This is a genomic window from bacterium (assembly GCA_021371935.1).
Classification (GTDB): Bacteria; Armatimonadota; UBA5829; order UBA5829; family UBA5829; genus UBA5829.
The window spans coordinates 57,672-173,014 of sequence record JAJFVF010000019.1; the positions used below are offsets into that span (position 1 = coordinate 57,672).

Sequence of the window (115,343 nt, forward strand, 5' to 3'; positions counted from 1 at the left end):
GGTGAACACAACATCAAGGACGCGCTTGCTGCGATAGCGGTCGGCGAGGTAATGCAGATTCCGCACGATTATATGCAAAATGCGCTTGGAAGCTATAAGGCTCCCGAAAAGAGATCGAACGTGATCCCGACTCGCCGCGGCGTGGTAGTGATAGACGATACATATAATGCCAGTCCTGCATCTGTAAACAGCGCTTTGAAGACCCTTGCGATGATGGAGGGCGGACGAAAGATAGCTGTGCTCGGCGATATGCTCGAACTCGGCGACCATGCCATTGATGCTCACATGGAGATCGGAAGAGCGGTGAAAGAGACTGGTGTGGACATGCTCGTGGTTGTCGGTCAGCTTGCAAAACTCATCGCGAGAGGTGCGATAGACACCGGTATGCCGGTAAGTGCTGTCAGCGAGTTCGATGAGAGTTCGCTTGCCGCGCGCGAGCTTCCATCCAAGGTCAAGGACGGCGACGTGGTGCTTGTCAAAGGTTCGCGTGCAATGAGGATGGAACGGGTTGTGGAGGGTCTGACAGGTGCCTGAGTTGTATGCTTTCCCATTGGCGTTTGCAGTATCCATTGTCATCGGGCCATTTATTATAAAAATACTGGCACGCGTAAAGATGGGTCAGAAGATCAGCGAAGACGGTCCTCAGTCTCATCAGGCTAAAGCGGGCACACCCACCATGGGCGGTCTGATAATATTGCTTGGTGTGCTGGTCGGACTTGTTCCATATCTGTCCACAACTCGAAAGGATAACCCTGACCTGACAGTAGTGCTCGCTTTGATGTTCGCATATTGCTTTTTGGGCTTTGTCGACGACTACCTCACAGTTCGTCCGATAAAGGGTGTGCGCGGAATTTCAAGCAAGCCCAAAGCGGCTCTGCAGATACTCTTTGCAGCCGGGTTTGTGTATTGGATGTCTGTAACTGGCCATGACATGACTCTTTCGGCGTTTGGCTACACAATTCTCTCCGGCATCTGGTATCAGGTATTTGCAGTCATCTTTATTGCGGGCATGGCGAATTTCGTGAATATCACTGATGGCTTGGACGGCTTGGTCAGCGGTCTTGCCGTGGCGGCATGTTTCCCTATGGTGGCTTTCCTTGCGGGGTGGGATGGCTTTACTGCCATTTTACTCGGGTTGATGGGAGCCTGCATCGGCTTTCTATGGTATAACGCAAACCCGGCCAAGGTTTTTATGGGAGACACCGGTTCTCTCGCCATCGGTTCAGTATTGCCAGCTATAGCCATTATAACTCACTTCGAGATGGTGCTGATTATTGCTGGTCTGGTCTTTATATTGGACGGTTTGTCCTCAGCACTGCAGTGGGCTGTTTTCAAATTTACGCGGATTACGACAGGCACGGGCAAGCGTGTATTTCTGAAAAGCCCTGTGCATCACCACTTTGAGATGGCTGGTTGGCCTGAGCAGAAAATAGTTATACGGTTCTGGATAGTCGGCATAATGTGCGCATCCATGGCCATTCTATATACTATAAGCTACAGACCTATGCAATGATTATGAGAGCTGATATTTTGGACTACAAAGGTAAATCGATAGCAATAATAGGTATGGCGCGGACGGGCTTGGCTGCCGCCGAAGCAATGCGGCAGTTGGGCGCGCGTGTCGTGATATATGATAAAAAGGACCCGTCCGAGCTTTCGGACGCGATTGGTTTTGCGTCAAAGATAGGTGCTGAGGTGAGGGCAGGAACCGATAATGTCGATCTCGACGGCATCGACCTGCTTATCCCAAGTCCAGGCGTGCCGAAGAGCATGCAGGTTTTTGCCGAGGCCGAAAGGCGCGGCGTAGAGGTCATAGCAGAGATAGAGCTGGCATACAGGCTTTCAAAGGCTCCGATTATTGCAATTACCGGCACAAACGGCAAGACGACAACCACAGTCCTCACCGGCAAAATCATGATGGCCGACGGTCGGGATACATACATTGCGGGCAACGTAGTTGCGGGAGATATCAGGCTACCACTGGTCACAGCAGCCTACCAGGCGAGCGCAGAGAGCGTAATTGCGGCAGAGATCAGCACGTTTCAACTGGAGTGGATAAGTTCGTTCAAGCCAAAGGTAGCAATGCTGCTCAATGTGTCTGCGGACCATCTTGACCGCCATTCAAGTGTGGAGGAATACGCATCTCTAAAGGCGCGAATATTCGAGAACCAGTCGGAAAGTGACTATGCGGTCATAAATGCGGAGAATGAGTTTACTGCATCACTTTCGCCGAACCTCAAAGGTCATGTGCTCAGGTTCGCCCGCAAATCGGAGGTGGCTGAGGGTGGTTTTGTGCGCGGTGACGACCTTATTGTAAAACTAGGCGGCATGGAGCATTTTGTCTGCAAACGTTCGGATATACCGCTTCACGGCGAGCACAATGTTGAGAACGTCCTTGCGGCGTCATGCGCAGCGATTGCTATGGGTGTAAAGCCTGACAGTATTCTTAAGGCAATTAGGGAATTCAAACCTGTCGAGCACCGTCTAGAGCCCGTCGCGGTGATAGACGGCGTGGAGTATATCAACAACTCGATGTGCACGAATGTAGACGCGGCAGTCCGTTCTGTCGAGGCTATAGACGAGCCTCAGATAGTTATCGCCGGAGGCAAAGACAAAGGTTTCGATTATACTCCACTGGCTGAAGCGTTTAAACGCAAGGCGAAGCACATAGTATTGATAGGTGCTGATGCGGGTCTGATTGAGTCTGCTGCCAATAAAGTGGGTTACACTGCGGTCTCACGAGCGGAATCCATGCAGGACGCTGTAGATAAAGCGCAAGCTCTGGCCGAGCCGGGGGATGTTGTCGTGCTGACTCCTGCGTGTGCCAGTTTCGATATGTTCGACTCATTCGAGCATCGAGGTCAGGTGTTCAAAGAGCTAGTCGAGTCAAAAAGTCAAAAAGTCAAAAAGTCAAAAAGTTAGAAAGTTAGAAAGTTAGAAAGTTTTGATATGCCTCCAGGTATCTTACCTGGAGGCCTGAGCACAGGGATAATTATTCCCAAGCTGATCTGTGGAGAAGGGAGAAGCAGGATGCGAAAGGAAGCTAGGCTTGCAGTGCCGGATATAGGCGTGTTGGCGGCGGTGATTGTGTTGCTTATCGCCGGAATGCTGCTTGTTTTCGACGCCAGTTACGGCAAGATGGGCGATGCCAAGTGGGCAAACTACGACATCTGGTACATGCTCAAGCGCCAATTCATGTTTGCCGCAATAGGTATTGCTCTGATGTGTCTGGTCATGCAGGTGAGGTTTCAAAGCCTCATCAAATGGACGGCGCCGCTTCTTTTGGTTTCCATCGCGCTGCTGATAGCGGTGCTGATTCCTGGGGTCGGGCACAAGGTCAACGGTGCATACCGTTGGATACCCATTGGTCCATTCAATCTGCAGCCCTCTGAGATTGCAAAAGTGGCGCTAGTGATGTATCTCGGCGGCATATTTGCCAGGCGAAAGCTGCTCGTCAGGCGAATAAACGGCGATTGGACAGCACCAGTATTTGTTGTTGCGACAATAACCGGGCTGATTTTTATCGAGCCTGATTTGGGCACAGCGATCACAATCGTTTTCGCATGTTTTATAATGTTATATGCATCTGGTGCAAAGAAGCGCCATCTGTTTGGTATAGCTGCTGGCGGCTGTGGACTTGCGGGTCTGGCGGTGCTGTTTGAGCCGTACAGACTACAAAGGATATGGGTCTGGCTCAATCCTTGGAGAGACCCATACGGCGACGGCTATCAGGTGATTCATTCGCTGCTTGCATTGGGCACTGGCGGCCTGACGGGTGTCGGGCTGTGTGAAGGACGCGAAAAGCTTTATATACCTGCGGCTTCGACAGACTTCATCATGGCCACCCTTGGCGAGGAGGCCGGTCTGATCGGATGCGTGCTGCTGCTGGGTGCATTTTTGTTTTTGACCTATCGCGGCTTGGACGTAGCGCGCAGGTCCAAGAGCACATACGGCAATCTGCTGGCCGTGGGAATCAGCTCTATAATCGGGATGCAGGCGCTCATCAACGTTGCTGTTGTGAGCGCGTCGATCCCGGCGACGGGTGTGCCGATGCCGTTTATCAGCTATGGCGGTTCATCACTTATATCAATGCTGATTGCTGCCGGGCTGCTGCTGTCTGTTTCACGGCAGGTAAACGTAGAACTGGAAGAACGAGAACTGTATGAAAATAGTATTGACGGGCGGGGGCACGGGCGGTCACATATATCCCGCAATAAGCGTGGGTCAAGCTCTTCGCGATCTCGATCCGGCAGTAGAGCTGCTGTTCGTCGGTAGCTCGCATGGTCCTGAGGGGTCTATTGCCGGGCAGTCAGGAATACCGTTTATGGCTGTGCCGAGCGCGCCTCTGACCAGGTCTATCTCGCTCAAAAACATGGCTTCGTTCGGTAAATTGCTTGCCGGTGTAATCAGGGCAAGACGAATACTCAAAGACTTTGGGCCGGACGTTGTGATCGGTACTGGCGGATATACGACTGCTGCGGTGCTTCTGGCGGCGAAGTCTATTGGCTGCAAGTTCATAATCCATGAGCAGAACGCGGTTCCAGGGCGAACAAACGTCTGGCTATCCCGTCTGGCAAGCAAAGTATGCGTAACATTTGATGGTTCTGCTGCGTATTTACCTAAGGATAAGGTCGTCATGACCGGCATGCCGATCAGAAGTGAATTCGCATCGCTCAAGGACAAACAGACTGCCCGTCGTGAACTCGGTCTGAAAGAGAATTTGTATACGATTCTTGTTGTCGGCGGGAGTCAGGGAGCCAAAAAGCTCAATGAGCTTGTGATGGACATGTGGCCAGCAATCGATAACGGCAATACACAGATCATTCACCAGGTCGGCAGGCGTAATTACGACCAGTGTGCGTCTGCAGGTTCGGACTTATATAAGATAGAGGCCTATCTTGATATGCCCACGGCATTAGCCGCATCCGATCTCGTAATATCGCGCAGCGGCGCATCGACGATTGCAGAGATAACTGCCGCTGCTCTGCCGTCCATTCTGGTGCCTTATCCATATGCATTTGCCGATCACCAGAAGCGCAATGCCCAGTGCATCGCCTCGAGTGGCGCTGCAATTATGTGCGAAGAGGGGTCGATTACAAAAGACGGACTGGCGAGTATAGTGTCCGATCTGAGGTCATCACCTGACAAGTTGAAAAAGATGGCCGATGCCAGCGCATCATTGGCGAAGATAGACGCGGCAAAAAGCGTAGCGCAGACAGCAATCGAAATCGCCGACTAAAATGAACTCGTAACTCAATAACACACAACTCATAATGGAGTCTCACTTTGCACTATCATTTCATAGCAATCGGCGGTGTAAGCATGAGCGCCATCGCCAAGATCCTGCACGAGCAGGGTCATACTGTCACCGGTTCAGACCGTCAGGAGAGCACCAACACACTGCGACTGCGCGAGTCTGGGATCAAGGTCAGTATCGGTCACTCACCGAAGAATGTGGATGGCGCGGATATTGTGGTCTACAATGCCGCGATCAAACCGGATAACCCCGAGCTTGCCGAGGCGATCAAACGTGGAATTCCGACGATGGAGCGCCCGGTTGCCCTGGGCCATATAATGGAACCATATAAACACCGCGTCGGCGTTGCGGGCACACATGGCAAAACCACCACGACGTCAATGATCGGTTCGATCCTGGACTATGCCGCGATAGACGCCACAGTCCTCTTCGGCAGCGATATGAAGTCTGCGGGCGGCAACGTCCGCATAGGCGACGGATCGGTCATAGTGACCGAGGCCTGCGAGGCATTTGGTTCATTTCTGCATCTGAAGCCGTCAATTTCTGTGATAACTAATATCGAGGCAGATCATCTCGATTATTACAAGACAATTGATGCGGTCGAAAGGGCTTTTTGCCAGTTTGTAGACGACTCGGACGAAGTGGTCGCATGTTCGGATGAGCCTCGTGTGCGCAAAATCTTGGACGGCTGCAAGAAGAAAGTGATCTGGTACGGCACCACTGGTTCGCCCGATCTGCTTGCGACCGATATTGAAATAAATAAACCGAAGCCGACTTATACGCTTGTTCGCGGCGGCAATACTCTCGGCAGCGTGACAATAGGCGTTCCGGGCATTCAAAATGTGCTGGATTCACTTGCCGCTGCAGGCGTAGCTTTTGAGATAAGTGTGAGCTTTGACGCGATCCAGGGCGGGCTTGCCGAGTTCAGTGGGACAGGCCGCCGGTTCGAGGTCCTTTATAACGACGGCAATATAATGGTGGTCGATGACTATGCCCACCACCCGACTGAGATAAAGGCGACTCTCTCAGGGGCACGCAAAGCATATCCCGGCAGACGGATTATTGCAGTCTTCCAGCCGCATCTATATTCCAGGACACACGATTTTTGCGCACAGTTTGCCGAATCTCTCAGCCTTGCCGACCATGTAGTTATCACATCTATATATGCGGCGCGCGAACTGCCTATGGAGGGAGTAAGTGCGGAGAATATAGTTGACCGAATGCACATAGACGGTTACGTCAATGTAAACTATTTTCCCGATAAAGGCACTATCGCAGACGAACTGGCAGATAAGCTCAAGAGCGGAGATATGGTCATTGTCCTTGGCGCAGGTGATGTTCGCACTGTAGGCGAGAGCCTTGCGGAGCAGCTTAGTTCAAGGAGTGCGTCGTGAGCACTATTGAGGAGCTGAAGCATATAGCATCGGGTCGTGTAGTCGAGAACGAGCCGATGGTGTCGTATACTACCCTTGGCGTCGGCGGACCTGCAGATTACTTTGTGGAAGTGCCGACAGAAGACGAACTATCAGCCTTAATGCTATACATATCTGAGCATGAATTGCCCTGGATAGTAATAGGCGACGGAGCCAACCTGCTGGTTTCCGATAAGGGCATTCGCGGGATTGTGATTAAGCTGGGCGGAGAATTTTCGAGTATTACAGTCCAGGGCAGACGGATAGTTGCAGGCTCTGCTGCTCGCATATCAAAGGTCGCCGATGCAGCAGCGAGTAATAACTTGAGCGGGTTGGAGGGTGTCGGGACAGTCCCCGGCAGCGTAGGCGGAGCCATTGTCATGAACGCCGGAACCCATAGGGGCTATATAGATGAAGTCACTGAGGGAATCCGTGCAGTCACAGATAAAGGCGAGAAAATCGCATTGTCAAAAGACAAATGCGGCTTCACCTATCGCAACAGCCGCTTCCAATATGATAAGTCATTGATTATCACATATGCGGTTTTCAAGATGAAGCCCGGCGACGGCACAGCGATTGCGTCCAATCTGGATGCCGTGCGAAAGCACCGTGCCGAGACTCAACCTCAGGGCAAGAGCGCGGGTTGCTTTTTTAAGAATCCCACGGGGCTTAGCGCAGGTAAATTGATAGAAGGAGCGGGGTGCAAAGGCATGCGAGAGGGTGGGGCTGTTGTATCAGAAATCCACTCAAACTTTATCATGAATGCACACAACGCCACCGCCTCAGATCTGTTTGTGTTGGCGGAAAAGGTCAGAAAGTTAGTCAAAGATATACAAGGAATAGATTTGGAATACGAGGTTAGACGAGTAGGGCAATGGTAGAACGGAATTCAAAGATCAGAGTCGCTGTGATGATGGGCGGTTTGTCTTCTGAGCGTGGCGTTTCATTATCGACAGGCAAGCAAATACTGGAGGCTCTCGACGCAGATAAATACGAATCAATCGGTGTTGATTCAGCCATGATACCCGGTTCCAGGCGGCAGTGCCTGCAGGGCGCTTCGACAGAGGTCCAGGCAGTAGCTGACGCAGGTGCAGCGCTTGCCAACGCAAACAAACTGGTTTCCATGCAGGAGATAGCCGGCGAAAAATCAGGTATGCGTCCTGATGTAGTCTTTATAGCGCTTCATGGCAAGTTCGGCGAGGACGGTACGGTCCAGGGTTTCCTCGATCTGCTGGGAATTCCGTATACCGGCTCTGGTGTGCTTGCCAGCGCTTTGGCGATGGACAAGTCCATGGCCAAGAAAGTATTGGCGATAGACGGCGTGCCGGTGCCTCCTTCGATAGATTTCTGCTGCATAAACGGCAAATGGGATGAGGCCGCTATTGCTTCTGGGGTTGAAAAGATGGGCTATCCGGTAATTGTAAAGCCGAGCCGCCAGGGATCGACTATCGGAATGACGAAGGTAATCTCACCGAAAGAGTTGAATAATGCAATTAACCAGGCTGTCTCCTATGACAGCCAGATAATAGTCGAAAAGTTCGTCGAGGGCACAGAACTTACAGTCGGCGTGCTGGGCAACAACGAACCGTTTGCGCTGCCGGTGGTTGAGATAGTCCCGGCCAAGGGATTTTATGATTATGAGGCCAAATATACTCCCGGCGCCACTGAAGAGATAGTGCCCGCCAGGATCAGCGCTGAAGCCTCTGCAAAGGCGCAGGAAATAGCGCTTTTAGCTCACAAGTCATTGGGCTGCCGTGGAGTGTCCAGAACGGACATCATTATGAACGCAGACGGCATGCATGTGCTGGAAGTAAACACGATTCCGGGCATGACGCCCACCAGCCTGCTGCCTCAGGCGGCATCTGCGGCAGGAATATCGTTTGTTCGGCTGCTTGACATGCTGATAGGTTATGCATTGGAAGACAATTAGTGGTGAAGCTGAGGTGAGGGTCTCTAACCTCTTACTTCTAACTTCTAACATCCAAAACGGGGGTTCTCAAAGGTGAGGCATACCACAACAAAGTCGAGTGCTCGGCGCGGTGAACGTTTGGTAAGAAAACCGTCTCGCAACCGAAAAAGACCGAATTACCGGCTTATAATATCTTGTTTTTTTATGTCGGTGGTCTTGTCGAGTGCGATCACGTATGCATTCCGAACACCCAATCTGGATGTGAAGAACGTCAACATACAAGGCGTCGGCATGTGCGACAAGCAGTTGGTTAAAAAGTATGCCGACTCGATGTATGGCAAGAATATCCTCAGTGTGCGAAAAAGTTCGGTGTGTTCGGCAATAATGGTGCTCAATGAGGTCGAGTCCGTAAAGATAGGCAGAGACTTTCCGGACAAGATGTGGGTGCAGGTGACCGAGCGCAAGCCGGATGCAGTCGTAACCGACGGCACAAAACGTATGCTCATGCAGGATGACGGGTTAATGTTTCACAGGGTTGATCGTCCTGTAAGCGGAATACCTTTGATAAAAATTTCAGACTTTCAAGTTTTGCAGCCGGGCAAGATTGCGAACTCGGACCAGGTCTGCTGTGCGCTTGATATTGTAAAAATAGCAAAAGTAAAGAAGCTCAAAGTCGACAAAATTTCCATTGACCATGACGGTGATATATGCTTAAATATGGTCAGTGGTTTTTACGTCAAGCTTGGTCAGCCTGATGATATATCGAGGAAGATGTCACTGCTGCAAAGCGCGCTCGAATACCGTCCATCTCTTGCAAGGGAAGCGATATACATAGACCTTAGCTGTCCCAGTGCTCCCGTATGGAAGCCGAAGGTGGTCGCGCAGAATGCGTCGTGACAGTCAATTAAAATGTCGATCTTAATGTCATCCGATAGGGGCAAGACGTGGGTCTTTCAAGTTACCGCGCTTTGCATAGTCCTTGGCATGCTGCTTGCGCTCTCTCTAAAGACTCAGAAGCAGGCAGCAAACGAAGGCGTGCCCAACCGTCTGCCTGCTCTGCGTGCGGCGTTCAGCGCCACAAAGCAGGAGAATTTGCAGCTTCGCAAGGAACTTGCTGAATATAAGCAGCGGAATGAAGACCTTGCCAAGCAGCAGGCTGCTGGGCTGACGAGCGCAAAGAGTCTGGAGCAGACCCTGAATGAGTCTAAGATGCTTGCGGGCACGGTTGCTGTTCGAGGTTCGGGGATAGTGGTTACGCTGCATGACAGTCCGAAGCTCGACCCAACCGAGACTCGGGCGGATGTCATAGAGAACTATGTCGTTCATGACACGGATTTGCGTGCGATAGTCGATGAACTCTTTGCTTCAGGTGCAGAGGCCATTGCGATCAACGATCAGCGGCTAATCGCCAATTCATCAGTGCGGTGTGTGGGACCGGTGGTGCTGGTTAATTCAGTCCAGGTCGCTCCGCCATATGTCATAAAGGCAATCGGCAAACAGAGCGTGTTGGACAAGGCATTGACACTGCCGGGCGGTGTGGCGGATGCACTGTTTTTGCTTGATATGGTCGAAGTAAGGAAGCAGCAGGATATACTGGTCCCTGCGTATGCCGGAAGCACGCGTTTTAGTGTGGCACAGCCGGTTGCCGCTTCAAAAGAAAAAGCTAAAGTAATTCGGAGAGAAAGATGATTTGGCTGCCCTTAGTGGGTTTAGCGCTTGGTTTTACAATTTATTGGGCGCCTATCAGGGTGCCGTCAGATTTTGCGGCATATTTGTCGCTGGCGACACTTGCCGGTCTGGATTCCGTCTTTGGCGGTGTAAGAGCCGGTATAGAGGGCAAGTTTCACGACGACATCTTCATATCCGGTTTTGTCATGAACACACTCCTGGCCGCCGGTTTGGCTTATCTTGGTGACCAGATAGGTGTGGACATATATATGGCGGCGGTAGTTGTCTTGGGATGGAGAGTGTTCTTGAATCTTTCCCTGATTCGCCGCTACTGGCTGACTCAGACCAGCATTAACAGAAAAAAAGAAACGTAAATAGGTTTCGGGTTTCGGGTGTCGGGTGTCTGAATCTGGAACCTGGAACCCGATACCCGGCACCCTTTGGGAGAACACATTGAGCCGAAAAGAATTCATTGCGGGTCTTGATATTGGAACCACAAAGACCTGCTGCGTATTGGCCGAGGTTGACCTTGATGCCCAGAGCGCAGATGTCATCGGCGTTGGTCTGACACCGTCCAACGGGCTGCGCAAGGGTGTTGTGGTCGATCTCGACTCCACCACCGAAGCGATACGTTCCGCCGTCGATAAAGCCCAGAAGATGGGAGGCATGGTTTCCATCAAATCTGTGGTAGTCGGTGTGACCGGTGAGCATATATCTTCGCTCAACAGCCGCGGGGTAATTGCGATATCCAGTTCCGATAGAGAGGTCACGCCGTCTGATGTGGATCGTGTGGTCGAGGCATCCAAGGTTATCGTGCTGCCTCCCGAGCGTGAGATCATACATTCTATCCCGCGCGATTTCACTCTCGACGGCCAGGACGGCGTAAAGGACCCTGTGGGGATGTCCGGCAGCAGGCTGGAAGTCGAGACCCATATAGTCACTGGTTCGACCTCGTTTTTGGACAATGTCGCAAAGTGTGTGCAGCGCGCCGGTCTTGAGACCGACATGACCGTCCTCGAGCCGATAGCCACCAGCCACTCCGCAATAATCCCGGCGGAAAAGGACTTGGGCGTGGCTCTGATCGATATAGGCGGCGGCACCACTGATGTCGCTGTTTTTGTTAACGGAGAAATTTTCTATACGGCTGTGCTTCCGGTCGGCGGCAACCATGTCACCAAAGACATAGCTGTGGGTCTGCGCGCGTCGCAGGAAGAGGCCGAAAAGGCCAAGATCACGTACGGCACTGCCACTGTGAGCATGATCGAGCCGGAAGATTCGTTCGAGATAGTCAGCCTCGGCGAGGAGTCGCCTACCGAACTGCCGCGTGAGATTCTGGCCAAGATAATCGAGCCTCGGATGCAGGAAATTTTCCAGATGGTCCGCGAGGAGTTGATAAAGTCCGGTTATATCGAACTGCTCCCCGCAGGCACTGTCCTCACGGGCGGCGGCTGCCAAATGCCGGGCACGGTCGAGCTTGCCGAAAACATACTGGGTATGCCGATAAGGCTCGGCCTGCCGCGAAACATAGGCGGTCTGAGCGACACTGTGCAAAGCCCGATATACACGACAGCCGTCGGGCTGGTTTTATTTGCCGCAAAACAGCATTCGGACTTGCGGCAAGAAGAAAAAAGCGCTACACTTAAACAGAGCCTGCTTGACATGTTCAAGTTCGGCAAAGCAAGACGCTGAATCCCAGGACGGGGTTATTTCAGTGAAACACCGGCCTTTTGCAGTTGGCCACATTAAAAATTTATTTTATTTTATAGCGACGAGAGGAGCTGGGTCGTAATAATGAATAATTCGGACGACAGTTATGCAAAAATCAAGGTAATTGGTGTCGGCGGCGGCGGCATGAACGCCGTAGGCAGAATGATAGATGCCGGTCTCACCGGAGTTGACTTTCTGGCAATGAATACCGACACTCAGGTACTTGAGCTATCTGCCGCCAGAAGTAAGCTCCAGCTCGGCGCGAATCTTACAAGGGGTCTTGGTGCGGGCGGCAATCCTGAGATGGGTCGTGAGTCCGCCGAGGAGAGCAAACCAGAGATAAGGCGGCTGCTCGAGGGAGCCGACATGGTGTTCATAACTGCGGGTATGGGCGGCGGCACCGGCACCGGCGCTGCACCTGTCATTGCGGAGATGAGCAAAGAGATGGGCGCTCTGACGGTTGCGGTCGTCACCAGGCCGTTTGGGTTCGAGGGTCCGCGCAGAGCACGAGTAGCCGACGGAGGCGTCAAAGATCTTAGGGACCGGGTCGACACTCTAATCACCATTCCCAATGACCGCCTGCTGGATGTCGTGGACAAAAAGGCAACTCTCAACGATGCATTCAAAGTGGCTGACGATGTCGTGCGCCAGGGCGTGCAGGGCATATCCGATATTATTACAATCCCAGGTATGATAAACGTAGACTTTGCCGATGTAAAAGCGATCATGCAGGATCAGGGCACTGCCCTTATGGGCATCGGTTTCGGCAGCGGCGAGCAAAAGGCTGCACATGCCGCTCAGATAGCCTGCGCAAGTCCACTGCTGGAGACTACAATCGACGGTGCGCGCGGTGTATTGATAAACATCACAGGCGGACCCGATCTCACCCTTTCCGAGGTCTATGATGCCGCCGACATAGTCTATAAGGCGTGCGATACGGAGGATGTGAACATTATCTTCGGCACAGTGATAGACGAGTCCATGCACAATGAAGTTCGCATAACTGTTCTTGCTACAGGTTTCGATGGTCAGGAACGCCACCAGATGGCCGAGGCAAAGGCGATGGCTGCTGTAGGTGAGGGTGTTCCTCCAACTCCGTCAGCTTCTCTCGGTGTGGATTCGACTCTGCTTCCTGAAGGTGAGTTGGATATTCCCGCATTCCTTCGCAGAAGATAAGCAATAGCAATATTGCAGTCAATAGTATGATGGCCCGGGATTTGAATCCCGGGCCTTATTTATTCATCTCTTTGGGTCTAATACCCCGCTGCTTGCGGCGGGGATGCTTTATTACTACGGTTAGGGGGAGGGCGAGGCTCCTGCCGAGCCTTAGTCTCGTTTGATAGGTGGCGATCTCCGAATCCCAATAATAGTAGGTGCATGTTCGGGCGCGATATCTGATCGCGCACGAAAAAGAATTCCTTTATCTGATAAGTGACAATCTCCGAACCCCGAAGTTGTTATCTGACAGCAGCAATGAAATCAGTTGTTATCAAGTTCGCCTGCTTCCAGCTTCACAACAGGCGTGGGCTTGCGTATATACATCGGTGTAAGCGTGAATGCATCGTCAACATGCCCCTCGCTCAATCGCTTATTACCCAGTTCAAGCAGTGCAGCGCCACGTGCGAAGTCTGTCCACGGTTTTGTGACGACAGCCTCATTGCCGAATTTGTGCCGTATTTTTTCGGCATTGCGGGTAGCTCCCGTGCCGCAAAAACATGCTTTCAAGCCTCTTTTTTCGACTTCGACCATTACGTCGGATATCGGCGAGACGCCATATTCTGCCAGACGCACATCAGCAGTGGAGTCCATCAGTGTCCAATATACTTCGCTGGCGCGTGCGAAGATCATAGGGCAAATAATCTCAACGGCGGTATCAGCTGCGCCCATGGCTATCGCGTCGAGTGTGGGCATGCCCACTATCGGTATTCCGAGCGTCCATGCAAGCGTTTTTGCGGTTGTAATACCGATTCTAAGGCCGGTGAATGACCCCGGTCCAAGAGAGACGATTACAGCTTCCAGGTCATGAGGCTTATGACCCGCATCGGAGAGCATCATTTCGATATTTGGAACAAGCCGCCGCAGCAGACTCATCTTGTGATGAAAGTGGTATTCGGCAAGCAATTGTGATTTTTGCCCAAGAGCGAGCGTGCACATATCCTGTGATGAATCTATTGCGATTGTCAGCATTTCTCACATATCTCCTCGATGATGGCCTGCAGCCTGGGCGAGGTCGTCTCGAGTATCATTTCCCGATCATTATCCCCCGTCATTTTCAGTTCGATGTCCAGTCTCTCCGGCGGCAGCATTGATTTCATTCTGTCCGCCCACTCTATGATGGTTATTCCCTCGCTGTATATATATTCTTCAATCCCGAGAGAATCCACTTCTGCCTCAGTTTCAAGCCGGTAGAGGTCGACATGATAGAGCGGTGTAGGGCCGATGTGTTCGTGTATAAGTGTGAATGTGGGGCTGTGTACGTCGTCGGCAAGCCCGAGACCTCTGGCGATTCCCTTTGTGAATGTTGTCTTTCCGGCGCCCAAATCGCCGAAAAGCGCCAGGACATCGCCCGGGTGCAGTATCTTTCCCAATCTCTCGCCGAGATTCATCGTCTCCTCGGCACTATTTGTGTGAATAGTAATTCTCACGTAACACCCATCAGATCAATATGAAATCTCAAATACTAAATCTAAAATCAAAAGTGTTTCCAGCTCTCGGGCATTGCCTGCTCGTCTCCATTTGAGGATACCAGCGTGATCCTGCTTACGTCAACCGTCTCGCCTATCACGGTTGCGCTCGATCCTGTAGATTTGATCGCGTTGATGACAGTGTCGGCATCCTCGGGTGCGCAGGTCAGGAGCAGTTCATAGTCCTCGCCTCCGCTTGCAGCCAATGTAACAGGATCAGTGTCCAATCGAGCCGCAGCAATGTGCAGCATTTCAGAGACAGGGAGTTTGTCTGCATAGACTTTCGCTCCGAGACCTGATGCCTCACACAGCTTTGCCAAGTCAGCCGACAGCCCGTCACTCAGGTCCATCATGGAGCGCACTTTGCGCGTCTCGACAGCCGCGCGAGCCTCATATACTTTGGGTTCGGGCTTGAGGTGTTTTTCGACCAGATAATCGCTTATACGATTGGCCTCATCCATACCGAACTTTAGGAGCAGTTGGAGTCCGGCCAGGGAGTCACCGAGAGTGTTTGTCACTATAATCGAGTCGCCAAGTTGTGCCGCACTTCTTTTGGCGGCTTTATCGTGTTCGACGGTCCCAAGTTGTGTGACATTAATAACGATCCCGCACTCGCTGCCGACAGTGTCTCCGCCTGCTATCACGCTTCCAAAGGCGTTGGATATGTCATACATTCCTTCGTATATCTTTTCGACCAGGGACACATCCACATCCGGCAGACCGATTGAGACGAATGAGTATGTGGGATTTCCGCCCATCGCCGCGATGTCGCTGATATTGACCGCCACGCTTTTCCATCCCAGCAGATATGGATCGATGATATCCATCCGAAAGTGAGTCTTTTCGATTAGCAGGTCGGTCGTGACGATCATGTATGAGTCGCCGCAGTTAATCAGCGCCGCGTCGTCACCGATAGCAAGCGCAAGGTCTGCGTCAGTTACCGCGCCGAATTTGTCTCTTATTAAATTAATAAGGGCGGCCTCGCCGCCCAGTTGTGATATTTTCATTGTTTACTAACGGTGCATGCGCTTATGTGTTCAAAGAAGTAAAAATCTGCTGCGTCAAGAAACTTGCGCGGCGTCCATTCAGCGACTTTCGATTCTGGATCGACAGTTTCAGTCGTAACCGCAAGCACAAGGTAAGGTTCAAGTGGCAGATGATCGTGCACTTTCATCGGATGAACGCCGTCATATACAGCCAGGCCATCTTCTATTATACGACGCCCATCGAAATACAGCCTTGCTCCCGGTGTATATGGCGTATCTTCTTGCGTAAATATCTTGCCGACCTTTCGCGATGCCACCACATTCTCGGGCCCGATATAACCCGGCACGCCGAGCATAACATATTCTGCGTAGTCACTTGGCTCTCCAAGCTCCATAATGCCGAGCGCCAGCACATTTTCGCCGTCTCTATTTAGGCGTGCCAGCGACCGCAGTTCACCGCATTTCTTGATACTTTCCCAAGCCTGCAAATCTGTGGAATGCACGAGCCATCTGGATTCCTCGGGAGTAAGATAACTTCCCTCAGAATGCTGCATCAGAACGCGTTCGACAAGCGCATCCACATCGATATCATCCGGGCAAGCCATAATGACTTGCCTGCCGTGCTGCGGTTCATATCGCAGGAAATCCGCGAGCCTCTCCTCGATCTTATCTACATTTGGTCCGAAGCGCATATGAAAAAGGCCGCTTTTGGCCTTTCCATGCACGAATTTCTGATCGAGGTCATTTTCAATCTGAAAGCAGCTCCAGCCTTCGTAGCTGCCGTCTTGTGAGAACGGATTAGGTGAGTCAGCAGTCCAACCTGGTGGAGCAATGTAATATGTGAGTTTCATCAAACAATTCCCGGAGGCTATCCCATAATCTTGTCGATTGCATCCTGAGTAATAGGCTCAAAGGCCTTCTGCTCGGTAATCTCTTCAAATGCCTTGCATGCTGGGCAGACTTTGCGGTCTACCAGCTTTACGAATAGATATGCAAGCCCCCGCTGGTTCTTGCGTCCACTCCTGCATATCGGGCACTCCAGACACATCTTTGCTTTAGCTTTGAGTTCATCATCAGTCATGCTTATTGCTCCATAGCTCAGCGTATAGATCATGTCATTCTGAGCGAATGTGAGAAATCTGCTTTGAGCCAGACATTGCAAAAAGCAGATTTCTCACATTCGTTCGGAATGGCTGGTTGTGATATTTTTGCTTTTCTGGGTCAGGATTTCCGAATCCTGACCCTATCGCCTTGACTGTCAATACTCAATATAAAATATAATATCTAAAATTTCTTCAGGTATTCTTCCACAACCTTCATAGCGCAAAGCTCTCCGCACATAGAACAGACGTCATCCGATCCGCCGGAGCGCTGGTCGCGCAACTGCTTGGCGCGCACGGGGTCGATTGCAAGCTCGATCTGTTTCTTCCAGTCGCGAGCCTTGCGCGCTTTACTCATCGCAAGGTCCCAATTTTTAGCTCCTGGTATGCCTTTAACCAGGTCGGCCGCATGTCCAGCTATTCGAGATGCAATCACACCATCTTTCACGTCCTGCGCTGTCGGTAGTCCCATATGTTCGGACGGAGTGACGTAACACAGAAAATCTGCGCCGCTTGTGGCGGCGATAGCTCCACCTATAGCCGAGGTTATGTGATCGTAACCCGGCGCTATGTCTGTGACCAGTGGACCGAGCACATAGAATGGCGCGCCTTCGCACAGTCGCTTCTGGATAGCCATATTTGCGACGATCTGATCCAGCGGCACATGTCCAGGTCCCTCGACCATAGTCTGGACTCCGGCTTCCCTTGCGCGCTTTACCAGTTCGCCCAGGATAATAAGCTCTTGAATCTGAGCCCTGTCGGTCGCATCGGCTGTGCATCCCGGCCTGAAACCATCTCCCAGGCTGAGGGTGATGTCATAATCTCGAGCAATTGCAAGCAGGTCGTCATAGCGCTCATATAGTGGGTTTTCTTTGTCGTTCACTATGATCCACTTGACCAGGAATGCCCCGCCGCGGCTAACGACATCCGTCACGCGGCCCTGGTCGCGCAGCCTCTTTATAGACTCTTTCGTAATCCCGCAGTGGACGGTCATAAAGTCCACACCCTGCTTGGCCTGCCGTTCTATTACATCGAGCAGATCATCTCCAGTGATGCGGGTGATGGCTCCACGGTCCTGCGCGATGTTGACAGCCGCCTCATAGATAGGCACGGTCCCCAGCGGCACGGGACATTTGTCCAATATGACTTTACGTATACCAGTCAGGTCGCCACCGGTGGACAGGTCCATCACTGCGTCAGCTCCGGCATCGATCGCAGCGTTGAGCTTGATTATTTCGTCCTTGAGATCGGGATATGTCGCAGATGTTCCTATGTTGGCATTCACTTTGGTCCGCAGACCCAGCCCCACACCTCTTGGCGATGCAAAATCCCGCCTCACATTTTTGGGAATGCAGATTGTTCCTTCAGCGATCCGCCGCACGAGCAAGTCTATATCGATCTGCTCATCTCTTGCGACCTGTTCCATCTCCGGGGTTATTTTGCCCTTACGAGCAGCCTCTAACTGTGTCAATATTCTACCATCCTACGAATTTTGTAAATTCTTTCGCCAAGTCGGATGTCGCAGCGACCATATCGTCCGCACAGACGACCGCCGACACCACTGCAGCGCATGCCGCGCCATTAGCCGCCACCGACCCTATATTATCCAGGCAAATCCCGCCTATTGCGACCACCGGGATCGAGACTTCATGACATACTCTGCGCAGTGTTTCCAGGTCCGATACAGGTCCGGCATCGAGCTTAGTTGTCGTAGAAAATATGGGTCCGAACCCGACGTAATCTGCGCCATCATCCTGTGCCTGTTTGGCTTGTTCGATGCTGTCCGCCGATACTCCGATTATCACATCATTGCCGAGCAGTCCCCGCGCAATCTCCACCGGCAGGTCACTCTGGCCTATATTCACGCCGTCTGCTCCCACGGCAGCCGCCACGTCCAGTCTATCATTGACGAAAAACATGACTCCTGCCGCTTCGGTAATCTCTCTGACCTGGAGCGCAGCCTCATAAAATTCGCGGTCAGAGGCATGTTTGTCTCTGATCTGAATAAATCTGGCGCCACCTTCAACAGCCGAGCGTGCAATCTGCGCATGCGTGCGTTCTGGTCTAAGCTGTGAGTCAGTTATGACGTAGAGTCCCGATAATTGCCCAACCAATACAACATCCTCAAAAAACACGAAAAGCCGCCAATCCCGGGAGACGGGACTCGCGGCTGCAAGGGTTCCATCTCCGCTTCCCTACGTCGGTATTATCCGATCCCAGGTTCCAAGGGTTAGCTCAAACGCTTCTCAGCCTCGTATATTGAGGCACCCCCAGCGGCTCTCCGCTCAAGCGGTCAAATCCAGTTTACCACTCGATAAATGCCATGTCAAACCATTTGGGAGTGTTCAGTTTTCCGAGAGAGACCGATGCAGGGGGATAGGAGTTAGGGGTCAGGGGAGGGAGGCTTTTGTTGTCCACTCAACCCTCTCTATCCCCAGCCCCCAATCTCCCAACCCCTGTGTGGGAGCAATGCCCCCAATTCCCAGAGAACTCTCTCAACCATTTGACACATCCGCAAGCTCAGGCTAGCATGGTTATGGAGCGTATGCAATGATAGTCACGTTTTTAGGCACCGGCACCTCGCATGGAGTTCCGATGATCGGCTGCGACTGCCCAGTCTGCACGTCCAGTGATCCGCATAACAGACGGACCCGCTCATCCGTATTTGTGGAGGTCGGTGGAGTAAATATCTTGATCGACACCGGTCCTGATATGCGTGAACAGGTTTTGAGGGAATGCATTTGCCATGTGGACGCGGTGATCTTTACTCATGCTCATGCCGATCATGTATTCGGCCTGGACGATGTGCGCCGTTTCAATGATATTTCGGGCAAGTCCATGCCATGCTATGGCTCTGCAAGGACGCTGGAATGTGTGCGAAGGGCTTTTCAATATGTGTTTGTGCCGACCCAACTCGGCGGCGGCAAGCCTCAACTGAACCTGATCGAAATAAACAAGCCGTTTGATGTTATGGGGGTGCCGGTCATGCCGATCCCGATCATGCACGGCAAGTTGTCGATCTACGGGTATAGGATCGGTGACTTTGGGTATCTGACCGACTGCAGCCATATTCCCGCTTCATCGGAAGAATTATTGCAGGGTTTGGATACGCTGGTGCTGGGAGTGATCCGTCATGAGCCGCATGAGACACATTTTTGTGTAAGTGAAGCGCTTTCTATAGTATGCAAACTCAAGCCCAGGCGGGCATTTTTCACACATATAGCCCATCGTCTTGAGCATGATCAGACGAATGCAGCCCTCCCGCCGGATGTGCAGCTTGCCTACGATGGTCTGAAGATAGAAATTTGACTTCTTACTTAGAAAAACCAGCGTTTTGCATTCAGGCGCGATATCTGATCGTGCCTGAACTAACTTGCAGGTATTGTGAAGCTGTTTATATAATCAGTATAGAGATGGGAATTCGTCATGAGTAAAAATGATATGAGTAATGAGGCTTAGTTTCGTGAAGTGACGAAACGCTTTAATATTGCGCTGACTGTTGGAGAGCGGGTCTAGGCTCTCCACGCTCAGCAATTGTTCGAGGGAGATATGACAGATTCAATTGACGTCAAACATTTTTGTGAAAAGGTATTGGATCGAGCAAAGGCGCTCGGTGCGGATTATGCGGACATCCGTATAGTCCGGCGGGACAACGAGTCGATAAACCTAAGGACCGGCAAGGTCGAGTATTTGGACCAGTCGTCGAGTTATGGTTTCGGCGTGCGTGCGCTCATAGACGGCGCGTGGGGTTTTGCGTGCAGTCCCAGCGTTTCAGATGAGGCAGGCGAGCGGATAGCGGGTGAAGCGGTCAATATCGCTCGTGCGTCTGCGCGGGTGAAGGTCAAGGATGTGAAGTTGGCGCCCGTGGAGGTTCACGAGGGGTCTTTCAAGACCGACTGGAAGATCGACCCGTTCGATGTCCCGCTCGATGAGAAGATAGGCTATCTTAGAGATGCCGACGAAGTCCTCAGGCAGGATGCCAAGGTTAAGGTCACCGACAGTTTTATGGAGTTTTATAAGTTCAACCAGGTCTTCGCCAGCACCGAGGGGGCGTATATCGAACAGAAAAAGGTCGAGAGCGGCGCTGGTATATCTGCTACGGCCATAGAGGGTTCCGAGGTCCAGACAAGGTCATATCCCGGTTCGTTCGGCGGTGATTATTCCGCTGTGGGTTATGAGTTCGTGCAGTCTCTTGAGTTGATCGAGCATGCCGAGCAGACGGCGAGAGAGGCCGTAGCACTGCTCGATGCTCCGGTATGTCCGGCTGGTCCGAATACTCTCATCCTCCAGGGTTCGATCTTGGCGCTCCAAGTGCACGAGTCCTGCGGTCACCCGATAGAGCTTGACCGTGTGTTCGGCATGGAGTCATCATTTGCCGGCACGAGTTTTCTGACTCCGGAGAAACTCAACTGTTTCCGCTATGGCTCCGAAGCAGTCAACATTACCGCCGACGCCACGCTGCCCGGCGGTCTGGGTTCTTTCTATTTTGATGATGAAGGTGTTCCCGGCCAGCGCTTTAACGTAGTGGAAGAGGGAATCTTCAAGGGATATCTGAGTTCACGTGAGACGGCAATACAGCTCGGTCAGCACAGCACGGGAGCCATGCGGGCGGACAACTGGAACCGTATGCCGATCATCAGGATGACCAACATCAACCTGCTTCCGGGCGATTGGTCGTTCGATGAGCTGATAGCCGACACACCCGACGGCATCTATGCAGCAGATATCAAGAGCTGGAGCATCGACGACAAGCGGTTGAACTTCCTGTTCGGAACGGAGATCGCGTGGGAGATAAAGGACGGTTCGCTCGGGCGCATACTAAAGAACCCGATATATTCGGGCATGACCCCCGAGTTCTGGGGTTCATGTGATGCGGTCTGCGGCGAGGACGATTGGCACTTATACGGCATTCCCAACTGCGGCAAGGGTGAGCCTGCTCAGCTTGCGCATGTCGGGCACGGAGTTGCCCCGGCAAGGTTCAATAACGTAAGAATGGAAGGTGCGAAATGAAATTACTGGGCCAGGAAAAATTAAGATCATTGATGCAGGTCGCATTGAGCCATTCGAGCGCAGACCAGACCGAGGTCAACATCCGCACGGGCAATTCCGCTCTCACTCGTTTTGCGAATTCCACGATCCACCAGAACATGGGCTTTGAGAATTACAGTGTCGGTGTGCGCGCTGTGTTCGGCAAGAAGATAGCCTCCGGCAGCGGCAACGATATCAGCGAGCAGGGCATTCGCGACTTGGTCGATAAGGTTATTGCAATCGCCCGCCACCAGGACGAGAACCCTGATTTCGTCTCTCTTCCCGAGCCTGTCGAGCGCATTCCCCAGGTCGAGTCATATTCACAGGCCACAGACGACATGACTGCCGAAGACAGAGCCAACGCCGTGCGTCAGATAGTGATTGAGTCTGACCGAATAGGCGGCACTGCCGCCGGTTCATATAATAAGAACGTGCACGAGCATGGCGTCATGAACAGTCTCGGCGTGGATTCATATTATCAGGGCACGTCCGCAAGGCTCACATGTGTCGTGACCGGCCCCGACGGCGGATTCGGCTATGCACAGGCTCATGGCGTCGACAGTTCGCATATTCAGCCCGGCGCGATAGGAGCGGAGGCTTCCGCACGGGCATATGAGAGCCGCAATCCGATTGATGCGCCTCCCGGCGATTATGAGTGTATCCTATTGCCATATGCGGTCTGCGACATGCTCTACGATCTGCGTTATGCCGGTATGGGCGCAATGTCATATCAAGAGGGTCACAGCTTTATGTGCGGCAAGATGGGCCAGAAGATCGTCAGTGAGAAGGTCAGCATTTGGGACGACGGTCGTGACCCGCGCACGATAGCCACTCCGTTCGATGGTGAGGGCATCGCGAAGCAGCATGTCGATATATTCAAAAACGGCGTAGCCAGCGGTGTGCTCTATGGCTCATACACCGCTCATCGTGAGGGCAAAAAGTCCACCGGCCACTCTGGTGGGATCAATCTTGTTATGGGTCCGGGCGATGCCACCATTCCCGAAATGATCGCATCCACAAAGCGGGGCATAATGATGACCCGGTTCCACTATGCAAATATAACCCATTTGATGACTGCGGCGGTTTCGGGTATGACTCGCGACGGTACATTTCTGATAGAGGACGGTAAGATTATCTCGCCGGTCAAGAATTTGAGGTTCAATCAGAGCATTGTCGAGGCTCTTGCAAATGTGCAGATGGTCGGCAAAGACTTGGTGCTCGATGATGGAATCCTTGCTCCTGCGATCAAGACGAGCAAGTTCACATTCCTGAGCGGGACAGCATTCTAGCCCGCATTATTCACGAGAAACGTGAATAATGCTCTCTGAGCTCCGGATTATGCGCTTTATGCATAATCCGGGCTAGCATATGTTCTGAGTTGTGTGTTGTGTGTTCCTGCAGATGGTTGCGGGTACTTGCGCGAGCGTTCTTTGTTCGGGCGCGATATCCGATCGCGACCAAAATAGAATCTCGCAATTTCAGATTGCGACAGCCGAATACAAAACCGAAAAGCGTTTCACATCCAGTCATTCTGAGCGAATGCGAAGAATCTGCTTTTGACCTAACGTTGTAATAAAGCCGATTTCTCGCTATTAAGTTGGTCGTTGACATTCAAGATGAAGATGGTCGGTGGTGTTCCTGCCCCAAATAAAGGCATGCCGGGAGGGCGAGGCTTCTGCCGAGCCATATGTGTCCGAGTGGTAATAATATACAGATAGTATACACAGATAGGCGGCGATCTCCGAATCGCCGCCTCAAAGCTGAACTGGGGTCTCCGAACCCCACACAGTGTGAGGTATTTGCTTGCGGGTGATATGGGGGCCAGAATGGAAAAGATAGACCTTCAAGGACAGCCTTTAGACCTCGATCTGACTATGACCTGTGGGCAGGCGTTTCGCTGGCACAAACGCGGCGGCGTATGGTCAGGCGTAGTCAAAGACAAGCTGATGGAGCTTGATATCAAGGACGGCAGCCTGCTCTGGAGGACGTATCCGCATTCCGACAGACCGCTTGTCGAGGAATATTTGCGCCTCAACGATGATGTAAACGCCATATATGCCGAGTTAGGCAAATCCGATCCTCATCTTGCCGAGCTTACGGAGAGGTTTCATGGTCTGCGACTGCTTCGCCAGGACCCCACAGAGGCTCTTTTCTCCTTCGTGTGTTCGGCAGCCAACAATATCCCGAGGATAATGGGCGCAGTGGAGACACTGGCCGTCACTTACGGCGAATTGGTCTGTGAGCTTGGTGGTTCGTGCTATTATGCGTTTCCGACTCCTGAGGCGATTGCATCTGCCGACCCGGCGGCGCTTCATAACAACAAAGCTCTTGGTTTCAGGGGTCGGCTTGTCAGGAATGTGGCTCTGGAGATAGTCAAGCGCGGCAGTGGCTGGCTGTCTTCACTCAGAGAAGCGAGTTATGCCGATGATAAGCAGGTCCTACTAGAGCTTCCAGGCGTCGGACCAAAGATAGCCGACTGTGTATGTCTGTTTTCTTTGGACAAGGACGAGGCAGTGCCGGTCGACACGCATGTGCGCCAGCTTGCCCACAGACTGTTTCTACCCGATCTGAAGGCCAGGACAATCACGGATAATGTGTACAGATGCATATCCTGCACATTCGGCAGCCGATACGGCAAGTATGCAGGCTGGGCGCAGCAGTTTTTATATTACGAAGACCTGATGAAGACAAATGAGCGAAGTAACCTTAGTTCAACCCTATAATACCCAATGGCCATACTGGTTCGAGAGTGTGAAGGCTTTCGTAGAACCCGCGCTGGCTGGTGTGCAATATACGATTGAGCATGTCGGAAGCACCGCCGTTCTCGGGATGACTGCGAAGCCTATCATTGACATAGATGTTATTGTAGAAAGGCCGGTGCTTTCTCAGGTCATAGATCGACTGGCGGCAATAGGGTATACTCACCTGGGAGACTTGGGCATTCTTGACCGCGAGGCATTCACTCTGCAAGATCAAAAATTGATCGAATCCCTGCCGCCGCATCATTTCTATGTGTGTATCGCCAGCGCTGCTTCATTACGCGATCACATATGTTTTCGCAATTTTATGCGTACGCATCCTGAGTGGGTGGATAGGCTTTCACAGCACAAACTGGAATTATGCAAGCAATTTGATAACGACCGCCAATCTTATATCGACGGCAAGTCTGATATGGTTTGTGAAATCACAACATTAGCCATGATGGGGAAGTAGCCAAAGCAATTTATGAACTTAAACCGACCAAAATTGCCCCCAGAACTATCAGCAAAATTCCCGCAGTACGCGCGATACCGAGTTTCTCTTTCATAACAAAAGCCGCATAAGCGCTTGCGATCAGGTAACTGAGTGCCGTAAGCGGATTTGCCACACTAACATCGATCCAGCCCAAGACAGCCACGTATGATCCGAAGTAGATCGCCATCGAGACCACTCCAAGTATCACCAGCGGCCTTGAAAAGACGAGTTTAGCTATTTTGGGCACGTCGCTGATGCGGCGGATGCTGACGGCTCCATTTTCCTGCATGCCTTTGCTCATCAGGATATCGCCGATAGCGCCGAATAAGATTGCCATCCCGAGGGAAATTCCAACTTTAAGCATTTATGTCCTCACCACCAGCGCTATTCCAGTCGCCACAAGTAAGCTTCCCGCCCAGCGCATAGGCGAGACATCTTCTCCCAGCAGTAAATATGCCAGAAGTGTGACGAGCACATAGTCGGCAGCAGTCAGCGGCAGCACATAGCTGAGTTCTTCCCATGACAGCGATGTAAGGTAGAGTATAAAGAACAACACCAGCAATAGCACACCTATCCAGACGAACGGGTTTGTCGAAGCGCAGATGAAATGACCATACAGGCAGAAATGTTGAGCTGCTTCCACATTTCGCATTCCGTAGCGGATAGATATGTCTCCGAACGCTCCGAATATGACCGCGAAGAACATCGCGATAAGCACTTTTATCTTGTTTCTGCTGAGCCTTTGCATCAACGTCTTTTCTCTCTGCACAATAGGTTCTATCTTTAAAGTCTTCTGATCCAACTCATATCCTCCAGAACAGACTTCACCGCTTCAAATGTGTTTATGTTGAAAAATCGCACTGCAGCTTTGCCCGGATGGCCGTTTACCAGAGAGCACTTGGCGTCATATATCGCCATACCTACTTCATGTAGCACGCTTGCGTCTCTATAGCAGTCGATCATACACCGCGTGCAGCCGTCGCGTATGAGTTTGGACGGTTCGAAGTCGAATATCGAGCACATAGGCTCCGGCCATGCATGGCATCTATACACGTCCAGATTCCAGTCCAGGTAGAAATATTTATATCCGGCAAGGCAGGCAAAGCGCTGCTTCTCGCCTCTTATGAACCGCTGCATCTCACGAAGTGAGGCTGTCGGGTTTATTACTCGAAACCTCTGCTTCATCTTGATGACGTTTTCAAATACATCCACAAGCTCTTCATTTGTGTAGTCGATCAGATCAGAGTCGGAATAACTGCGAAAACTCGACCCCAGGATTCTCAAGGGATATGAGAACGTCACCTGGTGAAAGTTGAGCGATTCAAGGAAGTCCGGCATTTTGGAGAGGTCTCCGAGCAGTTTGCTCATGGTCACTGACGCCGTGGTCTCTATTCCTGCGTCATGCAAAACTATATTCGCATATGCGATCCGTGAGCAGAGTCCGTAAATACCTCTGTTTTGCTCATGCGCTTCCACGGACGGCGCATCCACTGATATGATTGCGCTGTCCAGACCCGCATCTGCATATTTGCTTATCTGGTCATTTGAGAGCATCGAACCATTTGTGCAGATGATGGTTTTCATTCCCAGTGATCTCGCATGCGTGATCATGTCCGCAAGTTTCGGGTGAATTGTAGGCTCACCGCCTATGTAAGCGATATATCCTATGCCGTTTTTCGCCAAGATATTTTGTGCCGCAATAGCGTTTTCCAGCGAGACAAATGTGCGCTGTATGCCCATATCCATGCGGAAGTTGCAGAATTTGCATGTCGCATTGCAAGCGTCGGTAATCGCGAACTGGCAGAACCCCGGTCCACCGTTTTTAATTACCTGCCTGAATGTGGAATCTCTATTGGGTATATCGTGATGCTGCTTCAGAAATCCCAGGAACTCTCTGCCCTCGCGCAGTCTTCTCTTTCTGACCTCTCCGTCTTTTGCCATCTGAATCGCTATTCGAGCCATTACCTTAGGCCTGAAATAGAATCGTTTATAGAGCCTGTCCACACCTTTGCTGATCTCATCGGCGGATATGTTTTCATAGTGCATAGGGCAGACCTGCGTCCCGTTTTGCGAGACAAGTTCCGAAGGCACGAGCCATCCATTCGCGACCGCCTGATCGTAGAATTCCGTTCCTGGGTATGGCGCGGCGATTGAGACCTGCATTGTATCGGGGTCGAGTTCACATGCATAGCGAATAGTCTGCTCGAGTGTCTGCTTGGTTTCTCCGGGCAGACCCAGACAAAACGTGCCATGAAGTGCAATCCCAAGGGACTTGCAGTCTTTGGTGAATGCGCGCGCCATGTCGGTGCTAATGCCTTTGCGGACGTTTTTGAGTATGTCATCACTGCCGGACTCATACCCCACCATCAATAGTCTGAGCCCTGATTCCTTAAGCGTTTTGAGTGTTCCGTAAGGCACGTTTGCTCTGCTGCTGGTCGACCATGTGATCCCGAGCGGGCCGATCAGTCTTGCAGTCTCTTCTGCGCGCCGGGTATTGGCTGTGAATGTGTCATCGTCTATAAATAGTTCTTTGACCTGTGGAAACAGTTCTTTTGCCCTTGCCAGTTCATCACACACTGAGTGAGGGCTGCGCACTCTATACTCATGGCCGGAAATAGTCTGCGGCCAGAGGCAATACGTGCATCTTCCGGGGCAGCCTCTTCCCGTGTAGATCGACAGATACGGGTGCATCAGATAGCCTATGTAGTAGTTTTCGATGGTGAGATCACGTTTGTAGACATCGATCACGGATGGCAGCGCATCCAGGTCTCTAATAAGCTCTGAATCACAATTATGGCGGATATCATCTCCATCTCGCCAACTGATCCCATCTATATCACTGAGCTTGTGCCCTTGTGTAATTTTTTGTATTGGAATCTCGAACTCACGCCTGACCACGAAGTCCACAGCTTCAACCGACCGCAGCGACTCCTCAGCCAGCACGCTTACATGCGGTCCAACGAAGCCTATACTGGCATTATTTCTTTTCATTTTGATCCGCTCAGCCAGGCGGGAGTCGTTTGCAAATGATGGCGTGCTTGTGTAGATTATGATAAGTTCATAGTCTGTGCAGATATCCAGAACTTGCTCAACAGTCAAGTCATCTGCCGGCGCATCAACGACTCTGCTGTTTTCGACAATTGCAGATGCCTGAGCGAGCCATGTGGGATACCAGAATGACTTTATTTCTCTTCTAGCCTGATATCGTGAACCGGCACCGCCGTCGAAACCCTGAAAAGAAGGAGGATTGAGAAAAAGCGTTTTCATACTGCTTCATATTTGCCCCCGGCGCATTGGCTCTAAACAGATAGGTTGTCATATAGTATTCCGGTTTATTTAAGCAATCGGCGGGCATAATTGTATCCAGACCCAAATTCAGTCATGGAGACCGATGCCGATGAGAATAAACTGCCTGCATGTTCTGCTTGTAGTCATCTTATCGATGATTTGCCTGGATAATGTAATGGCTTCAGATCTGGTAAGTGATGATTTTGCTCGCAGTATATCGGGTGCTGTAGTGCCGTTTATAATTGTGGGCGAGCTGTCGTTGGTTTCAGACAAGAAAGAGTTTACGACAGGCATCAAAGCGCTCGGTGCCACAACCATGACCACCTCATTCCTCAAGCGCATAGTTGGTGAGAAGCGTCCAAACAGCGATTCCACGTTCAGCTTCCCAAGCGGCCATACAACGGCTGCATTCGCAATGGCGACGGTATTGTCCGACTACAGGCCGCAATACAAATGGCCTGCCTATATCACGGCTGCCGCGATAGGTTATTCGCGTGTCGAGGTCGGGTCTCATTACTGGCAGGATGTAATAGGCGGCGCCGCCATCGGCTATTATATGGCCAAAACTTTCACCAAGGAGGGCTTAGCTCCAACCTCCAACGGCATAGCGCTGCAGTGGAGTTGGTAAATTACCCACCGGGATGGCTAGGCACCCGCCGAGCCATAAAAATGGATTGTCTTCTTCAGGTTCTTCCATCCTATAATGCATAATAACCCTGTTCTTTCTGGAGGATTTTCTATTTGCGGGGTATAAGGATATAGTGCTCGGCAAGTGATCGATCATCCGAGCCGTCAATGATTTCAGCCGATCTGGAGGCTCTGGATGCATAAGGGCGATTTAACTGGTCGCATAATAGGTATGCTTGTATTTCTTGCCGGGGTGGGGATACTGGTCTTCGTCTTCGTGGCCGCGTTTCAATATTTCAACTCAAATGCCATTGTTCTCAAGCCTGCGGCTCCGGTATCCGCTACTCAGACCACGACCAGCCGCCTGGGGGAATCGGTGGTATTATTGATGGGCAGGATAGCTCTGCTCATTGTGATGGCAATCGCGGGTTCCCAAGTAGCGAGCAGAGGAATTCAGCTATATTTTGCCGCCACCGGCTTTAGAAGACCGACTATGCCCGAAGTCCCACCTGAAGCTGTCTAGAATGACCCTTCGACCAGTGAGAGGACGCTGATCAAAGGGCCGCAAAATCTTCATTTATGGTGGACGTAGAGCCCACATTTATTTATTACCCCGAAGCGTCGCGTGACTTTGCCTGAATGGTGAATCTAGCCCGGATTATGCGCTTACCGCATAATCCGGGTCTCTGAGGGCATTATTCACGTTCCTCGTGAATAATGCGGGCTAGTCAAATAGGCTTAATGTCTGCTGATTGGCGGGATCCATGTGTTTCTTTGTCGGTGGTTTAGGAAACAAGACATCGAAGTCCTCGCCAAACGCTTCCTTAAGTCGACTTGCGAATTTATAGAGTTTCTCCAGGAGGTAATGTCTATCCTCATCTCCAGCATAGTCACCCGCCAGCCCGATTGAGCCGTCATTTTTCTCATAGATGCTCACATACTGACCGACTTTCATGCCCTTTGCAGCCTGTGCAAGCCGCTTTTTGCCTGTGGAGTGGAAGGTCTTTTCTGTGATCCTTTCTCGCCTGGCAAATTTTTCTATACCGAGCTGACCATTGCTGATTTTTTCAGAGAGTGATTTGTATAGTTCGCCTGCTTTGTCTTTTTCGCCTCGCAGCAGATATTCTGCAGTGCCGGATATGAAATCCAACCCGAACGGCTCATCCGCGCGTGATCTCAAAGCAGAACCTCTAAATGTCTTCTTGCCGTCGTATGATTCCAGCACATAGTTTTTGATCTTTACCGAGATCATAGCTTTGTAGCGACCGTCATGCGCCAGCCTGATGCCTTCGGGCAGTGCCGAGCCGATGCGTTCGATATATTCGACTTCTTTTTCTTCGCTGTCGATATCATTTGGCGGGCTGAAATATACGCCATCGGTGTCCACTTCCACCACCATACTTCCCGCCTTTTCAAGTTCCTCGACTATCCGCTTGACCAGTTTCTGACCCGTAGTCGTGACCCTTGCGCCGGCGTCATGATCGTTAAAATTGAACGGTCCGGCCAGGTAGCCATAGAACGAGTTGATAAGGATTTTGAACGCGCTCTGCAGTCCATCCCAATATGCGTGTTCACGCCCCTGCGACTCTTTTGCCTTGCGTTTGGCCGCCAGTCTCCTCTGCACCAGGTTCGCGAGGGCGGGCAAGAAAATATCCAGAGTATCGTTTTTCGGTTTGACCTTATGTGTGAGCATGATACTCGGATACAGACTCTCCACATCGCACTTGACTATATGCTCGATCACTCCAGCCGTGCGCACCTCCGTGTATCCACCCGGCAGCGTTTTTTGTTCGGACTGCTCTGGGATAGCACAGCCCTTGCTGAGATAGTGCCGAATGAAGATGGAGTTGATTTTTTCGCCGGTGCCGGATGTCGCAGCACGCTCATATGTGTCGGGTATCATCTGAGTCAAATAGAACTCATACGGGCATACTATCCCCGCCAGCAGATCGGTCTCTCTGACATCTTGAGTAGTATACTTTTTGACCCGCTCGGGGTTGTCATGCCACTCCTGCGCAATCTTGTCGTGAGGGATAATTTCTCTATCGTCTTCCGCAATGCCCAGTGCCTTAGCGGCGGCCTTGAGAGAGTAGCTCGACAGACTCGCCCGTGACACATCCCACCTCTGCACTGCCAGCAGGGTGTCGATTATGTGCCTGCCATGGATATGAGCCGGGCTGAACGGCCTGGAGTAATAGCCTATAGCGCTCTGCTGCTTCTGGCCGAATATAACTTCTGAACCATCGCGTCCGAATGCCAGCCTCACACCTCTATATTTCGCACGAGCCGCCATGTAAGCCAGGTCGAAGTCATATATGTTGTGGCCTTCTATTATGTCTGGGTCGCGTTCACGCACGCATGAGACAGTATCTCTCAATATCTGTGCTTCATCTCCAGTGATTAGGGTCTCGAAGCCTCGATTGTCCCTTATAGCGACCATGAATATCTCGTTTTCAGGCTTGTCGGGTGTGAGCGCGAGGGTTTCTATATCGAGCTGCATGCGGACGACATCGTCGAAATCCATTCCCTTAAAGAGAGTTTGGCCTGTCCTGGTCAGATACTGCTTTGCCGCGGTCGGCATAGCGATATGCGATGCGTGCGCGTCACGCAGCCAGTATCGTGCGGCGTTATATGAATTGCTGCTGTCGAACTCTGCCAGGAATCTATAGCCGCTGCCGTCAAGCTCTGTCCACTGCGCGTCAGTGATCTGGTGCTTCTCAGTCGTGAGTATCCAGCGTTTGAACGGCGTCTCGTGCGTTGTCATCGCGCCATCGATTCGTCGATAGATAATGGCGGTTTCCGTTCCGACTTCCACAGCAACTATTCCTTCAGTCGGGTCGCTGCCGAAAAGGATTTTCTCAACACTGTCCATAACTCGTATATTATACCATTGGAATACAGAGGTTTATTACAAATGAATAGCAAGCCAATCAGTCTGGGAATAGTCGGCCTCGGTCGAGCCACGCAGTCGATGCATCTGAAAGAACTGGAGGGCAGAGAATCAAAGTTCAGGATAGTTGCGGCGTGTGATGTAATCGAGGATCGGCGTGCAATGATGACCGAGCATTACGGCTGTCCTGCTTACGAGAAGATTGAGGACCTGATAGCCGATCCACAGGTTGAAATGGTAGACATAGTGACCCGTTCTCCCGATCATTTCGCACATGCGAAGATGGCTCTGGAGGCCGGCAAATATGTATTTCTCGAAAAGCCCATGTGCACCAATTATAAGGATGCTCTTGCCTTATCCAAGATAGCCGAATCCACTGGCAACAGGCTATATATCCGCCACAACAGACGTTTCGAGCCGGCGTTTACGCATATTCGAGAGATCATATCATCGGGGATTCTGGGTGATGTATATCAGATCAAGCTGCAGCGGGCGCAGTATATGCGACGCGGCGATTGGCAGACGATCAAGGAGTGCGGAGGCGGCATGCTGCTCAACTGGGGGCCGCATATCATCGACCATTCTCTTCGCCTGCTGGAGTCTCCGGTCAAGTCTATGTTCAGTGATCTCAAGCGGGTTGCGGCTATAGGCAACGCCGAAGATCACATCAAGATAGTGTTTATGGGTGAGAACGGCCGGATGGTGGACATGGAGATATGCTTTGGTGCTGCTTTGAGCCAGGATGTGTATATGATATGGGGCACACGCGGTGCGCTTTCGAGTGATGAGAAGACAATCAAGCTGCGTTATATCGACCCGAACCAGCAGCTTTCAGATAAGTTTGCAAATCCCGGCACACCTAATATCGGCGATTACTGCCTGCCTGAAAAGCTCGAATGGATAGAAGAGTCGATTCCGGTAGATCCTCAGCTCAAGGTTGATATGACATCCATATGGGACTATCTGTATTCCACTGTCCGTGAGGGCAAGCCATTCCCAATCACGATAGACGAGGCTTTGGGTGTGATAAAGGTCATTTCTGAGGTGAAAGCGGGCACCGAATTTAGCGGTTAGCCTGTCGTACAGAGTCAATATCAAATACAAAATCTATGATTCGATGTTCGGGCGCGATATCCGATTGCGCCCGAAAGAGAACAATCGTATAGGACAATAGTTTGAGTCAAGTAATTTGGAAAGTAAAAGACTGCGATGAGCCTGCAGCGGTCCGGCTGCACGAACAGACCGGCGCATCTCCTGCGGTCTGCAAGCTGCTGGTCAGCCGCGGTGTCAAGACAGGCTCTGATTACGACAGTTTTATGAACCCATCTCTTTCGCAGATGCACGATCCATATTTGCTTGCCGACATGGAGGAGGGCGTCGAGCGGCTGGCCGACGCGATTGTTTCAGGCGAAAAGATATGCGTTCACGGTGATTATGATGTGGACGGCATCACCAGCACAGCTTTATTGGTCAGGACACTGCGCGCACTCAAGGCGAATGTCGACTATTTGCTTCCTCATCGTCAGAAGGACGGCTACGACATTAAGCCGTTTGCGATAGATGCAGCTGCGCAGAGAGGCTGTTCGCTGGTAGTAAGCTGTGACTGCGGCATAAACGCCGTCTCGACCGCTGAGCGTGCCAGGGAGCTTGGCATTGACCTGATTATAACCGACCACCATGACCCCGGCGCCCAGCTTCCCGATGCCGCCGCCGTGATAAATCCCAAGAGGCCGGATTCGCAGTATCCTTTTACGGGGCTTGCGGGCGTAGGAGTGGCCCTCAAACTTGCCCAGGGGCTTGTAAGGCTGCTCGGTCATGATGACGAGTCTTTCGTCTCTCGATTTGTCGATCTGGCGGCTCTTGGGACGGTTGCTGATGTTGTCCCATTGCTCGATGAGAACCGCACGATAGTAAAGCTTGGCCTTGACGCCATAGCCACCAGCAAGAAGGTGGGTCTGAGGACCATGCTCAGGACCACCGGCCTTGAGGGCAAGACTATGACTGCACATTATCTTGCCTATATTCTCGGTCCGCGGATCAATGCCGTGGGCAGGATGGATGATGCCGCCGCCGCGCTCCAGCTCCTGCTCACAAAAGATGATAAAGAGGCGTCTGAGCTGGCTTCGGCTATGGAGAGGCACAATTCCAACCGCAAGGTCGAGCAGGAAAAAATTCTGGAGCAGACGAATGTCCAGTTCGCAGATAGAGACTTGGCCTCTAGCCGTATTCTTGTGCTTTCGAGCGATGGCTGGAACCCAGGCGTAATAGGCATAGTCGCGGGCAAGATATGCGAGACCTACTGCTGCCCGGCTATCCTTATCGCTCGAGACGAATCGTCAGGTATGGGTGTCGGTTCGGCGCGCAGTATAGATGCTTTTCATATGCGCGATGCTCTCGCGCAGTGTTCGGACCTTTTTACCCATTTCGGCGGTCATGCTCTGGCTGCAGGCTTCACGATCCCACTTGAGAATATTGCGCCTTTTGAAGACCGGATCGGTACTCTTGCACGCGAATCGATCTCAGATGAGGCGATGGTCCCGCGAATAGATATAGACACTCAGCTTGCGCCTGAGGATATTAATCGTAATCTAGCGGATATGCTGATGTGCATGGAGCCTTTTGGCGAAGGCAACCCCGAGCCTGTTTTCATGACCACCGGGCTGAAAGTCACCCATAAACAGAGGGTAGGGGACGGCTCTCATCTCAAGCTCAAAGTGCAGGGCAAAAATGGTCCCGCAATCGAGTGCATCGCGTTCAGAATGGGCGATCTTTGCGATGGGCTTGAGCTTGGCGGGAGCATAGATATGTGTTACCATGTTAAGCTAAATAAGTTCAATGGCACCGAGTCGGTGCAGTTGGTGTGCAAGGCGATCAGGTAATATCAGTGATAGTTCAGATGGCCGATATCGATTCTATAATCAGCAAGGTGTTGGAATATAATGACGCGGCGGATACGGATCTGATCCGCCGTGCATACGAGTTCGCATCTGTCGCTCATAAAGATCAGCTCCGCGAGACCGGTGACCCCTACATCACTCATCCTCTGGCGACCGCCGAGATTCTGACAGATCTCGAGATGGACACAGCCAGCATCGCGGCTGCTCTGCTCCATGACGTGGTCGAAGACCAAGACTATTCGATTGACGACATAAAGGATAAATTCGGTTCCGAGATAGCAGCGCTGGTCGACGGCGTCACCAAGTTGAAACTGGCCGATTTTGACGTTATGGATGATGCGCAGGAGCGCCAGGAGGTTCCGAAGAAGCGCCGTGCCGAGTTCAAGCGAAGCGCTGAGAACCTACGCAAAATATTCCTTGCCATGGCGCGCGATCTGCGTGTTATGGTCATCAAACTTGCCGACCGGCTGCACAATATGCGGACCCTGAGCGGTCTGCCTGAGGACCGTCAGAAGAAGGTGTCGCAGGAGACGATGCAGATATACGCTCCTCTTGCGCACAGGCTGGGTATCTGGAAGATCAAATGGGAGCTTGAGGACCTGGCGTTCAAGTATATTGAGCCGGAGGCCTATGCAAAGGTTGCGGATAAGGTCTCAGGCACGCGCGGCGACCGTGAGGACGACCTGGCCGAGGCCGTTGAGATGATCCAGAGACATCTGACCAAGGACGGCATTGATGCCACGATCCAGGCAAGGCCGAAGCATCTCTGGAGCATATATCAAAAGATGCTTCGTGAGGAAGTTGATTTCTCGGAGATATACGACCTTTCGGCAATCCGGGTTATCGTGAACAGGGTAGGCGAGTGCTATCATGCGCTGGGTCTGGTCCATGACCTTTGGATGCCGATCCCCGAGAGGTTTTCGGATTACATTGCAAAGCCCAAGTCGAACATGTATCAATCGCTGCACACCAAGGTGATCGGACCGAGGGGTGAGCCTTTGGAGGTGCAGATAAGGACCTGGGATATGCACAGGGTCGCTGACTTCGGTGTAGCTGCTCACTGGCAGTATAAGGAGCGTATGCGGTCGGGCGACGAGTTCGAGCGCAAACTTTCGTGGCTGCGCCAGCAGCTCTTCGACTGGCAGTCCGACAGCAAGGATGCAGGTGAGTTCCTGCACTCGGTGATCAACGATCTGTTTACCGACCAGGTGTTTGTATTTACTCCACGGGGGGACGTTATTGACCTGCCGGCAGGCTCTACTCCAGTGGATTTCGCATATAGGATCCACAGCGATGTAGGCAACCACTGCGTCGGCGGCAAAGTAAACGGCCGGATCGTGCCTCTGACGTATAAGTTCAACAACGGCGACATAGTCGAGGTCATAACCCGGTCGAATGCACAGCCCAGCCTAGACTGGTTGGCATTTGTCAAAACTTCTCATGCCCGCAATCGTATAAAGGGTTTTTATAGGCGGGCACATTATGCCGAGTCTGTCACCAAAGGCCGCGAGATGCTCGACCGCGAGCTTGAGAAACTTGGTCATGAGCCCAAGGAACTGATAAAGGTCAGTGACATCACGGCAGTAGCCAAGGCGCTGAATTTGCAGACTGAGGACGACCTGTATGCCGCGATAGGCTATGGCCATGTCGCGCTGGGCAGTGTGGTCAACAAGCTGAAAATACCTGAGCCGCCCAAGTCTGAGGCGCTGGTGATAGAGGCTCCCAAGTCCACTGGCAAGAGCAAACTCGCCGTCACCCTCGATGGGGTGAAAAACCTCATGATAACCCGGGCAAAGTGCTGCGCGCCGCTTCCGGGTGAGGAAGTTGTCGGCTATGTCTCCCGGGGTAAAGGCGTATCTCTGCATTCTGTGACATGCCCGAATGTCGCGGCCTATAGGGCGAGTGAGCCTGAGCGTCTGGTCGATATCAACTGGACCGAGGCCGATGGCGAGCGATATCCCACAAATATTGCGATACATGCCCTGAACCGCATGGGTCTGCTCAGTGAGATTACGGCTATGTTTTCTGAGTCCAAGACAAACATAACTGGCGCCAAGGTCAAGACTATGCCTGACAAGACGGCGACAATCGATCTTACGGTCGATCTGCCGAATGTTCATGCGCTAAATGACCTTATGATCAAGGTCGGCAGCCTTTCCGATGTGCTCAAGATCGAGCGTGTGGCCGCCCACAGGTCAAAAAAAATTTGATATTTTATATTTTGTATTGATTATTTTGATCGGATCAACGAGCAAAAAGGCGTCTCAATTCCAGTCATTCCGAGCGAAGTCGAGGAATCTGCTGTGAGCCATTCTTTGTTATTTTGGCAATCGTGACAGGTGTTGTGCGCTTGATCGTCTGGGGTATCTCTCCCCGGACGCACATTAGGAGGAATATTTCCTCCATAACCTTCGGTATATGGAGAATCTTGTTCCCGATATGTACTGTTCATTTCGGATATGGATTCCCGAAACATCAGATAGTGCCTATGAATTGTTGCCAGGCGAACTGGGGCCAACATCGTGAGGAATAGAAATGAGTGTCATAACCTATCTGCTTGCCCCTGATGGCTGGACACACGAAGACCCAAATCCATTCACTGCTGATGGCGCATACGGTCCACAGTGGAGTTGCTTCCGTGTCCAAGATGAATATGATTGGCGTGGGGGAAATCGTCGATACGAGAATGGCCTGTTTGCCTTTGTCGTAGGGCGTGGATGGCCTCGCCCGTTGTCGGCGGACATGGCTGATTTCATTCGTTATGAATCCATGCATGGGCGGCAATGTATTGTCAGTGTGCCGGGTGATATGGATGCCCGGTCATACGTGGAGAAGGCTTTGTCAGAGACTCCGGACTGGTCGGTCGTGCGCCAGAATGATCAGAAATGGCTGGTCCATTCTACAACAGCACATGGCTGGGCGGCTATTCAGTCGTGCGGAGAGTTACGTGCGCAGGCGCGTTTGTGCAACGAAGGCTTAACAATTAACAACCTGGGCAATGAATGGTTCGATGAACCGGCGGATTATGCCGAGTATATCCTTCTTGCAAACGCCGGTGTCATGATGCCCGAATTTGTGGTGGCGTCTAAAAACATCGGTCGGGTTATCACGGAACCCGATACTCCCTATACTCCGGGCGCTCGCCTTTTCTTCGATGGACATAAGTTGATTCGAGATGGCTTGATCGTCCGCGACGGCCTGCATAGAAAAGTGCATGACCATCTTCCCCTTGATCCTTACCTGGCCGCTAGTGTAACGCCTGCTGATCTGGACCCCGAAAGGATGGTTTCCATCTGGACCCCAGAGTCATTTTGCCTCGCAGCACTAGAGCATTTTTCTGATATAGTAGATGAGACGGTGTCGTACGAGCACTGGGAGTGACAGTCCCAGCACAGTGTTGTAGAACCAACTTACTAATAAATAGATTTTTGGTCTTTTGGGATTTGAAGAGTGGATGATGCGTGTTACTATATACTATACTGCTCCGGTAATCCCGAAACCTGTATCAGGGAGTTTTGTGTGAAAGCAGTTATCCAGCGCGTAAAGAGCGCAAGTGTGAGTGTAGACGGCGAGCAGATATCGCAAATAGACAGGGGGTTAGCGATACTGCTGGGCGTTGCCAAAGGCGATGGTGCCAGGGACATCAACTTTCTTGCTGAGAAAATTTCCAACCTGCGGATTTTTGAGGACGAAGCGGGAAAGATGAACCTGTCCGTGCTCGACATCGGCGGGCAGGCATTGGTCGTCTCTCAGTTTACGCTCATGGCTGACTGCAAAAAAGGCCGCAGACCCGGTTTTGACAAAGCAGCCGCTCCAGAAATGGCGGAGGTGTTGTATAATGATTTTGTGGCCGTGCTGAGGGCGTGTGGTGTGAGTGTGCAGACAGGCAGATTTCAGTCGCACATGCTCTTTTCTATAGAAAATGACGGTCCTGTAACACTGGTTCTGGATAGTGAATTATGAGTATTGCATTCAATGGTGAATATGGTGATTTTGAGGATCGCATGCGCTCTGGCGTTTCCGTGCCCGAGCGTGAGCCTGAGACTGCCTATGACCAGCAGGAACTCGGCGATGCCTTGAGCCATGATGGCAGGGTGCGCGAGGCGGTCGTGCACTATCGCAAGGCTGTCGAGATGGAGGGGTCCAACCCCGGTTATCATACGCGTCTTGGCGATGCATATGCCTATTCCGAGATGTCCGTGAAGGCTGTAGCCGAGTATAAGAAAGCACTCAAGATAAGCCCCAGGCGTGCTGAGCCGCACTACAGCCTAGGTGAGATATATCGCCGCTACGGCAAGTGGAACGCTGCGATAGTCGAGTATCGAAAAGCGGCTCAGTTCAACGCAATGAACCCGTTTTACAGATACAAGCTCGGTGTTGCGCTCTGCCATGTCGGGCTGTGGGACGAGGCGATGATCCAGCTTGAGATGGCCGTGCAGATCGCGCCGACTGATGGGTTCTATCATTTCTGGCTGGGCGACATTTACGGTCGGATCGGCAGGGTTGGGGATGCGATAGTCGAGCTTCAGCAGGCGACCATATTCAGCCCTGCGGACTCGTATTATTCATTCAAGCTCGGTCTTATGTATCTGCGGGGAGCATTTCATTTGGATGCAGTTGCGGCTCTTGAGCGCGCAATAAAGCTCAAGCCCGGCGAGAGACCCTATCATGCCGTGCTTGCGGAGGCATATCGTGCTTGCGGAGATATCAAGCGGGCAAATGCGCACCGTCGGTTCGCGGAAGATATGGATCATTATGATGCAGCCAACCTGGCTGTAGCGAGACGTGGAAGTGAGGGGACTGATTGAGTCTGGATTTTCGAGTAATTGAGGTAGGTTTGCTGCAGATCAACTGCTACCTGCTTTGGGATGTGGAGACAAAGAAAGCGGCAATAATCGATCCTGGTGACGACACAGATATCATAATCGACAACATCAAGGCGCTTGATCTTGATGTGGAGTGGATACTACTGACGCATGGCCATTTCGACCATACCTTCCGTGTGGGTGAGCTAACTGACAGCTATGATGTCAAAATAGCCCTGAACCCTCTCGACCTGCCCATGTTAGGCCAAAGCCTTGGTTTGGGCGAGCCGTTTTACAATTTTTCCGAGTATGTGCCCTTCACCGTCACTGATCTCATTAACGAGGGTGACGAAATTCATCTTGGCGGATCCACAATACATGTGCTTCACACACCTGGCCACTCCCAGGGCGGTGTGTGTTATGTAACTGATATAGGGGTATTTTGCGGCGACACGATATTTGCCGGCAGTGTCGGGCGAAGTGATCTTCCCAGTGGGTCGCATGAGCAGCTAATCGAGTCGATCAGGGCAAAGATAATGCCTCTCGACGATTCGACTCCTCTATTTCCCGGTCATGGGCCGTCGACAACCCTAGGTGCTGAGCGCAGGTCGAACCCGTATTTATAGAAAACATAGATTGACAAGACCGGTTTGGTTTTGGTAATATTTAGCAGAAATCAGCCGTGCCGAAGTGGCGGAATGGCAGACGCGCATGGTTCAGGACCATGTGTCCGCAAGGACGTGCGGGTTCAACTCCCGCCTTCGGCACCAAATGGGCTGATTTTGAACTCAAATCTTCCACTGCACAGATATCCGGCGATCCATGGGCACTTCCTGAAACTATGTGATCGACCATTTTTTGATATGTGTCACATGACGTCGAATATCGCAAAAAACTCCAACTCCACAAACCTGACCATTATATTCAGACAGCTTTTCTTAACTAATGCAAGAGTTTGTAATGAATCTGGAGGTCTGTTGACATGATAAGAGTCTCGCCAATTCTGCTTTGCGCTCTGGCCATCTGGATGTCTGTTTCCACATACGCTGCGCCGGAGAGGTCCGGGCCAAATGCAGACACACAATACGTTCCAAAATGGGGTTATATTGACAGGACCGGCAATGTCGTAATCAAGTCGCAATTCGATGATGTGAGGATGTTTGTCGACGGATTGGCGCCGGTAGCGGTCGGCAGTTCGGAGAAACGCAAGTGGGGTTATGTGGACAAGACCGGCAAGCTGGTCATTAAGCCGCAGTATGGTGACGCAGCGGAGTTCTCCGAAGGACTGGCGGCAGTACGGATCGGTGATGATGAAATGGACAAATGGGTCTATATCGATAAGTCGGGCAATATTGTCCTTAGACCGGACAAGCAGTTTTCCGGCAGCTTCCATGATGGTCTAGCTCTGATTGCCGATAACGGTTTTGGAAGTGGCAGTGATTGTATAACATACGGGGCAAGCGGTTATATCGACAAGACCGGCAAAGAGATCATAAAGCTGCAGTATGGGGGAGCAGACAGTTTCAGTGAAGGGCTTGCGGCGGTCTGGATAGGTCTTTACGCAGGCAAATGGGGCTATATCGACACCAGCGGCAAAGTTGAGATAGACCCGGTGTTTGGCATTGCCCGCCCGTTCTCAGAAGGGCTGGCTTGTGTGCGGCTGGCGGATGATGCCGAGACATGGGGTTATATAGACAAGACCGGAAAGCTTGTAATCCGGCGGACGGAGACAAACACGCGATTCGACAGCAGTTGTGATTTCCATGATGGGCTTGCGATTGTGCGTAAAGATGACAGCTTCCGGGGTGGCGTAGGCTACATAGACAGGACCGGTAAGATCGCAATCAAGCAGCAGTATGATGATGCCGGCAGTTTTTCGGAGGGGTTGGCGCCCGTCGAAAAGGATGCGTGCTGGGGTTTCATAGATGTGAATGGAGACTATGTCATCAAGTCGCTTGGTTTTGGCATCGACGCAAAGGGCTTCTCGGATGGACTTGCACCAATTGGAATCCCGCATTCCGTGCCGAATCGAGCTGCGTATATCGACAAGAGCGGAAAGATGGTCTCAAAGCCGGGGATCACAAAAGTCGGCGTTGCATCCGAGGGTCTTGCGCCATTTAGAACCGGTGATAATGAGACCGGCAAATGGGGTTTTGCGGATATGGAAGGAAATGTCATCATTGAGCCCCAGTTCGATATCGTCGGACAGTTTTCCGGGGGGTTGGCAGTAGTCGCGACAGGAAAAGACACTTCATTCGGGTTCGGCTCCAAACAGACGGATATAAAGAGCGCGGACATGCCCAAATACGGCTTTATTGACAAGACAGGCAAGATAGTAGTTGAGCTGAAATACCAGAGCGTTGGCAGCTTTTGCGAAGGCCTTGCGATGGTGATGAATTCCGACGGCATAAAGATGGATAGCAACGGGTGCATGGACTGGGATAGTCCAAAGTATGGCTATGTGGACAAGACAGGCAGTCTTGCAATCGGACAGAAGTTCAGTTGGGCGTCAGACTTCTGTGAAGGTCGCGCCAATGTCAGTATTGGAGACGATGATGCAACTGGCTATATCGATTTGAATGGAAATATGGTTATCAAGCCGAAGTTTAATCATGTTAGGGACTTCTCCGATGGTCTGGCGGCAGTGAAGAGCGGAGCAAAATGGGGCTATATAGACAAGTCCGGCAAAGTCGTCATCAAACCACAATTCGATGAGGTCGGCGACTTCTCCGAAGGCCTTGCACGCATCCGTATTGGCGATAACGAGAAAGCTAAGTGGGGTTACGTATCAAAGGCCGGTAAAGTGGTGGTCAAACCGAGATTCGGTGAAGCAGGTGACTTTTCCGAGGGGCTTGCCAGGGTTAGGGTCGGTCCCAACTATAACGACAAGTGGGGCTACATCGACAAGACAGGCAAGATGACAATCAAGCCGCAGTTTCAGGAGGTCTCCAACTTTTTTGAGGGCATGGCGGCTGTTCAGTCCAACTACCGTTATGGCTACATAGACAAGACCGGCAAGTTCCTTATGAAACCACAATATAATGGTGCGGGCGACTTCTCGGGAGGCATAGCGGGTGTAGAGTGGTCGTCAAGGGGGTTTTAAAATGAATAAACTGCGATCAGTCATTGGGTTGACACTATTCTTGCTTTCCTGCAGCGCTTTGAGCGCCTCATCCGCGCAGGTCCTGCTTCCCGTCAAACATGGCGACAAGTGGGGCTACATCAACAAGTCAGGGCAAATAGTTATAAAAGCTGTCTATGATGCGGCTGGAATGTTCGCAGAGGGGCTGGCTCCAGTGGGAAAAGGCAAGAATGACGCGATGAAATACGGCTATATAAACACCTCCGGCAAGATGATCATCAAACCACAGTTCAACAGCACGAGCGGTTTTCGTGAGGGGATGGCATCGGTGACCATGAAAGAACAGATCGGCTTCATCGATAAGACCGGCAAGCTGGTGATAAAGCCTCAATTTTCCTTTGCGGATGACTTCCATGAGGGTCTGACCCCAGTGTGCACAGGGACGCCGAGGACTGCGAAGTACGGCTACATAAACAAAACCGGGAAGATGGTCGTCAGCAAAAAGTTTGACTCAGCAGGCAATTTTTCGCAAGGCCTTGCGCCTGTAGCCGTCGGCGATAAATGGGGCTACATCGATAAAACCGGCAAAATGATTATAGATATGCAGTTTGACGAGGCAAACAGTTTCTCTGAGGGCTTGGCCGTAGTGTCGACAGGCAGGGTCTATTACAAGTCAGAGAAAACCGGCAAGGTTGATGAGAGCATAATCATGCAAGAGGGCAAGTGCGGATATATCGACAAAACCGGCAAGATTGTCATCGAACCGCGCTTCGGCTACGCCCAACCATTTTCGGATGGTCTTGCTGCTGTTATGACAGGCGAGATGAAGCCGGGGCGGAAATGGACGTGGGGATATATCGATAAGGCAGGCAAGTTTGTGATAGAGCCGAAGTTTCCTTTCGCCGAGAGTTTTTCTGAGGGAGTCGCGGCAGTGTGTGTCGGAGACTTCTCCATACCCTCCAAAGACATAAACGACTTTCCGAAATGGGGTTACATCGATAAAACCGGAAAAATGGTCATCACGCCTCAGTTTTTAGGGATGCACCAAGGCAGCTTTTCAGGAGGCGCAGCGATGGTCAGTATGCAGTTTCTTTTTTCACCTGACAGCCATGCGGGTCCAAGCTACATAGACAAGACAGGCAAGTTCATTTGGAAAGACAGGAATACGCGCTGATTGCAGCAGATTCCAATCTGAGCATTCTATTGATCTTTTCCAACCAAGCCGAAGAGTTTTCCATGAGATTCTTTTGTTTTGTCCCAGGCAAAGTGGTAATATATCTCGTGGTTATAATCAGGAGGCTTATAGATGATAGATCCGCGAATGAAAAAATTAGCCGACCTGTTGGTCGGATACTCGGTGAAGGTCCAGACGGGCGAAAAGGTCCTTATAGACTCATACGAAATTCCATCAGATATGGTCTGCGTGCTTGTAGATCGAGTATGCCAGGCTGGCGGGCTGCCTTTTGTAGACGTTCATAATGCGAGGATTCGTCGGGCGCTCATATCGAACTCGACTCAGGAACAGATGCAAACGCTTGGCAGACGTGACCTGGAGTTTATGAAGGAGATGGACTGCTATATATCTTTGCGCGGCGGCCATAATGTCACTGAGCTTTCCGATGTTCCGGATGATAGGATGAAGATCTATCAAGAGCACTGGCAGAAACCCGTGATGGACCAGAGGGTCGATCACACCAAGTGGGTAGTGCTGCGTTGGCCGTCATCGTCAATGGCGCAGCTTGCCGGTATGAGCACAGAGAGCTTCGAGAATTTCTATTTTGACGTCTGCACTCTGGACTACGCGAAAATGTCGAAGGCGATGATCCCTCTCAAAGAGCGTATGGAGCGGACGGACCGCGTGCGCCTGATCGGACCTGGCGACACAAATCTGGAGTTTTCGATAAAGGGCATTCCGGCAGTTTTGTGCGATGGTTTGGTCAACATTCCCGACGGTGAGCTTTTTACTGCTCCTGTGAAGGACAGTTCCAACGGGGTCATCCATTTCAATGCGGGCACGATATATCATGGCAAGCCGTTCGATGACATCCGGCTGGTGTTGAAGGACGGCAAAGTAGTTGAGGCGACCAGTTCAGACAGCAGTGCGCTCAATGACATACTCGATTCCGACGAGGGAGCGAGGTATATAGGCGAGTTCTCACTTGGGTTTAACCCCCACATCAAGCATGCCATGCGCGACATACTCTTCGACGAGAAGATTGACGGTTCCATCCATTTCACGCCCGGCAGAGCCTATGCCGAGGCCGATAACGGTAATAAGTCCGAGATTCACTGGGACATGGTCATGATTCAGAGACCCGAGTATGGCGGCGGCGAGATATATTTCGACGATGAACTGATCCGCAAAGACGGGCGGTTCGTGCCGGACTATCTGCAGGGCTTGAATCCCGAAAATCTTGTCTAGTAAGAGTGTTCAATAATTTCAAGCAGCTATCGGCTCAGCAGGAGCTTTACCGTCTCAATTACGATCGTATGTGAGGACGAGGCTCCTGCCGGGCTTTTTTGTTGACAAGGGCTGGGTGTCTATTTGATGGTGCTATTGACAGCGCTGTTGCGCAGGTGTAGACTATGGTCTTGGTATCTGAGATATATAGAGGGAAGTGAATATGAAGGTAGTTATTTTGGGCTGTGGCAGGGTCGGCGCGACAATTGCAGCCACTATGTCCCGTGAAGGGCACGATGTAACAATCGTGGATAAAAATCCTGATTCTTTCCGCAGACTGGCGAGCGGTTTTGAAGGAAAAAAAGTAGTCGGCAACGGTCTTTCTGAAGACACTCTCAGGAAGGCGGATGTCGAACATGCTGATGCGTTTGTTGCGGTAACCAATGGTGATAACAGGAACATAATGTCGGTTCAGCTTGCTAAGGTAAGGTTCAAGGTGCCCAAGGTTATTGCCCGAATATACGATCCGATCCGGTCATACGCATATGCTGATCTGGGGATCGACACAGTTTGCACGACCTGTATAGGCTCAGGGGTTTTGCACGATAAAATCCTCGGGAAGCCATACGAAAGCATCGAGCAGTACTGTCGGTTCGGGCTTGATGACAAAGCGCCGGAGGTTACAAATGAATAGCAGGAATCCGATGTATGTGATAATAGTCGGCGGCGGCAAGGTGGGTTATCATCTGTTTGAAGCACTCACTGCAGAGGGACATGAGGTCCTCATTATAGAGAAAGATAGAAAGACTGCCGAACGGCTTGCCGGCGAGTTAGGTGAGATGGTCATGTACGGCGACGGCTGCGAGATCCGCACGATGACCGAAGCAGGGATGGGCAGAGCCAACGTGGTGGTGGCAGTGACCGGCGATGATGAGGACAATCTGGTAATCTGCCAGATGGCCAAAAGGCAGTTCGGCGTGCCCAGGACACTGGCTCGTGTAAACGATCCCAAGAACGAGGAACTCTTCCAGCAGCTCGGCATCGACCAGACAATAAGCAGCACCAGGATCATATTCAACTTGCTCGAGCAGCAGATCGAGACTGGTCAAGTGATACCGCTTGCGGCATTAAAGAAGGGTGATATCGAGGTTGTTGAAGCCGACATCACATCCAATTCTCCAGCTAATGGAGTAAAAATAGGCCAGCTCGACTTGCCGGCAAATGCTCTCATCATCTCTGTAATCCGCGACGGCCATGCCATCATTCCGCATGCCGACACAAAGATTCGCACGGGTGACAGCGTGATCGCCATAATCAAAGCAGACAGAGAAAAGGAATTACGCACCATATTTTCAGGCGAGCAGGCATGATATAGGAAGTGGGAAATAGGGAGTAGGGAGCCAATTGCAAGACTCTGCGGCCTTTCAAATATAGTTGTCCTATTACCTATTTCCTAATATCTTTTCCCTAGTATTTCGCATTAGCCAGGACAGATGGACCGAGCCTGGTTGACTCGATTGCCAACACAGTCGCTCTGACACATTCTCCCACTTTTCCGCCCGCACCCGCGATTACCACCATAGTCTCATCGGGCAGATGTCCAACACCTTCGTCATGCCCAAGTCCTTCGCGGTCGATAATCACTTCAATTTCGTCTCCAAATCGGTAACTCATCACTTACCTCCGGTACCTGCCAGTTTGAATACCATCAGATGCAAAAAAGACAGGCACCCAAGATAGGTCCTGTCTCATACTATTGCTATCGATATCAAGTTGTCCGTCGAAGCATCCTGCACCCCGACACCTAACGCACCCGCCTTCATTGCGTCCGTCGAGCGATCATCCATCCTGTAGATAAGAATCAGCACATTCAAAGCAATGATTCCTCTGCCATAGCCTGGATTATACGCTTCCCGCATAATCCAAGTCTCCGAGAACATTATTCACGTTCCTCGTGAATAATGCGGACTAGGCGGCTTACTGCAAGATTTGTCAGATTATAGCATCCTTACGGACACATTACAATACCCTTTCAATTTAATATTTGAGATTTTTTATTTTATATTTGGCGAACTGGGTGAGGGGTTATTCGTCAATATTTCCACGTTCGGCATGCCGCTCTTGCTGACGCTCGATCTTGCGTCTGCGCTTGTGCATAGCTTTTTTATCAGGCTCGTGCGGTCCTGCCTTTAGAAAGTGGGCTTTTTGTGCAAAGAAAGATTTTCCGGGTATTCTACGGCGCATTACGCAGCTTTCCTGATATGAGTGCCGATTATTCTGACCACAATCGGCGCAACAACAATTTGCAGTGCGATTCCCGGCCAGCTTTCGATCACCGAAAACGCCAGGTATGCAACAAAGCCCTGCTGCAGACCCATCAGCGGAGCGATCACGACTCGTTCGAGCCCTCCGACCAGCCTTGCAGCAGTCATTGCAAGTATTACAGACAATATCACTGGCAGCTTAAGTCTACGGCCAAACAGGCTTGCCGATCCTGCCAGCACGCCCAGTTCCAGCATCATAAGCACGCCTGTCGGGACCAATGGCGGCATACCGGTCAGTGCTGACGAGATCAATGGGGTCACCACTCCGACCGCAAACGCCACAGGCACCGACACATACAGCCCGCAGATCAAGATCGGCAGGTGCATAGGCAGGAACAGCGTTCCCATACCCACCATATGAAACAAGACCGGCACAGCAACGCCCAGAGCGCCAAAGAGTCCACCTATGCTCAAGTCTCGTGCTCTATATTTTATCATGGAGATGTCCTTCCGTCACTCAGGTGAACGATAACGCCTTTATGGTTATATGGATACCACTCAGTCCTGGGTACAGGCCGCATCAACTCACCTGATTTTTCCCAGCCCACGTCGCCGCCGGGTCCCACGCTCCATACAGCCCATTTCAGAGGTGCTTGAACAGTCTCCGGCTTCAGAGTTTTATCTATGCGCTGATTCATGCCATTCTCAATATAATAATAGTAGCAGTTTCCTGTGTCTGCGGGGTAACCACCCGGTATCCACATGCCGCCGGGAACTATAGCATCGTTTGAGTATTGCCAGCCGACCACCACATATTTATACGTGCGGCGCTTGTCGTCGACCTCACCGTTTGTTCTCTGGTTGAACGGATCGAGTATCCGATGTGCCGGTATATAGCCCATCGTGTACAGTTCGCGCGGCATTTCATAATAGTCTATCTCCGAATTATCGATGCATGACTGCCGCGCAAAGGGATATCCGCCTTTATCCTCCCTATACATTTCAATAGCTATACCGAACTGCCTGAGGTCTGAATGTACGCTTGCTATCTTCGACCGAAGCCGCGCGGCAGTCATCACAGGCAGCAGCATAGCTGCCAGTATAGCGATTATTGCAATCACCACCAGCAGCTCGATCAGAGTAAAAGCTTTTTTGGACTTTGCTTGGCTTTCCACTTTTGTCTCTCAGTTTTATAACGAAGACGGATGATACATTACAGTCAAGTCATTCGGGTCGCCGAGTATCAGCTTCGGCGTAATGCCATCATCTTCCAGAGAAGCTATAGCATTCACAGCCACAAAGTCGCCCTCCTGAGCGGTTATGCCTGCGGCCTTTGTAAGCCTGATCACGTCGCCGTTATCGGTCGTGAAATCATAGTCACCATCTCCGAGTGACTGCCCCAGCGTGCCGCAGCACCGCACCAGTATCCCGAAAACGCCCAGACCGTGTTCTGCTGCCAGCGTCTTTCCATTGACAAATACAGGCTTTGGCTCATCGCCCGAGAATACCACCGGACACGTCGTGGCCTCAACAGTCTGTTCGGGTCCTTCGGATGTAAACGTGCCCTGCAGAGCCACTCTGTCGCCCGGATTAACACTGAAACTGCCGATCACTTTGATCCCACTCTGCCTGCCCTCTTCCTGGACGTAGAAACAGTCATCAAACACACGTGAGACCACTCTCGCCATTGCGATATTTGAACTATCAGTTACCCAAACACGGTAGTTTGACGTGCATGGCACGCTGGTATCTTCCTGATCGAATATGCCGACCACACTCAGCGAGCCTTTGTAGTCTGCGCTGTCGCTGAAGTCTTTCACCGATGACAGGAGCATACCCACCTCTCCAGTCGAATCACCCACACTCAGCTGCTGACCGCTTGCCCAGGTGCCGCTTTTGACCTGGACACCGTAGAGCCGAACATATCTGGTCTGATAATATTCTCCACCGCCCGCGCGGCTCTGATCGAAATAGTTGCAGTCGGACACATTCGTTATAAGGGTGGGTTCGGGCAGTCCGGGATGATCCAGTACTTCGACAGTAAATGCATACGACGGTATTGCAGTGTGCAGGTGGTTGATTACCACTTTACCCCTGTGCGCATCCGCCAGATAACCCGTCACGCGGAGCCTGTCACCGGCCTGAAAGTTTACGTAATAGCTTTGGCGATATGCCGACCACAGTGCCCCGTAGAACCACGACCCAGCCCATATCTGTATACCGCCACAGTTACTGCCGGTATCCTGCATGAACGCCGTATAATATCCGCCGGAGCTGTCCGGGTCCGATACGTCGTTATATCCAGCCAAAGCCACACCTTCAACTGTCACTTTCTCTTGAGGGACAGAAAAGCTGCCGCTCGAGAATGCAGCAACAAGAGGATGCGTTCCAATACCGTTTGCATCAACCGCCTCATAGTCCCATATAGTGTCTGCAGCGCAGCCCACTGTCAAAGCGATCAATAATACAACAGCAATAGTAAAAGTTCTTCTTGCCATATGTGTATCTCCTAACAATAGTTTGCGTGCATGGTAGCACGAATTGCAGTATCGTAGCACCATATCGTCTGCTTGTCAAGTGCAATACAGGTATTTCACACAGCCGAAGTAGTGTGCCGTGCGTGGCATATATTCCTTGACGACAAAAAACCATATTTGCTTGGATTGGGGGCAATCAAAATGTGCAAGAGGCGACGAGCCGTGTGCGTCGCACTTGCTCTTGCGGCTGTCATGATGATATCCGCGAGCGCAGCGTGGGGCGTATACGAAAGGGAGTATGCAGGTTCTGAGGACCTGTCTGCCGGACTTCAAAACAACATCAGTTATTATTCTTCTCAAGGCGGTCTTCGGCTCAACGACTGTAAGATGCAAATCCCATTTTTGTGGGTTCCGAGTCATGCCGCGGATACCGTCACGCGCATAGACGCCAGGACGGGCTACGAGACCGCACGTTACCAGATCGGACCGGCAAAGGGCGATTGGGATCCCTGCGCAGTGGCAGTCGATTCCAATGGCAATGCATATGTGGCGTGCATGGACCAGAGCTCGACCGGCAAAGTGGTGCGAATATCGGCATCCCGTGCCGATTCAAACCACGACGGCTATTCGGCCACATCCAGCGATGTGAATGGCGACGGCACGATCAGCGCATCCGAAACGATGCCCTGGAAGACGGATGATTGTGTCGGACCGGTCTTTGAAGTCGGCGACAAGCATGCCATGCCGACGAGTATTGCCTTCGACAACAGCGGATTTTTATGGGTCACGCTTAATGGCGATGCTCAGGCTGTAAAGATGGACCCCAAAACCGGTAAGGTTTTAGCCAAGGTCGATCTCGTAGGCAGGCCGACTTCCATAATCGCGGGCAGCGGCAGCTCGATGTGGATTCTCAGCCGCGATCAGGGGATACTCTGCCAGGTCAACACAGTTGCATGTGCCCTTGTGGCCTCATACACACTCGACGACTGCGTTCCCGTAAGCATATGCAAGGGCGAGAACGGCAAGTTGTGGATATCCAACTTAAACGGCGGTATGATCGAGTTTGATGCTGAAAGCGGCACATGGGCTACCTCTGAATCGGACGATGGCGGCTATTCCAGTATTGTGCTCGATAAGAACGGCGATCTTTGGGCTGCCTGCCCGGACACTGGGAATGTCATATGTCTATCCGGCCAGGATTGCACAGTCATGGCGCGCATTCCGGTCGGAGGCGAACCAACAACGCTGAGCATGGATAACGACGGATATCTGTGGGTGATGTGCAATGCCAACGGAAGCGTAGTCAAGATCAATGTCAACTCAGAAGAGAAGTTGAATGTTGTCAATATGGGAACATGGATACACTCGTCCACACCCTTCACAGCCTGTTCCACCAAGAGTGGTGTTTGCCCGCAGGGCACATGGCGGCTGCTTGTAGACAGTGAGATTGAGGGAGCCGGGTGGGGCATAATCGACTGGAGCGTTCAAAACATCGGCGGTTCAGTCGATGTGCAGGTACGCACTGCGGACGACCCTGCGGTAATCAACTCTCGGGAATATGTGCCTGTTGCAAGTGGTGTAAAGTTTACAGTGCCCGAGGGACGGTATATGGAAGTAATGGTCACGTTCGACAGCAACGGTGATGCATCTCCCATTCTATATGGTCTGCATGTCGAGGGTGTGAACCTTGCCCCGAAGGTAGAAAATGCATGGCCGTCTGTGGCAAAGATTCTTAAGCGCGATCACACTTTGGAGCCTGTGAGCATCGAAGGTGTATACGATCCCGAGGGCGATGATTTCGACATCGAGATCACCAAAGTCGAGCAGGACGAACCTGTAATCGGGCTTGGCAAGGACGACCTGGCGCCGGATGCGATCTGTCTGGACGGTTCGAGTGTATGGCTTCGCGGCGAGTGTGATCCGGGCATTGCGGACAGCGCGTCAGACGGACGAGTATACGTCGTGTCTTTCAGAGCAGTGGACGAATATGGCTCAGCATCGTCCGGCAAGGTCAAGGTAATGGTTCCGCCGGATGATAAAGAGAGTGCTGTCGAGGACCTTGCGAAATATGATTCTTTTAGTGAACCTGCCAAATTGCTATGTGCCAATATCAGTGGTGCCATATGAATGTGAATCTCTTGTTTTTGCGAATATTTGCATACCCGTCATATGACGGGTATGCTCCTCCTCAAATACTGATCGAAGTTGCTCCAGGTGCAGTGTTCGGGCGCGATATCTGATCGCGCCCGAAAAAGAATCTCGCAAAAAAAGATTGCGCCAATCCATTCGCAAACAGTAAGCGTTTCAATTACACCCGCATTATTCACGAGGAACGTGAATAATGCTCTCAGAGACCCGGATGATGCGGTAAGCGCATAATCCGGGTACAGTCATTCCGAGCTTGTAATCCGAATTGCAGAGTTTTATTCGTAAAGATGTAGCTGCGATTCGGATTAGCGAGGAACCTGCTTTTGAGCGCAATAAACTACTCCTCATAGGTAATCATCAAACACGAGCAGTTGCCCCATGATTATGTGTTTGACACTCCAGGTTTCTGCGTGCTAGACTACGGGAAAACCTTGTCAATGTCGTGGGGTTAAAAATTTGACTATCGAAGTGGATATGAGGCAGATGCGCCGTGAAGACGTGCCCAGGGTCATGGAGATCGAGCGGGAATGTTTTCCGGTTCCATGGCATGAGAGCGCTTATCTCACCGAGCTTGCCAACCGCAGCGCATATTATGTCGTGGCATGCAAAGGCTCCGAGATCGTGGGCTATGCCGGGATGTGGGTCATTATGGATGAGGCTCATATCACCACTCTCGGGGTTGCCCGCGCCAGTCGAGGTGAAAAGATAGGCGAGCGGCTGCTGATAGCTCTGCTTGATGAGTCGCTAAAGCGCAAGTGCAGGCGTGCGACATTGGAAGTCCGCCAGAGCAATGAGGTTGCCCAGAACCTTTATCGCAAGTACGAGTTTATTCCCGCTGCGGTCAGGCGCGGATATTACACGGATAACCAGGAGAATGCCGTAGTTATGTGGATCGATGATATGGTCTGTCAGTCCTGGCAAAAGAAATACCGTGCCTTAAAAGAGCAATTGGACAAGGAGTCCGCGACCTGTGCGGAGGATGTAGTTTGAGAGTATTAGGTATCGAGACAAGCTGTGATGAGACCAGCGCGGCGGTGGTCGATGACGGCGTCAACATAGTTTCCAACATAATCGCGTCGCAGATAGATATTCATGCCCGTTTCGGCGGTGTAGTGCCGGAGGTCGCTTCTCGCAGGCATGTCGAGTTGATTATGCCGACCGTCCAGCAGGCTCTGGACGAGGCCGGATGCACTCTGGCCGATATCGACTGCATAGGCGTCATCAATAGACCCGGCCTGATCGGTGCATTGATCGTAGGTGTTGCTTCGGCAAAGACCATTGCATATGCCGCGAATATACCTTTGGTTGCCGTCCACCACATCGAGGCCCACCTGTATGCGAACTGGCTCACGGGTGCGCACATCGAGTTTCCTTTGGTATGCCTGGTAGTATCCGGCGGCCACTCGGATTTGATATATATGACCGATCATGGCCAGTATGAGATTCTGGCAAGGACTCGGGACGATGCGGCGGGCGAATGTTTCGACAAATGCGCGCGCGCAATGGGTCTGGGCTATCCGGGCGGTCCCGAGATAGACAAGCTTGCAAAGACAGGCAATCCGCATTCGGTGCAGTTTCCGCGGGCAAAGGTCGGCGACACGCTTGATTTCAGCTTCAGCGGACTGAAGACGGCCGTCATTCGATATGTCGAAGGCTTTGAGGGCAAGCCACCGACTCCCGATCTTGCCGCCAGTTTTCAGGCAGCGATAGTGGACGTGCTGGTCGATCACACGTTCCGCGCCGCTCATGATAGAGGTGTCAGACAGGTGCTGATGGCAGGCGGAGTCGCCGCCAACAGCAGCCTTCAGGCTGCAATGAAACAGCGCGGCGAGGAGCTTGATATAGCGGTCAGTGCTCCACCGCCGGTGTTGTGCACTGACAACGCCGCCATGGCCGCCTCAGCCGCTTTTTTTGCCAGGCAGAGAGGCGAGTCCGCCGGTCTAGACCTGGATTCATTTGCGTCTGAGCCACTCGGCAAGCGAGCGATATGAGGGGATTCAGCCATCTGGGAATTCCTGTGATGGTTTGGCTTTTCACTACACAATAATATCCTGATGGGAGGGCGAGGCTCCCGCCGAGCCTTATTTGCTCTTATAGAACTGATCTGTATCAGCGGTATGATTTATGTTGCAAAGATTTTTGCGAGCATGGTATAATATCGGCGTCGAACAAAGTGGGGCTGTAGTTCAGTTGGGAGAACACTACACTGGCAGTGTAGATGTCAGGGGTTCGAGTCCCCTCAGCTCCACCATCTTCCCATTTTCCACGAACAGGCGAGACAAGTGAGCCGTCATCTATTTGCCCGACCATTTTATACAATACTCCTGGCGACAGCGATGCTGTGTATCTCATGCGCCTGCGGGGCATCTGAAAACAAGGCGGCGAGTCCTGATGTGCTGATCCTGATTTTAAGCGGAATGAGCACGTATGACAGCGTCTCGATCAACTATGCCACGCAGGTCTCGGATAAGGACGTGGATGCCGACATCAAGAATCTCATTAATGCAACCCACTGGCGTGCCCAGGATGCCGAGCAGACGACCGATACTGCGAACGTTCCCGGCGCAAAGCCTTCCACTTCCGTCAGTTTCAAGATGCCGCGACTGACGGCCATCAGCCAGGGTATACTTCCCATAGAGCCCTTTATCGATGTATATAAGAGGTTCAGGGTCATCCGCATCAATTATCTGATACAGTCGCCGTTCCAGTTTGCCGGGCTTAAGGATTTCGAGAACGATTTTGTCAAGGTCTCGCTGAAGGCGATGGGCAATTCATATCAGTACACGGTTTTCGTCAAGAACAGCGATTTTGACAGAGCCGGTCTCCCGATGCAGTCCGTGACAAAACCTGTGGCTGGTACTTCCGCCGGCATTTCCGCATCCATGCGAATAATCCTCATTGTTGGAATCGCATTGCTGGTGTCTATATTTGTGTATTTCATGGCAGCATATATATGTAGGCGTCGAAGGACAGGCGAGTGAGGAAGAAAGCATGGAATTAAAGGAAATAGCTGCAAAAGCGGCGCAGTCAGGCGCCTCTGACATATTTCTGAAAGTCGGCTCGCCGCCGATGATGCGTCTCAACAGCGTTGTGGTCCCGCTCGATTCATATCCTGAACTGAAGGGTCAGGACACTGAAGCGCTTGCATACGGCATAATGACGCACGAGCAGATCGGTCGTTTCGAGCGCAGACATGAACTCGACCTCGCGTTTACAATAGACGATGTCGCAAGGTTCAGGGCGAATGTATATTACCAGCGCGGCACAATCGGCATGGTGCTGCGCATTGTGCCTCTCCAGATTCTTGGATTGAATGAGCTTGGCCTACCGGAGGGTATCAAGTCTCTTGCCGAGCAGAGGCAGGGACTTGTGCTTGTGACGGGTCCAACCGGCTGCGGTAAGTCCACGACCCTTGCTGCGGTGATTGACATCATCAACTCCACTCGCAAGTGCAATATCATCACTGTCGAGGACCCGATTGAGTTCGTGCATCAGGACAAGCAGTCAATCGTCAGCCAGCGCGAGATCGGCATCGATACCGATTCGTTCACCGATGCGCTCAAATATGTCGTCAGGCAGAGCCCGGACGTGATCCTGGTCGGCGAGATGCGTGATGTAGAGACTATGAACGTTGCTCTGGCAGCAGCGGAGACGGGTCACCTCGTATTTTCGACAGTCCACACATGCAGCGCTGCAGAGACGCTCGATAGAATAATGAATATGTTTCCTCCTCATGACAAACTGATGGTGTGTATGCGTCTGTCTGTATCACTGAAGGGTGTAGTTTCTCAAAAACTGATTCCGAGGATGGATAAAACCGGGCGGATAGCAGCCGTAGAAGTAATGATTGCAAACCCGACTATAAGCAAGCTGCTTGAGGAAGGGCGTTCATCACAAATATACCAGGCCATTTCCGAGGGTGAATATTGGGGTATGCAGACTATGAACCAGTGTCTTGACCGCTATTGCAAGGCCGGAATCATATCTGAAGATGAGGCTCTTGCAAGCGCTGGCAACTACACCGAACTCAAGCAGATGCTCCGACGAGCCCTCTGATTTAGTATTGAGTATATTGTATTGATTATTTGTCTGTGAAGCGAAGCCGCATCGTGTCATTATAAATTGTACCGGGAGGGCGAGGCTCCTGCCGAGCCATAAACTGCTGTTCAACAGAACTCTTCCAATATCAGCCTGCGGCAGCTAAACGTATTCCCGTGGTATGAGCGCGCTGGTCGGTATTCTCATAGCTGGGATCGTCACTTCGTCGCTGACTTTTGCGTCGGGAATGTCGGTAATATCGATCACAATCATCTGCATCGCCACTCGTCCGAGCACCGGTGCTTTATGACCGTTTATCTCGACAGTTAGCCTTCGTCTCATCTTCTTCATGGCGAATTTAAGCACACTCTGCCTGTATATGGGTCCTTCGGCAGCAAGTGTGAAACCGTCCGCATAGCCGACCGGTATCACAGCCGTCCTGGTGAGACGTTTGGTAATAAACTCGCCTCCATAACCGACCGGCGATTCGGGCTGCAGTTCTTTGATCTCACATATTCTGGCCTTGAGCTTCCATGTCGGCTTGAGATCGAGACGGTGAGGGACAAAACGGGAGGGATACTGTCCGTAGAGCAGTGTGCCTGGCCGCACCATGCCCAGGTGCGATTTTGGGAGCCTGAGTATTGCTGCACTGTTTGCCGCATGCGCGGTTCCGCAGTCTATTCCGAGAGTATCGAGCCTTTCGAGAAGCTGTTTGAACCTGTCGAGCTGATGCTGGGTATCGGCTATAGACTTATCTGCAGCAGTAGCAAAATGTGTATATATCCCTGCAATTTGGATGTTTGCCAGACCATGGACTTCCTGAACCAGCCGCACTGCCTGTTCATGCGACACACCGAGCCTACCCATTCCGGTATCGACTTTTATGTGCACACGTGCATTAGTGCCCAACCGCACGGCTGCTTCTGATATTTTCCTGGCCAGAGCTATGTCCGAGACAGTCATATCCAGCCCGGCATTTATTGCCACATCCGCGTTTTCAGCCTGTATAGGGGCAAAGAGCAATATAGGTGCGTTTATGCCGCCATCGCGTAGGATCATTGCCTCATCGAGGCGTGTGACAGCCAGCGCATCGGCTCCGGCTTCAATAAACGCCCGCGCAGGCTCCACATATCCATGCCCGAACCCGTTGCTTTTCACCACGGCCATAACCTTTACGCTGCCGACAGTTCTCTTTATCTGTTCAAAATTATGCTTGAGTGCCGAAATATCGACCTCAACCCACAAGTCATGTGTTATGGTTTTACTCATTAACATCTATCAAGTGCTCGCTGTAAAATACTAAATGCTAACCGACCGCTCAACTCACGATACTCAGGCTCGTCCTTGACCAGGAGTTTGTAATTTTGCACCGTGTCATTAAGGCAAGTGTGTAGGTTGCCATTTACAAGATACTCTCGGTATCCCCAGATATTCTTGAGCATGTAATTTGTGGCAAGCGAATAGAATGCATCGATCTCCGTCGGGTGAAGCGGATTGATCTGATGGTAGCCCGAGAGAAACTGTATACAATAACTGCTGTTTGCATTGAATGTGAGCATGCAGGTTTTGACGATATCACACATACGCGGAGCGTAACGGAATGTATCCAGGTCAATCAATCCTGCAAACTGCCCATCTGAAGTATACACAATATTACCCCAATTCAAGTCGCCATGTACCAACTGACACTCTGCATAAAGTGGAGCCAAAAGGTCTGAGCTTTCTTTTCTGCTCACCAATACAGCGTATTTATATTTCAGATCGTTGTGCACTGCCTGGTCGTATTTGCTTTTCTCGTTTTTTGCATCAACAACCGCGATCAGTCGCTTGATATCGTTGATGGTATCAACATCGTATGTGTATTCACTTTTCGGTAAGGGCAGTAGCTCATTAAAACCAGCCAAAACCTGATGTATCTTTGCAAGCAGCCTGCCAAGGGACTGGGCATCATCAATCGAAAGCTGCCTATCCCGTGCTGCCACGCCATCTATCCAGTTGCATAGGACGTAAGAATTCCCTGCTTGCCGAAGGAATGATTTGCCGTTAACAGTCTCAATAGGATATGTTACATGAATACCGTTTTCTTTTAGCAAATGTGTTAAGCGACAATAAGACGAGAGCCTCTCATCTTTCAAATCTCTTGTTTGTCGCAAGCCGAAGTCTTGATTATTCGCTCGAAGTCTCCAAACTCTTGACTGGCTTCCATAGTGCTCTGACACGATGCGAAAATCCCGGATTCCGTAACCCTCTCTAAGAACGTCAACTATAAGTGACTCAACCGTCATAAGCTTACTCTCATTCTCTATCTTTTGCCGAAGACTGATAGCCGGGCATATTTCTGCCCCCGGACGATCCGAGCGTATCTTACTCAGCGATTGCACGACTAGCTCATTTATTATAGCAGGGAATTGCCGTATGCCATAATCAGCGTAGCAATTATAAGTGTGGCTATTGCTGCTTGCATCATCTTGACGGGCTTTCCGTGGATACCTTTCCATTCGCCACTGACGAACCCCAGACTCTGGCATCCCAGCATCTGCAGGGCCTGCTGTATGCCAAACCCGACGGAAGCGCCCATCGCTCCCAGCATGAGCATTCCCTTACCCATCAGCACGACCGTAATAACGAGGGTTACTCCGATACATGAGGCCAGTAAAAAGTCTCCAGTGTTGTCGACCAATATATGCCAGCTTTTATGCTTGGTCATCAAGTATGCGGGGTAGAGTATGTTTACCAGTGCGCCGCCCATCAGCCCGATTGCCCATACACCGAATGTGGCGGGTGTGCTGGCCGCCCCCTGTGCTTTCAGCGCTTCGACAACCGGTCCCTGGCTGTAGACAAAAGCAAAGCTAAGCCCGCACGATAGAATGCCTGCAATAGAGGTCAAGATCAGCCAGATGAGAAAGTTTCCCTGAGTTTTGTGTTGTTTGTTCAAGATATGGTCGCGCCCGAAACCGGCGGCTGAACTCAGTGCCACTCCGATCAGCATGACCGCTACACCGACCAATACGATGCGGCCTGCTGGAGACCATATTGCGGGAGCCTTGCTAAAGAGGCCTGTACCTTTTATGAGCATAGGCATTGTCACTCCGACTGAAACGCCGAGCCCGGCCAGTACAGCGCCCGTAAGCGCCACACCGATGCGCACGTAGCACAGGCAGCAAAGCACATTGGCGATTCCCCAGCAGAGCGCAAAAATGTTGGACTTAATCAGGATAGATTGCTCCACGCTCCTGTATGCGGCGAATGCATGCGGGCAGAATGCCAGAGTAATAGTCCATGGGAATACTACCAACCCAAGAAACTCACCGACAAATAACCAGTGCTCGAACTCGTATTTTCTTAGGACCTTTATAGGCCATGCGCTTGTGCCGATAAGAAATCCCGCAAGCGCCACAACTAATGCTCCAAACAGTGTTGATGAACTCATACTATCCCTAATGATTAACTTGCATAGCTTGGAGCATTACTCCGAGACTGCTTGATCTGATTTTTTCTTTCTGGCTTTTAGGACGCTTTGAATCTTTGGCAAAAGCACATTCCACAGCCAGTAAAACCCTGGTGAGAGGACCATATCATATTCGCCGATATATTCGACGAATCTGGGCGAGAAGCCCTCCTTAAACCTGTTCAAACCCTCCAGGTGTTCATCTCCACTGCCCTTTTTGGGGCTGACTCCCCTGAAATCATACCATTTGCAGCCGGACTCCTTCGCCCATTGGATCATGGTCCACTGCATCAAGTGATTGGGCATCACATTGCGGTATTCATTGGACGATGCTCCATATGTATACATCGCCTTGTCGCCGAAGATATAGGCGATAGCTCCGGCGATGGGTTTGCCTTCATAGTATGTAAGCACCAGCTTCATGTAGCCCGCAGGCACCAGCGCATCCCACATATTCTCGAAATAACCCAGGCTGCGCACCAGGAAGCCGTCACGCTCACATGTCGTCTTGAGCAGTTCATAAAAGGCCGGCAGGTCAGACTTTGTGCAGTCCATATTGACCGTAACCCCTTTTCGACCTGCCAGCCGTATGTTATACCGCCATTTCTCTTTGAACGATGCCATAAGCTCGTCAAGCGACTTATCCAGATCGAGCTGCATCACGCACTTGGGTTGGGTTCCCCCAAATCCCTGAGCCGCTACGGGTATGAACCCGACAGATCGCAGGCTAGACTCACTGATGGTGTCTTCGATGAGCACAGGCGGGTCTATTTTGAGCAGTATTGCCTTGTGTCTGAGGGCGATTTCTTTCATATATGCGCCGAATGCCTGCATAAGTTCGGCATCCTGCATATCGAGCACCGGACCCCTGGGAGCATACATTATACATTTGCCGACTTTTGGTATGGCTCTTTTGAGCATGGATGCGGCAGCGACGATCTCGCCATTGCGCTCTGCGAATATGCGCACAGGCTTCCAGCCGCTGTGAGACTTAAGTTCGCCCCACTCGAACGACTGAAGCAAATCGCCCGTATCAAAACGGGCGACAAATTCATTGAACCGCTTTCGGTCCTGCTCGGTTGCAATTGACAGTGTTATATCCACGGCCAGATTCTAGCATTCATCAGATGACATGTCAATCGGTTTGGAGAACGATTTGCGTTTGGTATTGACTTGTGCAATAATGTAATCAAATCATCAACTTATGGCAACGGTGTCTTCGTCACCGCATGGATTGCACTATATTCTGCGATTGAATGAATCCCCCGTCAGCGGCAGCCAGCCGCGCGCTTGTGTTGAATTCCAGGATAACCCTGGCGTGGAAGGAAAAGCAGTCCAATGGCAAATAAATCACTATACGTAGGCAACATGTCCTACAGCACCACAGAGAATGATCTCCGCACGCTCTTTGAGCCTTACGGCCCTATCGCGGAAGTCAGAGTCATCGGCAACAAAGGCTTTGGATTTGTCGAGATCCCAGAAGAGAATATGGCAGCCGCCATAGAAGCCACAAATGGCAAAGAGCTTGGCGGCAGGACGCTCACAGTCAATGAAGCACGTCCCAAGACTGATAGAGGCAGCGGCGGTGGTCGCGGTGGTTATGGCGGCGGTGGTCGCGGCGGTCGTGGTGGTTATGGTGGCGGCGGCGGTCGCTGGTAAGCTCCGCATCAGCCTCTAAAGATGTATTTTTTGAAACACCTGCATCCTGGTAATGCCTGTATGCAGGTGTTTTTTTATTGGTTCATTACATCTGTTATCGAACCCTCCGAACGCACTAACTCTTGATGGTCGGGGGCATTCTTGCCCACCAGCAGCATCCAACCGAGAAACTTACTTCGACAGCAGTAAAACTGTAATAGAATTCAACAAAATGCTTGACATGCCTGCACGCCTGAGTTAAACTTTCGTTGCATCCTATTCGAGGTGCAGGGAGTAGAAATGAAAAAAGCAGTCGTGTTGATTTCCGGGGGGTTGGACAGCGCCACCACTGCTGCCATTGCCAAGTCCGAGGGCTATGACCTGTATGCAATGTCATTCGATTACGGCCAGCGCCACCGCCGCGAGATAGACAGCGCAAAAGCGGTAGCCAAGAGCCTTGGCGCGAAGGATCATCTCATTATATCTTTCGATATGCGGCAGATCGGCGGAAGCGCGCTCACGGCTGATATAGATGTCCCGCTGGACAGAGCAACGGATGAAATGAGCAGCGGAATTCCTGTGACCTACGTCCCCGCACGCAATACCATCTTTCTTTCTTTTGCGCTCTCATATGCCGAGTCGATAGGTGCGCAGGACATATTTATTGGCGTAAACCAGATAGACTACAGTGGCTATCCCGACTGCCGCGCAGAGTTTATCGAGGCTTTCGAGAAGACAGCCAACCTCGCCACTAAAGCAGGCGTCGAGGGCACATCAAGGTTTCGAATCAGGACACCATTGATAAAGATGACCAAGGCTGACACCATTCGTCATGGCCTCGACCTTGGAGTGGATTATTCACTTACATGGAGCTGCTACAGCGGTGGTGAGCGCGCATGCGGCAGGTGCGACAGCTGCAAACTCAGGCTCGCCGGTTTTGCTGAAGCAGGCGCAAAAGACCCGCTGGAATACGAGATATCAGCCTGAAGAGTGTATCGTTTTTTGCCGAAAACCTATATGTAGTTTGTATAGCAAGAACAAAGGAAGGTTGCTGTATGGGTTGGATTGTAGATGCTGTCGAGCTGCTTTCTAAGGGCGGCTATGTGATGATCCCGCTGATGATCTGTTCGGTCGTCAGTGTTGCGGTGCTCATCGAGCGCTATTTTAAGATCAGTAAGGCTCAGGCCGACATATCGGATGTCGTCAAGCGCGCAGAAGATGCGGTTTATGAAGGCAATGCCGAGAAGGCCGTGTCGACGCTGGAGCGAATGGATAACCCGGTCGCGCGAGTACTAATAGCCGGGATATGCAACAGACACTTAGGCGAACGCGGAGCCGAGAGGGCGATGGAAGAGCAGGGCACCCGCGAAATATCATCTCTTACGCGCCGCCTGGGTTCGCTGGACACGATAATCACTATCGCTCCGCTGCTCGGACTTCTGGGAACTGTTACGGGTATGATCTCGGCTTTTCATGTGATCGCGGCCAAGTCCGGCATCAGCACTCCGACTGCTATCACCGGCGGTGTCGCCGAGGCTCTCATTGCCACCGCCACCGGTCTTGCGATAGCCATCTTCACCCTGATCGGCAACAATCATCTCCAGGAGCGGATCAAGTCGATAGTTGCGGAGATCGAGGCCAGAGGCAACGCAATGGTCAATATCCTTGTCGAGTCGCAGGAGGGTTCCAGAGGTGAAATTAAGCGTATATCAGCCTAAAAAGGCCCGCATCGAAATCGTCCCGATGATCGACACAATCTTTTTCCTGCTTGTGTTTTTTATGATGGCGTCGCTTGCCATGACCACTGCCAAGGGCATGCCTGTGAACCTGCCTAAGGCTTCTGCCGCGACCGAACGTCCTGTCTGCAAGGTCGTTCTGACCCTGACCCCGACCGGTAACTATTATGTCGACAAGCAGCAGGTCACATTCAGCCAGATCCAAAATTACTTGAAGATGCGTCTTAAGGACAATCCGGGCGCAGTTGTGGTCATAAACTGCGATAAGGCGCAGAACTGGGAGAAGGGCATCCAGCTTGCCGACGAGGCCAAACGCGCCGGAGCCAAGTATTTGACCATCGCCACCGAACCCAAACCCGTATCCAACTCATAATTTGTATGAAAGACAAGATACTCACATATGCAATCGCCGCATCGATAGCGGCTCACATACTGGTTATAAGCGTGGTTGGGCACTCTTCCCTAACCAGACTCAGCACCGCCTCTGCGGCAGTGCCGACTCCGAAGTTTATCAAGGTTGATTTCGTGGGTGATCCTTCCGAGGCGGTCAAGCCGAAACCTGTCGAGACACCGAAGTCCGAGCCGGCTGCAAAGCAGACGGAGAGACAATACAAGTCAGAATCTCCCATTTTGCCAAAGCAGACCGCAAAGGTTCCCATTACTTCTATACGTCCAGCGACCAGACAGCCGATATCTGTTCCCCATACTCCACGCGGGACGGGTCATCAGATGCCTGGTAATCCCGGCGGCAAGCTCAACATAGGTTCGACCAGCGCTAATGGCGACCTTGGCGGCAACTGGGGAGGGGGCAGCACTCCGGCTGGATGGGTTCCCGGCAGTGATGATGGCAAGGGCAAAGGTTCAGGCAGTGGAGCAGGGGAAGCTCGGCCTGATCCAGTGAAAAACGCATCCGATGGGCCAGGTACAGCCCCAGCGCCCGCCCCGCGCACTGTGAGCGTACGAATATGCCATCAGTCCGGTATGCTGGCAGGTGAATACTGCAAATCAACCGGATTCAGGACCTATATCGAAGGCCGGCAGCCGAGACGAGTCTGCACTCACTGCAAACCCCCCGAGCATAAATCGCGCCTTGCCGATCAGGCAAATCCGATCCTCATCAGGGATACAAGCGTTTCGGTTCCCGCTTCAGTGGATGAGGGATTGAGTTTGGTCGTAAAGGTCGAGTATACAGTCACGGATGAAGGTTCAGTATCTGGCGTGAGTGTCATTAAGTCATCCGGCTATCGCGCACTCGATAAGGTGGTCATAAGCGCCACCTCCAAGCTCAAATATAAACCCGCAGTCCAGGACGGCACTGCCCGCAGTGTGAAGATGACCAGAACCTACAGGATAAACACTTAGTATCTGGCCATACAGACAAATTGACGTTTGTGCAAAAACGAACAGAGCTTAGAATTCATATATCTGAGCGTAGATAGTTTTTTGTATCTCAGCAATTCTCTCTTCATACACATCATCCAAGACTGCGTGCTACGTCCGCAAATCATTGCCGTTTGTATTATCTCACCAATTTTGTGTTCCGAGTTCACTTTGGAGTGGGAAACAAATTATTGGTGTTGACAGCTCGGCTGGTTGTGGATAGAATGCGGATGAGGTTTTGATGTTTTTGTTTCTACAGACCTAAATAAATGCTTCAGGGCAACGACACCAAAAGGAAACAAATGCCAATTCAGATAATCGCAACAGGCAGCTATCTGCCCGAGCTTGTAGCATCCAACAATGATCTTGCGGCTTTTTTGGACACAAATGACGAATGGATTCGGACCAGGTCCGGGATCAGCACGAGACATATTGCGACAGACGAAACCACTTCGGAGATGGGTGCGAAAGCTGCGAGTGTGGCAATGCATAGGAGTGGGCTGAGACCCGAAGATATCGATCTTGTGATATGCGCAACACTCACGCCGGATACGTCAGTGCCCATGACGGCCGCCAACATAAAGAAGGCTTTAGGGATCGAAAGAGCAGCCGCATTCGACCTAAACGGCAACTGCAGCGGATTTATCTATGCAATTACAGCGGCGGACAGCCTGATGAAAAACTGCGGTTACGATCATGCAATAGTTGTCGGTTCGGACACCAACAGCCAGATGCTGGATTGGACGGACAGATCGACCTGTGTGCTTTTTGGTGATGGCGCCGGTGCGGTGGTTCTGTCGCGCACCGATAAGAGGGGCATCATCACGACGTACTTGGACTGCAAAATCGACTCAGACAATGTGCTGATCTGGCCCAACCGGTTGGATGCGACGCCTTTTTGCGATGCTCAACGAACTGAACACACCAAACTTGCGATGCAGGGCAGCAAAGTAATGCGTTTTGTGGTGAAGGCGCTTATAGAGTCAGTGAGGCAGGTCACCACGGCAGCAAACGTTTCCATAGATGATGTGAAATACATAGTGCCGCACCAGGCAAATCTGCGAATGATCGAGTCGGCGGCAGAGACGATGCGGCTCGACATGGACAAGTTCTACATCAACATAGACAGGGTAGCCAACACATCGCATGGGACTATCCCGATAGCCCTTGATGAGATGGCAGAAAATAAACTGCTCGAAAGAGGGGATCTTATTCTGCTTACCGCTTTTGGCGGAGGACTTAGTTCGGGCGCCGTATTGCTGGAGTGGTAATGTTCAATCTGATATTGAGCCATCAATATCTGGAACCAACGCACCCAAAGTCGAGCCCATAATCCTGAAACCCGAGTGCATGGGCTGTGTGCAGTGATGCAATATTTGTGCGGTCCGCACCCCAGGTGGCTATTTTGCCGTTATCGAGGATGTATTTCACTGCTGCCGATACGGCGCTTTTTGCATATCCCATGCCTCGATATTCAGGCAGTGTCTGGATAGTAGGGTCCCATACGACATCAGACAGCGGCTTCACGCCCGCCTACGAGACCGGTTCGCCCGCATAGTTAGCAAGTCTCTTTCGCATGTGTGACACATTCAGCTCAACGGAGCCACAGTGTTGACATTATCCCGGTATAAATAACAGTTGCCAAGTGTTCAAGCTGATGTTATATTGTACAACTGGAAGTGTATGCTTGCCGGATGGGAAGGGAGAGAGATTATGTATACAAGGTTGTGTTTACTGCTCATAGGTTTATTGTTTGTGTGTCTGCCGGTGACTGCTGCGACATATACCCAATCTTTTACAGACCTCTGGAATGTAGGCAATGGAATATCCATTGTCAGTTGCTCAGGCACCCACTTTGCAAATACCGATATTTTGGATATGTTCGGCGCCAATGGCAGTTACTATGTGCCAGAGAGAGGCAATACTCTATTTCGCGACGGGCAGCCACAAAACTATCGCCACTTTATTGAGTGGCAGATGCCAGGCAGCGTGACGGTAGGTCGAATAGCGCTGTGGGCAGCCCACGATGGTGGTTCATGCGGGCGTTCTTTCAACAGATTCACACTAGAGGCTTGGAACAGCGCTGCGGGCGGATATGTTACTGTTTATGACACGCAAGTCGGTCTGCCATATACCTGGGTCGAAGGCAATGAAGGGCTTGTCGTTAACAAAACATTCGACACCCCGTTTACCTCCAGCCTGTTCAGAGCCAGCTTCTACCAGGCGACCACCATACCGTATGCGTCCGGTCCCAGGATATACGAGCTTGACGCTTTTACAGCTCCGCCGTCTGTTCCTGAGTGGGGCTCTCTTGCTTTGGCCCTGCTGGGTTTGGTGCCTGCCGCACGTTTTGCCAGACGTAAAAAGTAATCAGTTCGATTCTGCCGGGTAAGATGGTAATATCCGGCAGACATAACACTTTTGTGCTGGGAGGGCTTACCTCCTGCCGAGCCATGTTACGTCATCTGAGGGTATCGATTTCTTAACCCGCATTATTCACGAGAAACGTGAATAATGCTCTTGGAGACCCGGATTATGCGGGAAGCGCATAATCCGGGCTAACCACACTGTATGCAGACGCACCCGAAGTCAAGCCCATAATCCTGAAACCCGAGTGCATGAGCCGTGCGCAGTGATGCGATATTGGTACGGTCCGCGCCCCAGGTGGCTATTTTGCCGTTATCGAGGATGTATTTCACTGCTGCCGATACGGCGCTTTTTGCATGTCCCATGCCTCGATATTCCGAGAGAGTCTGCACCGTCAGGTCCCAGCCGACACCAGACAGTGGCTTCACTCCTGCCCACGAGACCACTCTGCCGTCCAAAATCTGACCGAATACCCTGCCTCCCCATTTGTTGTAGATACCGACAGCAATTTCGTCCATGTCGGTCACATCGCGCACGTCGCCATTTGTCTGGTCAACAAAAGTTTCTCTGTCACAGTAGAGTCTGCACCCCTCGAACCAGAACTCAGGCTGTATGACAGGCGTCAATGCAGCCTCAAGTGCCCGAGATGCATTTTCGTCAAGTGTTTTTGAGCCGATCAGCGCATTAGCGGCCGCTTCGTATAGATCGGGCAATACTGACACCACCGCTCCAGTCCCTTTGCCTATCGAAAAGAGCGCAAGCGGCGCGCCCTTTGCGAACCTTATTCCGGTAATCTTTTCGCATTTGACGACCACCAGCCTGCCCGAGTTGAGATCATCCGGTGTGCATCCCAGTGCGGACGAGTAAAATTTGTCCAGTTGCATCACTGTATCGTTTGCCATGTCAATCCCTATACCACATCCTGTGCATCAGGTCGGCCATAGTCAATAGGTCGTGGAGGTTATGTGTCAATATCTGCGCTATCTTGCATGCGTCGCCCGTCCGCACGAAGTCATCATATGCTCTTGGAATCTCTGCCCCAGGTATATCGTCCTCGCGAGACCGCCCGCACACCATCTGTTCAAGCGTCTGCAGCCTGCAGTTGGGCAGATCACGCTTATATATGCGTCTTGCCTCATGGAGCATATCGAGATGAAACTCAGGCACCGGCAGCTTTATGCCTTTTGCAGTTGCTCTATTTGCCAGAAACGGCATATCGAAGCACTTGCCGTTGAATGTCACGACCATCCTGGCATCTTTTAGCCTATGGGCAAATGCCGAGACTATACCGGTCTCCTCGGAGTAATCGCGCGCGAAATATTGTCTGAATGTCAGACCATTGGAGGTGCACTCCATTGTCCCGATCAGGAACACGGGCGTCATGTTCAGCCCGGTGGTTTCGAGGTCCAGAAAGATGATTTCTTCAGGAGATATCTTCTCGGATTTGCATGCGCGAGCAAATCTCTCGACGGCTTCTCCGTCAGGATATCCAGTCAGCCGGACGAACCTTCTATACATCACATCCGCGCTCGCATCCAGTTCGACCGCAGGCTTTTCGATCAGATAATACCCGTCTCCCGACACAGACTGTGCCTCGATACCTTCTATCACATCCTCCAGAACTACATTGCCTTTAGTGCTCATAGATTCGTCAAAGGGCGCTGTCAAAGTCTGGATAGCGTGGGGGATTTCTGTTTCTTTGATAGTCGGGGGTATTCCTGCCCCCGACTCCTCTTCTCGGGCATTCTTGCCCGCAGAGCCTTTGCAATTTGGGTCTTTCTCAGCATCCTGAGCTTTGTCTAGGGATGCTGACAATATCCCGACAGCTGTGGAAATTCCTACCTCTTTCTTTTCCAGAGTAGACAGGGAATTTCTCATAGGCTGCCCGTTCATAGCCTCTATCCGGCTTTTGAGGTCACCTGGAGCCATCATGATTCCTCATATTTCTCACCGGTCCTCAGGCAAATCTCAGCCTTGGCGAGCTGCCTGCCTATATACATCGCGTGATTGATGTCCGATATCGCGCAGTCGCGGTTGATCTCATGCTGAACCCTCTCAGCTTTTGCTGATCGATACTCATGCAAAAGTATGCCATTATTGTCCATATGACGGACTACAATCAGCCCATCTTCCAGGCTCACCATAAACTGCCCGTTGTCGTCCATATCCAGCGAGAAGCCCTTGGAGTTTGCCACGCGCACAGCGGCGTCATATTTTGCCGGGTCCACGCTTATCGAGTGACTGATGACCGTCAGCGGCCCGACCGGAATGCCCGTTTCTTGCGAGACAATCTGCTGAGCCTTCATAAGGCCATAAACATTCTTGAGCCATGCATCCAGAGCATTGTGTGTGCGGTATGTCGCGGTGAGGGTCAACTGATCGTCGAACACCCTGAAAAAAAGCGAGACCATACATGGCGCATCATCCGCATCGATATCGTGATGGCTGTCCCACAGCGCCAGGTAACAGTCTCTGTCCTGAGGGTTGGCTTTCAGCCGCATGGCGAATTTTTTGAGTGCATCAAACCCGAAATACTCCCGAATCCTGTTTCCGTATGTATATGAATGCTCATCAGGCAGCGGACCCAGCAGCATGTCGTGTTGATACTGCATAAGTTCCGAGCGTGAGAAGTTATACTTATCTAGACTCTCCTCGTCATCATCCTGAGGATGCCGGAGAACCACTCGCACATTCTGAAGCTCCTGCCTGTCACCCTTGCGCAGGTGAACCAGGTGACCGAACCGCACCAGTCTGAATATCAGTTCGCGCCAGGCCTCAAGTGGAGTGTCCTTGACGATATTGTGGTTTTGCGGCAGACTGGGATAGTTGCTGACCTCCACCTCAGGCAGCTCGACCTCTACCCGGTCACCGACAATCGTCTCGCCCAGGCTGAACGAGTGTATAACCCTACACAAGTTATCGCGTGATTCATGATCTCGTAAGTCGCCAAGATGGACTATCCGCGGCACCACCTCGAAGTCATCGGGCGATACCAGGTCGTCTATTATCCGGGTCCTGCCTTTGATCCGGGTCACAGTCTCACCCAGGCTGATGGATTTTTCCAACCCGTCATGAAAGAATGCCATCAAGTCCTCAGCTGACCCGGATTTGTCCGCGCCGCATATAATGAGATATCTTATCTGCGGGTTATAGAGCAGGTTTCTGAGCAGATGGGGGATTCCGTTGCCGAAGAGGTTGCCCATAACGGCGATTTTGGACGTTTCAGGAGCAGTGTCTATGCCCAAGTTTGTCAAAGTTTGCTCGACAAACTCTATCTTGCTCCAGAGAGTAATAATCCCGATGCGCCCCCTGGGGTTCACAACTTTCAGCTTGCTGGCGTAGTGCAGGGGGATAAAATCCATCTCGCCGTCTTGCGCATCATTTCGCTGCATTTGTAAAATGACCTCTTGGTCCCCCGACATTCTGGAAACCGGTATTGAAGTCCCTGTATAGCGACTTGTAGTTCTTAATACGATGCCACTTCTTAATATATCCCTCAGGCAGGTCCTGCACGATCTCGACGTCGTCCCAACCATTCACCAACGGAAACGCATAATACGGGTACTTCGCGGGCACGTTCTTTGCATAAACCACCTGTATCGGCGAGCGCTCCATCCGCGCCAGATACACACGATGCATGCCGTCGTTGAGTATCTTAACCGTGCTGTCGTCTGCTTCGTGCGATTCTTCTATTACAGGCGGAAGGACATCGATCGGGTCGTCATAGTCCTTGAGCCAGATCGTCGCATAACCGTCGAGCTTGAACAGATCGACCCCATGCTCCTTAAGTGCCCATCGCAAATCGCGGACTTTCATAATCTCGCATGTAAGCACATACCTCTGCGCAGGCGCGATCTCGTCAGTATGCAGAGTCGGTATTGTAATGTCAGCTTCAACGTATGGCAGGTCATCCGGGTGTGTAAGCATGCTGACTCTGCGCATATTTTCCAGCAGTTCGTCGATATTATGTCTTTGGACTTTGACTATCTCCATTCTCATTTCTCCTCATTTGTTTTCTGATGGTCGGGGGTATTCCTGCCCCCAACCTATGTATTGCAGGGCATTCCTGCAACTTATTGGCTTGGAAATCGAAAGCAGCCTATCAAGTTATATACCAATCACCGCTGATGCCACCTGCGAAATATCTGCAGTTGTAGCAGTCGGCACGAGACAATGCCCGTTCAGAATCTTTATTATATATTCAGCCTCACGATCGGGTCTGGCAAGCACCCATATTGCTTTCATGCCCATTTCGAGCGCAGGCCGGATATCGTGAGTATATGTATCACCTATCATAACGCACTCACCCGGTTCCACGCCCAGTTCTTTCACCACAAGCCCAAAATTGTATTTATCGGGTTTGCGCGATCCCGACAAACAGCTCAGCACAATGGCATCGGATGCTGCCACGACCTCCGGCAGCGCCTTTGTGACGCTTTCAAAGTAAGGGTTCCAGATGTCCGAGAGCAGCCCGATCATCATCCCGCGAGCCTTGAGAGCCAGCACGCTCTCTTTGGCTCCGTCGAGAGCCTGTGCAGCGCATATTTGCGACTGCCACAACTCGTGGATTTCAGAGACGGCATAATCGCTGAGCCGTCCATATTCGCATGCGAGCGCATCACAGACCTGCCCGGCTGATTTCAGGTCGTTTTTCATTATTATATCGCTCACCCTTGTCGGCGAGGAGCCTTCGATCAGTTGTGCGATAATTTTGTTTGGGGCGATAGGCGGGCCTGTGACCAGCGTTGCGCCGATATCGAAAATAGCAGCCTTAACCGACGTCATTTGGCCACTCTACAACTTCCACTCCGCACTTTTCGAGCAGACGTATACCGTTCGATCCGCCCTTGTTGTCGCGCTTGACCACACAGCGTGCAATGCCTGAGGATATCATCAGTTTTGCGCATGTAATGCACACGTCTGCATTCACATATAGAGTTGCGCCCTCAAGGGCAAGGCCGCGTTTAGCGCACTGGCATATGGCGTTTTGCTCAGCGTGCACACACACCTTAAACTCTTCAGTCCCGGCCTTGTCTTTAAGGCAGATGCCGGTATCGCAGCAGTGTTCATGCCCGCTGGGAACGCCGTTATAGCCGTGCGAGAGTATTCTGTGGTCGAAAGTTATCACAGCCCCAACATGCTTTCTAAGGCAGGTCGAACGCCTCGCGATGATATCCACCACTTCCATATAGACTTGATCGAAAGATGGACGGTCAGACACACTCATAACCTCTGCTCATGTAGTTTGAATATTCTATCAGGCAGCGTCGATATGCGCAATGACTTAAGGGGGGTGCGTTGTCCGTATCAAATGTGGGGGCATGTTGTCGACTGATGATGCATAAAAAACTCGAAACAAGTCGGACACTGACTTGTAACAATATATAAACTTAACCGTAACCAGCGCGGCTTATCCTACTATTGTAGGTTACAAAAAGCCGCTGATATAGCGGGGTAACCGCTCAAACTGTCTCGTTATAGGAGGAATGGAAGGAAATGAAAAACTTGCGCATAATAATTTGCGGCATGATTGTCTTGATCCTTGGTGGTCTGAGTGGAAGCGCGTTTGCGGCCAGTCCAACCACAAAGGAATTGGCTGCAAAGATTGCCGACCAGCAGACGATCATGGATACCATCTGGGTAATGGTCACGGCATTCCTCGTCTTCTGGATGCAAGCGGGGTTCGCCTATGTTGAGGGTGGACTGACCAGGGCAAAGAACACGAACAACATTATGATGAAGAACCTCATGGACTTTTGTGTTGGTTCACTTGCCTATTGGGTGATCGGTTTCGGCCTGATGTTCGGAGCCGGCAATGCTTTTGTAGGCAAGAGCGGTTTTTTCCTTATTGAGAAGACGGCGGATACGTTTGCGAGTCTTTCCTGGACCACTGTCCCGCTATATGCGAAGTTCATGTTCCAGCTTGTATTTGCAGCCACGGCGGCGACAATAGTTTCCGGAGCCATGGCCGAGCGCACCAAGTTCAATGCTTATTTGATTTACAGTGCGGTTATCTCAGCATTCATATATCCGGTAGTCGGTCACTGGATCTGGGGCGGCGGCTGGCTTGCAAGCCTCGGTTTCTGGGATTTTGCCGGATCGACTGTAGTCCACTCCACAGGTGCCTGGATGGCTCTTGTGGGAGCATGGTTCCTTGGTCCAAGAATCGGCAAGTTCCGCAAGAACGGCAAGGCCAATGCAATCCCGGGTCATAATTTGCCGATGGCTGCTCTTGGTGTATTCATATTATGGCTTGGATGGTTCGGGTTCAACCCTGGTTCCACGATGGCCGCCAACGCTTCGATCGCACACATCGCCACCACGACGAACCTTGCCGCTGCAATTGGCGCAATCACTGCAATGATAACTGCGTGGATATTGTTCAAAAAGCCTGATGTGTCCATGACTTTGAACGGGGCGCTGGCCGGGCTTGTAGCCATCACGGCTCCGTGTGCATTCGTCAGCCCTGCAAGTTCGATAGTGATTGGCGGTATAGCGGGCATCCTTGTTGTCCTGGCTGTATTGTTCTTTGATAAGATCCATCTGGACGACCCAGTGGGCGCAGTATCGGTTCACGGTGTTTGCGGTGCGTTCGGAACGCTGTCTTTGGGCCTATTCGCACAGGAGCATTTCCAACCCGGCACCACGGGCAACGGCCTCTTCTTTGGCGGCGGTTCAAGCCTGCTGCTGCATCAGGCTATTGGTGTTGTGTCAGTGTTTGGTTTCGTCGCATTGTGCGGTGTGATCCTGTTTGGATTGCTCAAGTCGACTGTCGGTCTGCGTGTAACTACTGAGGAAGAGCTCGATGGTCTTGATATCGGTGAGCACGGCATGTCTGCATATCCCGATTTTGAGATGGTTGAGACGGGTGCCGGTGCCGGGTCCGCCGGTGGTCCTTCCAAGCCGGGTTCAGCCGAGCCTATTGGCAAGCTTGTCGAAGATAAGTGTTGATAAATTGCAAGACTGCATGCATTTTGCATTCGGTCGTTCCGAACTGCAGCACTTCACAATGTAGTTCGAATGATATGTAATCACCTCCATCAGTTGGTGTTTCGGGGCTTTGCCTCGAAACACCATTTTTTGTTTACGACATTCGCTCCACCACTTCTGTGCGCGGCATCTTGACCCCAAAGGTATGCGTTGATATACTCGACTTACGATGAATGAATCAAACACACCGACAACGTGCGCAAGACATCCGAAAACACGGACAAATCTGCGGTGTTCGGCTTGCGACACCTATATATGCCCGAAGTGTATGGTGCAGACTCCGGTAGGGATGAAATGTCCGAGCTGCGCATCACAAAAGCAGGGCACTCTTTTCAGACCGACTCCTGCCCAGATCACCGCAGCATCGGTGGTTGGGCTGATGATGGGTATCATCACTGGCTGGGCAGTCGAGTTCTGTGGGTTTTATATGATTTTCATAGCGTTTGCTTTGGGCGGTTTTGCGGGCGAACTGATATTACGTGCCTGCGGACGAAGACGAGGCAGGCTTATGGAGATCATTACGGGTGTCTCAATAATAATTGGAGCGCTTGGCGGCAGGATTCTTATGGCTGCCATACTTATATTCTCTGCAAATGTGCGTCCACCTTTGGGTGCTTTGAATGTAATAATTGACCTTGTGCTGCCGGTTCCCATCCCACTCATTGCATTGGTCTTTGCTGTGGCCGGCGCAATCAGCAGAATAAGGTATTTATAAGCGCTTCCTATATTGACCAGTCAATCGCTAATGTGATAACATATAACGAAGTAAATAATAGACACAGGCGATGATGAGGACAAGTAAGTCGTATTGAGGCCGGCCACAGAGACCCTGCACAGGCTGAAAAGCGGGGGCGGCGCATATGACCCAAGCTCACCTCGGAGCCGGCAAAAGAAAACCGATTTAGTAATCTGCACAAGATAATCTATATATAATCGGTTAGTAGAATTGCCCGGGCTGCGCCCGTTACAGCGTTTGAGGGTCTGTGGAGCAATTATGCGCCGCAGGCTGAACCAGGGTGGTACCACGAAACCTCTCGTCCTTGGGATGAGGGGCATTTTTTGTAACAGGTGATGATCATGAGAAGCGACGTGTTGAGAACAGGAATGGAAAGAGCGGCAGGCCGTGCGCTGCTCAAGGCGATGGGCTATATCGATGAGGAAATATACAGTCCGCTGGTCGGCATTGCCAATTCGTGGAACGAGGTTGTGCCGGGGCATATCCATTTGGATAAGGTTGCCGACGCAGTGAAGGCCGGCGTGCGGATGGCGGGCGGCACGCCTATGGAGTTCGGCGTGATTGGTGTCTGCGACGGCCTGGCGATGGGTCATGAGGGCATGAAATATTCTCTGGTCACACGTGAACTCATTGCCGACTCGATCGAGTGTATGGCCAAGGCGCATGCGTTCGATGCGCTGGTCCTGATTCCCAACTGCGATAAGATCATACCGGGTATGCTGATGGCTGCTGCGCGTGTCAATATCCCGACCATAATAGTCAGCGGCGGTCCGATGTTGCCCGGTCGATATAAGGGCAAAAATATTTCGGTCACTCAGATGTTCGAGGGTGCAGGCTCGGTTCTCGGCGGCAAGATCACCGAGCAGGAACTTGCCGAGATGGAAGAGGTCGCATGTCCCGGCTGTGGAAGCTGCGCCGGAATGTTCACGGCCAACTCCATGAACTGCCTCACCGAAGCGTTGGGCATGGGTATGCCCGGCAACGGCACAATTCCCGCTGTGATGGCCGGGCGAATCAGGCTGGCCAAGCAGGCCGGTATCAAAGTGATGGAGCTTCTCGACAAAGACATCAAGCCGCGCGACATCATGACGGGGGCAGCGTTCAAGAACGCTCTTGCGGTGGATATGGCGCTCGGCTGCTCCACCAACACCACTCTGCACGTGCCCGCAATCGCGCACGAGGCCAAGGTGGATTTTAATATAGATATGTTTAATGACGTCAGCAAGAAGACACCTCATTTGGTGACTCTAAGCCCGTCGGTTGCATATCCGGATCAGCAGATAACCCACCATGTTCAGGATCTGGACGAGGCAGGCGGCATCCCGGCTGTCATGAAAGAGCTGAGCAAGAAGGGTCTGATAGAGGAGTCTGCGATTACGGTGACTGCCGCAACCGTCGGCGAAAACATCAAAGACGCGCAGGTCAAGGATATGAGTGTCATTCATACCATCGATAAGCCCTATCATGAAGAGGGCGGGCTTGCCATATTAAGAGGCAATCTTTGTCCTGACGGCGCAGTCGTCAAGCAGTCTGCGGTTGAGCCTGAGGCATGGGTCTTCGAGGGTCGTGCCCGAGTGTTTGAGTGCGAGGACGACGCTGTGAAAGAGCTGCTTGCCAAGAATGTGAGCAAGGGAGACGTGATAGTCGTGCGCAACGAGGGACCCAAGGGTGGACCAGGTATGCGCGAGATGCTCACCGCCACAGCGACAGTTGTCGGCCTTGGAATGGGCAAGGATGTGGCTCTTATTACGGATGGCCGGTTCTCCGGCGCATCACGTGGTGCGTGTATCGGCCATGTATCGCCCGAGGGAGCGTCCGGCGGCCCGATAGGTCTTCTGAAAGACGGCGATATCATAAAGATTGACATACCCGGCAAACGGATGGATGTTATGCTATCCGACGATGAACTCGAAGCGCGGCGCAAAGGCTGGGAAGCACCCGAGCCGCGGGCAAAGGAGGGATATCTCGCGCGTTACGCGCGCACCGTCGCCTCCGCTGCAAAAGGTGCCATCGTCGAATAGAGGTTATCGGGTGACAGGTGGCGGGGGCTACTCTGACACCCGACACCCACGAATGTGGAGGAGTATGTAAATTGAAAATGAATGGAGCCAACGCTCTGATCCAGTCACTGGTGGATCAGGGTGTGGATATGTTATTTGGAATACCCGGTGGATATGTGATCCCGATCTATGATGCGCTCTATGATCGCAAGGATATCCGCAATATGCTGATGCGTCACGAGCAGGGCGCGGCTCATGCAGCCGATGGTTATGCCCGTGCGACGGGCAAGGTGGGCGTATGTCTGGCGACGTCCGGTCCCGGCGCGACCAATCTTGTCACGGGTCTGGCGAACGCATATATGGATTCTGTCCCGATGCTTGCAATTACAGGTCAGACCAAGACGACTTCTTTGGGAAAGGACTCTTTCCAGGAGGCTGATATTACGGGTATTACGCTGCCTGTGACCAAGCACAACTATCTGCTCAAGGATGTCAAGGACCTTGCCAGGACAGTTGCCGAGGCTTTGTATGTTGCGCGGACAGGCAGGCCTGGTCCTGTGCTTATAGACATTCCGGGTGATGTATGTCTTGCCGAGGTCGATTATGAGCCGATCAAGGAGATCAACATCCGCAGCTATAAGCCGGATTTGACCAAGATCGATGATGCGGATATAGACGCAGCGGTCGAGCTGGTCGAGAAATCCGAGAGGCCGATATTCTATGCAGGCGGTGGAGTTATTTCTTCCGGCGCATCCGAAGAGCTGACAAAGCTCTCGGAGAAGACGAACATCTTGGTCACCAGCACTCTGCTGGGCAAAGGCGCGATAGATGAGACGCATCCGCACAGTCTCGGTATGCTGGGCATGCACGGTACGGCATATGCAAACCATGCCGTACACGAATGTGATTTGCTGATAGCGGTGGGCGCTCGTTTCGACGACAGGGTCACCGGCAAGCTGGCCGTCTTTGCCAAGAAGGCAAAGGTGATCCATATAGATATCGACCCTGCCGAGATCGGCAAGACTGTGCCGGTTGATGTCTCGATTGTCGGCGACTGCAAAGAGATTTTGAAGAGACTGAACGCCAAGGTTTCAAAGCGCGAGGAGACTGCCTGGAACAAGCAGATTATGAAGTGGCGGAGTGAGTTCGCACTGCATTGTCCGGCGGACGGCGGCGAGGTGCTCCCGCAGTGTGTCATCGACACACTCTGGCAGATGACCAAAGGTGACGCAATAATCGTGACCGATGTCGGCCAGCACCAGATGTTCACAGCGCTCTATTATAAGGTAACCAAGCCGAGGCATTTTTTGTCGAGCGGCGGTCTCGGGACAATGGGATACGGTTTTCCCGCGGCGATAGGTGCTGCAGTAGGCTGCCCCGATAAGCCGGTGTTTGCCATTTGTGGTGACGGCGGGTTCCAGATGACTCTGCAGGAGCTTGCTCCGGCTGTGGAGCATAAGCTGCCTGTCAAGATCGTGCTGATGAACAACCGTTACCTGGGCATGGTCCGCCAGTGGCAGGAGCTTTTCTGGAACAGACGCTATTCGGGAGTGGACATCTCATTCCAGCCTGACTTCAAGCTGCTTGCTGAAGCCTATGGAGCCGAGGGGATTGTGATCGAGAAGATGAGTGATGTCGAGGGAGCGTTTTCAAAGGCTATGGAGATCAATGACAAGCCTGTGATCCTCGATTTCCATATTGCCCGCGAAGAAAACGTATTCCCGATGATCCCTGCAGGCCAGAGCATCGAAGAGATGATGGTGAACAGACCGAGATAAGGTGAGATTTCGGGAGGGCGAATGTCCTCCTGAGCCGTTGCTCAGATAAAAATGACTCGGCAGGAGTCTTGCCTTTCCAATGACAGCTGAGGACTTAAATTATGAAACAACCAATGCAACATACAATAACCGTGCTGGTTGAAAACAAGCCTGGTGTGCTCGCCAGGGTATCGGGTTTGTTTGCTCGGCGCGGGTTTAACATCGAATCACTGGCCGTCAGCATCACCGACGACCCGACCATTTCGCGTATGTCGATCGTAGTGACGGGTGACGATGCCACACTAGATCAGATCAACAAACAGACTGACAAACTGATCGACGTAATCAAAGTTATAGACTACAGCGAGATACCGATAGTTGAGCGCGAGCTTGCGATGATAAAGGTCAATGCTGAGAACTCGCAGCGTGCAGAGATTATGCAGATAGTCGATATTTTCCATGCGAAGATCATCGATATAAGCAAGGTCACGTTTACGATAGAGGTGACGGGCAACACTGACAAGGTCGATGCAATTGAGCGGCTTTTGGAACCGTTCGGAATCAAGGAAATGGTCCGAACGGGCATGATCGCGATGGCTCGCGGCTCGATCACAGCAGCAAGCTGATTTAGTATTTAGTAATTTGTATTGATTATTGTTTTAGGATGTCTGACATATTTTTTGAGAGGAAATAGAAGGAATCAGGCCGGAGATTATCCAACCTCAAACCTCTATCCTCTAAAACAGGAGGAATATACATGCCAGCTAAAATGTACTATGATTCGGATGCAAACCTAGATGTGTTGAAAGGCAAAAAGATAGCCATTATCGGCTATGGCAGCCAGGGCCATGCCCAGGCGCAGAACCTGCGTGACAGCGGGCTTGATGTAATCATCTCCGAACTGCCCGGCACACCGAACTACGACCTTGCGGTGGAGCATGGCTTCAAGCCTGTCTCCGCTTCCGAGGCAGCCAAGGCCGGTGATCTGGTCCAGATTCTGCTTCCCGACGAAATTCAGTCAGCAGTATATCAGAGTGATATCAAGCAGTATATGACTGCCGGTAAGACGCTTGTGTTCTCACATGGTTTCAACATCCATTTTGGCCAGATTGTGCCGCCCAAGGATGTGGACGTTATAATGGTTGCTCCAAAGGGTCCCGGCCATCTGGTCCGCAGAGTTTATACCGAGGGCGCGGGCGTTCCGGCTCTGATCGCCATCCAGCAGGATGCTTCCGGCAAGGCTAAGGACACTGCTCTTGCATATGCCAAGGGTATCGGCGCCACCAAGGTCGGCGTTCTTGAGACGACATTCGAGGAAGAGACCGAGACAGACCTCTTCGGCGAGCAGGCAGTCCTCTGTGGCGGATGCGCTGCACTGGTGCAGGCCGGGTTTGAGACACTGATCGAGGCCGGTTACCAGCCTGAGATCGCATATTTTGAGTGTTTCCATGAGCTCAAGTTGATCGTAGACCTTATGTATGAAGGCGGCCTTGCGAATATGCGCTATTCGGTCAGTAACACAGCCGAGTACGGCGATTACACACGTGGTCCTCGTGTGATCGATGAGTGCGCCAAGGAGTCTATGCGCGAAATCCTTGCCGAGATTCAGAGCGGCGAGTTCGCTCGTGAGTTCATACTCGAGAACAAGGCAGGCCATCCTGTCCTCAGCGCAGCAAGAAGACATGGCGATGAAGCATTGATCGAAGAGGTCGGCGCTCACCTGCGCGAGATGATGCCCTGGATCAAAGGCAAGAAGAAATAGTTCAGATATGAGAGCAGAGAACTGCCCTCAAACTCATGGTTTGGTATTTGATATGTTGGTCGGGGGTGTTCTTGCCCCCGACCGGCATTTAGCGGAGGGCGTAGGGAGTTATTATGCCGGATATGGACGCAGGATCGGTTGCACTGAAGCATTTTAGTGAAAGGTTCAACTGTGCCGAATCTACTTTATTGGGAGTGACGGAAGCGTGTGGCATTGAGAGTGACTGTGCTCCTCGTATAGTGAGCGGATTTGGCGGTGGTGTCGGCGGATGCGGCGAGGTATGTGGTGCTCTGACCGGCTCGATTATGGCTCTCGGTCTGAAATTCGGAAGAGAGCGAGGCGATGATGTCGAGACCAAGAGCGCGCTCTACAAAAAGGTACAGAAATTTTTGGACTCGTTTGAAAAAGAATTTGGCAGTGCGCGCTGCATAGACCTTACTGAATGTGATATGCGCACTTCCGAGGGCAGGCAAAAAGCCAAAGAGCTTGATCTCCATGGTGGTCTTTGCCGAAAGTTCGTTGAGTTTGCAGCAAATGAGGCCGCGAGACTGATAGCCCAAAGCAATAAATAGCAACACTCAATATCAATACTCAATACCAAATCTCAAATATAAAATCAGTTGAGGTGTCAAGGTGGCAAGACGAATACAAATTTTTGATACGACGCTGCGCGACGGCGAGCAGTCACCCGGCGCGAGTATGAATATCGAGGAGAAGCTGGGGGTTGCAAAGCAGCTAGCGCGTCTAAAGGTGGATGTTATAGAAGCGGGCTTTCCGATTTCGAGCCAGGGCGATTTCGATGCCGTGAAGGCTATTGCCGAGACGATCAAGGGTCCGGCGATTGCAGGGCTTTGCCGCGCCGGAAAGATGGACATAGACCGTGCCTGGGAAGCTCTCAAGTTCACCAAGAAGCCGGTTATTCACACGTTTATTGCCACGTCCGACATCCATCTTGAAAAGAAGCTCAAAAAGACACGCGACGAGGTGCTCGATATAGCTGTTATGGCCGTGAGGCATGCAAAGGGCTACTGCGAAGATGTCGAGTTTTCAGCCGAGGATGCGGCACGTTCCGATTTCGATTATCTATGCCAGGTTGTCGAGGCCGTGATCGATGCGGGCGCGACTGTCGTGAACATACCTGACACTGTCGGCTATGCCATCCCGAGCGAGTATGGAGCAATGATCGGCAGGTTGATAGAGCGTGTACCCAACTCAAATAAAGCGATTTTCAGTGTTCACTGTCACAATGACCTCGGCCTTGCCACGGCGAACTCTCTGGCAGCGGTCGCCAACGGCGCAGGTCAGATCGAGTGCACGATCAATGGCATAGGCGAGCGAGCGGGTAATGCTGCTCTTGAAGAGGTCGTGATGGCTCTCAACACACGTCCCGACCTGTTTGGTGCCAAAACCGGCATCAACACGACCGAGATATACCGTGCCAGCAGGATGGTCAGCGATGTGACGGGTCTTTCGGTCCAGGTCAATAAAGCGATTGTCGGCGCGAATGCGTTTGCCCATGAGGCTGGGATTCATCAGCACGGCGTGTTGCAGGAGAAGCGAACGTACGAGATTATGGATGCGGAGTCGATAGGTCTTGCCTCAAACAAGCTGGTTTTGGGCAAGCACTCCGGCAGACATGCTTTCGAGGGCAAGCTGAAGTCACTGGGTTTCAGCCTGAGCAAAGTTGAGCTCGACAAGGCATTCGAGCGGTTCAAGGCATTGGCGGACAAAAAGAAAGAGATATTTGACGAGGACTTGGAGACGATTGTTGCGGACGAGGTATATGTGATTCCGTCGAAGTATCAGCTCGTCTATATGAATGTGATGACCAGTCTTCACGGCATCCCTACGGCAACGATCCGCCTCAAGACTGACGAGACCGAAATTGTGGAGGCATGCGTAGGTGTAGGGTCTGTCGATGCGGTTTACAAGACGATCGATAAGATGGTCGATGCGCAATATCATTTGGTGGATTTCAATATTAAGTCTGTTACGGGCGGCACCGATGCTCTTGGCGAAGTCACGGTCAAGCTCGGAGCTATGAACGGCGAGGTATATACGGGCCGCGGGGCGTCGTTGGATATAGTCGAGGCGAGCGCAAAGGCATATCTGAATGCAGTAAACAAACTCGTTTATTACGAAGAGAAACGCGGCAATGGCGGCAAACCCAAAGACAAAGCAATCCTCTAATTTTATATTTGGGATTTTATATTGAGTATTTCAAATACAGCTTGTTGATGGGTGGCGATCTCCGAATCGCCACCCGAGTGCCAGTTGGGATCTCCGAATCCCGAAAACGTAGGAACAACGAATGTCGCATCGATTCAAAGTTGTGCGAGGCGGACCATACCCGCATTTCGTGACATTGACGATTGTGCGCTGGTATCCCGTTTTCATTTCTGGTTCGTATTTTCGAATCATACTAGACAGCATAAAGCACTTAAGGGAGAGTCGTGGACTGCTGATACATGCCTATGTGATAATGCCGACGCATGTGCATGCTATTATCACGGCCACAAATGATGATTTGTCTGCGATAGTCAGAGATTTCAAGCGTTTTACGGCTCGTAGCATAGAGAACCAAGCTGATGGTGATGGTAATAGGTTGCTATGCTGGATATTTAGGAACAGCAATAAAGACGAGCGTGCTCAGTCAAAAGTATGGCAGGATGAATTCCATCCTGAGGTTATATATACACGTGATCGTTTTATGCAAAAGGCGAATTATATTCATGACAATCCGATCCGCAAGGGCTTGGCGAAGATGGCGGATCATTATTACTATTCAAGTTTTATGGCTTTTGATCGTGCTGAAATGGATCCAATAGATATTGACTGGCTTGAATGGTAACATCCGATAGCTTTGCGGATTCAGAGATCCGCTCTGGCTTTAGGTTGACGATTCGGAGATCGTCAACCAGCCTTTGATTTTATATTAGGATTTTATATTGAGTATTGAATCTGATGGTTGATAGGGCAAGGGCAGTCATTATCGAAGACTCTAGGGTGCTCCTGATGCACCGCTGCAAGTCCGGGCGAGAGTATTATTCATTTCCGGGCGGCGGAATAGAGCCTGGTGAAAGTCCTGAGCAGGCTTGTATTCGCGAGGTCCTTGAGGAGACAGGCCTTGATGTCGAGATAGTGTCATGCCTGGCTGAAAATGATTTCAATGGTCAGAATGAGTCTTTCTATCTGGTCAAAAAGCTCTCCGGCGAGGTAAGGCTCGGTGGTCCAGAACTAGACAGATTGAGCGATGATAATCTTTACGAGCCTATGTGGGTTCCGATAGACCGTATGGCTGAGTTGCCGGTATTTCCGAAGCATGTGGCCGAAATGGTTGCAATGCATATTTGATTTACTGCAGTTATCCTGCCAAGGAGAAAGGGAGTCTGTGCAATGCCAAGTCGACTAAAGATCACGGTAGTGTGTTTCAACATCAGTGCGGTTCTCTCGATTGTGTGTGGGATTATTATGTTTATATTCGGCATAAGGTCCGATCCAACATTCATCATACACTGTAGTGGACAGCCGGGTGTCCAACTGCATCATACTTTTCCATTATTTGGTGCTTTCCATGTCGCGGCAATCGTCGGAGGTCTTTTGTTGATCTTCGTGGCAGCGCCGCTGATCAGGCATATTGCTCTTGCTCTCACAGGTTTGAGATATTGGGCATGGCTAACCGGGCTTATATTATCCGGCCTGATGATATTCAATGGGTGGCATGCGCCATATGTGTTTACGGTTCTTGGCGGGCTTTCGCTTTGGGGACTTCTGGATAAGGAGACCCTGGAGGCGTTTTTGCATAGACCGACTAATGACCGTCAACCGACAACTGAAAACTGAGGTTAATATATGAAACAAACAATCACACAAAAGATTCTGGCCGCTCATGCGGGCAGGGAATATGTCGAACCGGGTGAGCTGATAAACGCGAGGCTCGACCTGGTGCTGGGCAACGATATCACTGCCCCAATCGCGATCAGAGAATTCGAGAAGATCGGGGCTGCCACTGTGTTCGATAAGGACCGTGTTGCGCTGGTGCCCGACCATTCGACACCGAATAAAGATATCAAGAGCGCCGAGTTGGTGAAGATTCTGCGCGAGTTCGCCAGAAAGCACAATATCACCAACTTCTTCGAGATCGGCAAGATGGGTGTTGAGCACACTCTGCTGCCTGACGAGGGTCTAGTCGGACCGGGCGATGCTGTGATCGGTGCAGACTCACATACCTGCACGTACGGCGCGTTGGGAGCTTTTTCGACGGGTGTCGGCTCGACGGATTTGGCCTACGCTATGGCCATGGGCGAGACGTGGTTCAAAATTCCTGAGCAGATCAAGTTTGTCTATTACGGCAAGATGCCCAAATGGGTATCGGGCAAGGATTTGATACTATACACCATAGGCAAGATAGGTGTGGACGGCGCGCTCTACTGCTCGATGGAGTTTACCGGTGAGGCGATCCGCAATCTTGAGATGGCAGGCCGGTTCACTATGTGCAATATGGCGATAGAGGCCGGCGGAAAGAACGGAATAATCGAGCCTGACGAGATCACCATGGACTATATCAAGGGCCGCCTAAAGCGCGATTACAAGGTCTACACCAGTGATCCCGATGCGGTGTATAAGGACGTTATCGAAATTGATGTCAGCAAGCTGGAGCCAATAGTGAGCTTCCCGCATCTGCCTGAGAACGCCAAACCCATCAGTGAGGCGACCCATGTCAAGATCGACCAGTCAGTTATTGGCTCATGCACGAACGGCCGGATCGAAGATTTGAGGATTGCTGCGAGCATTCTCAAGGGTCGCAAGGTGCATCCCGATGTTCGTTTGATTGTGATCCCGGCCACTCAGCAGATTTATCTGCAGGCGATCAAAGAAGGTCTGACTGAGATATTCGTCGAATCGGGTGGGGCGGTTTCCACACCGACGTGTGGCCCATGTCTTGGTGGTCACATGGGCGTTCTGGCTGCGGGCGAGAGATCTGTAGCCACGACCAACCGCAACTTCGTAGGCCGCATGGGTCACACCAAGTCCGAGGTCTACCTGGCGAGCCCGGCTATTGCAGCCGCATCGGCAGTGCTCGGCAGACTCGGCAGCCCGGAAGAGTTGAAATAGGTGCCGGGTTCCGGGTGTCAGGTTTCGGAGATGCCTTCCGACACCTGGAACCGGTTTGCCTCAAGAGAGGATATACAAATGATAAAAGGCAAAGTACATAAATATGGATCGAACGTCGATACAGACGTTATTATTCCTGCAAGATATTTGAACACGACGGACCCAGCCGAGCTGGCATCTCACTGTATGGAGGATATCGATGCGGGCTTTACCAAGAGCGTCAAGCCGGGCGACATCATAGTAGCCGATGACAACTTCGGCTGTGGTTCCAGCCGCGAGCATGCGCCCATTTCGATCAAGGCGAGCGGCGTATCCGCGGTAATTGCGAACACATTTGCCAGGATATTCTATCGCAACGCTCTGAACACTGGTCTGCCTATCCTGGAGTGTCCCGAGGCGGTCGCGGGAATCTCAAATGGCGACGAAGTCGAGATCGATCTTGGTTCAGGAAAAATTACGAATATAACGACAGGCAAAACCTACCAGGCGAAGCCTTTTCCGCCGTTCATGCGCGAGCTTATAGAGGTCGGCGGGCTGGTGAAATATGCGCAGGCGAAGTTGAACCGCTGAAACACAGGATTAAATGAGGCGCTGAATGGGCTTAGTTCGTGAAGACACGCAATACCCGATGTCAGAACTTACAGCGAAAATTATCGCCTGTGCCATAGAAGTTCACAAGACATTGGGTCCCGGCTTTGAGGAGGTGTTTTATCAGCGTGCCCTGCTCAAGGAGCTTATTGCTGCGGGTCTGGAGGCTGAGCGTGAGGTATGGATAGAGGTTCGCTACAAGGATATTGTTCTCGGAAAGAAGCGCGTCGATTTTGTTGTTGAAGACTGTCTTGTAGAGATTAAGGCCAAATCATCGCTTGAGGACGTTGATATTGTTCAGACATTATCATATTTGAAAGTATCCTGTTATCCTGTAGCATTGTTGATAAACTTCGGCGGTCCGAAGATTGAGATAAAACGTCTCGCAAACACAATTAAGCGTTGAAGTCAAAGATATCCCATTTCAGCGTTTCATAATATTCAGCGTCTCAGCGGTTCTTAGAAGGAGACATAAGTTAGGAAGTAAATGACAAGTAATACATACAAGATAGCGGTTCTGCCGGGCGATGGTGTCGGTGTCGAGATAATCCCACAGGGGATAAAGGCTCTCAATGCAGCGGCAAAGAAGCTGGACTTGAAGTTTGAATATACGCACCATCTGGTAGGCGGCGCAGCGATAGACGCCACCGGCACGGCCTTGCCTGAGGATACACTCAATGCCGCGCTGGGCAGTGATGCTGTGTTTTTTGGTGCGGTAGGCGGTCCGAAGTGGGATAACCTGGAGCCTGCAAATCGCAGGCCGGAGCGAGGTTCACTGTTTCCGTTGCGAAAGGCGCTTAAAGCATATGCCAATCTGCGGCCTGTGATTGTGTTCGATGCTCTGACAGATGCATCCTGTCTCAAAAAAGAAGCGATTGAAGGCGGTCTGGACATCTTGTTCATACGCGAGCTTACGGGCGGCATCTACTTTGGTCAGCCAAAAGAGCGCCGCGATATAGATGGTGAGATGACCGCAATAGATACATGCTCATATAGTGTCAGTGAGATCGAGCGGATAGCGCATGTGGCGTTCCAGCAGGCATCCAGGCGCAGGAAGCGAGTCCATTCGGTGGATAAAGCCAATGTGATGGAGACTTCCAGGATGTGGCGGGAGGTTGTGACGGAGGTCGGGAAGAAATATCCTGATGTTGAGCTGATACATATACTCGCCGACAACTGCGGCATGCAGCTTTTGCGCAATCCAAAGCAGTTCGACGTAATCCTTGCGGACAATCTTTTCGGTGATCTACTGACTGATGAGGCGTCAATGCTGGCCGGCTCACTCGGAATGCTGCCATCGGCGAGTATCGGTGAAGCGCATAGCGGCCTGTATGAGCCGATTCATGGGTCAGCGCCGGATATCGCGGGCAAGGGTGTTGTAAATCCGATCGCGACAATACTGACGGCTGCGATGATGCTGAGATATGCATGCAATTGTCCGAAGGGCGCATCACTGATCCGGTCCGCGGTCGAATCGGTTTTGAACGCAGGATATCGCACCGGTGATATCGCAGGTAATGGCGGCAAGATCGTTTCTTGTGACGAGATGGGCGATCTTGTTGCGCAGGCTATCGCAGATTCATAAACTGGTAATGCACTAAAGGGGAGATCACATTGCCCAAAATTGCAATATACGACACAACGCTAAGGGACGGCACGCAGGGCGAGGGTATCAACTTTTCCGCCGAGGAGAAGCTGAAGGTAGCGCGCCGTCTTGACGATTTCGGTGTGGCCTATATAGAGGGCGGCTGGCCGGGTTCAAACCCCAAGGACATAGAGTTTTTCGAGCTTGCCAAACATACCGGGTTCAAAAACGCCAAGCTGGCTGCATTCGGCAGGACCCGCCATCCCAAGTATGCTGCCGAGGATGACCCTCTGCTGCTGGAGCTGCTCAAGGCCGAAACTCCGGTCATCACGATATTCGGCAAGTCCTGGGATTTGCATGTCAGGGATGTTTTCCGCGTGACCCTCGATCAGAATTTGGAGATGATCCATGACAGCGTCAAGTTTCTGGTTGCCAACGGCCGCGAGGTAATTTTTGACGCTGAGCACTTTTTCGACGGATACAAGAGCGACGCCGAATATGCATTGAAGACACTGGAGGCAGCTGAGAGTGCGGGCGCTGCATGTCTGGTTTTGTGCGACACCAACGGCGGCAGACTGCCTTCGGAAGTGTCGCAAACAATAGATATCGTGAAATCACGATGCCATGCCGATATCGGTATCCATGCGCACAATGATTCAGACCTTGCGGTCGCAAACTCAGTTGCCGCGATCCAGCATGGGGCGGTGCATGTTCAGGGGACGATAAACGGCCTGGGCGAGCGCTGCGGCAACGCCAATCTGACCACGATCATGCCGATAGTCGAGTTGAAGCTGGGCATGAAGTGCCTGCCGGATGGGATGATCCGCAAACTGACGGAGCTTTCGCGTTCCATCGACGAGATAGCCAACCGTGTGCCTGAGGACGGCCAGCCGTTTGTTGGCGCGAGTGCGTTTGCCCATAAAGCCGGTGTTCATGTAGATGCAATGATGAAGAACCCGCTCACATATGAGCATATCCAGCCGGATAGTGTGGGCAACCGCAGGCGTATGCTTGTATCCGAGTATGCGGGCAAGAGCACTATTGTGGAAAAGGCGCAGCAGTATGATGTGGACCTCACCCGTCAGTCTCCCGAGGTGAAGAGCATCCTCAACAAAGTAATGGACCTCGAACATGACGGCTATTCATTCGAGGAGGCCGAGGGGAGTTTCGAGCTGCTGCTCAAGAAGTCATTGGGTATGTATCGCAAACTCTTCGACCTGAAGGGTTTCAGGGTCATCATAGAAAAGCGCGGTCCGCATGAGGAACCGATAACCGAGGCAACGCTGAAAGTTGCTGTGGACGGCGAGGAGGCATTTACTGTGGCCGAGGGCGATGGTCCTGTGCATGCTATGGATAATGCGCTGCGTCTGGCTCTGAGCCAGTTCTATGGCGAAGAGCTTGCCAGGATCAAGCTCACAGACTTCAAGGTTCGCGTCATCAACAGCCGTGCCGCCACTGCTGCGAAAGTCCGCACGATTATCGAGACCCGCGATTCCAGCGAGGTCTGGAACACAGTCGGGGTCTCAGAGAACATTATCGAGGCGAGCTGGCAGGCCCTGGCAGACGGTGTAGAGTATGGCCTGCTCAAGCATGTGCGCAACGAATAGATATAGCATAACCCATCACTCACAACTGTTATGAAAGTAATTATTGCCGATCAGGCCGGAGTATGCTTCGGCGTAAAAAGGGCATTGGATTTGGTGAACCAGGAGGCCGAGAAGGGCGGTGCGATAGCCACTCTCGGTCCGCTTATTCACAACCCCCAGGTGGTGCGCGACCTTGAGGCTAAGGGCGTTCGCGTAGTCAAAGACGTTTCAGAGGTAGAGCGCGGCACGATCGTGATGCCCTCTCATGGCGTGCCCAAGGATGTCATGCGCACAGCCGAGAATGCGGGTCTCAACGTGGTGGATGCGGCGTGTCCATTCGTCGAAAAGGTGCACAAGCGTGTCGAGAGACTTGCCAAGGACGGCTATGTGGTCGTTGTAGTGGGCGATGCGGGTCACAGCGAGGTCAAAGCGATCAGGAGCGCCGCGGGTGAGGATGCGATTGTGGTGAGCGCGCCTGATGATGTGGAAAATGTCGATTGGTCGGGTAAGAAGGTCGGCATAGTCAGCCAAACGACCCAGACCCCCGAACGCTTCGGCGAGATCGTGGGCATGATAGCTGCCCGAGCGACTGAGGTTGTGGCGTATAACACGATTTGTTATGCAACCCATGATCGCCAGAGCGCTGCACGGGAACTTGCACCCCAGGTCGAGGCTATGTTTGTGGTAGGCGGCCGCAACAGTGCCAACACCAATCGTCTGGCTGAAATATGCCGCGAAGAGGGTGTGCCGACATATCATATCGAGACCGCTGCCGAGATTGAGCCTGGATGGGTTAGTGGAATGCAGGTCGTGGGTCTAACAGCAGGCGCATCCACACCCGAGTGGATCATAGAAGAAGTGAAGTCGCGATTGGAGCAGTTATAGTTGGGTGGCATCATATCTTATATCGAGCCGGGCAGCATAGCCGAGGACCTGGGCTGGCGTCCGGGTGATGATATAGTCAGCATCAACGACCACAACCTAAGCGATGTCATAGACTTCAGGTTCTATTGCGCGGATGAGTTTCTTTCAATCGTAATAAAGCGCAATGGCCGCCATATACGGTTCGATATCGAAAAAGACGAAGATTTGCCGCTCGGGGTCGAGTTCGAGGATATACTCTTCGACGGCGTTCGGACATGCGGCGCGCACTGCATATTTTGTTTCGTCGAGCAGCTTCCCAAGGGTCTGCGGAAGTCACTCTATCTCAAGGACGATGACTACAGACTTTCGTTTCTGGACGGTAACTTCGTGACACTCGCCAATGTGACCGAAGTCGACCTGGACCGGATAATCACCCAGCGCCTGACACCTCTTTATGTTTCCGTGCATGCGACAGAGCCTGGCCTTCGCGGGATGATGCTTGGCAGAGATATACCCGATATACTTCACCAGATAGACAGACTCTCTGAGGGTCACATCACGCTCAACACACAGATAGTCCTCTGTCGCGGGATAAATGACGGGGATCATCTCGACCGCACGATAGCTGACCTGTCCAGCCGCTATCCCACAGTCTCATCAATCGCAATAGTGCCCGCTGGTATCAGCAAACACCGCATACATCCAGTGCCTATACCGCCGATAGATGCACAATATTCAACTGTAATCCTGAACAAAGTCAAACAGTGGCAGCACAAGTTTATGCAAGATAATGGTACAAGATTGATCTGGGCGGCTGATGAGTTTTATTTGAGCGCCGGACGGTCTGTTCCAAGCGCGAGCAAATATGAAGGCTTCCCGCAAATAGAAAATGGCGTCGGACTGGTGCGTAAATTCAAGGACAGCGCTGCGCGTGCAAAACGAATCTTGCCGACGAGCCTGCCACAGCCTCTGCGTGTTTCGATTGTCACTGGTATATCTGCGTATTCGGTAGTGAGCACATGGGCAGACTCACTCAAGTGCTCGAATCTCAGCATTCAGGTTTATCCAATAACAAACCATCTTTTCGGCGATACTGTGACAGTCACGGGTCTCATCTCTGGCAAAGACATCATATCGCAGCTTAAGGGCAAAGACCTTGGCGATATGCTGCTTGTGCCGTCAGTCTCTCTGCGTGACGGCACATTCCTTGATGATGTGACTCTTGCCGACCTGCAAAGCGAACTCGGTTTACCTGTGGAGCAAATTGAACCTAGACCCTACCAGCTTGTTCGTCGTATAATAGACCTCACAACAAGTTTTCGGGGGACGAATTGAGCAGAAATACGGCTAACAGCGGTCGGGTTTTACTTCTATTTCTGGCAATGGTGTGCGCCGGGTTATTTCTCGCGCATGCGCTGGGGATATTAGCCAAGCCTGCGCGATTGGCAGACAAGCTGGGTGCCGATTATGCCATCTGCGATCTTTCGAGCGGTAAATTCACGGTTTCACCGGAAATCGCATCTACTGCCGACCGCACCGAGTCGTTCGAGTCTATGGTCAAGCGCCTGAAGCCGTATGCAGCCATCTGTGGCACATATTATGATGAAAACAACCGCCCTCTCGGTGACATCGTCTCCAACGGCAAAGTCATATGCAGGGGCTGTCAGAGACAGGGTATAGGCTTCACTTCGTCCGGCAAGATCAGGTTTTTTGAGAGGAAGGGCCGGTCGCGTATCGACTGGCGCGGATGCACCTCGGGCATAGCATGCGGTCCCAGGCTAGTGCGGTCCGGTAAGAGGGATATAGATGTGAAGCGCGACGGTTTCAGCTCAGCCGCTGCGACCAACAAGGCCTGGCGATGCGCAGTTGGTGCCACGAAAGACGGCAAGCTGATACTCTGCGCCATATCGCAGAGTGTGACTCTGTCCACATTGGCCGATGTGATGATCGAGCTGGGCGCACATGACGCGATCAACATGGACGGCGGGAGTATGTGCGCATTATATGTAAACGGCAAATACTGTGTGCAGCCGGCAAAGTCAATGAGCAACATCCTTGCTGTCTATAAACGGTGATGACAATGTTTCCTGATCCTGATCGTCCGGGGATTTCTGCCTCGGACGGGTTTTGCGAGGGGCATTCTTGCCCCGGCGTTTTGCACAGGGCAGCCTTTGATTGCGCGCGATATCTGGTCGTGTGCGAAACAGAATCTCGGTATTTCAAATTCCTGATTGCCGATCCTGCTGCCAGATCGTTCGAGTGACTCTTGCTTCGGACAGACAGCCGACCCGACAAAAAGGGAGACACAGATAACCTCCATGTCTCCCGCATATTCAGTGTTTACGTATTAACCGTATCTACCAGCGGTCGCCGACACGCTCTCTTGAGAAGCCGCGGTCTGACTTCTGTGCCTTACGGGCGTCGCGGCACGTCTTGCAGCGAATCGGCTCGCTGAAGCCGCGCGACTGGAAGAACTCTTGCTCTCCTGCGGTGAACGTAAAGCTCTCTCCGCAATCCTTGCAGATCAGTTCTTTATCCTGGGCCACTTGTTTATCCCCCTACAGACTTGTGAAATTGCACTTCTGGAAATAATTTGGACCTTTGAATAGGGGTTAAGGGTTCAGCTTACCTTTGCCGATTCTTTTGTCCGGTTCGCAAGTCAAATCGACCATTGCCCGCGAACAGCAGAAGCCATATGTGATTATACCTCAAGGAGTGCATTTTCAAAAGCAATATTGAGCTAAATCACAAAAAAAGAATTGGAGGAGCGAGAAGTATTCATGCCGAATGACAAAAGTAGGGAATAAATTGCAGGGGGCAGTGTTATATTTGGGCAACCTGCACGTCTCAGTATTTGGGGACGCAATGACTGAGCATATCACAAACGTAGAGCAGGGGATCGTTCTGTTCAAGGAAGGCAACTTCGAGCAGGCGGTCGGCATTTTGGAGGATGCTTCTCGAAGATTTCCGGGAAGCTATGAGGCCTTCGTGTACCTGGGCGCGGCATATGCTCAGCAGGGTCGTCACAATGCAGCGATAGGTGCCTTGAAACGCGCCTCTGAGATCAAACCCGATTCTCCACGCATCCACTACAATCTCGGCCAGGCATATGAGGCTGCGGGAGTGCCTCGTGAGGCATGGTTTGAGTATAAGAAGGCTCTTGAGCTTGACCCCAAGTATGGTCTTGCGCGTGGTGCGCTAATCAACCTATCACAGCGTCTTCCCAGGCTGCTCGGTTCCACCATTGAAGTAGCGGCATAATCCTCATTTGCATTGCGAGCGATTATTTTGTCACAAATTTACCAGCGCACTATGCCGTATGGCACGATTTCTGCATTATAAATCAGTGCAATGTTGTTGCGCTGACGGCCTTCGGCGAGTTCGGGAGCATATTGCAGGTTTTATGCAAAGCGCCCTGCTCAGGCGTTTTGCAGTTCAAAGCCCGTTTATTGCGGGCAGCTCACTCCAAAGGGCGGTATATGCCACAACACATTGAGGCGCTCCGGCATGTCTATCCTCAGGATGCCGGGGCGTTTACTATGTACATCTAACCAGCGCGGCCCCGCTCTGGCATACGGGGCCGCGTCGGAAAGAAAGGAGAGAAAGGGATTTTACTCTCGAAACTGTAGTTACCCCGCACCTGCGAGTTCAAAACCTGACGGCTGAAAAAGATGTCCAAAGAGTTATTATTTTGCGTCCGGGCGTTCAAATGCGAGTCAAAGAGGAGCATTTATACTGTTAATATAATACTGAATATAAGGATAAAGCATACGGAGTGAAAAGATGAAAGCAATCGCAATATGCGGCAGTCCCCGAAAGGACGGCAACACCCAGATACTATTGTCACGCTGCCTTGCACGGCTTGAGAGAGATGGAATCGATATTGAATTGATACCACTTCGGGGCAAGACGATCAAGCCATGCATTGCTTGTGGAATGTGCGGCCAGCGCAAAGACGGCACCTGTTCGATCAAGGATGATGATTTTCATGAAATCTTTGGCGCAATGAAGGAGGCTGATATTATTATAGTCGGCTCGCCGGTCTATTTCGGCTCAGCCACGCCTCAGACAATGGCTCTGCTCGATCGCGCTGGTTATGTTTCCAGGTCAAACGGCAATTATTTCTCACGAAAAATAGGAGGACCTATAGCGGTTGCGCGCCGTGCGGGGCAGAATTTCACATATGCTCAATTGATGTACTGGTTCACGATAAACGATATGATCGTGCCTGGTTCTTCCTATTGGAATATTGCCATTGGTCGAGCTCCGGGTGAGGTCGAAGATGACGAAGAGGGTTTAAGCACCATAGACCGCTTCGCGGAAAACTTGTCCTGGCTGGCTAATAAGTTGCTTAGCTAGTACTCATACGGCTTAAATATTGTCCAATCCTGGGTACACCTATACTCGGTCAGGTGCATTAAATGCGGCGGCAGCCGTACACTGCGGAGGATCGAGATGGATTATGGTGCGCTTTCGCGTTTAGCAAAGCCGGTGATGGAGCACGAGCATGTTCAGGGTCCGGCTTCTGCCGTGGTGACGCTGGTCGAATACGGCGATTATCAATGCCCCAAAACACGCGCGGCTTATAAAGTTGTCAAAAAGATTCAGCAATTATCCGGTGATTGGATGAGGTTCGTCTTCAGGCATTTTCCAATGACAGACAAGCATGAATATGCGCAGATCGCTGCTGAGGCCGTCGAGTCTGCCGGAGCGCAGGGTCTTTTTTGGGAAATGCATGATTACCTTATACGCCACACCCAGCTCGATGAGGGTTCATTGATGGATCATGCCGAGGAGATTGGTTTGGATGTGGACCGCTTCGAGTCGGACCTTGCCGATCATTTATATGTGCAGCGCATTAAGGACGACATCGCGGGCGGCATGGACAGTGGCGTCACCGACACTCCAGCCTTTTTTATGAACGGCAAAAAGTATGCCGGTGCTCTCACAGAGGATGCCATGCTTGAGGCAATAGAGGCAATAGCGGACGAGATCGAAGACTAGTCAGGGACAGGAAACAGGAAATAGGTAATAGGCTACGTGCTATGTTCGGTCGCGATATCCGATCGCGACCGAAACACAAATTCCCACAATATCTAATCTAATTGTGCCAGCCGTTCACAAAACAACAAGCGTTTATTACAATCATTCCGAGCGAACGCGAGAAGTCTGCTTTATCTCCACGGCTCCGATGCAAACCTTCTGAGCACCAGTTCATCCGTGAATGCCGCCCCATCCTGCGTACAGAGGTATACGGCCGCGCGCGCCACTTCTTCGGCTGTCATCCAGTTCGGTGAATCCTCGGATTCGCCGCGGTCAGCTCTCAGATTGGTCGACATACCTGTCAGCACTCCGCCCGGGCTTATCACATGGACACGAATTCCATATTTTTGAGTTTCGATGGCGAGGACCTTGCTCAGCCCGACGAGCGCGTGTTTTGATGTGCAATATGCGCCCTGTTCAGGATAACCTCGTCTGCCTGCCATAGAGCCTATATTGATTATTCTGCCTGACTGACGTTCCATCATCTGCGGGATTACTTCGCGGCAGGTGATGAAGACGCCCCGGACATTGGTATTCATTATGTCATCCCACGTCTGTGTGGATGTATCGCATATTTTGTTCAAGGCCATCACGCCTGCGTTGTTGACCAGCACGTCTATGTGTCCAAGTTCAGAGTGTGCCTTTTGAATTGCGCTTTTTATCGATTTTTCCGACTTCAGGTCCATAACAATCGGCAGTGCCTTTCCGCCGTTGTCATTGATCTGTTTGCATATTGTGTTAATTTCTTTTTCGGTACGTGCAGCAGCTGCGATTACAGCCCCCTCTGCAGCAAAGGCTTCGACAATGGCTCTGCCGATTCCGCGTCCGGCTCCCGTAATAAATGCTGTTTGACCATTCAAGATACTCATCTTTCCTCCACGCGTTTCCATCATATGGACATGTTATCGCAATGACCACCTGCTTTCAATGGGCGACTTGCTCAAATTCATTTGTCAAAAATTGACGACAGTTTAAGTTCCACTATCTGAGGTTTGGTCTTTGACGACCCAATAATTAATTTGTCTAGGTGATATGCATTGTGGAAGCCTGTGTGTTTCCAACGAGAAAAGCGAAGGATAAAGGGGAGAATCGCTTATGTTGTCAAAAATGAAGATCGGAACTAAGATCGGCGGTGGATTTGCGGTTGTGTTGCTGCTGACGGTTATCGTGGCAATTGCATCTTTCACCAGTATCCGCACAATGAACGCGAAAACGTCCGAAGCAACCGGACTTCGCGTGGACGAGCTGAAGTTGGCCTACGAGATGGCATGGTCAATGAGCAAGCATGTCATGGCTGCGCGTGGTTATCTGCTTTATGGTAACCAGGCAATTATGGGGACATATGAGAAGGAATCGGCCACATTCAAGAGTAATGCCCAGAAGCTTGAGGGCATGATAACATCGGCCGAAGGCAAGGAACTGATACGTAAGGCTAAGGAAGGCGAAGCTGCGTATGATCGCGTTTTGAAGGACCAGTGCCTTCCTGCATACAGAGCTGGTAATCACGCAAAGGTTTCTGAACTTGCTCAGGGACCTCTAGCAAATGCGGGAAACGAGACTATCACTGCCTGTGATGAAATGCTTAGTTTGATCCAAAAACTGATGGACAATGCGGCGGGGCAGGCAAACAAGGCCGGCACAAATGCAATCAAGATTGTGTGTACTCTGTCGTTCCTCGCAGTAATTTTTGGTGTCTTTATTGCGTTCACGGTCACAAAGGCGATTGTTAAGCCGGTGACAGGTCTGGTAAAGGATGCCGAGCAAGTAGCTGAAGGTGATTTGACTGTAAACGTGGCATTATGCGGCGAGGACGAAGTAGGTAAACTCTCGCAGGCGTTCAGGCGGATGGTCGAGTCCCTCAAGGATACTATAATTCAGGTTACAAACTCATCTGAGAAGGTAACGGTTTCCTCTCAGAGCCTGTCGGCCACGTCAGAGGAGATAAACAAGGCGACCCAGCAGATCACTGAGACGATTACTCAGGTCGCAACGGGCTCGCAGGAACAGTCGAAGAATGCCCAATCAAGTGCCACTTCCATGGAGCAGTTGGGCCGGGCGGTGCAGGAAGTAGCCACCGGCGCTCAGACCCAGGCCAACACTGTGGATCAAACTGTCGCATTAGTCCAGCAGATATCAACTGCAATCGATCATGTGTCTTCACTCAGCCAGGAGGCAGCGGCCAGTGGCCAGCAGGTGACCGAAGTCGCAAACACGGGTGGCAGGCATGTAGCCGACACAGTCGGCGGAATGGACAGAATAAAAGAGGCGACCGATAAGGTCGGTGATATGGTGAAGCGGCTAGGCGAGAATTCTCAGCAGATAGGCGCGATTGTCGAGACAATCGACGACATTGCCGAGCAAACAAACCTTCTCGCTCTCAACGCAGCAATAGAGGCAGCCAGAGCCGGTGAGCATGGCAAGGGATTTGCTGTTGTTGCCGATGAGGTCCGCAAACTGGCTGAGAGAAGTTCAAAAGCGACCGGCGAGATAGCCGAGCTTATTTCAAACATCCAGCAAATGACCGAGCAAGCCGTTGTTGCCATGAACCAGAGCAGCCAGGAAGTAGCCGAGGGCACTCAGCTTGCAAATCAGGCGGGTGAAGCCTTGAGTGGCATACAGGAAGCCGTTGTAGGAATTGTAAGACAGATAGAACAGGTTTCTGCGGCGACCCAACAGATGGCGAGTTCCAGCACAGAGGTTGTAAGGGCAATCGAGAACGTTTCGTCCGTGACGGAGGAGACTACTGCTGCTGCCGAGCAGATGTCAGCCAGCAGTGACGATGTTGCAAGACAGATAGAGCAAGTTGCGGCCGTCAGCGAAGAAAACGCTGCTGCTGCTGAGGAAGTATCTGCGACGACCGAGGAGCAGATGGCTTCAGTCGAGGAGCTTACTGCATCAGCCGAAGAGTTGGCACAAATGGCTGAAGAGCTGCAGGGATTGGTTGCGCAGTTCAAAGTCGATGATGCTCCTGTGAGAGGCACGCTGCAGGATGTTTCAAGAGCCGTGACTTCCGAGCGTCGAAAGAAGGCGGCTTAAGATGGAGGGTGCTGCAATGACCAATGAAACACATGATGTCACAACGGATCAGTGGGAACAATTAGTAGTTTTCGATCTGGCCCATGAGTTCTACGGTGTGGATATTGGTGCGGTCAATACAATCATCCGCATGCAGGAGATCACGCGAATACCGCGTACCCCTGAGTTTGTGGAGGGTGTGATTAATCTGCGCGGCAGCATTGTGCCGGTGATCGATCTACGCAAGCGATTTGGTCTACCAGTGGGTGACGCCACAAAATCTTCGAGGATTGTGGTGGTCGAGGCAGCCGATCAAATGATTGGCATGGTAGTCGATGCTGTTGCAGAGACACTTCGGCTATCTGCCGATATGATCGAGCCGCCATCGCCGGTAGTTGTAAACGTCGATTCTGCATATGTGCGGGGAGTAGGCAAGCAGGAAAACCGTTTGGTAATCCTGATCGACCTGGAGAAAGTGCTGACAGAGAAGGACCTGGACACACTATCCAAAGTCGAAAAGCGTTCTCGCAAGGAACAGGAAGCCAAAGCAGCCTAGATCTTTTGACGTAAATCTACAAAAACAAATGGCCGGAGCAAACAGCTCCGGCCAAAACCATCATTCAAGCTCATATTTTGCTCTTATCGATCCGTCTTACATAACGACATCGATCCCACAGGCGAGGTTGCTCAAGCAATCATACCAGTGAACAAATGTGACTCCATTGATGACGATGCGCATGTGATCCGGGAAACGCTGATCCCACGTCATCTCCTTCGGATGGCCAGTATTGTAGCCCAGGTTCCATCTTATCCCATTGTATCGCCTGAACAGTATCGTTCGTCCTTCACGATTCAGGTAGGCTTCCACAAGTGTATTGTCCTCACTGAGAGGAATCGTGATACCAATCACGCGGAGACAGTCGAAAGACCTCTCGCCAATCATAACTTGGAATATCCCCGCAGGCTCGATAATCTCACCGGCATCCGCTTCGGCACTCAAAGTGTAAGATCTGTCCTGCTGCTGCGTAAGCCGTCCGGTCTGTCGAATTTGCCGGGGACCGTCACCCCAGTCTTTGTCAAATCCCTCGTCAAGCATTGTCCTAAGCTCTCGAATGTCTTTTCTAAATAGCGATAGAGTCGCGAGGTACTGGACTCGGTCCTCTGTCAGACGTGCAAAGAACATCCATGGAAACACCCTCACTGGATCTTCTCCGTAATCGTAAACCATCGCTGCTACTTCCACGCAATCAATTCCGTGCACTTTGGCCGGACGAAGTGCCTTCATCTCGGTGTAATCGTGCATCCGCAAATCAGGTTCATATTGTGCCCACAAGACGTGATCGCCTACCTCGGGAATGGCGAACCACCAGTGCATTTCCTTGAAATCCACCTCAAAGGGCGATGTATTGGTGGGAGCTATTTCGATATGCGGCTGCTGCAGCGGGAATGGTGTTTGGGTTCTTACCTTCATATCTTCCATTACAGTCCTCCATTTTCTTCAGCTTCATCGAGAAATGATCGCAGATGATGTCGTGCTGAGTGAAGCTGGTACTTAACTGTGCCGACAGGTGCCTGAATCTGCCGGCAGATCTCTTTGATTGTGAAACCATGCAAATAGAACAGTTCGACGATTTTCTGCTCCGCCAGTGGCAAGTTGTCCATGGCTTCCAACAAGTCCAGAGCTGCTTCTGCAGGCACTGCCGTTCGGCCATATCTGTTCACGTAATATTCAAGCTCTTCTTGTTTGGTAGGGTTTATCCTCCGCTGGGCCGATCTGTGATAGTCACGGCAGAGATTTCTTGCTATCTGCAGAAGCCACGCCTGCACTTTCTCTGGATTGTTCATACTGCCGATTTTTAGCCAGCTCTGCAGCAGAGTCTCCTGCAGCAGGTCTTCGGCCTCGTCAGCATCCGAAACCAGACGTCGGATCAAGGCAGCAAGAGAGCCTTTATAAGCGTTTATCAACTCTATGAATACAGCGGAATCACCACCGGCACTCCGCCGCACCAGATCGGCGTCAGCCAGTTGGTCCATTCTACGTTCCTCCACATAAGAAGACGTGCTAGGTAGGGAAAAAATTGATGCACCAGAAACATTTGTCGAAGCCTCTGAGCACACCCAGTCCATCGTGCATTCACAACTCTCAAACAACAATTTGCTGAAATATCATGTCCGTTTCACAACATTTTGCCCTGGAAGATTAGGTAATTGCAAAATGTTGTGCTTCTGACTCGAAACAGACCGGGCTTTTGTGGTATTATAGGTGACTAGGGACATGTAATTAACCGAGTCCAAAAAACGGAAGGCGACCGAAGATAAATGGCAATCTTCTCCAGAGTATTCAGCAGGTTTTCAAGAGCAATAGGTATTGATTTGGGTACAGCTAATACGCTTGTGCATGTTCGCGGGCGAGGGATTCTGTTGCGTGAGCCGAGCGTTATCGCGCTTGACAGCCAGTCCAAAAAGGTACTTGCAGTCGGTGAAGAAGCTAAGAGGATGCTTGGACGCACCCCAGGCAGTATTGTTGCCATTCGCCCCTTAAAGGATGGAGTGATCGCCGATTTTGATCAGACTGAGGCCATGCTCAGGGGCTTTATAAGAAAGGTGAACAGGCACAACGGCATATTTGGTCCTCGGGTAGTTGTCGGCATACCTTCCGGTGTCACCGAAGTTGAATGGCGAGCCGTTAAGGAAGCTGCGATGAAAGCAGGCGCTTCGGAGGCATACACGCTTGAAGAGCCTTTTGCTGCAGCGATTGGAGCTGGACTACCTGTGAGCGAGCCCACCGGCAGTATGATCGTCGATATCGGTGGGGGAACGAGTGAGGTTGCTGTTATCTCACTAGGAGGAATTGTTACCAGCCGTTCGATCAGAGTTGCTGGTGATGAAATCGATGAAGCCATTGTGGCGTATGTTCGCCGTGTATTTAACCTTCTTATTGGAGATCGCACTGCCGAAGAAGTAAAGCTGGATATCGGATCTGCATATGCTCTGGAAGAAGAACTGACGATGGAAGTGCGTGGTAGAGACCTTATCTCGGGTCTTCCGAGAAGCGCTGTCATATCGAGCCAGGAAATTCGTGAAGCAATCCATGATCCCGTAATGGAGATTGTCGAGGCTGTGAAGTTGACCCTGGAATCAACACCTCCAGAATTGGCTGCGGATGTGATGGAGAGAGGAATTGTGCTTGCGGGCGGCGGCGCATTGCTTCGTGGTCTGGATGAGTTGATAAATGTTGAAACGGGTATGCCTGTGCATATCGCGCCGGATCCCTTAAGCTGTGTGGTGTTGGGTACGGCAAAAGCGCTGGAGGAATCCGAAAGCAACACTGCACTAAAGAAAGTGCTGCTTGGTTCCACGAGACAGGTTCAGTCCATAAACTAAATGTTCAATTATCTTCGCAACAAGACGGTTATCAATCTTGTAGTCTTAACGGTTCTGGGCATTGGCATAGGAATGATGCATAACCATGGACTTGCGACGGGCAATACGCTGTACATGCAGGATGCTGTTAGATCAACGCTTGCTCCTGCTAATATGGCAGCCCATGTTTTATTGTGTCTCGGAAGAGTATCGATTCTAAGTGTCAGACCTCGATCTGTAATTCTCAAGGAGAACAAACAACTACGTGAGAGAGTAAGGCGCCTGACCTTGGAGAACGCTGCTCTGCATGAGACGGCTGAGGAAAACACAAGGCTGAAAGCAGCATTGGGGCTTAGAGAGTTTTCTAAGCTCGCAATGGTTGCAGCGGATGTGGTTTCACGCAATGAAAGTAACTGGTTTGACACCGCTACAATAAATGTGGGCACGCACTCGGGTATACGTCAAGGGTCGGCGGTAGTCAATCACCTTGGTATAATCGGGCAAATATCCGAAGCCAATCCGTTTACCTCACAAATTGTTGCCCTTACAGATTCAAATAGTGCAATCGGTGCAATGATTCAACGTTCAAGAACAACTGGTATGCTTTATGGACAGGGCACGGATTACCTTGTCTTAGCGTATCTGCCAAAAGATGCTGATGTAAAGGTCAAGGATGTGGTGATTTCATCGGGCATGGGTGGTGTGGTCCCAAAAGGACTTGTTGTTGGACGAGTGGTCAAGGTAGTTAGAAACTCTACGGCGGGTACAACCTCTGCACTTATAAAGCCAAGTGTGCGCTTTGATGAAATAGAACAAGTTTTCGTAGTTAAACCTGGACAGATATCTACACCATGAAGAGATATTTCTGGGCAATTATAATGCTCATAATTGCGTCTGCCATACAGGGCAATTTGCCTGGATGGATGACCGTATTTGGTGCTAAACCCGATCTCGTCCTAATAGTGCTTATTATCTATGCTCTATCTGCCGATCCTGATTTTGGGGCGGTGCTCGGTTTCATCGCAGGGCTTATTCAGGGGTCAGTTGTTGGCTTAAGCCTTGGGAGTTTTATTGTCACTCGCACAATCACAGGTTTCCTAGCTGGCATTGTTCACACGCGGCTTTTCAGTGAAAACCCAATAGTGCCCATGCTTTCTGCAGTCTGGCTCACACTCGTGTGTGAGGGTATGTTTCTTTTAGCAAACCCAAAGCCCAGCTTTCCCAACACCATTCGTACACTGCTTGGCGAGTGCATCCTAAATGCAATTTTTGCATTTTTGCTGTATGTATTCCTCAGACACCTTGATACTCGCCGCAAAATTAGGCTTGCCAACGCAAGACTCTAGGGGAAATCAAATTCTGAATTCCGATACCGGATTCGATTACTCTCATCTCCAATAACTACGTCATCGACTTCCAACCCACAACTCATAACTCACAGCCTCCCTAATTTGCTGGCACATAAATTGCTATCAGATGCGCCAGTAAGAAAGGGGGGACTCCATTGGCATCAGAGTTCTTTTCAGATATTGCGTCGACTGTGCTTTCAAAGTCACTTGATGCATCGGCATCTCGGCAGAAGTCAATAGCGAATAACATCGCAAATGTCGAGACACCAGGCTATAAGCGCAGCTATGTGGATTTTGAGACCGCATTAAAGAGGATCATGGATCTAAAAGGTGGTCATGACAAGAGACAGAGCCTGCGTGAACTTGAACCGGTCCGCCGCACAGATGTTGTGAGTCCCGCAAAACCTGACGGTAATAATGTCAACATTGATGCAGAAATTGCCGATCTTGCAAAAACTCAAGGCACTTACAAAGCCGCAACCACATTACTTGAAGCAAAGATTGCGCTTCTTCGTACCGCAATTAAGGAGGGCAAGTAAGATATGGGACATAATTCCGCATTCGATATAAGTGCATCGGGCATATTTGCCCAGCGCGTGCGCATGGATGCCATTGCAAACAATATCGCCAATGCAGACTCAACACGGACAGAGGATGGTGGACCATATCGCAGGCAGACGGTCACATTCAAGGCTGTTTATGATGATGCTGTGGGCAACCGGACGGTTCCTGCGGGTGTGAAAGTCGACAGCATTCAGGAAAGCCCAACCGACTATCGTACAGTATATGACCCGGGCCATCCAGATGCTGATGCCAACGGTTATGTGCGCATGCCGAATGTAAATGTAGTGGAAGAGATGGTTGATATGATATCCGCCACACGGGCATATGAGGCTAACGTGACGGCTCTCAATGCAGCAAAGCAGATGACATCATCGGCTATAGATATAGGAAAGGCCTAAGGTAATATAAATGAGAATCTCACCTGTCAGTCTTCCAGGCTCAATCAGTTCAATTGCCAATGTAACTTCCTCAAAGGCAAATTCGTCAGTGGGTGGTTTCGGTAATGACAGTTTTGATAAGGCACTAAATGTCAGTATCAGTGAACTCGACGATACTCAGGACAAGAACGACGTCTCAGTGTCAGAACTTGTCAAGAAAGGCATCAAAGAAGTCAACAGTCTTCAGAGTCAGGCGGATGATATGGCTGTCAAGTTGGCGTCTGGTGACATCGAAAACGTGCACGAAGCGATGATTGCGATGCAAAAAGCTAAGTTGGCCTTTGAGTTTACAGTGCAGGTGAGAAACAAGATTATAGATGCATACCAAGAGATTATGAGAATGCAAGTCTAGCAATTTGATATTGAGTATTTTGTATTGAGTATTTTGTAGTTGGGGTTCAACCGACAAATAATCAATACCAAATTGCAAATACTAAATCAGTTGGTGGTTTTATGGATCAAATCACAAAATCCGGACCTATCGCGGCTTTAATCAAACTTTGGAACGAACTGACTGCAACACAGCGTGTTGTTGTAACAGCTTTTGGAGTGCTTGCGGCTGCCCTTATGCTGTTTGTCGGCATTGCCGCCACCAAGCCCAGAATGTCGGTGCTCTTTTCCGGTCTTGCCCAAGAAGACGCGGGCGCAATAGTTCAGAAGTTGGGTGAGCAAAAGGTGACATACAAGCTGTCTGCTGACGGCACGACAATCGAAGTGCCTGAGAATAAGGTCTACGACTTGCGTCTCCAACTGGCGACCCAGGGGCTTCCTCAAGGCGGCAACGTCGGCTTTGAGCTTTTTGATAAGTCGAATTTCGGCATGACCGAGTTTACCGAGAAGGTGACTTATCAGAGAGCCGTGACGGGAACACTTACGCGTACTTTGTGTCATCTCGCGCCGGTTATCGATGCCAAAGTGCTGCTGAGCATGCCTGAGCAAAAAATATACTCGTCTGAACAGGAACCGGCCAAGGCTTCTGTAGTGCTCAAACTACGCAGAGGAATGCCGCTGAGTGATGAGCAGGTTGGGGGAGTCGTGCATCTGGTTTCGTCCGCTGTCGAGGGGTTGACTCCGACGAATGTCACGGTTCTCGATACGGATGGCAATGTGCTGTCCGAGGGCGACGGTGCAGGAGGCAGCAGTCTTATGACGGCCAGCCAGACAAAAATGAAACGCCAGTATGAATCGGAATTGTCTCAAAACTTGCAGAGCATGCTGGCGAAGATAGTAGGTGCGGACAAAGCGGTTGTCAGGGTGAGCGCAGACATGAGTTTTGACCAGACTCAGACAAAGTCCGAGGAGTACCAGCCTACAAGTCCTGTGCAGGGAGCAAATGGTGAGGCAAAGGGTGTGCTTTTGTCTGAGGATAAGTCCAGTGAGATATATGCGGGTGGTGCTTTACCTCCGGGCGGTGTGCCCATAGCAAATTCTCCAGGCTCAGCTAAGGACAGCTATCAGCGCACACAGTCAACTTCCCAATATCAGGTAACAAAGCGGATTCAAGAAACAGTGAATGCACCCGGGAAGCTGCAGCGGCTTTCCGTTGCAGTGCTTGTTGACGATAAGGTGGAGCCTGTCAAGTTGGAGGCTATCAGGGAAGCAGTAATAGCTGCTTCCGGCATCGATTCAAAGCGTGGAGACCAGGTAACAGTTCAAAGAGTCGGTTTCGACACAGCTTCATCAAAAGCGGTCGAGGTAGAGATGGCCAAAGAATCACGAGCCGAGCTGGTTCAGACAATTGTTAAGAATGCGGGTGCGGCTCTGCTCTTGATAGTATTCCTGGTGTTCTTGAAAATAATAATCAAGCAGATAAAGGTTACTGTACCTGCGGAGGAGGTGCCGGTCGAACCTGAGCAAGAGAATGGTGTTGATGTCAGCAGTCCCATGCCAAATCCAGCAGACTTACTTGAATCGGCGGGCAATCAAGCTTTTGCACAGACTCCACCGCTAGAGCAGCCGACAACTGGATTCAGTACGGCTCAGCCGCAGAAAAATACTTTGCCGCCGGAGATAACGCAATCAAGCCCGGAGGACTTGGCCAGACTAGTCAGAAACTGGATGGCAGAGGGCTAAACGGAGAATATAATGGCGCTACAAACGCAAAATATAACTGGCATAGATAAAGCTTCCGTGTTGTTGATGTCGCTTGGAGCATCAAAATCGGCTAAGGTGTTCGAGCATCTGGACCCATCCGAGCGAGAATTGCTTGGTGCGCATATAGCCGGACTTAGGCATGTTGATGATGTTGTCCGGCAGGCAGTCCTGGACGAAGTCGGTTGCTACATAAAGGGTGAAAACCCGACTGGAAATAGCGATTACGCTCAAGGCTCAGATGAGCCGTTGAAATGGCTGGAGAAACTCGACCCCGGTGATGTTGCTGAATTGTTGGGATCAGAAAGGCCACAAAATGTGGCGCTTGTGTTGGCGCATCTGGCTCCTCAGGCTGCGGCATCCGTGCTATCGCATCTTGGCGATAATCTGAGAAACCAGACAACCAGCCGGTTAATAGATATGAGGACACCATCCCGTGAGGTTGTTGAGGCAGTCGATAAGGTCATACGACAGCGATTTGCCGGTTTTCCGAATCGTTCGCAAAGTGCAAAACGCGAGACTTTGATTGGTATTTTAGGCAATGCAAAAGAGCGCGTGAAAGAGTCGATTGTGGGCGTACTATCCAGGTCTGAACCGCAGGTATTGTTTGAGGATGATGACGATATCACATCGCCAGAAGAACTCGTCAATTTTACTGACCCGGAGATACGCAAATTCTTATTGGAGATAGACAGGGAAGATTTGTTTCTTGCTCTTAGGGTTGCGAGTGATGATTTGAAATCGGTGATTGTAAGAAATGCGCCGGAGGAACTGACCTTGACAATACACCGTGAACTTCTTTCTCCGCTTCAGGCACGCTTGAAAGAGATCGAGTTTGCGCAGGAGCGCTTTGTCAGCGTAATGCGGCGGATAAAGAATGAATCCGGTTCATACATGCCGGCTTCATCTCTGGAGGTTCCTGTTGACTAGTGTGATCAAGCATGACAAAAGCTCATTTCTGATTGCAGGGCCATTACATCTGCAGTCTTTGGATATTCCTGAGCCAGAGCCAGAGATGGAAGAGGAAATAGATCCTGTTGCAGAAGCAGTGAAGCAAGCCGATGCAATAGTATGCCGGGCGAAAGCCGAGTCAGATTCTATCAGCCAAGAGGCGCGTCTGCAAGGCTATAATACGGGCTTGCAAGAAGGCAACGAGCAATTTCAGAACCTGATCGAACGGTTGGAAGTGGACATACAGTTGCTAACTGAAGACAGACAAGCTGTGCTGGATACCATTGAGCCTGAAATGCTAAAGCTATGTACCGAAGCTGTCGAGAAGATAATTAGGCATGAAGTCAAAACTGATCCTAAGGTCGTGCATCGTGTAATCAAATCTTGCCTGCGGAAAATCAGAGACACATCTGATGTTCGGATGCGAGTCAACCCATCCGAACTCGATAATGTGAAGGCAATGCGGGATGAACTAATGAGTATGGCTGACGGGATGAGTTCGATAAGCATTGTTGATGACCGGCGAATTTCACCAGGTGGTTGTGTCATAGAGACTCCATCGGGTGATTTTGATGCCACGATCGAAAACCAGATGAATCGTATCAAAAAGAAGTTGGGAGACACATACGAGAATGACCGTGGCGAATGTCCCGGACCTAAATAAATACCGTCAAGCAGTACGCAAACTGGACACGGTTCAGCATAATGGCCGCGTCTCGCAGGTGATAGGTGTGCTTGTTGAGTCATGTGGGCCGACTTGCGGAGTCGGAGAGATTTGTGAGATTCACAACTCTCGCACTGAACCGCCTGTGCTTGCCGAGGTTGTCGGTTTCAAGCAGTCAAGGACTCTGCTAATGCCGTTCGGGGTTGTAAGTGACATACGACCCGGAAGCCCTGTGATAGCCACAGGGTCGTCTTTGCGTGTGACGGTTGGACGAGAACTATTAGGCAGAGTGTTGGATGGTCTTGGCAGACCGCTTGACCAAAAGGAAAACATCTCCGGTGAAGCTGAAATAACGGCTGCAAGTCGTCCTCCGCATCCGCTTTCGCGCAGCAGGATTACGAGCCCATTGACGTTTGGAGTACGTGCGATCGACGGGCTGCTTACTATTGGCAAGGGTCAGAGGATTGGCATCTTTGCGGGAAGCGGGGTCGGTAAGAGCACACTTATGGGCATGATCGCCCGCAACACATCCGCGGATGTCAATGTAATAGCGTTGATTGGTGAACGAGGCCGTGAGGTACGTGATTTCCTGGAAAAGGACCTTGGTGAGGAGGGTTTGGCACGCAGTGTCGTAATTGTCGCAACTTCCGATCAGGTTCCGGTTGTGCGTCTCAGAGGAGCGCAGGTCGCCACAGGAATTGCTGAGTATTTTAGGGATTGTGGGCTGGATGTGTTGCTGATGATGGATTCCGTTACGCGTGTGGCCTGGGCGCAGCGCGAGATAGGTCTTGCATCAGGTGAACCTCCCACAACGCGCGGTTATACGCCGTCTGTTTTCGCAACTCTGCCTCAGCTTTTGGAGAGAGCTGGCACATCTGAAAAAGGATCGATTACCGGCCTTTACACAGTGCTGGTTGAGGGCGACGATATGAACGAGCCTGTCGCAGATACGGTCCGAGGTATACTCGACGGGCACATCGTTTTGAGTCGTGCCCTTGCGTCAAAAAACCATTACCCGGCTATAGATGTCCTCTCGAGTGTAAGCAGAGTTATGCCTGACGTCACGTCAGCAAAGCACAGAGAAAGCGCGGGCAGACTTCGGGATGCGCTGGCGACATACAGGTCAAGTGAAGATTTGATAAATATTGGTGCTTATGCCAATGGCAGCAATCCGGCCATCGATTATGCATTGAGCAAGATTGACGAAGCAAATGGGTTTTTGAGACAGGCTGTTGACGAGCCGAGTGATTTTGAGACAACGGTATCGTCACTAGAGCAGATGTTTGGCGGCAATGAACAGGTTTAAATTCAGGTTACAGACGCTGCTGGATCGTCGCAAGTCGCGGGAAGAGCAGCTTCTTGTTGAGTTGGGTGAGTTGAGACGTGAAGAGGCCAATGAGGTTGAGCGTCTCGATATTCTCTGCTTGCGTCTCAATGCTGCGTGGAGGGATGTTGAAGATGCATTGGATAATAATGCCCCAGCTGAGGAATTATGCCGCCTTGACGAGTTTGCGAAGACTACGTGTGATGATATTGAGATTCAGAAGCTGACACTGGAAGGCGTAAGGGAAAAAGTCGAGGCCAAAAGGCAAGAACTCGTGACAGCCATGCAGGATCGTAAGATACTTGAAGTATTGCGTGACAAGCAGGAGCAGGAATACCTGATGGTTATAGCCAGAGCGGAGCAAAATGAGCTGGATGAGATGGCCTCGGTAAGATATGCGAGAGGAATGTAGATGCTGGAAAATGTGGCAGCGGTAATGGCACGCATAGAGGAGATAAAGTCGCATTTTCAGAGTGCGCAAGCTGGTGGGGAAGTCACTGTTGCTCCCCATACAACTGCGTCTATGCCATCACAGGTACAGTCGGCGTCAGTCCAACCTTATTTTCCGAGCTATTTGGCTGCGCAGTTGCAGAAAATTGGCAAAAACTCAATCTGTGATATCTCGTCATACCAGGACATGATAGATTCAGCCGCATCCAAATATGGTGTCGACCCAGCGCTCATCAAAGGAGTAATACGAGCGGAAAGCGGTTTCAAATCAAATGCAGTTTCAAGTAGTGGGGCACAGGGGCTGATGCAGTTGATGCCTTCTACGGCTGATGCACTCGGTTGTTCTGACCCGTTTGACCCCGAGCAGAATATTGATGCGGGAGCCAAATATCTCAAAGAGCAGATGAACAGGTTCGGCAGTGTCGAGCTTGCACTTGCAGCATACAATGCCGGTACAAACGCTGTTGCGAAATATAGAGGAGTCCCGCCATATCGCGAAACGCAGAATTATGTGCGCAAAGTGCTCTCATACCGTGACGATTATCTGTCTCGGTGAGATAACAATCCATAAGAAAGGAGGTGAACAGAATAATGATGGATGCTATTGTTGCAATTGCTCCTCAAAGTATCGGAACGGAAAACAAAGTTGAGCAGGGCAATGATGTGAGCAAGGATGGCTCCGAGTTTTCTGATGTTCTTGGCACGGCAATCAAGGATGAACAGCAGTCTCAGGTAAAGGATTCCGATCAGGCTGAAGACCAGGCAACTATGTGTAGTGACGATACACAGACGGATACACAACCAGAAAGACAGGAAGATGACATGAAAACAGATTCGTCTGACTTGCAGGCTCCTGTGCAGATGTTGGCATTTTTCAACGTCCAGATTCCGCAGGAGATTCAACAGACCGGTGCGAATGCTGTGGACACAATTACTACGGAAGATGTATCCGACATAAAGGACAGTGTCAGTGTTTCGTCTCAGCCTTTGACATCGGATTCAGATGCTGTAGAGATGGCTGCAGCGCAAAATCTATCTGAGTTCAACATATTGGATGATGTGAGTCAGTTAACAGCAGAGCCGTTGGATGCCATCATGGATGTAGGAAAGACCGGTAACACCGGCAACTCAACAACTGCCAGACCTATGTCAGTCGAAGGAACAACTAAGACGGTTCGGACAATACAGGCCGGCTCAATATCAGTTGATCCTGATCAAAGCGTCGAATCTGTCGAACTACTTTCTTCAGATGTGACCAAGTCAAATAAGACTGTCTGGGATCAGAAAACCACTCTCGACACTTCGATCCAGACGAAGATTGAGGTAACTGCATCAACTGATCCACCGCGTGAGTTCACGATCAAGCCACAGGTTATGAGTCCTGTGAGCAATCAGTCTGATAATGCTGCCACTCTGATCAGTGATGCGGTCAGTCAGGTTGCTTCAACGGATAACAGCGGTATAAATGCCGATACATCCGGCTCACAAAACAGCCAGGCCGCGATCTTCTCGGTCCAGACTTCTGCTGATGCAGCGGTGAGGCAGACTGTCCAGACTCAACCTGCTCAGACTGCGCAAAGTGCTCGGGAGCCTGTGCATACTCAGATAATCGATCAAATTGTCCGTGATGTTAAGCTGATCAAACTACCACAGCAGAGCGATCTCGTGGTCAGACTGTCTCCGCCTGAGTTGGGATCACTACGTGTGCAAATAACTCAAGCAGATCAGGGAATGACGGCACAGATCCAGACAACTGGTGATCAGGTTCGTGGGCTTCTGCAGGCGCATCTGCCCGCACTCAATCAGGCGTTTTCCGATGCTGGCCTCAAGATGGATTCGGTGACAGTGACTTCCGGCACACAGTTCGGGTCACTTATGCAGGATTCGATGGATGGCAACACCCAACAACAGTGGGGCGGTCAAAAGCAGCATTACGCAGGTTCGCAAGATGCAAGCCTTAATCAACCAGTGGCGACTCTATCAACAGGGATAGCGGATAGAGATGGCACAATTTACAATTGGCTGGCTTAGGAGGTGATATGAATGTCAACAACAAGCGCAGTATCGAGTACGAGTTCGGCGACTACATCGTCGAGCACAACAACAAGCAGCAGCACGACGCTGGATCAGAATGCGTTTTTGAAGCTGTTGATAACAGAGATGCAGAATCAGGATCCGTTGAGTCCGATGGACAATACGGAATATGTTGCCCAGCTTGCACAGTTCTCATCGCTAGAGCAAATGCAGCAGATGAATTCTACACTGGATACAATAAGTTCATCTACTCAGGCATTAAGTCTTGTCGGCAAGACTGTGGATTACACATCACCGTATGATTCGTCTGTCACATTGAGCGGGACCGTCAGTGGCGTTGTTTACGATGACGGGATTGCCAAGGTGAAGATTGGTGATGACACTGTTTCACTGGATGCGATTGAGCAAATCTACACCGAGGCATCATCAGATACGGGGCAAAAGTCCCAATATGCACTTGGGCTTATCGGTCAGACAGTTGACTATTATACTTCGTCTGGCGAATTTGCTACGGGGACAGTAGATAGTGTGTCATATGATGATGGTTGGCCGACACTCAATATTGGGTCGGATTCAGTATCGGTAAGTAATGTTGTCAGTGTGCACGAATCTAGTGATGATATTGATTCAGACGAGGCATATGAAATTGCGTCTGCTATGATTGGAAAGACGGTCACATATACCAATCCATCGGATACAAGCAGTACACTTACTGGAGTTCCAACAAGCGTAACAACTGACAGTGACGGCAACGTTAAGTTAGTAATTGGCACAAGTAAGATTGATCTTTCCGATGTTGTCAATGTATGTGCATCCGACAACTCATAAGAGACAAACCATCAGGCAGGTACGGAAATTGCTGTTGATGGATGTCGATTGTTGGCCCATCTGAAAGGAGAGACAAGATGTCTCCAGTCAGACTGAATACAAGCATAGCCGGTGCTGGAAGTGAGGCGAAGAGACAAACCTCTGGTGGTAATGTCCAAGGAGGTTCATCTTTTCAGTCGCAGCTTCAGGCCGAACTATCGAAGCAGGCGGGGGTTAAGCTGTCTGCGCATGCACAAAAAAGATTCGTCGAACGCAACGTAGAGTTTGGCGATGAAGAGCAGGCAAGGGTTCAATCAGGAATAGATCGGATCCAAGCAAAGGGTGCAGATAAGTCACTTGTATTGATGGACAATCTTGCCCTGATAGTAAGCGCTCGAAATAGGACTGTAATTACGGCAGTCGATTCGGCAAACGCGAAGGACGCCGTCTTTACAGGCATTGAGAGTGCGGTGATTGTATAGAAATCACGTGAGACAAATGTTTTTACGTGTCGCACTGGACCTCTGGTGAGGAAGTGCGTGGCCGCAGACCTAATGACACGGCCTAAGGACAACATTCGATCAAGACAAGATCGACAATAGGATAAGCAGGAGGTCAGAAAAATGATTCAAGCACTTCAAAGTGGCATTTCGGGGATGAATGCGTTTATGTCCGCCCTAAATATCATAGGGAACAATATATCCAATGTAAGCACCACGGCCTACAAATCACAGTCGACTAACTTTCAGGAAGCGCTTTCACAAACCATTAAATCGGCAAGTGCGCCAACTGATACTACAGGTGGCACAAACGCGTCTCAAGTTGGGCTCGGTGTAACTCTAGGTTCAATTTCATCAGACATGACTCAAGGCTCTCTTGATTCGACCGGGCGGACTACCGACCTGGCCATTGATGGTAATGGCTACTTTATTTTGGGTGATAGCAGTACCGTTGCCTATACTCGAGACGGCAGTTGCTCGTTGGACTCAAATTACAACCTGGTCGGTTCTTCATCGGGTTTGTATGTCCTGGGTTGGCAGGCAGATTCGGCAGGTAATATCGACACTTCAGCGCCGATCACGGGTGCTTCTGTTATTGAGATTCCAGTTGGTGGAATGTCGATTGCTCAGCAGACATCAGATGTCGATCTCACTGGTAACCTTAACGCATCAACTGATGCTGGCAGCGACTATGATGTCACATTTGAAATCTACGATTCGCTTGGTGAGACTCATCAGATAACTGTGACATTCACCAAACTTGCCGAAGATTCAACTGCTACACCTCCAATAGAAGCATCAACCTGGCAGTATGAGGTTTATTGTGATGATGCAGGCGCATCCGCTATTACCACAGGCAATATAACATTTGACGAGAATGGACAAAGCAATCTCGATAGTGTTGACGTGTCGTTGACACTTACCGAGGACAATGGTTCGCTCTCACCGCTAAATTTTACATTGGATACCAGTGATATAACACAGCTCAATTCAAGCAATAGCACCGTGAGTATGAACAACCAGGATGGAAAAGAATTAGGCACGCTTGAGTCTTACACGATTGATAGTAGTGGCCTAATCGTAGGCACGTTTACAAACGGCTTGACAAAGAACCTTGCCCGGATTGCTGTTGCTGGTTTCAACAATCCTGAGGGACTTGAGAAACTTGGCAATAATCTGTATAAGGCAGGCTCTAACTCCGGTTCGGCGGTAATAGGTACTGCCGGTTCAAGTGGTTTGGGGTCCATCAAGTCGGGTTATCTTGAGGCTTCCAATGTCGATCTGGCAGCTGAGTTCTCCAATATGATAGTTGCACAGCGCGGCTTTCAGGCAAATTCCAAGGTTATAACGACTGCGGATGATGTTCTTGAACAGTTGGTTTCACTAATCAGATAATTTATGTTATGGCGGCAGCCTATGACTGCCGCCATAACATATCAAGGAAGAAGCACCGATGATTAAACTGACGCTTTATAACGATGCAGATGTGATAGTAAATGCGGACCTTATTGAGTCCGTGGAGCGCACTCCTGATACTTTAGTTACTCTGACGACCGGCAAGAAAATCATGGTGCGTGAGGCTGTTGAAGATGTTGTTTCAAAGGTAGTTTTTTACCGGCGTCTAATAGCCAAGAATCATAGAGTTTTTGGCGCAAAGGGTAATAGCTTGCTCAGAGCAGAAGTGAAAGGTTATGAGAGATGGACCTAGCGACTGTCGCAGGCCTCGCGTTGGCGTGGGGCGCACTTTTTTTGAGTTTGAGCCTGGAGGGTGGGTCACTTAAGGACCTGTTCAATGCCCCGGCGTTTGTGCTCGTGGTTTTCGGCACAATAGGCGCAACCACAGTAGGGTCGAGTGTGAGGACAATTGCATCCATACCCTCGATTCTCAAGAACGTGTTCATAAGCTCAAGTTTGAATCAATCTGAGGTTATTGACCTTATGGTTGGGTTCGCGAAGATAGCAAGGCGTGAAGGAGTATTGGCTCTCGATGAAGCAGCCAGAAAAATAAACAACAAGTTTTTGCAGAAGGGCGTTGAGTTGGTAGTTGACGGGACTCCCAGTGTGATGGTTCGCGAGATTATGGAGACCGAGATAGTTGCAATGCAGGATCGACACAAGATGGGAGAAACAGTGTTTACGACGCTTGGCGGTTTTTCACCTACCCTCGGCATCATAGGTACGGTCATGGGTCTGATCAGCATGCTGGCCAAGCTGAATGAGCCGGGGAAGATGGGACATGCGATAGCAGCCGCGTTTGTGGCAACTTTATATGGTGTAGCCTTTGCCAACCTGATATATCTGCCGATTGCAAGCAAGCTCAAATCTAAAACTGCAGATGAAGTGCTTACCTACGAGATGATTATTGAAGGTGTAATGTCGATTCAGGCGGGAGATAATCCAAGAATCGTCGAGACTAGAATGATGGCCTATTTGTCACCTACATTGAGAGCCAAAAGGGAGAAAGTAAAAGTCGAGCATATTCGAGAAAAGATGGCGGCATGAGGAAGAAGTCAGAAAATGAGGATCATGGAAATTTAGATCGCTGGCTGCTGACATATTCTGATATGATTACGCTGCTTATGGCGTTTTTCATAATGATGTATTCGATGTCAGTGCTCAACGTTTCCAAATTTCGCGAAGCTGCTTTCTCGATTCGTTCAGGCTTTGGTGGAATGATCAGGGGGCAAGGACAGTCACCGCTTGGAGCGAATGGTATGTTTGGTCCAAAACCCTCGGCTATCAATGGTGACACTGCGGGTGTGTCATGGAAAGTATTGAAGCCGCTGGTGAACTATATTGAAAGCAATTTAGGTGATGATAATACATCAATAGGTGAGGATCAGAGAGGTATTGTTATCGCAATCAATAGTGATGCAATGCTGTTTGATCCCGGCAGCTCGACAATCCGCGAGAAAGCGGTGCCGCTGCTAAATAAAATAGCAGGTACTTTGGCAAGGACAGATAATCTTGTACAAATAGAGGGGCATACATGCAATTTGCCGACAAACTCATCAAGGTATCCAAGCAACTGGGAACTGTCGACCGCCAGAGCAACGAATGTCCTGAGATATCTGGTTGAACGTAAAAAATTGCAGCCATGGAGGTTTGCCGCTGCAGGCTATGGAGATGTTCGGCCTGTTGCTATGAATAATACTGAAACCAATAGACGCAAGAACAGAAGGGTTGAGATAGTGATCCTGCGTCCCGATACTTTATACGGCAAGCAAGCAAAAGAGAGTCCGAGAAGGATCAGTGATCCTGTGGATTCGGTTATCCAAAGGAGTCTAGATTAATGGA

119 protein-coding genes, 2 tRNA genes, 2 pseudogenes and 1 riboswitch (2 of these 124 cut by a window edge) are annotated in these 115,343 nt (G+C 51.2%); of the genes and pseudogenes, 90 read left to right on the forward strand and 33 right to left on the reverse strand.

The annotated features are described in order from the left end of the window. The 13 genes from LLG46_12645 to ftsZ form a co-directional block, all read left to right on the forward strand. Positions 1-534: the 3' end of a UDP-N-acetylmuramoyl-tripeptide--D-alanyl-D-alanine ligase gene (locus LLG46_12645; GenBank protein MCE5324146.1), read on the forward strand. 837 nt of this gene lie to the left of the window's left edge; only the last 534 of its 1,371 coding nucleotides appear in the window; the start codon falls outside the window, past its left edge; its stop codon occupies positions 532-534. Continuing rightward, positions 527-1,513 (forward strand): phospho-N-acetylmuramoyl-pentapeptide-transferase, encoded by a 987-nt coding sequence (gene mraY / locus LLG46_12650; protein MCE5324147.1) that lies wholly within the window; start codon positions 527-529, stop codon positions 1,511-1,513. Before LLG46_12645 ends, mraY begins: the two co-directional genes overlap by 8 nt. Before the next feature lie 17 nt (positions 1,514-1,530). Further along, positions 1,531-2,922 carry a UDP-N-acetylmuramoyl-L-alanine--D-glutamate ligase gene (gene murD, locus LLG46_12655; protein ID MCE5324148.1) on the forward strand — a complete coding sequence of 464 codons (1,392 nt, stop codon included), beginning with the start codon at positions 1,531-1,533 and terminating at the stop codon, positions 2,920-2,922. Between the two features lie 108 nt (positions 2,923-3,030). Further along, positions 3,031-4,275: a putative lipid II flippase FtsW gene (gene ftsW / locus LLG46_12660; GenBank protein MCE5324149.1), complete on the forward strand. Its 1,245-nt coding sequence runs from the start codon at positions 3,031-3,033 to the stop codon at positions 4,273-4,275. Continuing rightward, positions 4,163-5,239, forward strand: coding sequence for an undecaprenyldiphospho-muramoylpentapeptide beta-N-acetylglucosaminyltransferase (gene murG / locus LLG46_12665; protein MCE5324150.1), 1,077 nt, complete (start codon positions 4,163-4,165; stop codon positions 5,237-5,239). Before ftsW ends, murG begins: the two co-directional genes overlap by 113 nt. 47 nt (positions 5,240-5,286) lie before the next feature. Then, positions 5,287-6,651, forward strand: a complete 1,365-nt coding sequence (gene murC / locus LLG46_12670; GenBank protein MCE5324151.1) for a UDP-N-acetylmuramate--L-alanine ligase — start codon at positions 5,287-5,289, stop codon at positions 6,649-6,651. Beyond that, complete coding sequence (gene murB, locus LLG46_12675; protein ID MCE5324152.1) at positions 6,648-7,550, forward strand: UDP-N-acetylmuramate dehydrogenase; 903 nt, start codon at positions 6,648-6,650, stop codon at positions 7,548-7,550. The genes murC and murB overlap by 4 nt, the downstream gene beginning before the upstream one ends. After that, a complete protein-coding gene (locus tag LLG46_12680) occupies positions 7,544-8,599 on the forward strand; it encodes a D-alanine--D-alanine ligase (GenBank protein MCE5324153.1) in 1,056 nt (351 codons plus the stop codon). Before murB ends, LLG46_12680 begins: the two co-directional genes overlap by 7 nt. A gap of 72 nt (positions 8,600-8,671) precedes the next feature. After that, positions 8,672-9,475 (forward strand): FtsQ-type POTRA domain-containing protein, encoded by an 804-nt coding sequence (locus LLG46_12685; GenBank protein MCE5324154.1) that lies wholly within the window; start codon positions 8,672-8,674, stop codon positions 9,473-9,475. Between the two features lie 24 nt (positions 9,476-9,499). After that, positions 9,500-10,267 carry a DUF881 domain-containing protein gene (locus LLG46_12690; GenBank protein ID MCE5324155.1) on the forward strand — a complete coding sequence of 256 codons (768 nt, stop codon included), beginning with the start codon at positions 9,500-9,502 and terminating at the stop codon, positions 10,265-10,267. Further along, positions 10,267-10,620 carry a small basic family protein gene (locus LLG46_12695; GenBank protein ID MCE5324156.1) on the forward strand — a complete coding sequence of 118 codons (354 nt, stop codon included), beginning with the start codon at positions 10,267-10,269 and terminating at the stop codon, positions 10,618-10,620. The genes LLG46_12690 and LLG46_12695 overlap by 1 nt, the downstream gene beginning before the upstream one ends. A gap of 79 nt (positions 10,621-10,699) precedes the next feature. Continuing rightward, on the forward strand, positions 10,700-11,935 hold the full coding sequence (gene ftsA / locus LLG46_12700) for a cell division protein FtsA (GenBank protein ID MCE5324157.1): 1,236 nt from the start codon (positions 10,700-10,702) through the stop codon (positions 11,933-11,935). A 102-nt stretch (positions 11,936-12,037) separates the two neighbouring features. Further along, complete coding sequence (ftsZ, locus tag LLG46_12705) at positions 12,038-13,129, forward strand: cell division protein FtsZ (GenBank protein ID MCE5324158.1); 1,092 nt, start codon at positions 12,038-12,040, stop codon at positions 13,127-13,129. A 303-nt stretch (positions 13,130-13,432) separates the two neighbouring features. Here the strand turns inward: ftsZ and tsaB are convergent, their stop codons facing one another. The 7 genes from tsaB to thiE form a co-directional block, all read right to left on the reverse strand. Further along, positions 13,433-14,140, reverse strand: a complete 708-nt coding sequence (tsaB, locus tag LLG46_12710; protein MCE5324159.1) for a tRNA (adenosine(37)-N6)-threonylcarbamoyltransferase complex dimerization subunit type 1 TsaB — start codon at positions 14,138-14,140, stop codon at positions 13,433-13,435. Continuing rightward, entirely contained in the window at positions 14,134-14,598 is a 465-nt protein-coding gene (gene tsaE / locus LLG46_12715) for a tRNA (adenosine(37)-N6)-threonylcarbamoyltransferase complex ATPase subunit type 1 TsaE (protein MCE5324160.1), read from the reverse strand. Before tsaE ends, tsaB begins: the two co-directional genes overlap by 7 nt. A 47-nt stretch (positions 14,599-14,645) precedes the next feature. Next, entirely contained in the window at positions 14,646-15,644 is a 999-nt protein-coding gene (gene thiL / locus LLG46_12720; GenBank protein ID MCE5324161.1) for a thiamine-phosphate kinase, read from the reverse strand. Beyond that, positions 15,641-16,474 carry a hypothetical protein gene (locus LLG46_12725; protein MCE5324162.1) on the reverse strand — a complete coding sequence of 278 codons (834 nt, stop codon included), beginning with the start codon at positions 16,472-16,474 and terminating at the stop codon, positions 15,641-15,643. Before LLG46_12725 ends, thiL begins: the two co-directional genes overlap by 4 nt. 17 nt (positions 16,475-16,491) lie before the next feature. Beyond that, entirely contained in the window at positions 16,492-16,704 is a 213-nt protein-coding gene (locus tag LLG46_12730; GenBank protein MCE5324163.1) for a hypothetical protein, read from the reverse strand. Between the two features lie 203 nt (positions 16,705-16,907). Continuing rightward, entirely contained in the window at positions 16,908-18,194 is a 1,287-nt protein-coding gene (gene thiC, locus LLG46_12735) for a phosphomethylpyrimidine synthase ThiC (protein MCE5324164.1), read from the reverse strand. A gap of 4 nt (positions 18,195-18,198) precedes the next feature. Beyond that, positions 18,199-18,837: a thiamine phosphate synthase gene (thiE, locus tag LLG46_12740; GenBank protein MCE5324165.1), complete on the reverse strand. Its 639-nt coding sequence runs from the start codon at positions 18,835-18,837 to the stop codon at positions 18,199-18,201. Positions 18,838-18,898: 61 nt separating this feature from the next. Then, a riboswitch (TPP riboswitch) is annotated at positions 18,899-19,005 on the reverse strand. A gap of 268 nt (positions 19,006-19,273) precedes the next feature. On the opposite strand from thiE, the gene LLG46_12745 reads away from it, so the two are divergent. The 5 genes from LLG46_12745 to LLG46_12765 all read left to right on the forward strand — a co-directional run bounded on the left by LLG46_12745 (position 19,274) and on the right by LLG46_12765 (position 24,964). Beyond that, positions 19,274-20,032: an MBL fold metallo-hydrolase gene (locus LLG46_12745; protein MCE5324166.1), complete on the forward strand. Its 759-nt coding sequence runs from the start codon at positions 19,274-19,276 to the stop codon at positions 20,030-20,032. Between the two features lie 240 nt (positions 20,033-20,272). Then, on the forward strand, positions 20,273-21,733 hold the full coding sequence (locus LLG46_12750; protein ID MCE5324167.1) for a TldD/PmbA family protein: 1,461 nt from the start codon (positions 20,273-20,275) through the stop codon (positions 21,731-21,733). Further along, positions 21,730-23,040 (forward strand): TldD/PmbA family protein, encoded by a 1,311-nt coding sequence (locus LLG46_12755; protein ID MCE5324168.1) that lies wholly within the window; start codon positions 21,730-21,732, stop codon positions 23,038-23,040. The genes LLG46_12750 and LLG46_12755 overlap by 4 nt, the downstream gene beginning before the upstream one ends. 537 nt (positions 23,041-23,577) lie before the next feature. Continuing rightward, positions 23,578-24,474 (forward strand): hypothetical protein, encoded by an 897-nt coding sequence (locus LLG46_12760; GenBank protein ID MCE5324169.1) that lies wholly within the window; start codon positions 23,578-23,580, stop codon positions 24,472-24,474. Beyond that, the gene (locus LLG46_12765) at positions 24,443-24,964 is read left to right on the forward strand and encodes a GrpB family protein (protein MCE5324170.1); all 522 of its coding nucleotides are present in this window, start codon (positions 24,443-24,445) and stop codon (positions 24,962-24,964) included. The genes LLG46_12760 and LLG46_12765 overlap by 32 nt, the downstream gene beginning before the upstream one ends. A gap of 10 nt (positions 24,965-24,974) precedes the next feature. Here LLG46_12765 and LLG46_12770 read toward each other — a convergent pair whose 3' ends face one another. From LLG46_12770 to hpnJ, 4 genes and pseudogenes are all read right to left on the reverse strand, one after another. Next, positions 24,975-25,349 carry a DMT family transporter gene (locus tag LLG46_12770; GenBank protein MCE5324171.1) on the reverse strand — a complete coding sequence of 125 codons (375 nt, stop codon included), beginning with the start codon at positions 25,347-25,349 and terminating at the stop codon, positions 24,975-24,977. Next, complete coding sequence (locus LLG46_12775) at positions 25,350-25,787, reverse strand: EamA family transporter (protein MCE5324172.1); 438 nt, start codon at positions 25,785-25,787, stop codon at positions 25,350-25,352. After that, positions 25,769-26,872 (reverse strand): radical SAM protein, encoded by a 1,104-nt coding sequence (locus LLG46_12780; protein MCE5324173.1) that lies wholly within the window; start codon positions 26,870-26,872, stop codon positions 25,769-25,771. The genes LLG46_12775 and LLG46_12780 overlap by 19 nt, the downstream gene beginning before the upstream one ends. Then, positions 26,858-28,255, reverse strand: a pseudogene (gene hpnJ / locus LLG46_12785) (hopanoid biosynthesis associated radical SAM protein HpnJ). Before hpnJ ends, LLG46_12780 begins: the two are co-directional and overlap by 15 nt. A 127-nt stretch (positions 28,256-28,382) precedes the next feature. Between hpnJ and LLG46_12790 the strand changes: the two are divergent. Both LLG46_12790 and LLG46_12795 read left to right on the forward strand, forming a co-directional pair. After that, a complete protein-coding gene (locus LLG46_12790; GenBank protein MCE5324174.1) occupies positions 28,383-28,901 on the forward strand; it encodes a phosphatase PAP2 family protein in 519 nt (172 codons plus the stop codon). Between the two features lie 195 nt (positions 28,902-29,096). Beyond that, entirely contained in the window at positions 29,097-29,423 is a 327-nt protein-coding gene (locus LLG46_12795; protein ID MCE5324175.1) for a hypothetical protein, read from the forward strand. Positions 29,424-29,624: 201 nt separating this feature from the next. On the opposite strand, the gene LLG46_12800 is transcribed toward LLG46_12795, so the two are convergent. Next, positions 29,625-31,772 carry a DNA polymerase gene (locus LLG46_12800; GenBank protein MCE5324176.1) on the reverse strand — a complete coding sequence of 716 codons (2,148 nt, stop codon included), beginning with the start codon at positions 31,770-31,772 and terminating at the stop codon, positions 29,625-29,627. Positions 31,773-31,814: 42 nt separating this feature from the next. Here LLG46_12800 and LLG46_12805 point away from each other — a divergent pair, with 42 nt between their 5' ends. From LLG46_12805 to LLG46_12865, 13 genes are all read left to right on the forward strand, one after another. Further along, on the forward strand, positions 31,815-32,864 hold the full coding sequence (locus LLG46_12805) for a Gfo/Idh/MocA family oxidoreductase (GenBank protein ID MCE5324177.1): 1,050 nt from the start codon (positions 31,815-31,817) through the stop codon (positions 32,862-32,864). A 101-nt stretch (positions 32,865-32,965) separates the two neighbouring features. Next, on the forward strand, positions 32,966-34,669 hold the full coding sequence (recJ, locus tag LLG46_12810) for a single-stranded-DNA-specific exonuclease RecJ (GenBank protein MCE5324178.1): 1,704 nt from the start codon (positions 32,966-32,968) through the stop codon (positions 34,667-34,669). Then, positions 34,651-36,897, forward strand: a complete 2,247-nt coding sequence (locus tag LLG46_12815) for a bifunctional (p)ppGpp synthetase/guanosine-3',5'-bis(diphosphate) 3'-pyrophosphohydrolase (GenBank protein MCE5324179.1) — start codon at positions 34,651-34,653, stop codon at positions 36,895-36,897. The genes recJ and LLG46_12815 overlap by 19 nt, the downstream gene beginning before the upstream one ends. 325 nt (positions 36,898-37,222) lie before the next feature. After that, complete coding sequence (locus LLG46_12820; protein MCE5324180.1) at positions 37,223-38,068, forward strand: hypothetical protein; 846 nt, start codon at positions 37,223-37,225, stop codon at positions 38,066-38,068. A 138-nt stretch (positions 38,069-38,206) separates the two neighbouring features. Continuing rightward, entirely contained in the window at positions 38,207-38,650 is a 444-nt protein-coding gene (dtd, locus tag LLG46_12825) for a D-tyrosyl-tRNA(Tyr) deacylase (protein MCE5324181.1), read from the forward strand. After that, positions 38,647-39,495, forward strand: a complete 849-nt coding sequence (locus LLG46_12830; protein ID MCE5324182.1) for a tetratricopeptide repeat protein — start codon at positions 38,647-38,649, stop codon at positions 39,493-39,495. The genes dtd and LLG46_12830 overlap by 4 nt, the downstream gene beginning before the upstream one ends. Beyond that, positions 39,492-40,118, forward strand: a complete 627-nt coding sequence (locus tag LLG46_12835; GenBank protein MCE5324183.1) for an MBL fold metallo-hydrolase — start codon at positions 39,492-39,494, stop codon at positions 40,116-40,118. Before LLG46_12830 ends, LLG46_12835 begins: the two co-directional genes overlap by 4 nt. Before the next feature lie 58 nt (positions 40,119-40,176). Continuing rightward, a tRNA-Leu gene (locus LLG46_12840) sits at positions 40,177-40,262 on the forward strand. Positions 40,263-40,474: 212 nt separating this feature from the next. Beyond that, positions 40,475-42,595 carry a WG repeat-containing protein gene (locus LLG46_12845; protein ID MCE5324184.1) on the forward strand — a complete coding sequence of 707 codons (2,121 nt, stop codon included), beginning with the start codon at positions 40,475-40,477 and terminating at the stop codon, positions 42,593-42,595. Position 42,596: 1 nt separating this feature from the next. Continuing rightward, positions 42,597-43,748, forward strand: a complete 1,152-nt coding sequence (locus tag LLG46_12850) for a WG repeat-containing protein (protein MCE5324185.1) — start codon at positions 42,597-42,599, stop codon at positions 43,746-43,748. A 132-nt stretch (positions 43,749-43,880) separates the two neighbouring features. After that, a complete protein-coding gene (locus LLG46_12855; protein MCE5324186.1) occupies positions 43,881-44,996 on the forward strand; it encodes an aminopeptidase in 1,116 nt (371 codons plus the stop codon). Positions 44,997-45,198: 202 nt separating this feature from the next. Continuing rightward, complete coding sequence (locus LLG46_12860) at positions 45,199-45,669, forward strand: NAD-binding protein (GenBank protein MCE5324187.1); 471 nt, start codon at positions 45,199-45,201, stop codon at positions 45,667-45,669. Beyond that, positions 45,662-46,345: an NAD-binding protein gene (locus LLG46_12865; protein MCE5324188.1), complete on the forward strand. Its 684-nt coding sequence runs from the start codon at positions 45,662-45,664 to the stop codon at positions 46,343-46,345. Before LLG46_12860 ends, LLG46_12865 begins: the two co-directional genes overlap by 8 nt. Positions 46,346-46,442: 97 nt before the next feature. On the opposite strand, the gene LLG46_12870 is transcribed toward LLG46_12865, so the two are convergent. The 6 genes from LLG46_12870 to LLG46_12895 all read right to left on the reverse strand — a co-directional run bounded on the left by LLG46_12870 (position 46,443) and on the right by LLG46_12895 (position 49,737). Then, positions 46,443-46,649: a hypothetical protein gene (locus tag LLG46_12870; protein ID MCE5324189.1), complete on the reverse strand. Its 207-nt coding sequence runs from the start codon at positions 46,647-46,649 to the stop codon at positions 46,443-46,445. Between the two features lie 74 nt (positions 46,650-46,723). After that, entirely contained in the window at positions 46,724-46,894 is a 171-nt protein-coding gene (locus LLG46_12875) for a hypothetical protein (GenBank protein MCE5324190.1), read from the reverse strand. A 166-nt stretch (positions 46,895-47,060) separates the two neighbouring features. Continuing rightward, positions 47,061-47,219: a hypothetical protein gene (locus LLG46_12880; GenBank protein ID MCE5324191.1), complete on the reverse strand. Its 159-nt coding sequence runs from the start codon at positions 47,217-47,219 to the stop codon at positions 47,061-47,063. Beyond that, entirely contained in the window at positions 47,219-47,737 is a 519-nt protein-coding gene (locus LLG46_12885; protein MCE5324192.1) for an ECF transporter S component, read from the reverse strand. Before LLG46_12885 ends, LLG46_12880 begins: the two co-directional genes overlap by 1 nt. After that, a complete protein-coding gene (locus LLG46_12890) occupies positions 47,734-48,414 on the reverse strand; it encodes a prepilin-type N-terminal cleavage/methylation domain-containing protein (GenBank protein ID MCE5324193.1) in 681 nt (226 codons plus the stop codon). Before LLG46_12890 ends, LLG46_12885 begins: the two co-directional genes overlap by 4 nt. Before the next feature lie 15 nt (positions 48,415-48,429). Then, a complete protein-coding gene (locus tag LLG46_12895; GenBank protein MCE5324194.1) occupies positions 48,430-49,737 on the reverse strand; it encodes a hypothetical protein in 1,308 nt (435 codons plus the stop codon). 180 nt (positions 49,738-49,917) lie between these two features. On the opposite strand from LLG46_12895, the gene LLG46_12900 reads away from it, so the two are divergent. The 6 genes from LLG46_12900 (at position 49,918) to LLG46_12925 (ending at position 55,920) form a co-directional block, all read left to right on the forward strand. Then, positions 49,918-51,843 carry a hypothetical protein gene (locus LLG46_12900; GenBank protein ID MCE5324195.1) on the forward strand — a complete coding sequence of 642 codons (1,926 nt, stop codon included), beginning with the start codon at positions 49,918-49,920 and terminating at the stop codon, positions 51,841-51,843. Between the two features lie 477 nt (positions 51,844-52,320). Next, the gene (rimI, locus tag LLG46_12905; protein ID MCE5324196.1) at positions 52,321-52,854 is read left to right on the forward strand and encodes a ribosomal protein S18-alanine N-acetyltransferase; all 534 of its coding nucleotides are present in this window, start codon (positions 52,321-52,323) and stop codon (positions 52,852-52,854) included. Then, on the forward strand, positions 52,851-53,855 hold the full coding sequence (tsaD, locus tag LLG46_12910; protein ID MCE5324197.1) for a tRNA (adenosine(37)-N6)-threonylcarbamoyltransferase complex transferase subunit TsaD: 1,005 nt from the start codon (positions 52,851-52,853) through the stop codon (positions 53,853-53,855). Before rimI ends, tsaD begins: the two co-directional genes overlap by 4 nt. A 184-nt stretch (positions 53,856-54,039) precedes the next feature. Beyond that, positions 54,040-54,115 (forward strand) — tRNA-Ala (locus tag LLG46_12915). 31 nt (positions 54,116-54,146) lie between these two features. After that, a complete protein-coding gene (locus tag LLG46_12920; GenBank protein ID MCE5324198.1) occupies positions 54,147-54,845 on the forward strand; it encodes a hypothetical protein in 699 nt (232 codons plus the stop codon). Between the two features lie 10 nt (positions 54,846-54,855). Next, entirely contained in the window at positions 54,856-55,920 is a 1,065-nt protein-coding gene (locus tag LLG46_12925; protein ID MCE5324199.1) for a type IV pilus twitching motility protein PilT, read from the forward strand. 144 nt (positions 55,921-56,064) lie between these two features. Here the strand turns inward: LLG46_12925 and alr are convergent, their stop codons facing one another. The 4 genes from alr to LLG46_12945 all read right to left on the reverse strand — a co-directional run bounded on the left by alr (position 56,065) and on the right by LLG46_12945 (position 60,454). After that, positions 56,065-57,171: an alanine racemase gene (alr, locus tag LLG46_12930; GenBank protein MCE5324200.1), complete on the reverse strand. Its 1,107-nt coding sequence runs from the start codon at positions 57,169-57,171 to the stop codon at positions 56,065-56,067. After that, positions 57,171-58,187 carry a phosphotransferase gene (locus tag LLG46_12935; protein MCE5324201.1) on the reverse strand — a complete coding sequence of 339 codons (1,017 nt, stop codon included), beginning with the start codon at positions 58,185-58,187 and terminating at the stop codon, positions 57,171-57,173. Before LLG46_12935 ends, alr begins: the two co-directional genes overlap by 1 nt. 110 nt (positions 58,188-58,297) lie before the next feature. Beyond that, a complete protein-coding gene (locus LLG46_12940) occupies positions 58,298-59,332 on the reverse strand; it encodes a hypothetical protein (GenBank protein ID MCE5324202.1) in 1,035 nt (344 codons plus the stop codon). A gap of 36 nt (positions 59,333-59,368) precedes the next feature. Further along, a complete protein-coding gene (locus LLG46_12945) occupies positions 59,369-60,454 on the reverse strand; it encodes a peptidoglycan bridge formation glycyltransferase FemA/FemB family protein (protein MCE5324203.1) in 1,086 nt (361 codons plus the stop codon). A gap of 234 nt (positions 60,455-60,688) precedes the next feature. On the opposite strand from LLG46_12945, the gene LLG46_12950 reads away from it, so the two are divergent. The 6 genes from LLG46_12950 (at position 60,689) to LLG46_12975 (ending at position 65,375) form a co-directional block, all read left to right on the forward strand. Beyond that, positions 60,689-61,009 carry an RNA-binding protein gene (locus LLG46_12950; GenBank protein ID MCE5324204.1) on the forward strand — a complete coding sequence of 107 codons (321 nt, stop codon included), beginning with the start codon at positions 60,689-60,691 and terminating at the stop codon, positions 61,007-61,009. 264 nt (positions 61,010-61,273) lie between these two features. After that, entirely contained in the window at positions 61,274-61,975 is a 702-nt protein-coding gene (gene queC / locus LLG46_12955) for a 7-cyano-7-deazaguanine synthase QueC (protein MCE5324205.1), read from the forward strand. A gap of 68 nt (positions 61,976-62,043) precedes the next feature. Continuing rightward, positions 62,044-62,706, forward strand: a complete 663-nt coding sequence (locus LLG46_12960) for a MotA/TolQ/ExbB proton channel family protein (GenBank protein ID MCE5324206.1) — start codon at positions 62,044-62,046, stop codon at positions 62,704-62,706. Further along, positions 62,681-63,097: a biopolymer transporter ExbD gene (locus LLG46_12965; GenBank protein ID MCE5324207.1), complete on the forward strand. Its 417-nt coding sequence runs from the start codon at positions 62,681-62,683 to the stop codon at positions 63,095-63,097. Before LLG46_12960 ends, LLG46_12965 begins: the two co-directional genes overlap by 26 nt. A 5-nt stretch (positions 63,098-63,102) precedes the next feature. Further along, positions 63,103-64,086, forward strand: a complete 984-nt coding sequence (locus tag LLG46_12970) for an energy transducer TonB (protein MCE5324208.1) — start codon at positions 63,103-63,105, stop codon at positions 64,084-64,086. Between the two features lie 320 nt (positions 64,087-64,406). Continuing rightward, positions 64,407-65,375: a ketoacyl-ACP synthase III gene (locus tag LLG46_12975; GenBank protein MCE5324209.1), complete on the forward strand. Its 969-nt coding sequence runs from the start codon at positions 64,407-64,409 to the stop codon at positions 65,373-65,375. A 22-nt stretch (positions 65,376-65,397) separates the two neighbouring features. On the opposite strand, the gene LLG46_12980 is transcribed toward LLG46_12975, so the two are convergent. Further along, positions 65,398-65,631, reverse strand: a complete 234-nt coding sequence (locus LLG46_12980) for a GNAT family N-acetyltransferase (GenBank protein MCE5324210.1) — start codon at positions 65,629-65,631, stop codon at positions 65,398-65,400. Between the two features lie 186 nt (positions 65,632-65,817). Between LLG46_12980 and LLG46_12985 the strand changes: the two genes are divergently transcribed. Further along, the gene (locus LLG46_12985) at positions 65,818-66,474 is read left to right on the forward strand and encodes a hypothetical protein (GenBank protein ID MCE5324211.1); all 657 of its coding nucleotides are present in this window, start codon (positions 65,818-65,820) and stop codon (positions 66,472-66,474) included. Positions 66,475-66,662: 188 nt separating this feature from the next. Here LLG46_12985 and LLG46_12990 read toward each other — a convergent pair whose 3' ends face one another. From LLG46_12990 to LLG46_13015, 6 genes are all read right to left on the reverse strand, one after another. After that, positions 66,663-67,373, reverse strand: a complete 711-nt coding sequence (locus tag LLG46_12990) for a GNAT family N-acetyltransferase (protein MCE5324212.1) — start codon at positions 67,371-67,373, stop codon at positions 66,663-66,665. Position 67,374: 1 nt separating this feature from the next. Then, positions 67,375-68,403 carry a ribonuclease H-like domain-containing protein gene (locus LLG46_12995; GenBank protein MCE5324213.1) on the reverse strand — a complete coding sequence of 343 codons (1,029 nt, stop codon included), beginning with the start codon at positions 68,401-68,403 and terminating at the stop codon, positions 67,375-67,377. Continuing rightward, the gene (locus LLG46_13000; GenBank protein ID MCE5324214.1) at positions 68,400-69,863 is read right to left on the reverse strand and encodes a DUF4346 domain-containing protein; all 1,464 of its coding nucleotides are present in this window, start codon (positions 69,861-69,863) and stop codon (positions 68,400-68,402) included. Before LLG46_13000 ends, LLG46_12995 begins: the two co-directional genes overlap by 4 nt. Next, positions 69,850-70,464, reverse strand: coding sequence for a hypothetical protein (locus LLG46_13005; GenBank protein MCE5324215.1), 615 nt, complete (start codon positions 70,462-70,464; stop codon positions 69,850-69,852). The genes LLG46_13000 and LLG46_13005 overlap by 14 nt, the downstream gene beginning before the upstream one ends. A gap of 114 nt (positions 70,465-70,578) precedes the next feature. Continuing rightward, positions 70,579-71,256: an HAD family hydrolase gene (locus LLG46_13010; protein ID MCE5324216.1), complete on the reverse strand. Its 678-nt coding sequence runs from the start codon at positions 71,254-71,256 to the stop codon at positions 70,579-70,581. Further along, positions 71,243-71,698 (reverse strand): dCMP deaminase family protein, encoded by a 456-nt coding sequence (locus tag LLG46_13015; protein MCE5324217.1) that lies wholly within the window; start codon positions 71,696-71,698, stop codon positions 71,243-71,245. Before LLG46_13015 ends, LLG46_13010 begins: the two co-directional genes overlap by 14 nt. Before the next feature lie 269 nt (positions 71,699-71,967). On the opposite strand from LLG46_13015, the gene LLG46_13020 reads away from it, so the two are divergent. The 19 genes from LLG46_13020 (at position 71,968) to LLG46_13110 (ending at position 91,529) form a co-directional block, all read left to right on the forward strand. Continuing rightward, the gene (locus LLG46_13020; protein ID MCE5324218.1) at positions 71,968-73,422 is read left to right on the forward strand and encodes an ammonium transporter; all 1,455 of its coding nucleotides are present in this window, start codon (positions 71,968-71,970) and stop codon (positions 73,420-73,422) included. 328 nt (positions 73,423-73,750) lie between these two features. Then, positions 73,751-74,176 carry a hypothetical protein gene (locus LLG46_13025; protein MCE5324219.1) on the forward strand — a complete coding sequence of 142 codons (426 nt, stop codon included), beginning with the start codon at positions 73,751-73,753 and terminating at the stop codon, positions 74,174-74,176. Positions 74,177-74,538: 362 nt separating this feature from the next. After that, the gene (gene ilvD / locus LLG46_13030) at positions 74,539-76,218 is read left to right on the forward strand and encodes a dihydroxy-acid dehydratase (protein MCE5324220.1); all 1,680 of its coding nucleotides are present in this window, start codon (positions 74,539-74,541) and stop codon (positions 76,216-76,218) included. 77 nt (positions 76,219-76,295) lie between these two features. Continuing rightward, on the forward strand, positions 76,296-77,975 hold the full coding sequence (gene ilvB, locus LLG46_13035) for a biosynthetic-type acetolactate synthase large subunit (protein ID MCE5324221.1): 1,680 nt from the start codon (positions 76,296-76,298) through the stop codon (positions 77,973-77,975). A gap of 113 nt (positions 77,976-78,088) precedes the next feature. Next, positions 78,089-78,580, forward strand: coding sequence for an acetolactate synthase small subunit (ilvN, locus tag LLG46_13040; GenBank protein MCE5324222.1), 492 nt, complete (start codon positions 78,089-78,091; stop codon positions 78,578-78,580). Positions 78,581-78,711: 131 nt separating this feature from the next. Then, complete coding sequence (gene ilvC, locus LLG46_13045) at positions 78,712-79,716, forward strand: ketol-acid reductoisomerase (protein ID MCE5324223.1); 1,005 nt, start codon at positions 78,712-78,714, stop codon at positions 79,714-79,716. A 113-nt stretch (positions 79,717-79,829) separates the two neighbouring features. After that, positions 79,830-80,288 (forward strand): C-GCAxxG-C-C family protein, encoded by a 459-nt coding sequence (locus LLG46_13050; GenBank protein ID MCE5324224.1) that lies wholly within the window; start codon positions 79,830-79,832, stop codon positions 80,286-80,288. Positions 80,289-80,349: 61 nt separating this feature from the next. Next, positions 80,350-81,906 carry a 2-isopropylmalate synthase gene (locus LLG46_13055; GenBank protein MCE5324225.1) on the forward strand — a complete coding sequence of 519 codons (1,557 nt, stop codon included), beginning with the start codon at positions 80,350-80,352 and terminating at the stop codon, positions 81,904-81,906. Between the two features lie 121 nt (positions 81,907-82,027). Beyond that, a complete protein-coding gene (locus LLG46_13060) occupies positions 82,028-82,567 on the forward strand; it encodes a transposase (GenBank protein ID MCE5324226.1) in 540 nt (179 codons plus the stop codon). 113 nt (positions 82,568-82,680) lie between these two features. Next, positions 82,681-83,070, forward strand: a complete 390-nt coding sequence (locus tag LLG46_13065) for an NUDIX domain-containing protein (protein MCE5324227.1) — start codon at positions 82,681-82,683, stop codon at positions 83,068-83,070. A 42-nt stretch (positions 83,071-83,112) separates the two neighbouring features. Next, positions 83,113-83,559 (forward strand): hypothetical protein, encoded by a 447-nt coding sequence (locus tag LLG46_13070; protein MCE5324228.1) that lies wholly within the window; start codon positions 83,113-83,115, stop codon positions 83,557-83,559. A gap of 9 nt (positions 83,560-83,568) precedes the next feature. Beyond that, entirely contained in the window at positions 83,569-84,831 is a 1,263-nt protein-coding gene (leuC, locus tag LLG46_13075; protein ID MCE5324229.1) for a 3-isopropylmalate dehydratase large subunit, read from the forward strand. A gap of 78 nt (positions 84,832-84,909) precedes the next feature. Beyond that, positions 84,910-85,401 (forward strand): 3-isopropylmalate dehydratase small subunit, encoded by a 492-nt coding sequence (leuD, locus tag LLG46_13080; GenBank protein ID MCE5324230.1) that lies wholly within the window; start codon positions 84,910-84,912, stop codon positions 85,399-85,401. A 25-nt stretch (positions 85,402-85,426) separates the two neighbouring features. After that, positions 85,427-85,825 carry a GxxExxY protein gene (locus LLG46_13085; protein ID MCE5324231.1) on the forward strand — a complete coding sequence of 133 codons (399 nt, stop codon included), beginning with the start codon at positions 85,427-85,429 and terminating at the stop codon, positions 85,823-85,825. Between the two features lie 81 nt (positions 85,826-85,906). Continuing rightward, entirely contained in the window at positions 85,907-87,004 is a 1,098-nt protein-coding gene (leuB, locus tag LLG46_13090; protein ID MCE5324232.1) for a 3-isopropylmalate dehydrogenase, read from the forward strand. Between the two features lie 29 nt (positions 87,005-87,033). Further along, a complete protein-coding gene (gene cimA / locus LLG46_13095) occupies positions 87,034-88,611 on the forward strand; it encodes a citramalate synthase (GenBank protein MCE5324233.1) in 1,578 nt (525 codons plus the stop codon). 30 nt (positions 88,612-88,641) lie between these two features. Beyond that, complete coding sequence (gene ispH / locus LLG46_13100) at positions 88,642-89,475, forward strand: 4-hydroxy-3-methylbut-2-enyl diphosphate reductase (protein MCE5324234.1); 834 nt, start codon at positions 88,642-88,644, stop codon at positions 89,473-89,475. Next, on the forward strand, positions 89,476-90,789 hold the full coding sequence (locus tag LLG46_13105; protein MCE5324235.1) for a DUF512 domain-containing protein: 1,314 nt from the start codon (positions 89,476-89,478) through the stop codon (positions 90,787-90,789). It begins immediately after the preceding gene. Beyond that, positions 90,786-91,529, forward strand: coding sequence for a phosphodiester glycosidase family protein (locus LLG46_13110; GenBank protein ID MCE5324236.1), 744 nt, complete (start codon positions 90,786-90,788; stop codon positions 91,527-91,529). Before LLG46_13105 ends, LLG46_13110 begins: the two co-directional genes overlap by 4 nt. 282 nt (positions 91,530-91,811) lie before the next feature. Here the strand turns inward: LLG46_13110 and LLG46_13115 are convergent, their stop codons facing one another. Next, on the reverse strand, positions 91,812-92,000 hold the full coding sequence (locus LLG46_13115; protein MCE5324237.1) for a zinc-ribbon domain-containing protein: 189 nt from the start codon (positions 91,998-92,000) through the stop codon (positions 91,812-91,814). A gap of 319 nt (positions 92,001-92,319) precedes the next feature. On the opposite strand from LLG46_13115, the gene LLG46_13120 reads away from it, so the two are divergent. The 3 genes from LLG46_13120 to LLG46_13130 all read left to right on the forward strand — a co-directional run bounded on the left by LLG46_13120 (position 92,320) and on the right by LLG46_13130 (position 94,458). Next, a complete protein-coding gene (locus LLG46_13120; protein ID MCE5324238.1) occupies positions 92,320-92,715 on the forward strand; it encodes a tetratricopeptide repeat protein in 396 nt (131 codons plus the stop codon). A gap of 522 nt (positions 92,716-93,237) precedes the next feature. Beyond that, a complete protein-coding gene (locus tag LLG46_13125; GenBank protein MCE5324239.1) occupies positions 93,238-93,813 on the forward strand; it encodes a flavodoxin family protein in 576 nt (191 codons plus the stop codon). A gap of 96 nt (positions 93,814-93,909) precedes the next feature. Further along, the gene (locus LLG46_13130; protein ID MCE5324240.1) at positions 93,910-94,458 is read left to right on the forward strand and encodes a thioredoxin domain-containing protein; all 549 of its coding nucleotides are present in this window, start codon (positions 93,910-93,912) and stop codon (positions 94,456-94,458) included. A 170-nt stretch (positions 94,459-94,628) separates the two neighbouring features. Here the strand turns inward: LLG46_13130 and LLG46_13135 are convergent, their stop codons facing one another. Then, positions 94,629-95,366 (reverse strand): SDR family oxidoreductase, encoded by a 738-nt coding sequence (locus LLG46_13135; GenBank protein MCE5324241.1) that lies wholly within the window; start codon positions 95,364-95,366, stop codon positions 94,629-94,631. Positions 95,367-95,592: 226 nt separating this feature from the next. On the opposite strand from LLG46_13135, the gene LLG46_13140 reads away from it, so the two are divergent. Together LLG46_13140 and LLG46_13145 are read left to right on the forward strand one after the other, a co-directional pair. Then, positions 95,593-97,533: a methyl-accepting chemotaxis protein gene (locus tag LLG46_13140; GenBank protein ID MCE5324242.1), complete on the forward strand. Its 1,941-nt coding sequence runs from the start codon at positions 95,593-95,595 to the stop codon at positions 97,531-97,533. A 16-nt stretch (positions 97,534-97,549) separates the two neighbouring features. Further along, positions 97,550-98,068, forward strand: a complete 519-nt coding sequence (locus LLG46_13145) for a chemotaxis protein CheW (protein ID MCE5324243.1) — start codon at positions 97,550-97,552, stop codon at positions 98,066-98,068. Between the two features lie 96 nt (positions 98,069-98,164). Here LLG46_13145 and LLG46_13150 read toward each other — a convergent pair whose 3' ends face one another. Both LLG46_13150 and LLG46_13155 read right to left on the reverse strand, forming a co-directional pair. Continuing rightward, positions 98,165-98,992, reverse strand: a complete 828-nt coding sequence (locus LLG46_13150) for a hypothetical protein (GenBank protein ID MCE5324244.1) — start codon at positions 98,990-98,992, stop codon at positions 98,165-98,167. Then, entirely contained in the window at positions 98,992-99,546 is a 555-nt protein-coding gene (locus LLG46_13155) for an RNA polymerase sigma factor (GenBank protein ID MCE5324245.1), read from the reverse strand. The genes LLG46_13150 and LLG46_13155 overlap by 1 nt, the downstream gene beginning before the upstream one ends. Before the next feature lie 285 nt (positions 99,547-99,831). On the opposite strand from LLG46_13155, the gene LLG46_13160 reads away from it, so the two are divergent. The 20 genes and pseudogenes from LLG46_13160 to LLG46_13255 form a co-directional block, all read left to right on the forward strand. Next, positions 99,832-100,896 carry a rod shape-determining protein gene (locus LLG46_13160; GenBank protein MCE5324246.1) on the forward strand — a complete coding sequence of 355 codons (1,065 nt, stop codon included), beginning with the start codon at positions 99,832-99,834 and terminating at the stop codon, positions 100,894-100,896. After that, complete coding sequence (mreC, locus tag LLG46_13165; protein MCE5324247.1) at positions 100,897-101,730, forward strand: rod shape-determining protein MreC; 834 nt, start codon at positions 100,897-100,899, stop codon at positions 101,728-101,730. It abuts the gene before it with no gap. Then, positions 101,727-102,221 (forward strand): rod shape-determining protein MreD, encoded by a 495-nt coding sequence (gene mreD / locus LLG46_13170; GenBank protein MCE5324248.1) that lies wholly within the window; start codon positions 101,727-101,729, stop codon positions 102,219-102,221. The genes mreC and mreD overlap by 4 nt, the downstream gene beginning before the upstream one ends. A gap of 194 nt (positions 102,222-102,415) precedes the next feature. Continuing rightward, positions 102,416-102,763 (forward strand): flagellar basal body rod protein FlgB, encoded by a 348-nt coding sequence (gene flgB / locus LLG46_13175; GenBank protein ID MCE5324249.1) that lies wholly within the window; start codon positions 102,416-102,418, stop codon positions 102,761-102,763. A gap of 3 nt (positions 102,764-102,766) precedes the next feature. Continuing rightward, entirely contained in the window at positions 102,767-103,186 is a 420-nt protein-coding gene (gene flgC / locus LLG46_13180; protein ID MCE5324250.1) for a flagellar basal body rod protein FlgC, read from the forward strand. Positions 103,187-103,196: 10 nt separating this feature from the next. Beyond that, positions 103,197-103,577, forward strand: a complete 381-nt coding sequence (fliE, locus tag LLG46_13185; GenBank protein MCE5324251.1) for a flagellar hook-basal body complex protein FliE — start codon at positions 103,197-103,199, stop codon at positions 103,575-103,577. Positions 103,578-103,678: 101 nt separating this feature from the next. Continuing rightward, positions 103,679-105,298 (forward strand): flagellar M-ring protein FliF, encoded by a 1,620-nt coding sequence (gene fliF / locus LLG46_13190; GenBank protein MCE5324252.1) that lies wholly within the window; start codon positions 103,679-103,681, stop codon positions 105,296-105,298. A 12-nt stretch (positions 105,299-105,310) separates the two neighbouring features. Continuing rightward, positions 105,311-106,246 (forward strand): hypothetical protein, encoded by a 936-nt coding sequence (locus LLG46_13195; GenBank protein MCE5324253.1) that lies wholly within the window; start codon positions 105,311-105,313, stop codon positions 106,244-106,246. Position 106,247: 1 nt separating this feature from the next. Then, positions 106,248-106,931, forward strand: a complete 684-nt coding sequence (locus tag LLG46_13200) for a hypothetical protein (GenBank protein ID MCE5324254.1) — start codon at positions 106,248-106,250, stop codon at positions 106,929-106,931. After that, entirely contained in the window at positions 106,900-108,237 is a 1,338-nt protein-coding gene (fliI, locus tag LLG46_13205; protein ID MCE5324255.1) for a flagellar protein export ATPase FliI, read from the forward strand. The genes LLG46_13200 and fliI overlap by 32 nt, the downstream gene beginning before the upstream one ends. Then, positions 108,224-108,667: a flagellar export protein FliJ gene (gene fliJ / locus LLG46_13210; GenBank protein ID MCE5324256.1), complete on the forward strand. Its 444-nt coding sequence runs from the start codon at positions 108,224-108,226 to the stop codon at positions 108,665-108,667. Before fliI ends, fliJ begins: the two co-directional genes overlap by 14 nt. A gap of 228 nt (positions 108,668-108,895) precedes the next feature. Next, positions 108,896-109,234 (forward strand): annotated as a pseudogene (locus tag LLG46_13215) (lytic transglycosylase domain-containing protein). 62 nt (positions 109,235-109,296) lie between these two features. Further along, positions 109,297-110,736, forward strand: coding sequence for a flagellar hook-length control protein FliK (locus tag LLG46_13220; protein ID MCE5324257.1), 1,440 nt, complete (start codon positions 109,297-109,299; stop codon positions 110,734-110,736). A gap of 12 nt (positions 110,737-110,748) precedes the next feature. Next, on the forward strand, positions 110,749-111,567 hold the full coding sequence (locus LLG46_13225; protein MCE5324258.1) for a hypothetical protein: 819 nt from the start codon (positions 110,749-110,751) through the stop codon (positions 111,565-111,567). 77 nt (positions 111,568-111,644) lie between these two features. Beyond that, positions 111,645-112,028, forward strand: a complete 384-nt coding sequence (locus tag LLG46_13230) for a hypothetical protein (GenBank protein MCE5324259.1) — start codon at positions 111,645-111,647, stop codon at positions 112,026-112,028. A gap of 141 nt (positions 112,029-112,169) precedes the next feature. Further along, positions 112,170-113,441, forward strand: a complete 1,272-nt coding sequence (locus tag LLG46_13235; protein ID MCE5324260.1) for a flagellar hook protein FlgE — start codon at positions 112,170-112,172, stop codon at positions 113,439-113,441. A gap of 58 nt (positions 113,442-113,499) precedes the next feature. Continuing rightward, on the forward strand, positions 113,500-113,754 hold the full coding sequence (locus tag LLG46_13240) for a flagellar FlbD family protein (protein MCE5324261.1): 255 nt from the start codon (positions 113,500-113,502) through the stop codon (positions 113,752-113,754). Further along, positions 113,745-114,548 (forward strand): flagellar motor protein, encoded by an 804-nt coding sequence (locus LLG46_13245; protein ID MCE5324262.1) that lies wholly within the window; start codon positions 113,745-113,747, stop codon positions 114,546-114,548. The genes LLG46_13240 and LLG46_13245 overlap by 10 nt, the downstream gene beginning before the upstream one ends. Beyond that, a complete protein-coding gene (locus tag LLG46_13250) occupies positions 114,545-115,339 on the forward strand; it encodes an OmpA family protein (protein ID MCE5324263.1) in 795 nt (264 codons plus the stop codon). The genes LLG46_13245 and LLG46_13250 overlap by 4 nt, the downstream gene beginning before the upstream one ends. Further along, positions 115,339-115,343 carry the 5' end (the start) of a flagellar basal body-associated FliL family protein gene (locus LLG46_13255; GenBank protein ID MCE5324264.1) on the forward strand. 436 nt of this gene lie beyond the right edge of the window, so the window shows 5 of its 441 coding nt (coding positions 1-5); it begins with the start codon at positions 115,339-115,341; the stop codon falls past the right edge of the window. The genes LLG46_13250 and LLG46_13255 overlap by 1 nt, the downstream gene beginning before the upstream one ends.

What these genes read in the sequence shown, in the direction of transcription:
- thiL (MCE5324161.1), bottom strand. Translation starts at nt 15,644, where the DNA reads ATGAAAATATCACAACTGGGCGGCGAGGCCGCCCTTATTAATTTAATA.
- LLG46_13005 (MCE5324215.1), bottom strand. Translation starts at nt 70,464, where the DNA reads ATGGAGATAGTCAAAGTCCAAAGACATAATATCGACGAACTGCTGGAA.
- LLG46_12755 (MCE5324168.1), top strand. Translation starts at nt 21,730, where the DNA reads ATGAAATTACTGGGCCAGGAAAAATTAAGATCATTGATGCAGGTCGCA.
- LLG46_13015 (MCE5324217.1), bottom strand. Translation starts at nt 71,698, where the DNA reads ATGAGTGTGTCTGACCGTCCATCTTTCGATCAAGTCTATATGGAAGTG.
- LLG46_12765 (MCE5324170.1), top strand. Translation starts at nt 24,443, where the DNA reads ATGAGCGAAGTAACCTTAGTTCAACCCTATAATACCCAATGGCCATAC.
- LLG46_12805 (MCE5324177.1), top strand. Translation starts at nt 31,815, where the DNA reads ATGAATAGCAAGCCAATCAGTCTGGGAATAGTCGGCCTCGGTCGAGCC.
- LLG46_12995 (MCE5324213.1), bottom strand. Translation starts at nt 68,403, where the DNA reads ATGATGGCTCCAGGTGACCTCAAAAGCCGGATAGAGGCTATGAACGGG.
- leuB (MCE5324232.1), top strand. Translation starts at nt 85,907, where the DNA reads ATGACAAGTAATACATACAAGATAGCGGTTCTGCCGGGCGATGGTGTC.
- alr (MCE5324200.1), bottom strand. Translation starts at nt 57,171, where the DNA reads ATGAGTAAAACCATAACACATGACTTGTGGGTTGAGGTCGATATTTCG.
- LLG46_12680 (MCE5324153.1), top strand. Translation starts at nt 7,544, where the DNA reads ATGGTAGAACGGAATTCAAAGATCAGAGTCGCTGTGATGATGGGCGGT.
- LLG46_13020 (MCE5324218.1), top strand. Translation starts at nt 71,968, where the DNA reads ATGAAAAACTTGCGCATAATAATTTGCGGCATGATTGTCTTGATCCTT.
- LLG46_12795 (MCE5324175.1), top strand. Translation starts at nt 29,097, where the DNA reads ATGCATAAGGGCGATTTAACTGGTCGCATAATAGGTATGCTTGTATTT.
- LLG46_12855 (MCE5324186.1), top strand. Translation starts at nt 43,881, where the DNA reads ATGATAGATCCGCGAATGAAAAAATTAGCCGACCTGTTGGTCGGATAC.
- LLG46_13195 (MCE5324253.1), top strand. Translation starts at nt 105,311, where the DNA reads ATGGCGCTACAAACGCAAAATATAACTGGCATAGATAAAGCTTCCGTG.
- ftsZ (MCE5324158.1), top strand. Translation starts at nt 12,038, where the DNA reads ATGAATAATTCGGACGACAGTTATGCAAAAATCAAGGTAATTGGTGTC.
- LLG46_13150 (MCE5324244.1), bottom strand. Translation starts at nt 98,992, where the DNA reads ATGGAAGATATGAAGGTAAGAACCCAAACACCATTCCCGCTGCAGCAG.
- mreD (MCE5324248.1), top strand. Translation starts at nt 101,727, where the DNA reads ATGAAGAGATATTTCTGGGCAATTATAATGCTCATAATTGCGTCTGCC.
- LLG46_13010 (MCE5324216.1), bottom strand. Translation starts at nt 71,256, where the DNA reads ATGACGTCGGTTAAGGCTGCTATTTTCGATATCGGCGCAACGCTGGTC.
- LLG46_12730 (MCE5324163.1), bottom strand. Translation starts at nt 16,704, where the DNA reads ATGACTGATGATGAACTCAAAGCTAAAGCAAAGATGTGTCTGGAGTGC.
- LLG46_13070 (MCE5324228.1), top strand. Translation starts at nt 83,113, where the DNA reads ATGCCAAGTCGACTAAAGATCACGGTAGTGTGTTTCAACATCAGTGCG.
- LLG46_12900 (MCE5324195.1), top strand. Translation starts at nt 49,918, where the DNA reads ATGTGCAAGAGGCGACGAGCCGTGTGCGTCGCACTTGCTCTTGCGGCT.
- LLG46_12725 (MCE5324162.1), bottom strand. Translation starts at nt 16,474, where the DNA reads ATGAAACTCACATATTACATTGCTCCACCAGGTTGGACTGCTGACTCA.
- LLG46_12850 (MCE5324185.1), top strand. Translation starts at nt 42,597, where the DNA reads ATGAATAAACTGCGATCAGTCATTGGGTTGACACTATTCTTGCTTTCC.
- fliJ (MCE5324256.1), top strand. Translation starts at nt 108,224, where the DNA reads ATGAACAGGTTTAAATTCAGGTTACAGACGCTGCTGGATCGTCGCAAG.
- LLG46_13225 (MCE5324258.1), top strand. Translation starts at nt 110,749, where the DNA reads ATGTCAACAACAAGCGCAGTATCGAGTACGAGTTCGGCGACTACATCG.
- leuD (MCE5324230.1), top strand. Translation starts at nt 84,910, where the DNA reads ATGATAAAAGGCAAAGTACATAAATATGGATCGAACGTCGATACAGAC.
- LLG46_13240 (MCE5324261.1), top strand. Translation starts at nt 113,500, where the DNA reads ATGATTAAACTGACGCTTTATAACGATGCAGATGTGATAGTAAATGCG.
- LLG46_12970 (MCE5324208.1), top strand. Translation starts at nt 63,103, where the DNA reads ATGAAAGACAAGATACTCACATATGCAATCGCCGCATCGATAGCGGCT.
- ilvN (MCE5324222.1), top strand. Translation starts at nt 78,089, where the DNA reads ATGCAACATACAATAACCGTGCTGGTTGAAAACAAGCCTGGTGTGCTC.
- LLG46_13140 (MCE5324242.1), top strand. Translation starts at nt 95,593, where the DNA reads ATGTTGTCAAAAATGAAGATCGGAACTAAGATCGGCGGTGGATTTGCG.
- fliF (MCE5324252.1), top strand. Translation starts at nt 103,679, where the DNA reads ATGGATCAAATCACAAAATCCGGACCTATCGCGGCTTTAATCAAACTT.
- fliI (MCE5324255.1), top strand. Translation starts at nt 106,900, where the DNA reads ATGACCGTGGCGAATGTCCCGGACCTAAATAAATACCGTCAAGCAGTA.
- LLG46_12820 (MCE5324180.1), top strand. Translation starts at nt 37,223, where the DNA reads ATGAGTGTCATAACCTATCTGCTTGCCCCTGATGGCTGGACACACGAA.
- LLG46_12875 (MCE5324190.1), bottom strand. Translation starts at nt 46,894, where the DNA reads ATGCGGGAAGCGTATAATCCAGGCTATGGCAGAGGAATCATTGCTTTG.
- LLG46_12745 (MCE5324166.1), top strand. Translation starts at nt 19,274, where the DNA reads ATGATAGTCACGTTTTTAGGCACCGGCACCTCGCATGGAGTTCCGATG.
- LLG46_12750 (MCE5324167.1), top strand. Translation starts at nt 20,273, where the DNA reads ATGACAGATTCAATTGACGTCAAACATTTTTGTGAAAAGGTATTGGAT.
- LLG46_13050 (MCE5324224.1), top strand. Translation starts at nt 79,830, where the DNA reads ATGCCGGATATGGACGCAGGATCGGTTGCACTGAAGCATTTTAGTGAA.
- LLG46_13230 (MCE5324259.1), top strand. Translation starts at nt 111,645, where the DNA reads ATGTCTCCAGTCAGACTGAATACAAGCATAGCCGGTGCTGGAAGTGAG.
- LLG46_12790 (MCE5324174.1), top strand. Translation starts at nt 28,383, where the DNA reads ATGAGAATAAACTGCCTGCATGTTCTGCTTGTAGTCATCTTATCGATG.
- LLG46_12990 (MCE5324212.1), bottom strand. Translation starts at nt 67,373, where the DNA reads ATGGCAAACGATACAGTGATGCAACTGGACAAATTTTACTCGTCCGCA.
- LLG46_12975 (MCE5324209.1), top strand. Translation starts at nt 64,407, where the DNA reads ATGCCAATTCAGATAATCGCAACAGGCAGCTATCTGCCCGAGCTTGTA.
- LLG46_12960 (MCE5324206.1), top strand. Translation starts at nt 62,044, where the DNA reads ATGGGTTGGATTGTAGATGCTGTCGAGCTGCTTTCTAAGGGCGGCTAT.
- LLG46_12770 (MCE5324171.1), bottom strand. Translation starts at nt 25,349, where the DNA reads ATGCTTAAAGTTGGAATTTCCCTCGGGATGGCAATCTTATTCGGCGCT.
- murG (MCE5324150.1), top strand. Translation starts at nt 4,163, where the DNA reads ATGAAAATAGTATTGACGGGCGGGGGCACGGGCGGTCACATATATCCC.
- mreC (MCE5324247.1), top strand. Translation starts at nt 100,897, where the DNA reads ATGTTCAATTATCTTCGCAACAAGACGGTTATCAATCTTGTAGTCTTA.
- LLG46_12940 (MCE5324202.1), bottom strand. Translation starts at nt 59,332, where the DNA reads ATGAGTTCATCAACACTGTTTGGAGCATTAGTTGTGGCGCTTGCGGGA.
- LLG46_12885 (MCE5324192.1), bottom strand. Translation starts at nt 47,737, where the DNA reads ATGATAAAATATAGAGCACGAGACTTGAGCATAGGTGGACTCTTTGGC.
- LLG46_13155 (MCE5324245.1), bottom strand. Translation starts at nt 99,546, where the DNA reads ATGGACCAACTGGCTGACGCCGATCTGGTGCGGCGGAGTGCCGGTGGT.
- LLG46_13085 (MCE5324231.1), top strand. Translation starts at nt 85,427, where the DNA reads ATGGGCTTAGTTCGTGAAGACACGCAATACCCGATGTCAGAACTTACA.
- ispH (MCE5324234.1), top strand. Translation starts at nt 88,642, where the DNA reads ATGAAAGTAATTATTGCCGATCAGGCCGGAGTATGCTTCGGCGTAAAA.
- LLG46_13120 (MCE5324238.1), top strand. Translation starts at nt 92,320, where the DNA reads ATGACTGAGCATATCACAAACGTAGAGCAGGGGATCGTTCTGTTCAAG.
- LLG46_12860 (MCE5324187.1), top strand. Translation starts at nt 45,199, where the DNA reads ATGAAGGTAGTTATTTTGGGCTGTGGCAGGGTCGGCGCGACAATTGCA.
- LLG46_13160 (MCE5324246.1), top strand. Translation starts at nt 99,832, where the DNA reads ATGGCAATCTTCTCCAGAGTATTCAGCAGGTTTTCAAGAGCAATAGGT.
- LLG46_12690 (MCE5324155.1), top strand. Translation starts at nt 9,500, where the DNA reads ATGTCATCCGATAGGGGCAAGACGTGGGTCTTTCAAGTTACCGCGCTT.
- LLG46_12935 (MCE5324201.1), bottom strand. Translation starts at nt 58,187, where the DNA reads ATGACGGTTGAGTCACTTATAGTTGACGTTCTTAGAGAGGGTTACGGA.
- LLG46_12985 (MCE5324211.1), top strand. Translation starts at nt 65,818, where the DNA reads ATGTATACAAGGTTGTGTTTACTGCTCATAGGTTTATTGTTTGTGTGT.
- LLG46_13145 (MCE5324243.1), top strand. Translation starts at nt 97,550, where the DNA reads ATGACCAATGAAACACATGATGTCACAACGGATCAGTGGGAACAATTA.
- LLG46_13220 (MCE5324257.1), top strand. Translation starts at nt 109,297, where the DNA reads ATGATGGATGCTATTGTTGCAATTGCTCCTCAAAGTATCGGAACGGAA.
- LLG46_12870 (MCE5324189.1), bottom strand. Translation starts at nt 46,649, where the DNA reads ATGAGTTACCGATTTGGAGACGAAATTGAAGTGATTATCGACCGCGAA.
- LLG46_12800 (MCE5324176.1), bottom strand. Translation starts at nt 31,772, where the DNA reads ATGGACAGTGTTGAGAAAATCCTTTTCGGCAGCGACCCGACTGAAGGA.
- ilvC (MCE5324223.1), top strand. Translation starts at nt 78,712, where the DNA reads ATGCCAGCTAAAATGTACTATGATTCGGATGCAAACCTAGATGTGTTG.
- LLG46_13060 (MCE5324226.1), top strand. Translation starts at nt 82,028, where the DNA reads ATGTCGCATCGATTCAAAGTTGTGCGAGGCGGACCATACCCGCATTTC.
- flgC (MCE5324250.1), top strand. Translation starts at nt 102,767, where the DNA reads ATGGGACATAATTCCGCATTCGATATAAGTGCATCGGGCATATTTGCC.
- LLG46_13130 (MCE5324240.1), top strand. Translation starts at nt 93,910, where the DNA reads ATGGATTATGGTGCGCTTTCGCGTTTAGCAAAGCCGGTGATGGAGCAC.
- LLG46_12880 (MCE5324191.1), bottom strand. Translation starts at nt 47,219, where the DNA reads ATGCGCCGTAGAATACCCGGAAAATCTTTCTTTGCACAAAAAGCCCAC.
- ilvB (MCE5324221.1), top strand. Translation starts at nt 76,296, where the DNA reads ATGAATGGAGCCAACGCTCTGATCCAGTCACTGGTGGATCAGGGTGTG.
- LLG46_12845 (MCE5324184.1), top strand. Translation starts at nt 40,475, where the DNA reads ATGATAAGAGTCTCGCCAATTCTGCTTTGCGCTCTGGCCATCTGGATG.
- LLG46_12925 (MCE5324199.1), top strand. Translation starts at nt 54,856, where the DNA reads ATGGAATTAAAGGAAATAGCTGCAAAAGCGGCGCAGTCAGGCGCCTCT.
- leuC (MCE5324229.1), top strand. Translation starts at nt 83,569, where the DNA reads ATGAAACAAACAATCACACAAAAGATTCTGGCCGCTCATGCGGGCAGG.
- fliE (MCE5324251.1), top strand. Translation starts at nt 103,197, where the DNA reads ATGAGAATCTCACCTGTCAGTCTTCCAGGCTCAATCAGTTCAATTGCC.
- ftsW (MCE5324149.1), top strand. Translation starts at nt 3,031, where the DNA reads ATGCGAAAGGAAGCTAGGCTTGCAGTGCCGGATATAGGCGTGTTGGCG.
- ilvD (MCE5324220.1), top strand. Translation starts at nt 74,539, where the DNA reads ATGAGAAGCGACGTGTTGAGAACAGGAATGGAAAGAGCGGCAGGCCGT.
- LLG46_13000 (MCE5324214.1), bottom strand. Translation starts at nt 69,863, where the DNA reads ATGCAGCGAAATGATGCGCAAGACGGCGAGATGGATTTTATCCCCCTG.
- LLG46_12830 (MCE5324182.1), top strand. Translation starts at nt 38,647, where the DNA reads ATGAGTATTGCATTCAATGGTGAATATGGTGATTTTGAGGATCGCATG.
- tsaB (MCE5324159.1), bottom strand. Translation starts at nt 14,140, where the DNA reads ATGCTGACAATCGCAATAGATTCATCACAGGATATGTGCACGCTCGCT.
- LLG46_13245 (MCE5324262.1), top strand. Translation starts at nt 113,745, where the DNA reads ATGGACCTAGCGACTGTCGCAGGCCTCGCGTTGGCGTGGGGCGCACTT.
- LLG46_12760 (MCE5324169.1), top strand. Translation starts at nt 23,578, where the DNA reads ATGGAAAAGATAGACCTTCAAGGACAGCCTTTAGACCTCGATCTGACT.
- LLG46_13065 (MCE5324227.1), top strand. Translation starts at nt 82,681, where the DNA reads ATGGTTGATAGGGCAAGGGCAGTCATTATCGAAGACTCTAGGGTGCTC.
- LLG46_13125 (MCE5324239.1), top strand. Translation starts at nt 93,238, where the DNA reads ATGAAAGCAATCGCAATATGCGGCAGTCCCCGAAAGGACGGCAACACC.
- LLG46_13250 (MCE5324263.1), top strand. Translation starts at nt 114,545, where the DNA reads ATGAGGAAGAAGTCAGAAAATGAGGATCATGGAAATTTAGATCGCTGG.
- LLG46_12950 (MCE5324204.1), top strand. Translation starts at nt 60,689, where the DNA reads ATGGCAAATAAATCACTATACGTAGGCAACATGTCCTACAGCACCACA.
- LLG46_13235 (MCE5324260.1), top strand. Translation starts at nt 112,170, where the DNA reads ATGATTCAAGCACTTCAAAGTGGCATTTCGGGGATGAATGCGTTTATG.
- LLG46_13025 (MCE5324219.1), top strand. Translation starts at nt 73,751, where the DNA reads ATGAAATGTCCGAGCTGCGCATCACAAAAGCAGGGCACTCTTTTCAGA.
- LLG46_12895 (MCE5324194.1), bottom strand. Translation starts at nt 49,737, where the DNA reads ATGGCAAGAAGAACTTTTACTATTGCTGTTGTATTATTGATCGCTTTG.
- LLG46_13135 (MCE5324241.1), bottom strand. Translation starts at nt 95,366, where the DNA reads ATGAGTATCTTGAATGGTCAAACAGCATTTATTACGGGAGCCGGACGC.
- LLG46_12865 (MCE5324188.1), top strand. Translation starts at nt 45,662, where the DNA reads ATGAATAGCAGGAATCCGATGTATGTGATAATAGTCGGCGGCGGCAAG.